Origin of the sequence: Klebsiella sp. KP20-425-1, from assembly GCF_025813515.1 — a bacterium.
Classification (GTDB): Bacteria; Pseudomonadota; Gammaproteobacteria; order Enterobacterales; family Enterobacteriaceae; genus Klebsiella; species Klebsiella pneumoniae.
The window spans coordinates 1,521,417-1,636,759 of record NZ_CP109614.1; the positions used below are offsets into that span (position 1 = coordinate 1,521,417).

Annotated in this window: 100 protein-coding genes and 1 tRNA gene (2 of these 101 cut by a window edge); 59 read left to right on the forward strand and 42 right to left on the reverse strand. The window is 58.4% G+C overall.

Annotation, left to right across the window (positions count from 1 at the left end; all coding sequences use genetic code 11):
• A protein-coding gene (gene hisP / locus OHJ17_RS07525; protein WP_002913206.1) for a histidine ABC transporter ATP-binding protein HisP crosses the window boundary here: on the forward strand, positions 1–69 show its final stretch. It extends 705 nt beyond the left edge of the window; only the last 69 of its 774 coding nucleotides appear in the window; its start codon lies off the left edge, out of view; the stop codon is at positions 67–69.
• Between the two features lie 5 nt (positions 70–74).
• On the opposite strand, the gene OHJ17_RS07530 is transcribed toward hisP, so the two are convergent.
• Entirely contained in the window at positions 75–602 is a 528-nt protein-coding gene (locus OHJ17_RS07530; protein ID WP_004140943.1) for a GNAT family N-acetyltransferase, read from the reverse strand.
• 119 nt (positions 603–721) lie between these two features.
• On the opposite strand from OHJ17_RS07530, the gene OHJ17_RS07535 reads away from it, so the two are divergent.
• Positions 722–838 carry a hypothetical protein gene (locus OHJ17_RS07535; RefSeq protein ID WP_004217247.1) on the forward strand — a complete coding sequence of 39 codons (117 nt, stop codon included), beginning with the start codon at positions 722–724 and terminating at the stop codon, positions 836–838.
• On the opposite strand, the gene OHJ17_RS07540 is transcribed toward OHJ17_RS07535, so the two are convergent.
• From OHJ17_RS07540 to yfcG, 3 genes are all read right to left on the reverse strand, one after another.
• Positions 818–1,711 (reverse strand): TIGR01777 family oxidoreductase, encoded by an 894-nt coding sequence (locus OHJ17_RS07540; protein ID WP_002913203.1) that lies wholly within the window; start codon positions 1,709–1,711, stop codon positions 818–820. The genes OHJ17_RS07535 and OHJ17_RS07540 overlap by 21 nt on opposite strands.
• An 18-nt stretch (positions 1,712–1,729) precedes the next feature.
• On the reverse strand, positions 1,730–2,092 hold the full coding sequence (gene folX, locus OHJ17_RS07545; protein ID WP_002913200.1) for a dihydroneopterin triphosphate 2'-epimerase: 363 nt from the start codon (positions 2,090–2,092) through the stop codon (positions 1,730–1,732).
• Between the two features lie 65 nt (positions 2,093–2,157).
• Positions 2,158–2,787, reverse strand: a complete 630-nt coding sequence (gene yfcG, locus OHJ17_RS07550; RefSeq protein ID WP_004174988.1) for a GSH-dependent disulfide bond oxidoreductase — start codon at positions 2,785–2,787, stop codon at positions 2,158–2,160.
• A gap of 180 nt (positions 2,788–2,967) precedes the next feature.
• Between yfcG and yfcF the strand changes: the two genes are divergently transcribed.
• From yfcF to yfcD, 3 genes are all read left to right on the forward strand, one after another.
• Positions 2,968–3,606 (forward strand): glutathione transferase, encoded by a 639-nt coding sequence (gene yfcF, locus OHJ17_RS07555; RefSeq protein WP_004174989.1) that lies wholly within the window; start codon positions 2,968–2,970, stop codon positions 3,604–3,606.
• Positions 3,607–3,668: 62 nt separating this feature from the next.
• Positions 3,669–4,220 (forward strand): phosphodiesterase, encoded by a 552-nt coding sequence (gene yfcE / locus OHJ17_RS07560; RefSeq protein ID WP_004174991.1) that lies wholly within the window; start codon positions 3,669–3,671, stop codon positions 4,218–4,220.
• Positions 4,221–4,277: 57 nt separating this feature from the next.
• On the forward strand, positions 4,278–4,829 hold the full coding sequence (yfcD, locus tag OHJ17_RS07565; RefSeq protein WP_002913197.1) for an NUDIX hydrolase YfcD: 552 nt from the start codon (positions 4,278–4,280) through the stop codon (positions 4,827–4,829).
• Between the two features lie 92 nt (positions 4,830–4,921).
• On the opposite strand, the gene pta is transcribed toward yfcD, so the two are convergent.
• Both pta and ackA read right to left on the reverse strand, forming a co-directional pair.
• Positions 4,922–7,069 (reverse strand): phosphate acetyltransferase, encoded by a 2,148-nt coding sequence (gene pta, locus OHJ17_RS07570; RefSeq protein ID WP_002913196.1) that lies wholly within the window; start codon positions 7,067–7,069, stop codon positions 4,922–4,924.
• A gap of 200 nt (positions 7,070–7,269) precedes the next feature.
• On the reverse strand, positions 7,270–8,472 hold the full coding sequence (ackA, locus tag OHJ17_RS07575) for an acetate kinase (protein WP_023287869.1): 1,203 nt from the start codon (positions 8,470–8,472) through the stop codon (positions 7,270–7,272).
• 338 nt (positions 8,473–8,810) lie between these two features.
• Here ackA and yfbV point away from each other — a divergent pair, with 338 nt between their 5' ends.
• From yfbV to OHJ17_RS07595, 4 genes are all read left to right on the forward strand, one after another.
• Positions 8,811–9,266, forward strand: coding sequence for a terminus macrodomain insulation protein YfbV (gene yfbV, locus OHJ17_RS07580; protein WP_002913194.1), 456 nt, complete (start codon positions 8,811–8,813; stop codon positions 9,264–9,266).
• 87 nt (positions 9,267–9,353) lie between these two features.
• Entirely contained in the window at positions 9,354–9,848 is a 495-nt protein-coding gene (locus OHJ17_RS07585) for a YfbU family protein (RefSeq protein WP_002913193.1), read from the forward strand.
• Between the two features lie 11 nt (positions 9,849–9,859).
• Positions 9,860–10,519 (forward strand): sugar phosphatase, encoded by a 660-nt coding sequence (locus OHJ17_RS07590; RefSeq protein ID WP_004174996.1) that lies wholly within the window; start codon positions 9,860–9,862, stop codon positions 10,517–10,519.
• Positions 10,520–10,595: 76 nt separating this feature from the next.
• Complete coding sequence (locus tag OHJ17_RS07595) at positions 10,596–12,428, forward strand: SLC13 family permease (protein WP_004149189.1); 1,833 nt, start codon at positions 10,596–10,598, stop codon at positions 12,426–12,428.
• Positions 12,429–12,472: 44 nt separating this feature from the next.
• Here OHJ17_RS07595 and yfbR read toward each other — a convergent pair whose 3' ends face one another.
• Positions 12,473–13,072, reverse strand: a complete 600-nt coding sequence (yfbR, locus tag OHJ17_RS07600) for a 5'-deoxynucleotidase (protein ID WP_002913188.1) — start codon at positions 13,070–13,072, stop codon at positions 12,473–12,475.
• A gap of 81 nt (positions 13,073–13,153) precedes the next feature.
• Entirely contained in the window at positions 13,154–14,371 is a 1,218-nt protein-coding gene (alaA, locus tag OHJ17_RS07605) for an alanine transaminase AlaA (protein ID WP_002913185.1), read from the reverse strand.
• Between the two features lie 871 nt (positions 14,372–15,242).
• On the opposite strand from alaA, the gene OHJ17_RS07610 reads away from it, so the two are divergent.
• From OHJ17_RS07610 to nuoN, 14 genes are all read left to right on the forward strand, one after another.
• Complete coding sequence (locus tag OHJ17_RS07610) at positions 15,243–16,169, forward strand: LysR family transcriptional regulator (protein WP_023287868.1); 927 nt, start codon at positions 15,243–15,245, stop codon at positions 16,167–16,169.
• 651 nt (positions 16,170–16,820) lie between these two features.
• On the forward strand, positions 16,821–17,267 hold the full coding sequence (gene nuoA / locus OHJ17_RS07615) for an NADH-quinone oxidoreductase subunit NuoA (protein ID WP_002913181.1): 447 nt from the start codon (positions 16,821–16,823) through the stop codon (positions 17,265–17,267).
• Between the two features lie 15 nt (positions 17,268–17,282).
• A complete protein-coding gene (gene nuoB, locus OHJ17_RS07620; protein WP_002913178.1) occupies positions 17,283–17,957 on the forward strand; it encodes an NADH-quinone oxidoreductase subunit NuoB in 675 nt (224 codons plus the stop codon).
• 86 nt (positions 17,958–18,043) lie between these two features.
• Positions 18,044–19,852, forward strand: coding sequence for an NADH-quinone oxidoreductase subunit C/D (nuoC, locus tag OHJ17_RS07625; protein WP_002913162.1), 1,809 nt, complete (start codon positions 18,044–18,046; stop codon positions 19,850–19,852).
• Positions 19,853–19,854: 2 nt separating this feature from the next.
• Positions 19,855–20,355 carry an NADH-quinone oxidoreductase subunit NuoE gene (gene nuoE / locus OHJ17_RS07630; RefSeq protein ID WP_002913160.1) on the forward strand — a complete coding sequence of 167 codons (501 nt, stop codon included), beginning with the start codon at positions 19,855–19,857 and terminating at the stop codon, positions 20,353–20,355.
• Entirely contained in the window at positions 20,352–21,689 is a 1,338-nt protein-coding gene (nuoF, locus tag OHJ17_RS07635) for an NADH-quinone oxidoreductase subunit NuoF (protein WP_002913158.1), read from the forward strand. Before nuoE ends, nuoF begins: the two co-directional genes overlap by 4 nt.
• A gap of 32 nt (positions 21,690–21,721) precedes the next feature.
• A complete protein-coding gene (nuoG, locus tag OHJ17_RS07640; protein WP_004149179.1) occupies positions 21,722–24,448 on the forward strand; it encodes an NADH-quinone oxidoreductase subunit NuoG in 2,727 nt (908 codons plus the stop codon).
• The gene (nuoH, locus tag OHJ17_RS07645; protein ID WP_002913156.1) at positions 24,445–25,422 is read left to right on the forward strand and encodes an NADH-quinone oxidoreductase subunit NuoH; all 978 of its coding nucleotides are present in this window, start codon (positions 24,445–24,447) and stop codon (positions 25,420–25,422) included. The genes nuoG and nuoH overlap by 4 nt, the downstream gene beginning before the upstream one ends.
• A gap of 14 nt (positions 25,423–25,436) precedes the next feature.
• Positions 25,437–25,979: an NADH-quinone oxidoreductase subunit NuoI gene (gene nuoI, locus OHJ17_RS07650; RefSeq protein ID WP_002913152.1), complete on the forward strand. Its 543-nt coding sequence runs from the start codon at positions 25,437–25,439 to the stop codon at positions 25,977–25,979.
• Positions 25,980–25,990: 11 nt separating this feature from the next.
• Positions 25,991–26,545, forward strand: coding sequence for an NADH-quinone oxidoreductase subunit J (nuoJ, locus tag OHJ17_RS07655; protein ID WP_002913150.1), 555 nt, complete (start codon positions 25,991–25,993; stop codon positions 26,543–26,545).
• Positions 26,542–26,844, forward strand: coding sequence for an NADH-quinone oxidoreductase subunit NuoK (gene nuoK / locus OHJ17_RS07660; RefSeq protein ID WP_002913148.1), 303 nt, complete (start codon positions 26,542–26,544; stop codon positions 26,842–26,844). Before nuoJ ends, nuoK begins: the two co-directional genes overlap by 4 nt.
• The gene (gene nuoL, locus OHJ17_RS07665) at positions 26,841–28,682 is read left to right on the forward strand and encodes an NADH-quinone oxidoreductase subunit L (RefSeq protein WP_004151106.1); all 1,842 of its coding nucleotides are present in this window, start codon (positions 26,841–26,843) and stop codon (positions 28,680–28,682) included. The genes nuoK and nuoL overlap by 4 nt, the downstream gene beginning before the upstream one ends.
• Positions 28,683–28,851: 169 nt before the next feature.
• Positions 28,852–30,381 (forward strand): NADH-quinone oxidoreductase subunit M, encoded by a 1,530-nt coding sequence (gene nuoM, locus OHJ17_RS07670; RefSeq protein ID WP_023287867.1) that lies wholly within the window; start codon positions 28,852–28,854, stop codon positions 30,379–30,381.
• Positions 30,382–30,387: 6 nt separating this feature from the next.
• On the forward strand, positions 30,388–31,845 hold the full coding sequence (nuoN, locus tag OHJ17_RS07675) for an NADH-quinone oxidoreductase subunit NuoN (protein ID WP_004151107.1): 1,458 nt from the start codon (positions 30,388–30,390) through the stop codon (positions 31,843–31,845).
• Between the two features lie 54 nt (positions 31,846–31,899).
• Here the strand turns inward: nuoN and rnz are convergent, their stop codons facing one another.
• A complete protein-coding gene (gene rnz, locus OHJ17_RS07680) occupies positions 31,900–32,820 on the reverse strand; it encodes a ribonuclease Z (protein ID WP_023287866.1) in 921 nt (306 codons plus the stop codon).
• A 57-nt stretch (positions 32,821–32,877) separates the two neighbouring features.
• Here rnz and OHJ17_RS07685 point away from each other — a divergent pair, with 57 nt between their 5' ends.
• The 7 genes from OHJ17_RS07685 to menE all read left to right on the forward strand — a co-directional run bounded on the left by OHJ17_RS07685 (position 32,878) and on the right by menE (position 40,482).
• A complete protein-coding gene (locus OHJ17_RS07685) occupies positions 32,878–33,339 on the forward strand; it encodes a GNAT family N-acetyltransferase (RefSeq protein ID WP_004184987.1) in 462 nt (153 codons plus the stop codon).
• A gap of 135 nt (positions 33,340–33,474) precedes the next feature.
• Positions 33,475–34,764, forward strand: coding sequence for an isochorismate synthase MenF (gene menF, locus OHJ17_RS07690; protein WP_023287865.1), 1,290 nt, complete (start codon positions 33,475–33,477; stop codon positions 34,762–34,764).
• Between the two features lie 82 nt (positions 34,765–34,846).
• On the forward strand, positions 34,847–36,517 hold the full coding sequence (menD, locus tag OHJ17_RS07695; RefSeq protein WP_002913103.1) for a 2-succinyl-5-enolpyruvyl-6-hydroxy-3-cyclohexene-1-carboxylic-acid synthase: 1,671 nt from the start codon (positions 34,847–34,849) through the stop codon (positions 36,515–36,517).
• A complete protein-coding gene (menH, locus tag OHJ17_RS07700; protein ID WP_023287864.1) occupies positions 36,514–37,272 on the forward strand; it encodes a 2-succinyl-6-hydroxy-2,4-cyclohexadiene-1-carboxylate synthase in 759 nt (252 codons plus the stop codon). The genes menD and menH overlap by 4 nt, the downstream gene beginning before the upstream one ends.
• Before the next feature lie 14 nt (positions 37,273–37,286).
• Positions 37,287–38,144 carry a 1,4-dihydroxy-2-naphthoyl-CoA synthase gene (gene menB, locus OHJ17_RS07705; protein WP_002913098.1) on the forward strand — a complete coding sequence of 286 codons (858 nt, stop codon included), beginning with the start codon at positions 37,287–37,289 and terminating at the stop codon, positions 38,142–38,144.
• Positions 38,144–39,109: an o-succinylbenzoate synthase gene (gene menC / locus OHJ17_RS07710; protein WP_014907164.1), complete on the forward strand. Its 966-nt coding sequence runs from the start codon at positions 38,144–38,146 to the stop codon at positions 39,107–39,109. Before menB ends, menC begins: the two co-directional genes overlap by 1 nt.
• Positions 39,106–40,482 carry an o-succinylbenzoate--CoA ligase gene (gene menE, locus OHJ17_RS07715; protein ID WP_023287863.1) on the forward strand — a complete coding sequence of 459 codons (1,377 nt, stop codon included), beginning with the start codon at positions 39,106–39,108 and terminating at the stop codon, positions 40,480–40,482. The genes menC and menE overlap by 4 nt, the downstream gene beginning before the upstream one ends.
• A 55-nt stretch (positions 40,483–40,537) precedes the next feature.
• Here the strand turns inward: menE and nudI are convergent, their stop codons facing one another.
• The gene (gene nudI / locus OHJ17_RS07720) at positions 40,538–40,963 is read right to left on the reverse strand and encodes a nucleoside triphosphatase NudI (protein WP_004184975.1); all 426 of its coding nucleotides are present in this window, start codon (positions 40,961–40,963) and stop codon (positions 40,538–40,540) included.
• 137 nt (positions 40,964–41,100) lie between these two features.
• On the opposite strand from nudI, the gene OHJ17_RS07725 reads away from it, so the two are divergent.
• The 7 genes from OHJ17_RS07725 to yfaU all read left to right on the forward strand — a co-directional run bounded on the left by OHJ17_RS07725 (position 41,101) and on the right by yfaU (position 48,526).
• The gene (locus OHJ17_RS07725; RefSeq protein ID WP_023287862.1) at positions 41,101–42,054 is read left to right on the forward strand and encodes an Rpn family recombination-promoting nuclease/putative transposase; all 954 of its coding nucleotides are present in this window, start codon (positions 41,101–41,103) and stop codon (positions 42,052–42,054) included.
• A gap of 274 nt (positions 42,055–42,328) precedes the next feature.
• Positions 42,329–42,871 (forward strand): YfaZ family outer membrane protein, encoded by a 543-nt coding sequence (locus OHJ17_RS07730; RefSeq protein WP_002913070.1) that lies wholly within the window; start codon positions 42,329–42,331, stop codon positions 42,869–42,871.
• 102 nt (positions 42,872–42,973) lie between these two features.
• Positions 42,974–44,170, forward strand: a complete 1,197-nt coding sequence (locus OHJ17_RS07735) for a nicotinamide mononucleotide deamidase-related protein YfaY (protein WP_023287861.1) — start codon at positions 42,974–42,976, stop codon at positions 44,168–44,170.
• Positions 44,171–44,374: 204 nt separating this feature from the next.
• Complete coding sequence (locus tag OHJ17_RS07740; RefSeq protein WP_250950002.1) at positions 44,375–45,160, forward strand: IclR family transcriptional regulator; 786 nt, start codon at positions 44,375–44,377, stop codon at positions 45,158–45,160.
• 10 nt (positions 45,161–45,170) lie between these two features.
• On the forward strand, positions 45,171–46,376 hold the full coding sequence (gene rhmD, locus OHJ17_RS07745; protein WP_004175029.1) for an L-rhamnonate dehydratase: 1,206 nt from the start codon (positions 45,171–45,173) through the stop codon (positions 46,374–46,376).
• Between the two features lie 42 nt (positions 46,377–46,418).
• Entirely contained in the window at positions 46,419–47,708 is a 1,290-nt protein-coding gene (locus OHJ17_RS07750; protein WP_267303355.1) for an MFS transporter, read from the forward strand.
• 14 nt (positions 47,709–47,722) lie between these two features.
• Positions 47,723–48,526 (forward strand): 2-keto-3-deoxy-L-rhamnonate aldolase, encoded by an 804-nt coding sequence (yfaU, locus tag OHJ17_RS07755; RefSeq protein ID WP_002913043.1) that lies wholly within the window; start codon positions 47,723–47,725, stop codon positions 48,524–48,526.
• Positions 48,527–48,547: 21 nt separating this feature from the next.
• Here the strand turns inward: yfaU and glpC are convergent, their stop codons facing one another.
• Genes glpC through glpA form a run of 3 tightly spaced genes read right to left on the reverse strand, consistent with a single transcriptional unit; the run spans position 48,548 to position 52,594 of the window.
• Positions 48,548–49,726 (reverse strand): anaerobic glycerol-3-phosphate dehydrogenase subunit GlpC, encoded by a 1,179-nt coding sequence (gene glpC / locus OHJ17_RS07760; protein ID WP_002913041.1) that lies wholly within the window; start codon positions 49,724–49,726, stop codon positions 48,548–48,550.
• The gene (glpB, locus tag OHJ17_RS07765; protein ID WP_009307387.1) at positions 49,723–50,982 is read right to left on the reverse strand and encodes a glycerol-3-phosphate dehydrogenase subunit GlpB; all 1,260 of its coding nucleotides are present in this window, start codon (positions 50,980–50,982) and stop codon (positions 49,723–49,725) included. Before glpB ends, glpC begins: the two co-directional genes overlap by 4 nt.
• Positions 50,972–52,594 (reverse strand): anaerobic glycerol-3-phosphate dehydrogenase subunit A, encoded by a 1,623-nt coding sequence (gene glpA / locus OHJ17_RS07770; protein ID WP_032433345.1) that lies wholly within the window; start codon positions 52,592–52,594, stop codon positions 50,972–50,974. Before glpA ends, glpB begins: the two co-directional genes overlap by 11 nt.
• A 271-nt stretch (positions 52,595–52,865) precedes the next feature.
• On the opposite strand from glpA, the gene glpT reads away from it, so the two are divergent.
• Positions 52,866–54,212, forward strand: a complete 1,347-nt coding sequence (gene glpT, locus OHJ17_RS07775; protein ID WP_002913019.1) for a glycerol-3-phosphate transporter — start codon at positions 52,866–52,868, stop codon at positions 54,210–54,212.
• 9 nt (positions 54,213–54,221) lie between these two features.
• A complete protein-coding gene (glpQ, locus tag OHJ17_RS07780; protein WP_023287858.1) occupies positions 54,222–55,292 on the forward strand; it encodes a glycerophosphodiester phosphodiesterase in 1,071 nt (356 codons plus the stop codon).
• Positions 55,293–55,755: 463 nt separating this feature from the next.
• Here the strand turns inward: glpQ and yfaE are convergent, their stop codons facing one another.
• From yfaE to ubiG, 4 genes are all read right to left on the reverse strand, one after another.
• The gene (gene yfaE, locus OHJ17_RS07785) at positions 55,756–56,010 is read right to left on the reverse strand and encodes a class I ribonucleotide reductase maintenance protein YfaE (protein WP_002913017.1); all 255 of its coding nucleotides are present in this window, start codon (positions 56,008–56,010) and stop codon (positions 55,756–55,758) included.
• Complete coding sequence (gene nrdB / locus OHJ17_RS07790) at positions 56,010–57,140, reverse strand: class Ia ribonucleoside-diphosphate reductase subunit beta (protein WP_004140835.1); 1,131 nt, start codon at positions 57,138–57,140, stop codon at positions 56,010–56,012. Before nrdB ends, yfaE begins: the two co-directional genes overlap by 1 nt.
• A gap of 101 nt (positions 57,141–57,241) precedes the next feature.
• Positions 57,242–59,527, reverse strand: a complete 2,286-nt coding sequence (nrdA, locus tag OHJ17_RS07795; protein WP_002913016.1) for a class 1a ribonucleoside-diphosphate reductase subunit alpha — start codon at positions 59,525–59,527, stop codon at positions 57,242–57,244.
• A 344-nt stretch (positions 59,528–59,871) separates the two neighbouring features.
• A complete protein-coding gene (gene ubiG / locus OHJ17_RS07800) occupies positions 59,872–60,600 on the reverse strand; it encodes a bifunctional 2-polyprenyl-6-hydroxyphenol methylase/3-demethylubiquinol 3-O-methyltransferase UbiG (RefSeq protein ID WP_002913014.1) in 729 nt (242 codons plus the stop codon).
• Positions 60,601–60,746: 146 nt separating this feature from the next.
• Between ubiG and gyrA the strand changes: the two genes are divergently transcribed.
• Positions 60,747–63,380, forward strand: coding sequence for a DNA topoisomerase (ATP-hydrolyzing) subunit A (gyrA, locus tag OHJ17_RS07805; protein WP_002913012.1), 2,634 nt, complete (start codon positions 60,747–60,749; stop codon positions 63,378–63,380).
• Positions 63,381–63,511: 131 nt separating this feature from the next.
• A complete protein-coding gene (gene rcsC, locus OHJ17_RS07810) occupies positions 63,512–66,352 on the forward strand; it encodes a two-component system sensor histidine kinase RcsC (RefSeq protein WP_004899529.1) in 2,841 nt (946 codons plus the stop codon).
• 45 nt (positions 66,353–66,397) lie between these two features.
• Here the strand turns inward: rcsC and rcsB are convergent, their stop codons facing one another.
• Both rcsB and rcsD read right to left on the reverse strand, forming a co-directional pair.
• Complete coding sequence (gene rcsB, locus OHJ17_RS07815; protein ID WP_002913007.1) at positions 66,398–67,048, reverse strand: response regulator transcription factor RcsB; 651 nt, start codon at positions 67,046–67,048, stop codon at positions 66,398–66,400.
• A 15-nt stretch (positions 67,049–67,063) separates the two neighbouring features.
• A complete protein-coding gene (gene rcsD / locus OHJ17_RS07820; protein ID WP_002913006.1) occupies positions 67,064–69,721 on the reverse strand; it encodes a phosphotransferase RcsD in 2,658 nt (885 codons plus the stop codon).
• Between the two features lie 771 nt (positions 69,722–70,492).
• Here rcsD and OHJ17_RS07825 point away from each other — a divergent pair.
• The 5 genes from OHJ17_RS07825 (at position 70,493) to mgtE (ending at position 76,490) form a co-directional block, all read left to right on the forward strand.
• Entirely contained in the window at positions 70,493–71,395 is a 903-nt protein-coding gene (locus tag OHJ17_RS07825; protein WP_267303077.1) for a porin, read from the forward strand.
• A gap of 73 nt (positions 71,396–71,468) precedes the next feature.
• On the forward strand, positions 71,469–72,533 hold the full coding sequence (gene ada, locus OHJ17_RS07830; protein ID WP_004211965.1) for a bifunctional DNA-binding transcriptional regulator/O6-methylguanine-DNA methyltransferase Ada: 1,065 nt from the start codon (positions 71,469–71,471) through the stop codon (positions 72,531–72,533).
• A complete protein-coding gene (gene alkB / locus OHJ17_RS07835) occupies positions 72,533–73,186 on the forward strand; it encodes a DNA oxidative demethylase AlkB (protein ID WP_267303078.1) in 654 nt (217 codons plus the stop codon). Before ada ends, alkB begins: the two co-directional genes overlap by 1 nt.
• Before the next feature lie 74 nt (positions 73,187–73,260).
• On the forward strand, positions 73,261–74,904 hold the full coding sequence (locus tag OHJ17_RS07840) for a multidrug ABC transporter permease/ATP-binding protein (RefSeq protein WP_004175044.1): 1,644 nt from the start codon (positions 73,261–73,263) through the stop codon (positions 74,902–74,904).
• 149 nt (positions 74,905–75,053) lie between these two features.
• Positions 75,054–76,490, forward strand: a complete 1,437-nt coding sequence (mgtE, locus tag OHJ17_RS07845; protein WP_002912996.1) for a magnesium transporter — start codon at positions 75,054–75,056, stop codon at positions 76,488–76,490.
• On the opposite strand, the gene OHJ17_RS07850 is transcribed toward mgtE, so the two are convergent.
• Positions 76,453–77,613 (reverse strand): SulP family inorganic anion transporter, encoded by a 1,161-nt coding sequence (locus OHJ17_RS07850; protein ID WP_072196982.1) that lies wholly within the window; start codon positions 77,611–77,613, stop codon positions 76,453–76,455. The two genes, mgtE and OHJ17_RS07850, sit on opposite strands and share 38 nt — an antisense overlap.
• 359 nt (positions 77,614–77,972) lie before the next feature.
• Between OHJ17_RS07850 and mqo the strand changes: the two genes are divergently transcribed.
• Positions 77,973–79,607: a malate dehydrogenase (quinone) gene (mqo, locus tag OHJ17_RS07855; protein WP_009486440.1), complete on the forward strand. Its 1,635-nt coding sequence runs from the start codon at positions 77,973–77,975 to the stop codon at positions 79,605–79,607.
• A gap of 66 nt (positions 79,608–79,673) precedes the next feature.
• Here the strand turns inward: mqo and eco are convergent, their stop codons facing one another.
• From eco to OHJ17_RS07880, 5 genes are all read right to left on the reverse strand, one after another.
• Complete coding sequence (gene eco / locus OHJ17_RS07860) at positions 79,674–80,165, reverse strand: serine protease inhibitor ecotin (protein ID WP_004175048.1); 492 nt, start codon at positions 80,163–80,165, stop codon at positions 79,674–79,676.
• A gap of 174 nt (positions 80,166–80,339) precedes the next feature.
• Positions 80,340–81,449 carry an AI-2E family transporter gene (locus OHJ17_RS07865; protein WP_002912992.1) on the reverse strand — a complete coding sequence of 370 codons (1,110 nt, stop codon included), beginning with the start codon at positions 81,447–81,449 and terminating at the stop codon, positions 80,340–80,342.
• A 184-nt stretch (positions 81,450–81,633) separates the two neighbouring features.
• Positions 81,634–81,710 (reverse strand) — tRNA-Pro (locus OHJ17_RS07870).
• A gap of 76 nt (positions 81,711–81,786) precedes the next feature.
• The gene (yejM, locus tag OHJ17_RS07875) at positions 81,787–83,547 is read right to left on the reverse strand and encodes an LPS biosynthesis-modulating metalloenzyme YejM (protein ID WP_002912990.1); all 1,761 of its coding nucleotides are present in this window, start codon (positions 83,545–83,547) and stop codon (positions 81,787–81,789) included.
• An 18-nt stretch (positions 83,548–83,565) separates the two neighbouring features.
• A complete protein-coding gene (locus OHJ17_RS07880) occupies positions 83,566–83,793 on the reverse strand; it encodes a YejL family protein (RefSeq protein WP_004195346.1) in 228 nt (75 codons plus the stop codon).
• Positions 83,794–83,979: 186 nt separating this feature from the next.
• On the opposite strand from OHJ17_RS07880, the gene yejK reads away from it, so the two are divergent.
• Entirely contained in the window at positions 83,980–84,987 is a 1,008-nt protein-coding gene (yejK, locus tag OHJ17_RS07885) for a nucleoid-associated protein YejK (RefSeq protein ID WP_004144267.1), read from the forward strand.
• Positions 84,988–85,006: 19 nt separating this feature from the next.
• Here yejK and OHJ17_RS07890 read toward each other — a convergent pair whose 3' ends face one another.
• Complete coding sequence (locus OHJ17_RS07890; RefSeq protein ID WP_002912986.1) at positions 85,007–85,768, reverse strand: DeoR/GlpR family DNA-binding transcription regulator; 762 nt, start codon at positions 85,766–85,768, stop codon at positions 85,007–85,009.
• An 82-nt stretch (positions 85,769–85,850) separates the two neighbouring features.
• Here OHJ17_RS07890 and OHJ17_RS07895 point away from each other — a divergent pair, with 82 nt between their 5' ends.
• Entirely contained in the window at positions 85,851–86,447 is a 597-nt protein-coding gene (locus OHJ17_RS07895) for an NUDIX domain-containing protein (RefSeq protein ID WP_004144265.1), read from the forward strand.
• 18 nt (positions 86,448–86,465) lie between these two features.
• Here OHJ17_RS07895 and OHJ17_RS07900 read toward each other — a convergent pair whose 3' ends face one another.
• A complete protein-coding gene (locus tag OHJ17_RS07900; protein ID WP_032433343.1) occupies positions 86,466–87,752 on the reverse strand; it encodes a serine hydrolase domain-containing protein in 1,287 nt (428 codons plus the stop codon).
• 104 nt (positions 87,753–87,856) lie between these two features.
• Here OHJ17_RS07900 and OHJ17_RS07905 point away from each other — a divergent pair, with 104 nt between their 5' ends.
• Positions 87,857–88,744 carry a LysR family transcriptional regulator gene (locus OHJ17_RS07905; RefSeq protein WP_004189004.1) on the forward strand — a complete coding sequence of 296 codons (888 nt, stop codon included), beginning with the start codon at positions 87,857–87,859 and terminating at the stop codon, positions 88,742–88,744.
• 58 nt (positions 88,745–88,802) lie between these two features.
• Here the strand turns inward: OHJ17_RS07905 and rplY are convergent, their stop codons facing one another.
• Entirely contained in the window at positions 88,803–89,087 is a 285-nt protein-coding gene (gene rplY, locus OHJ17_RS07910; protein WP_004189006.1) for a 50S ribosomal protein L25, read from the reverse strand.
• A gap of 136 nt (positions 89,088–89,223) precedes the next feature.
• Positions 89,224–90,981 (reverse strand): DEAD/DEAH box helicase, encoded by a 1,758-nt coding sequence (locus tag OHJ17_RS07915; RefSeq protein WP_004144263.1) that lies wholly within the window; start codon positions 90,979–90,981, stop codon positions 89,224–89,226.
• A 147-nt stretch (positions 90,982–91,128) separates the two neighbouring features.
• Between OHJ17_RS07915 and rsuA the strand changes: the two genes are divergently transcribed.
• From rsuA to OHJ17_RS07930, 3 genes are all read left to right on the forward strand, one after another.
• On the forward strand, positions 91,129–91,848 hold the full coding sequence (gene rsuA / locus OHJ17_RS07920; RefSeq protein WP_002912977.1) for a 16S rRNA pseudouridine(516) synthase RsuA: 720 nt from the start codon (positions 91,129–91,131) through the stop codon (positions 91,846–91,848).
• Positions 91,845–93,041 carry a Bcr/CflA family multidrug efflux MFS transporter gene (locus OHJ17_RS07925; protein ID WP_009486448.1) on the forward strand — a complete coding sequence of 399 codons (1,197 nt, stop codon included), beginning with the start codon at positions 91,845–91,847 and terminating at the stop codon, positions 93,039–93,041. Before rsuA ends, OHJ17_RS07925 begins: the two co-directional genes overlap by 4 nt.
• 331 nt (positions 93,042–93,372) lie before the next feature.
• The gene (locus OHJ17_RS07930; protein WP_002912974.1) at positions 93,373–93,717 is read left to right on the forward strand and encodes a YejG family protein; all 345 of its coding nucleotides are present in this window, start codon (positions 93,373–93,375) and stop codon (positions 93,715–93,717) included.
• A gap of 3 nt (positions 93,718–93,720) precedes the next feature.
• Here OHJ17_RS07930 and yejF read toward each other — a convergent pair whose 3' ends face one another.
• From yejF to OHJ17_RS07975, 9 genes are all read right to left on the reverse strand, one after another.
• Positions 93,721–95,310 carry a microcin C ABC transporter ATP-binding protein YejF gene (yejF, locus tag OHJ17_RS07935; RefSeq protein ID WP_032433341.1) on the reverse strand — a complete coding sequence of 530 codons (1,590 nt, stop codon included), beginning with the start codon at positions 95,308–95,310 and terminating at the stop codon, positions 93,721–93,723.
• Between the two features lies 1 nt (position 95,311).
• Positions 95,312–96,337: a microcin C ABC transporter permease gene (locus tag OHJ17_RS07940; protein WP_004149131.1), complete on the reverse strand. Its 1,026-nt coding sequence runs from the start codon at positions 96,335–96,337 to the stop codon at positions 95,312–95,314.
• On the reverse strand, positions 96,337–97,431 hold the full coding sequence (locus OHJ17_RS07945) for a microcin C ABC transporter permease YejB (RefSeq protein ID WP_004200501.1): 1,095 nt from the start codon (positions 97,429–97,431) through the stop codon (positions 96,337–96,339). The genes OHJ17_RS07940 and OHJ17_RS07945 overlap by 1 nt, the downstream gene beginning before the upstream one ends.
• A gap of 9 nt (positions 97,432–97,440) precedes the next feature.
• Positions 97,441–99,246 carry an extracellular solute-binding protein gene (locus OHJ17_RS07950; protein WP_020804249.1) on the reverse strand — a complete coding sequence of 602 codons (1,806 nt, stop codon included), beginning with the start codon at positions 99,244–99,246 and terminating at the stop codon, positions 97,441–97,443.
• 68 nt (positions 99,247–99,314) lie between these two features.
• Positions 99,315–100,877, reverse strand: a complete 1,563-nt coding sequence (locus OHJ17_RS07955) for a cyclic di-GMP phosphodiesterase (protein WP_002912968.1) — start codon at positions 100,875–100,877, stop codon at positions 99,315–99,317.
• Positions 100,878–101,065: 188 nt separating this feature from the next.
• Positions 101,066–101,635, reverse strand: a complete 570-nt coding sequence (mepS, locus tag OHJ17_RS07960; RefSeq protein WP_002912967.1) for a bifunctional murein DD-endopeptidase/murein LD-carboxypeptidase — start codon at positions 101,633–101,635, stop codon at positions 101,066–101,068.
• A 426-nt stretch (positions 101,636–102,061) separates the two neighbouring features.
• Positions 102,062–102,775: a phosphatase PAP2 family protein gene (locus tag OHJ17_RS07965; protein WP_002912965.1), complete on the reverse strand. Its 714-nt coding sequence runs from the start codon at positions 102,773–102,775 to the stop codon at positions 102,062–102,064.
• Between the two features lie 37 nt (positions 102,776–102,812).
• Positions 102,813–103,790: a CobW family GTP-binding protein gene (locus tag OHJ17_RS07970; protein WP_015958743.1), complete on the reverse strand. Its 978-nt coding sequence runs from the start codon at positions 103,788–103,790 to the stop codon at positions 102,813–102,815.
• Positions 103,791–103,910: 120 nt separating this feature from the next.
• Positions 103,911–105,377, reverse strand: a complete 1,467-nt coding sequence (locus tag OHJ17_RS07975; RefSeq protein ID WP_032433339.1) for a mannitol dehydrogenase family protein — start codon at positions 105,375–105,377, stop codon at positions 103,911–103,913.
• A gap of 207 nt (positions 105,378–105,584) precedes the next feature.
• Between OHJ17_RS07975 and uxuA the strand changes: the two genes are divergently transcribed.
• Positions 105,585–106,775 carry a mannonate dehydratase gene (gene uxuA / locus OHJ17_RS07980; RefSeq protein ID WP_002912952.1) on the forward strand — a complete coding sequence of 397 codons (1,191 nt, stop codon included), beginning with the start codon at positions 105,585–105,587 and terminating at the stop codon, positions 106,773–106,775.
• A gap of 70 nt (positions 106,776–106,845) precedes the next feature.
• Here the strand turns inward: uxuA and yeiP are convergent, their stop codons facing one another.
• Positions 106,846–107,418 carry an elongation factor P-like protein YeiP gene (yeiP, locus tag OHJ17_RS07985; RefSeq protein ID WP_250950003.1) on the reverse strand — a complete coding sequence of 191 codons (573 nt, stop codon included), beginning with the start codon at positions 107,416–107,418 and terminating at the stop codon, positions 106,846–106,848.
• 147 nt (positions 107,419–107,565) lie between these two features.
• On the opposite strand from yeiP, the gene OHJ17_RS07990 reads away from it, so the two are divergent.
• Positions 107,566–107,820, forward strand: coding sequence for a YkgJ family cysteine cluster protein (locus OHJ17_RS07990; protein WP_004151121.1), 255 nt, complete (start codon positions 107,566–107,568; stop codon positions 107,818–107,820).
• 108 nt (positions 107,821–107,928) lie between these two features.
• Here OHJ17_RS07990 and OHJ17_RS07995 read toward each other — a convergent pair whose 3' ends face one another.
• Positions 107,929–108,063 (reverse strand): hypothetical protein, encoded by a 135-nt coding sequence (locus OHJ17_RS07995; protein ID WP_002912949.1) that lies wholly within the window; start codon positions 108,061–108,063, stop codon positions 107,929–107,931.
• 288 nt (positions 108,064–108,351) lie between these two features.
• On the opposite strand from OHJ17_RS07995, the gene OHJ17_RS08000 reads away from it, so the two are divergent.
• The gene (locus OHJ17_RS08000; RefSeq protein WP_014343350.1) at positions 108,352–109,038 is read left to right on the forward strand and encodes an LEM-3-like GIY-YIG domain-containing protein; all 687 of its coding nucleotides are present in this window, start codon (positions 108,352–108,354) and stop codon (positions 109,036–109,038) included.
• A gap of 359 nt (positions 109,039–109,397) precedes the next feature.
• Here OHJ17_RS08000 and setB read toward each other — a convergent pair whose 3' ends face one another.
• Complete coding sequence (gene setB, locus OHJ17_RS08005) at positions 109,398–110,579, reverse strand: sugar efflux transporter SetB (RefSeq protein WP_004151122.1); 1,182 nt, start codon at positions 110,577–110,579, stop codon at positions 109,398–109,400.
• Between the two features lie 336 nt (positions 110,580–110,915).
• Here setB and fruB point away from each other — a divergent pair, with 336 nt between their 5' ends.
• From fruB to fruA, 3 genes are read left to right on the forward strand one after another with little or no spacing between them, the layout of a single operon-like run.
• Positions 110,916–112,046, forward strand: coding sequence for a fused PTS fructose transporter subunit IIA/HPr protein (fruB, locus tag OHJ17_RS08010; protein ID WP_002912947.1), 1,131 nt, complete (start codon positions 110,916–110,918; stop codon positions 112,044–112,046).
• A complete protein-coding gene (gene fruK / locus OHJ17_RS08015; protein ID WP_002912941.1) occupies positions 112,047–112,985 on the forward strand; it encodes a 1-phosphofructokinase in 939 nt (312 codons plus the stop codon).
• Positions 112,986–113,001: 16 nt separating this feature from the next.
• Positions 113,002–114,696 carry a PTS fructose transporter subunit IIBC gene (gene fruA, locus OHJ17_RS08020; protein WP_002912939.1) on the forward strand — a complete coding sequence of 565 codons (1,695 nt, stop codon included), beginning with the start codon at positions 113,002–113,004 and terminating at the stop codon, positions 114,694–114,696.
• Between the two features lie 51 nt (positions 114,697–114,747).
• Here the strand turns inward: fruA and nfo are convergent, their stop codons facing one another.
• Positions 114,748–115,343, reverse strand: the 3' portion of a protein-coding gene (nfo, locus tag OHJ17_RS08025; RefSeq protein ID WP_002912937.1) for a deoxyribonuclease IV. 259 nt of this gene lie beyond the right edge of the window; only the last 596 of its 855 coding nucleotides appear in the window; the start codon falls outside the window, past its right edge; it ends in the stop codon at positions 114,748–114,750.

Sequence of the window (115,343 nt, forward strand, 5' to 3'; positions counted from 1 at the left end):
CCGGATGCGCTGTTTGGCGCGCCGAAAAGCCCGCGCCTGCAGCAGTTTCTGAAAGGTTCGCTGAAATAATCGGCTCATCCGGCGTCTGCGGACGCCGGATGAGCTTCCCGCTCCAGCCGATAGATCCAGTCATCGTAATCGACGCCGTTCAGATGATAGGCTTTCTCCAGCACCTGGGTGCGCACAAAGCCTTGCTTCTCCAGCAGGCGCGATGAGCCACGGTTTTCACCCAGCACCCAGGCATTGATGGCCTGCACCCCCAGGGTGGTGAAACCATACTCGCAGACCGCCCGCAGCGCTTCGCTGGCATAGCCTTTTCCCTGAGCCTGAGGCAGCAGCGCGTAGCCGACGTCAGCTTCGTGCGGATTTTTCGGACTGATGCGGAGCCCAATATCGCCCAGCGCCTCGCCGAATTTATCGCGCAATACAAACACCCCGGGATCGGCACAGCGACTGACGAAGACGCTGCGCAGCGCCTCCTCGCTTAACACCTCCCCCATAAAACGCATCACCTGCGGATCCTGGCGCAGGCGCAGAAAAAAGGGCCAGTCATCGGTAACAAAGCGGGTAAGCGAAAGGCGTGGTGTGGTGATGGTCGTCATAAAGCAGTCAATACGCAGAAAGAAAAGCCTACCTTAGCACTTTGCTTTGCCAGGTAACACCGGCGAACCGGCCGGCTGGCGGTGAATTCAGGCGATTAAGGGCGCTGGTTGTCCTGAATATGGCGATGCTGCAGCGCCAGGGTGAGGCCATCCAGGCGTGGAGCATGAGCCAGCAGAATGGAATCAGAGGAGCCAATGCTCCCCTGTGTCAGCCATTAACTCAGCACATCCTTTAGCGCTTCGTCCAGATCGTACCAGCGGAAGGCAAAGCCGGCGGCCTCCAGACGCTTTGGCAGCGCGCGCTGGCCGCCGAGCACCAGGACGGCGGATTCCCCCATCAACAGGCGGATAGCGGCTGCGGGAACGCGGAAAATCGCCGGTCGATGGAGCGCATGACCCAGCGCATGGGCGAACTGCTCGTTATGCACCGGGTAGGGAGAAACCATATTGAACGGACCGCGCAGATCGTTATCCAGCAGCCACAGAATGCCGTTAACCATATCGTCGATATGGATCCAGGCCAGGTACTGTCTGCCATTGCCGATAGGCCCGCCGAGGCCGAGCTTAAAGGCGGGTGTCATTTTGCCGAGAATACCGCCCCGCGGAGCCAGTACCACGCCGGTGCGCAGCAGGCAGACGCGGGTGCGCTCGCTTTGCGCTTCGCAGGCAATTTGCTCCCAGCGGGCGCACAGCTTATGGGTAAACTCATTGTGCGGTGGCTCTTCTTCGGTCACCACCACCTCGCCGAGGTCGCCATAGTAGCCGATGGCAGACCCGCTGATCAGCACGGAGGGAGGGGTGTCGCTGGCGTGGATCAGGCCCACCAGCCGCTGCGTGAGATCCCAGCGGCTATGGCACAAGCGTTGTTTTTGCTCGGCCGTCCAGCGTTTATCAGCGATGGGTTCACCCGCCAGATTGATGACGGCATCAATGTCATTGAGGTGGTGATGGCCCTCGAAATCGCGCCACAGGGTGACGCGCGGATCGAGACGGGCGCGGGCGGTATCCGGATGTCGCGTGGAGACCGTGACGCTATGCCCGAGCTCCAGCAATCTGGGTATCAGATGTCGGCCAATCAGGCCGGTACCACCAGTAAGCAGGATCTTCATACCACCTCCCTGACATGGTTAGCGACGCCAGCTCATGGTCATGGACACCGAGTCGGCATAGCGCAGCGCATGAAGTTTATCAATCTCCACTTCAGCATATGTGACCCAGTGATGTTCGCATGCGATATTCAGCACATCCTGAGTTAATTTTTCCAGCAGCGAAAAACGGCCATTCTCAAGATGGCTGATTATACGCTTGGTAATGGTGCGGTAGTTCAGCGCATCATTGATGTCCTCGCTGTCGCGCGCTTTATCGGCAGGGTAGTGAATGGCTACATTCACTACCACGTCCTGGCGGTTGGCGATCTCTTCCTCTTTAATACCAATAAAAGTCCGCAGGCGCAGGTTCTTAATACGAATAATGGCGTCTGGTTGAGACATTGCAGGCTTCCTCCGTGGTGTAAGTCCTGCAATCATACAACAAAGCGCGACGGGCGAGCAGGGGGTTAATAAAGTTGAATTTTTAACATCGCTTCCGCCGTTGCCGGCCGCTGCTTAATGCGCTCATACCAGTTGTGCACCGCCGGATAGTTCGCCAGATCGATACGCTGTCGGACATGGCAGTTCACCCAGGGCCAGGCGGCGATGTCGGCTATACTGTAGTGGTCGCCGCCAAGCCACGGGCTGCATCCCAGACGCTGATTTAGCACCCCATACAGTCGTTGGGTTTCCACCTGAAAACGTTCAATAGCGTAGGGCACGGTTTGCGGCGCGGAGTGGGAAAAATGTTGATTTTGCCCCAGCATCGGCCCCAGCCCGCCGACCTGCCAGAACAGCCACTGCAGCGTGACGTAGCGTTCCCGCAGCTCGCCGCTCAGCAGCTTACCGCTTTTTTCCGCCAGATAGAGCAGGATGGCGCCGGACTCGAAAACGCTCAATGGCGCCCCGCCGTCAGCAGGCATGTGGTCGACGATAGCCGGAACTTTATTATTCGGCGAAATCGCCAGAAACTGCGGATGAAATTGTTCCCCTTTGCCGATATCGACCCGAATTAGCCGATAGGCTAGCTCCGCCTCTTCGAGGAACAGGGTGATTTTGTGGCCGTTTGGGGTGGGTGCATAGTAAAGATCGATCATAATATTTCCCGCCGTCGTGGGTCGCAAACTGTTCGAGTATAGGTGAAGCTGCGCCACCCGGGAGAAATTCCGCAAGCGACCCGGCAGCCAGGCGACGTGTCGTCCGCGCTCGAGCAGTGACATCGCCTGTAAGACAGGCTATGTTGGCTTATTGTCCTGTCTACCACCCTTGAGGAAGCTATGAGCCAGCCTGTCATTACCCTGTGGTCCGATGCCGATTTTTTCTCACCGTACGTGATGTCTGTCTATGTCGCTCTGCAGGAAAAAAGCCTGCCTTTTACCCTTAAAACCGTCGACCTGAACCGCGGCGAACATCTGCAGGCGGGCTGGACAGGCTATGCCGCCACCCGTCGCGTACCGCTGCTGGAGGTTGATGATTTCGCGCTAAGTGAGTCTTCGGCGATTACTGAGTATCTGGATGAGCGTTTCGCGCCGCCGGAGTGGGAGCGCATCTACCCGCATGATCTGCAAAAACGAGCCCGCGCCCGGCAGATCCAGGCCTGGCTGCGCAGCGATCTGATGCCAATTCGTGAAGAGCGATCCACCGCCGTGGTGTTTGACGGGGCGAAAATGCCGGACCTCAGCGAGGCCGGCAGGCAATCTGCGGAAAAGCTGTTTGCCACCGCCACCACGCTACTGGCCCACGGCGGGAAAAATTTATTTGGCGAATGGTCTATTGCCGACGCAGACCTGGCGCTGATGCTCAATCGCCTGGTTCTCAATGGCGATAAGGTACCGGAGGCGCTGGCTGATTATGCGTCTTTCCAGTGGCAGCGGGCCTCAATCCAGCGTTACGTGGCGCTTTCCGCCAAACGCTGAGGCTGATAACCCGCCGCGCTTCCGCTATCATAGAGGCATCGTAACCAGTGGAGATGGAACCTATGAAGCTGATGTTTGCCTCCGATATTCATGGTTCGCTGCCCGCCACGGAACGCGTGCTTGAACGGTTCGCGCAAAGCGGCGCCAGGTGGCTGATCATACTCGGCGATGTGCTCAATCACGGTCCGCGTAACGCGCTGCCTGAGGGGTATGCGCCGGGTGAGGTGGCGGAGCGGTTGAACAGCGTGGCGGAACGCATTGTTGCCGTTCGCGGCAACTGCGACAGCGAAGTGGATCAGATGCTGCTTCGTTTTCCAATGACCGCGCCCTGGCAGCAGGTGCTTAGCGAACGCTATCGCCTGTTTCTGACCCACGGGCATCTCTATAGTCCGGATAATCTGCCGCCGCTGGCCGCTGGCGATGTCCTGGCATATGGCCATACTCATATACCGGTCGCGGAAAAACGCGGCGCAATTTACCTCTTTAATCCCGGCTCAGTGAGTATCCCGAAAGGGGGATATTCCGCCAGCTATGGGCTGCTGGATCAGGGGCGGCTGCAGGTTTTAGCACTCAATGATAATCAGGTTATTGCAGAGGTTGCAATTTACCCGTAATTTAGCCCTCAATCATAAAGACGCGCCGCGAGAGCGCATTTAAAGTAAGGTTTCCTGATGGCGGAACAGAATCATTTGGCAAGCACAGAATGGGTCGATATTGTTAATGAAAACAATGAGGTGATAGCACAGTCCAGCCGCGAGCAAATGCGCGCGCAGTGCCTGCGCCACCGGGCGACCTATATCGTCGTTCATGACGGAATGGGGAAAATTCTGGTGCAGCGACGCACCGAGACAAAAGACTTTCATCCGGGCATGCTGGATGCCACCGCTGGCGGCGTCGTGCAGGCTGATGAGCAGCTGCTGGAATCGGCCCGTCGCGAGGCGGAAGAGGAGTTAGGCATCGCCGGGGTGCCGTTTGCCGATCACGGCCAGTTTTATTACGAAGACAAATTCTGCCGCGTCTGGGGAAGTCTGTTTAGCTGCGTCTCCCACGGGCCGTTCGCCCTGCAGGAAGAAGAGGTCAGCGAGGTGTGCTGGTTAACGCCGGAAGAGATCACCGCCCGCTGCGATGAGTTCACGCCGGACTCCCTGAAAGCGCTGGCGCTGTGGATGACCCGCAACGCCGGTAATGAGTATGATGATGCGGAAGAGAGCGAGCGCGAATAAAGATCGCAAACGCGCGACAGCAATCGTCGCTCGCCTCCTGACGACAAAAAGGCAGCCATTCGGCTGCCTTTTGCTTTGACCACAGCGGCAGATTACTTCTGCTGCTGAGCCGATTGGATCGCGGTCAGTGCGATGGTATAGACGATATCGTCTACCAGCGCGCCACGGGACAGGTCGTTGACCGGCTTGCGCATACCCTGCAGCATCGGCCCGATGGAGATCAGGTCGGCAGAGCGCTGTACCGCTTTGTACGTGGTGTTACCGGTGTTCAGATCCGGGAAGATGAACACGGTCGCGCGGCCAGCTACCGGTGAGTTCGGCGCTTTGGACTTCGCTACGTCAGCCATCACCGCGGCGTCATACTGCAGCGGGCCGTCGATCATCAGGTCAGGACGTTTTTCCTGGGCCAGACGGGTCGCTTCGCGGACTTTCTCGACATCGCTACCCGCGCCGGAGGTACCGGTGGAGTAGGAGAGCATCGCCACGCGCGGCTCGATGCCGAAGGCAATCGCGGATTCAGCGGACTGAATAGCGATTTCCGCCAGCTGCTCGGCGGTCGGGTCCGGGTTGATCGCGCAGTCGCCGTAAACGTAAACCTGTTCCGGCAGCAGCATGAAGAACACGGAGGAGACCAGCGAGCTGCCCGGCGCGGTTTTGATCAGCTGCAGCGGCGGACGAATGGTGTTGGCAGTGGTGTGAACCGCGCCGGATACCAGACCGTCGACTTCGTCCTGTTCCAGCATCAGGGTGCCGAGAACCACGTTGTCTTCCAGCTGCTCACGCGCGACCGCTTCGGTCATGCCTTTGTTCTTACGCAGTTCGACCAGGCGACCCACATAGCTTTCGCGAACCACTTCCGGATCGACGATTTCAATGCCGGCGCCAAGCTCAACGCCCTGGGCCGCGGCTACGCGGTTGATCTCATCCGGGTTACCCAGCAGGACACAGGTGGCGATCCCGCGTTCGGCGCAAATCGCCGCCGCTTTCACGGTACGCGGTTCGTCGCCTTCCGGCAGAACGACACGTTTGCCGGCTTTGCGCGCCAGCTCGGTCAGCTGGTAGCGGAAGGCTGGCGGAGAGAGACGGCGGCTGCGCTCGGAGGTCGCGGTCAGCGATTCGATCCAGTCGGCGTTGATGTAGTTGGCCACGTATTCCTGAACTTTCTCGATACGCTCGTGATCGTCAACCGGTACTTCGAGGTTAAAGCTCTGCAGGCTCAGGGAGGTCTGCCAGGTGTTGGTGTTGACCATGAATACCGGCAGGCCGGTCGCGAAAGCGCGTTCACACAGCTTGCTGATGCGCGCGTCCATTTCATAGCCGCCGGTCAGCAGAATGGCGCCGATTTCCACGCCGTTCATTGCCGCCAGGCAGGCCGCAACCAGCACGTCAGGACGGTCTGCGGAGGTAACCAGCAGAGAACCAGGGCGGAAGTGTTCCAGCATGTGCGGGATGCTGCGCGCGCAGAAAGTCACGGATTTCACGCGGCGGGTATTGATATCGCCTTCGTTAATGATGGTCGCATTCAGATGATGAGCCATGTCGATCGCGCGGGTCGCGATCAGATCGAAGCTCCATGGCACTGCGCCCAGCACCGGCAGCGTGCTGCCTTTCTGCAGCTGAGCCGGGTCAATCTTCACGATTTTTGCTTTCGACGAGTCGTCGAAAATTTCCGACAGGTCAGGACGGGTACGGCCCTGATCGTCGACAGGGGCATTCAGTTTGTTGACGATAACGCCGGTGATGCTGGTATTTTTGGCGCCGCCAAAGCTGTTACGGGTCAGTTCGATACGCTCGTTCAGCTGTTCTGGCGTGTCGGTGCCCTGAGACATCACGAAGACGATTTCAGCGTTCAGCGTTTTGGCGATTTCAAAGTTCAGCGCCTGGGCGAACTGATGCTTACGGGTCGGTACCAGGCCTTCCACCAGCACCACTTCCGCGTCCTGAGTATTCGCGTGGTAGTTGGCAATGATCTCTTCCATCAGCACATCTTTCTGATTGCTGGAGAGCAGAGACTCAACATGGCTCATCTTCAGCGGTTCAGCGGCGGTGGTGGTGGAGGAGCTGGCGCGAACGATGGTGGTGGTCTGGTCTGGGGCATCGCCACCGGAACGCGGCTGGGCGATAGGTTTAAAGACGCTCAGACGAACGCCTTTGCGTTCCATAGCGCGGATCACACCGAGGCTGACGCTGGTCAGACCTACGCTGGTACCGGTAGGAATTAACATGATAGTACGGGACACGGTATATCCTCTTTCGTTACCGCCAGTATCAGGCGGGATACAAAACAGCACCGCCAGCTATCCGTCATCTTTCAAGTTGCACGTGCGTTGGCTCTACTTGCTCACCCCGGTGGCGTACGCGCTGTACGCGGCCGGGGTTTTGCTGTGTCGCCGCCTTCCTGCAGCTCGAATTATTGCGGGTCAGGGCTGGCGATGTGGAATTATGCGGTCAGACGGCTGGCGTCTTGCGCGATGACCAGCTCTTCGTTGGTCGGGATAACCACGGCAGGACGGGTGCCTTCTTTGTTGATGAAGCCAGACTTGCCGAAGCGGGCAGCAAGGTTACGCTCATGGTCAACTTCAAAGCCCAGTACGCCCAGTTTGCCCAGCGACAGCTCACGCACCATCGCGGCGTTTTCACCGATACCACCGGTGAAAATAACGGCGTCAAGACGGCCGTCCATCAGCGCGGCGTAGGAACCGATGTATTTCGCCAGGCGGTGGCAGTAAACGTCCATTGCGCGTTTAGCGTCGGCTTTTTCCTGATAGTTGTCTTCCACGTAGCGGCAGTCGCTGGTGACTTCGGTCAGACCCAGCAGGCCGGACTCTTTGGTCAGCATTTTGTTGATCGCGTCAACGCTCATGCCCAGGGTGTCGTGCAGATGGAAGATGATGGCCGGATCGATGTCACCGGAGCGGGTACCCATCACCAGGCCTTCCAGCGGGGTCAGACCCATGGAGGTGTCAACGCATTTACCGTTACGGATAGCGGAAACAGAACCACCGTTGCCGAGGTGGCAGGTGATGATGTTCAGCTCTTCCACCGGCTTGTTGAGGATCTTAGCGGCTTCCTGAGTCACGTAGAAGTGGCTGGTGCCGTGCGCGCCGTAACGACGAACGCCGTGCTCTTTGTACAGGCTGTACGGCAGGGCGTAGAGATAGGATTCTTCCGGCATGGTCTGATGGAACGCCGTATCGAATACAGCCACGTTTTTGTCTTTCAGGTGCGGGAAGGATTTCAGCGCTTCAGCGATGCCGATCAGGTGTGCCGGGTTGTGCAGCGGTGCGAAAGACGCGGCGTCTTTAATACCCTGAATTACGGACTCGTCGATCACCACGGAGCTGGTGTATTTTTCACCGCCGTGTACGATACGGTGGCCGATTGCGGTCAGCTGAGCAGACAGTTCTGGTTTTTGTGCCAGAATAGTGTTAACGATAAAGTTCAGCGCTTCACTGTGCGCGGCGCCCGCGCCTAACTCGGCTTCTTGTTTGCTGCCGTCCATTTTCCATTTGATACGGGCTTCCGGCAGGTGGAAGCATTCCGCTAAACCGGACAGATATTCGTCGCCGTTCACGGCGTCAAGGATAGCAAATTTCAGAGAGGAGCTACCGCAGTTCAGAACCAGTACTAACTTACTCGACATGGAAGTACCTTTTTATGATACGTGGCTAAAAAAACGTCAGTGTGTCATTAGCGTAGCGCAGGATGACCTCGACATTTATGATTAACATCATGCCTTGTTCTGTTTTCGGGCACGATGAGAGAAGTACATTTGATTTTATGCCATTTTGCATAATTTTCAGCCAATGGCAGAATATGCGATAATTTGACTAGCCTGGCAAAGAGTCTAACCGCCCTTTCAGGCGGGCACAGGATACCTGATTGCGGCATCCTTTGCCAAAATCTTTTGAACGATGTCATGCATAGTTGGTGTTTTGCACGAATTTTTTTAAGTTTTATATGTAAAGTTGAGGTAAAGCCATGTCGACCCCTGAGAAACGCCCCGTTAGCTTCTTTAGCTTGTTCAACCGCGGGCAGCATTACGCAAAGACCTGGCCTCTCGACAAGCGCCTCGCGCCGGTGTTTATTGAAAACCGCATTATTCGTGCCACCCGCTATGCCATCCGCATCATGCCGCCAATCGCCATTTTTACCCTCTGCTGGCAGATAGCTCTTGGCGGCCAGCTGGGCCCCGCCGTCGCTACCGCGCTGTTTGCGCTGAGCCTGCCGATGCAGGGACTCTGGTGGTTGGGTAAGCGTTCGGTGACGCCGCTGCCGCCCTCCATTCTTAACTGGTTCTATGAAGTGCGCGGTAAACTGCAGGAGGCGGGGCAGGCGCTGGCACCGGTCGAAGGCAAGCCCGATTATCAGGCGCTGGCTGACACGCTTAAGCGCGCCTTCAAACAACTGGATAAAACTTTCCTTGATGATTTGTAATTCACTACGGAAAACGCATATAAAAGAAGGCGCATGATTTATGCGCCTTCTTTATTTCACGCCCTACCGTGCTACAGGAGTCACAACATGGAAATGACCAATGCGCAGCGTCTGATTTTATCCAATCAGTACAAAATGATGACGATGCTCGACCCGGATAATGCGGAACGCTACCGTCGTCTGCAAACCATCATAGAGCGAGGGTATGGGCTACAGATGCGTGAACTGGACCGCGAGTTTGGCCAGCTGACGGAAGAAACCTGCCGTACCGTTATTGATATCATGGAGATGTACCACGCGCTGCACGTCTCCTGGACCAACCTGAAAGACGCGGCGGGTATCGATGAACGCCGGGTCACCTTCCTCGGATTTGATGCCGCCACCGAAGCGCGTTATCTCGGTTATGTGCGTTTTATGGTCAACGTTGAAGGCCGCTACAGCCATTTTGACGCCGGTACCCATGGCTTTAACTCGCAGACTCCGATGTGGGAGAAATATCAGCGGATGCTGAGCGTCTGGCACGCTTGCCCGCGCCAGTATCATCTGAGCAGTAATGAAATTAATCAAATTATCAACGCCTGAGGGAGGTGCCCGTGCAGTGTAAAGGTTTCCTGTTCGATTTAGACGGGACGCTGGTGGATTCCTTGCCGGTGGTGGAGCGTTCATGGTGCAAGTGGGGGGATCGTTTCGCCATTGACCATGATGAAATTCTCAGTTTTATTCACGGCAAGCAGGCCATTACCTCCATTCGCCATTTTATGCCGGGGCGCAGCGAGGAGGATATCCAGGCCGAATTTCGCTACCTCGAGCAGATAGAAGCCACTGATATTGAGGGTATCGTCGCGCTGCCGGGGGCATTAGCCCTGCTGAATACGCTCAATGAGGCCGGGATCCCGTGGGCGATTGTCACCTCCGGCTCGATTCCGGTTGCCCACGCGCGTCACCGCGCGGCGGGCCTGCCGATGCCTGAGGTGTTCGTCACCGCCGAGCAGGTGAAACACGGCAAACCGGCGCCGGACGCCTATCTGCTGGGCGCCGAGCGGCTGGGTCTGCCTGCCGGGGAGTGCGCGGTGGTGGAAGATGCGCCGGCGGGGCTCCTCTCCGGACTGGCGGCCGGCTGTCGCACTATCGCGGTCAACGTGCCCGCCGATGCCCCTCGCCTGGATGAAGCCGACCTCGTGCTGAGCAGCCTGGAAGATCTGGTGGTTGAACGCCAGACTGACGGCGTGGTAAATGTGCGTCTTAAAGCGTAAACCCATGATTTCGCCCCGCGTCGTCGGGGCTTTTTTATGCCACTATGTCGACTCCCACTTGTGACAAGGAAACGTTGTGAACGGTGAATTGATTTGGGTTTTATCCCTCCTGGCCATCGCGGTTGTGCTGTTTGCTACCGGCAAGGTGCGCATGGATGCTATCGCCCTGATGGTCATTGTCGCCTTTGTCCTCAGCGGAACGCTGACGTTAAATGAAGCTTTTTCCGGATTCAGCGATCCTAACGTGATCCTGATTGCCGCCCTGTTTATTATCGGCGATGGCCTGGTGCGCACCGGAGTCGCCACCAAAATGGGGGCATGGCTGGTGAGCGTGGCGGGGAACAGCGAAACCAAAATGCTGATCTACCTGATGCTCACCGTCGCCGGTCTGGGCGCGTTTATGAGCTCCACCGGGGTGGTCGCCATTTTCATCCCGGTGGTACTTAGCGTCTCGGCGCGGATGAATACCTCGCCATCGCGGCTGATGATGCCGCTGAGCTTCGCCGGGCTTATCAGCGGGATGATGACCCTGGTGGCGACGCCGCCCAACCTGGTGGTCAACAGTGAATTGCTGCGCGAGGGACTGCACGGCTTCAGCTTTTTCAGCGTCACGCCGATTGGCCTGGTGGTGCTGATCCTGGGCATCGTCTATATGCTGGCGGTGCGCTTTATGCTGAAGACGGATAATGGCGACTCCGCACGCGATGGGCGAAAAAGAAGCACCTTCCGCGATTTGATCCGCGAGTATCACCTCACCGGCCGCGCTCGCCGGCTGGCCATCCGCCCGGGTTCGCCGATGATCGGTCAGCGGCTGGATGATTTAAAGCTGCGTGAGCGCTACTGCGCCAACGTGATCGGCGTTGAACGCTGGCGGCGGTTCCGCCGGGTAATTGTCAACGTCAACGGGGTATCGGAATTTCGCGCCCGCGACGTCCTGCTGATCGATATGTCCGCCTCCGATGTCGATTTACGCCAGTTCTGCGGCGAGCAAATGCTTGAGCCGATGGTATTGCGCGGCGAGTATTTTGCCGATCAGGCGCTGGATGTGGGGATGGCGGAGGTGGCGCTGATCCCGGATTCAGAGATGATTGGCAAAACGGTGCGTGAGATAGCCTTCCGCACCCGGTTTGGTCTCAATATCGTCGGCATGAAGCGCGATGGCAAAGCGATGGATGGTTCGGTGGTCGACGAGCCGCTGCAGCTCGGCGATATCCTGCTGGTGGTCGGCAACTGGCGGCAAATTGCCCTGCTGGCGAAGCGCGGCCGGGATTTCGTGGTGCTCAATATGCCGGTTGAGGTCGATGACGCTTCGCCCGCCCACAGCCAGGCTCCGCATGCGATTTTCTGCCTGGTGCTGATGGTAGCCCTGATGCTCACCGATGAAATTCCCAACCCGATTGCCGCGATTATCGCCTGTCTGCTGATGGGCAAATTCCGCTGCATCAATGCCGAGAGCGCCTACAAGGCGATCCACTGGCCGAGCATTATTTTGATTGTTGGGATGATGCCGTTTGCCCTGGCGCTGCAAAAAACCGGCGGGGTGGATCTGGTGGTGAAGGGACTGATGGATGTCGCCGGAGGCGAGGGGCCTTATCTGATGCTCGGCTGCCTGTTCATGATGTGCGCGGCGATTGGGCTGTTTATCTCAAACACCGCCACGGCGGTGCTGATGGCGCCTATTGCCTTAGCGGCGGCGAAGTCAATGGGCGTCTCTCCCTATCCTTTTGCCATGGTGGTGGCGATGGCGGCTTCGGCGGCGTTTATGACCCCGGTCTCCTCGCCGGTTAACACCCTGGTGCTTGGCCCTGGCAAGTACTCATTTAGCGATTTTGTCAAAATAGGCGTGCCCTTTACCATACTGGTGATGGTGGTCTGCGTCCTGCTGATCCCGGTACTGTTTCCGTTTTAAGATATTCTGGCCGGGTAGAGCACAACCGCCGCCCGGCCAGAACCTTACAGCGGCGAATCCTGGCTAATTTCGTCCAGCGACAGCTGGAAGCTTGGGACGAACACTTGCATAAAGTAATCCATCTCCGCGCTGCGCCGCGATGCCAGGGTCTTTTCCAGCCGACCTTTGGCCAGCAGAAATTCGTTATTGCCTGCAGACAGCTCTTCGAGGCACTTCAGGTAAGCGCAGAGGGCGTCAGCCTGTTTAACGATCGACTGCTCTTCCTCACTGTAGTGATGCTCATCAATCAGCGGCTCGAAAATATCGCGCAGCTCGTCAGGGACCATATCCACCAGCTTTTGCTGAGCAATTTTCTCAATCGCCTTATATTCCTGGGCAATCTGCGAATTGAAATATTTCACCGGGGTAGGGAGGTCGCCAGTTAATACTTCGGAGGCGTCATGGTACATCGCCAGCAGGGCGATACGTTCGGCGTTGACCTGGCCGCCAAATTTGCGGTTTTTAATCGCCGCCAGCGCGTGGGCGACCATCGCCACCTGCAGGCTGTGTTCGGAGACATTTTCGGTGCGCACGTTGCGCATCAGCGGCCAGCGGTTAATCAGTTTCAGGCGGGAGAGGTGGGCAAAGAAATGACTCTGACTCATAGGGACCCTTAATCAGTGACAACATCGGGTTCCATTGTGCGCAGGGATCGCCGCCGGATGCAAATGCCGGCGGCGGCGCGATTAAAGCTGATGGTAGCCGGAGAGGAAGCGGCCAAAGCGGGAGATAGCCATCTCCAGGTCGTCTTCGCGCGGCAGGGTCACGATGCGTACGTGATCCGGCCACGGCCAGTTAAAGGCGGTGCCTTGCACCAGCAGGACTTTCTCCTGCAGCAGGAAGTCGAGCACCATTTTCTGGTCGTCATGAATATTGAAGCGTTTGGCGTCGATTTTCGGGAACATATACAGCGCGCCTTTTGGCTTCACGCAGGAGACGCCCGGAATATCGTTGATAAGCTCCCAGGCGCGGTTGCGTTGTTCATACAGGCGTCCGCCGGGGATGATGAATTCGCTGATGCTCTGATAGCCGCCCAGCGCCGTCTGGATAGCATGCTGGGCCGGCACGTTGGCGCACAGACGCATTGAAGCCAGCATCTCCAGCCCTTCGATATAGCCCTTCGCGTGTTTTTTCGGGCCATTCAGCACCATCCAGCCCTGACGGAAGCCGGCAACGCGATAGGTTTTCGACAATCCGTTAAAGGTCACCGTCAGCAGGTCCGGCGCCAGGGCGGCAATAGAGTGATGCTGGGCTTCGTCGTAGAGGATCTTGTCGTAAATTTCATCGGCGAAAATGATCAGATTATGCTGACGAGCGATCTCCACGATCTCTTGCAGCAATTCTTTGGAATAGACCGCGCCGGTGGGGTTGTTAGGGTTAATGATCACGATCCCGCGGGTGCGCGGTGTGATTTTTGCGCGGATGTCGTCCAGATCCGGGAACCAGTCAGAGGATTCGTCACACAGATAGTGCACCGCTTTGCCGCTGGAAAGCGACACCGCCGCCGTCCACAGCGGGTAGTCCGGGGCGGGAACCAGCATCTCATCGCCGCTGTTTAACAGCGCCTGCATCGCCTGCACAATCAGTTCGGACACGCCGTTGCCGATATAGATGTCTTCCACCGTGACATCGCGCATACCCCGGGCCTGGTAATGCTGCATGATAGCTTTACGCGCCGAGTACAATCCTTTCGAATCGCAGTAACCCTGGGCGGTAGGCAAATTGCGGATGACGTCGACGAGGATCTCGTCAGGGGCCTCGAAGCCGAATGGCGCCGGGTTGCCGATGTTCAGTTTCAGAACCTTATTGCCTTCTTCTTCAAGACGTTTGGCTTCTTTCAGAACCGGGCCGCGGATGTCATAACAGACGTTCTCTAACTTGCTGGATTTTTCGATGGGGGACATGAATCTTGACCTTTTAGCTGTTATCGCCACTCCCTGCCGTGGAAGTCAGCACGGAACAATGTACTCCCCCTCCCCGCTGTTTTGAAGGCTTTGCAGGAGAAGATTTTGCTAACGCCGGATTTTAAGTGCAATTGATTTATCTACCGATTGCGGATTTGGTCTGTAGCTTATGCCTTTTTATGTCGATTTTTTGGTCTTAAATATAGATTTAATAGCGATTTTGCCATCATTTATCTCGTTTGTTTGCCCGGTAATATGGGAGGGAGAAGGGGGAGTCGCTAAAAAACGCTATCCTGCATACAAGCGCGATTGGCTTGTAATTTTGATGTTAAATAATTTTAATAAAAAACAGCGTGCGACCACATTATTATTATTTTTAGCGGGTAATAATCTGAGGTTTGTTAATTAATATAAAATGTTGAAAAAAATTTAAAATTGTCTCAGTTAATCCTTATTAAGGCTTATAAAAAGGAGGGGGATAGGTTAGAATATCACCGTTAATATCCGTGTTAACCGCCAAGAACTGCGGTTGCATTGAGAATTAATATATTGTTATTACAGGGTTTTATTGTTCCTTTTCTGCCGGGAAGTTACGCCAGAAGAGCGATTTTCTCAGCATCACTGACCGGGTTCCCGCGGCGACGTATGGCGCCTGGCTGGTCGTGGTAATAAATAATAATGAGAAATACGAACAATATATTACTCCGCAGTTCTGCGCATTTGCCCAGACGAGTACTTTGGCATGTAATAACGTTCGTCCAGTTGTTTATCCGCCGTCAGACGGTGAGCACGAGGCTCAGGGAATAGCCGGAAACCTGGCGTAAAGCATCAACAAGGCAGGTCAGCGTTAGCCACCTGTAAGTGAAGAAAGATGATTAATACAACACGTCCCATACTCAACCTCGATCTCGATCTGCTGCGTACCTTTGTCGCGGTCGCTGATTTGAACACTTTTGCCGCCGCCGCCGCCGCAGTGTGTCGTACTCAGTCCGCGGTCAGTCAGCAAATGCAACGCCTGGAACAGCTGGTGGGCAAAGAGCTTTTCGCCCGCCACGGCCGCAATAAGCTGCTGACCGAGCAGGGGATCCAGCTGCTGGGCTATGCCCGCAAAATTCTCCGTTTTAACGATGAAGCCTGTATGTCGCTGATGTATGGCAGCCTGCAGGGGGCTCTGAGCATCGGTGCGTCAGAAGAAACGGCTGACACCATCCTGCCGTTTTTGTTAAACCGCATCGGCTGTTTCTATCCCAGAATGACGTTGGAGATCAAAGTTCACCCCCATGCCGCCATCATGGAGATGTTGGCCGAGGGGCTGGTCGATCTGGCGTTGACCACCCATCAGCCTCCCGGCTTTACCTCTTTTACCCTGAGAACATCACCTACTCTCTGGTATTGTGCAGCGGAATATGTGCTGGCGAGGGGGGAATCTATCCCCCTGATCCTGCTCGAAGAGCCAAGCCCATTCCGCCAGGATATTATCGCCGCGCTGGAAACTGCTCGCGTCAGTTGGCATCTGGCCCACGGAGCTTCCTCGCTATCGGGCGTGAAAGCGGCGGTGAAGGCCGGGCTGGGCGTGACGGCGCGCCCGGTCGAAATGATGAGCCCGGATCTACGCGTGGCTGGCATCAGTGAGGGGTTACCGGCGTTGCCGGACACCCGGTACGTCGTCAGCTGCAATCCGCGGACGGTGAGCGAACTGCCGCAGGCGATTTTTCAGTCTCTGAGCCAGGAGATCCATCCCTGGGAAACGGGCACAGCACTTACTCCGGAAGAGGGAGGGAATACCTTGGTTTTGTAAGGGTATTCTTGCTAACAAAGATCACAAAAACTGGTAACAGAATGTAAGTGCCCAAAAAGAGCCTCAGGAGTTGGTTTCCCGCCTGGCGGCTCTTTTTTTTGCACTCTTATTGATGTTTTGAATCTTTTTTGTATTTCTTTGCAGAAAAATCAGCGTATTGGCGTGACAAGGCGCCCAGCTTGTCGACTTTTCCCTGCACTTTCAACACTTCCTGCTAATGTTAAAAAACCGGATGGATTGTTGCCGATTTCCTGGGGTAATTAACAAAACCGTGTCGCAGATCAAGAAAATACCCCTCTTTGGGGGGAGGAATCGAGGCTAAATCCTGTCAAAATAGAAGGGATTTTTGATTTACGACGGAAACGGACACGATTCAACAACACTAAAACCGAACAGTATGCAAGGTTATTTCGCAGAAAAGGGCATTTAATGTTAATGAAAAGATTCCAATGTAAATTAATGTTATGAAAACTTTTGTTAAAGTTGACAAAAGGTTAAAGAAAGGGGTAAAAAGCCACGGCATCTGGGCTTCTCACATCGACCAGGGACGCTTTTTTGCACGGTTATTTTTTATTCCTCCCGTGAAACGCTGTGGCGTTCATCTGCCAGTAAGAGCAGAGGGTTTTGGCGCTACACTTTTTTGGTTAAGCAATGCGTATGTCAACATCCACTGAAGTCATCGCTCATCATTGGGCATTCGCTATATTTCTCATCATCGCTATCGGCCTGTGCTGCCTCATGCTCGTCGGCGGCTGGTACCTTGGCGGTCGCGCGCGCGCGCGTAGTAAAAACACGCCGTTTGAATCGGGGATCGACTCCGTCGGTTCGGCCCGCTTACGTCTTTCTGCGAAGTTTTATCTGGTTGCCATGTTCTTCGTTATCTTCGACGTGGAAGCCCTGTATCTCTACGCATGGTCGACCTCTATCCGCGAGAGCGGCTGGGTCGGCTTTGTGGAAGCCGCAATTTTCATTTTAGTGCTACTGGCTGGTCTGGTTTATCTCGTTCGCATCGGCGCACTGGACTGGACGCCTGCGCGTTCCCGTCGCACGCTGGTTAACCCGGAAACAGACAGTCCCACTAACCGTCATATGCAGTAAAAGCGAGGCAATAAGATGGATTATACGCTCACCCGCATAGATCCTAACGGTGAGAACGACCGTTACCCCCTGCAGAAACAGGAGATCGTTACCGATCCTCTGGAGCAGGAAGTCAATAAAAGCGTGTATATGGGGAAACTCGAACACGCGCTGCATGACATGGTGAACTGGGGCCGTAAGAACTCAATTTGGCCGTACAACTTCGGCCTTTCTTGCTGTTATGTGGAAATGGTGACGTCATTCACTGCGGTGCATGACGTTGCGCGTTTTGGGGCAGAAGTTCTGCGCGCCTCTCCGCGTCAGGCGGACCTGATGGTGGTCGCGGGAACCTGCTTTACCAAAATGGCGCCGGTTATTCAGCGTCTCTACGATCAGATGCTGGAGCCGAAGTGGGTGATCTCCATGGGCGCCTGCGCCAACTCAGGCGGGATGTACGACATCTATTCCGTCGTCCAGGGCGTGGATAAATTCATTCCGGTCGATGTGTACATCCCGGGCTGCCCGCCGCGTCCGGAGGCCTATATGCAGGCGCTGATGCTGCTGCAGGAGTCCATTGGTAAAGAACGTCGTCCGCTCTCATGGGTGGTTGGCGATCAGGGCGTTTATCGCGCCAATATGCAGTCGGAACGCGAGCGTAAACGCGGCGAACGTATTGCAGTGACCAATCTGCGGACGCCGGACGAGATTTAATTTGCGCCTGCGGGCGGGAGAACCACTTCGCAAATCAATCTACAACAGCGCGAAGTCTCGCCGGCAGTCACCACGGACCTTTTGCAATGGTGAACAATATGACCGATTTAACCGCGCATGACGCCGCACCAGCCTGGCAAACCCGCGATCACCTTGATGACCCGGTGATTGGCGAACTGCGCAACCGCTTTGGGCCGGATGCCTTTACCGTTCAGCCAACCCGTACCGGCGTACCGGTGGTATGGGTGAAGCGTGAACAGCTGCTGGAGGTGGGTGATTTCCTGAAGAAATTGCCGAAGCCTTACGTGATGCTGTTTGACCTGCACGGCATGGACGAACGTCTGCGCACGCACCGCGATGGCCTGCCCGCCGCGGATTTTTCCGTTTTCTATCACCTGATCTCTATCGATCGCAACCGCGACATCATGCTCAAGGTGGCGCTGTCGGAAAACGATCTGCATCTGCCGACCTTCACCAAACTGTTCCCCAACGCCAACTGGTATGAGCGTGAAACCTGGGAAATGTTTGGCATTACCTTCGATGGTCACCCGAACCTGCGTCGCATCATGATGCCGCCGACCTGGGAAGGTCACCCGCTGCGTAAAGATTATCCGGCGCGTGCCACCGAGTTCGACCCGTTTGAGCTGACCAAAGCCAAACAGGATCTGGAGATGGAGGCGCTGACCTTTAAACCGGAAGAGTGGGGCATGAAGCGCGGCACCGACAACGAGGACTTCATGTTCCTCAACCTCGGTCCGAACCACCCATCGGCGCATGGTGCGTTCCGCATTATTCTGCAACTGGACGGCGAAGAGATCGTCGACTGCGTACCGGATATCGGTTATCACCACCGCGGCGCCGAGAAGATGGGCGAGCGTCAGTCCTGGCACAGCTACATCCCGTATACCGACCGTATTGAATATCTCGGCGGCTGCGTCAACGAGATGCCGTACGTGCTGGCGGTGGAAAAACTGGCTGGGATCACCGTACCGGATCGCGTGAACGTGATCCGCGTGATGCTCTCCGAGCTGTTCCGCATCAACAGCCACCTGCTGTATATCTCGACCTTTATTCAGGACGTCGGCGCGATGACGCCGGTCTTCTTCGCCTTTACCGATCGGCAGAAAATTTACGATCTGGTGGAAGCGATTACCGGGTTCCGTATGCACCCGGCGTGGTTCCGCATCGGCGGCGTCGCGCACGATCTGCCGCGTGGCTGGGATCGCCTGCTGCGTGAGTTCCTCGAGTGGATGCCGAAGCGTCTGGACTCCTATGAGAAGGCCGCCCTGCGCAACACCATTCTGAAAGGCCGTTCCGTCGGCGTGGCAGCCTATACCGCCAAAGAGGCGCTGGAGTGGGGCACCACCGGCGCAGGCCTGCGCGCCACCGGTATCGACTTCGACGTGCGTAAATGGCGTCCTTACTCTGGCTATGAAAACTTCGACTTCGAAGTACCGACCGGGGGGGGCGTCTCAGACTGCTACACCCGCGTGATGCTGAAAGTAGAAGAGCTGCGCCAGAGTCTGCGCATTCTTCAGCAGTGCCTCGATAACATGCCGGAAGGCCCGTTCAAAGCGGATCACCCGCTGACCACGCCGCCGCCGAAAGAGCGCACGCTGCAGCATATCGAAACCCTGATCACCCACTTCCTGCAGGTATCATGGGGCCCGGTGATGCCGGCCAACGAATCTTTCCAGATGATTGAGGCGACCAAAGGGATCAACAGTTACTACCTGACCAGCGACGGCAGCACCATGAGCTACCGCACCCGCGTCCGTACGCCGAGCTTTGCGCACCTGCAGCAGATCCCGTCGGCGATCCGCGGCAGCCTGGTATCCGACCTGATCGTCTATCTGGGTAGTATCGATTTTGTTATGTCAGACGTGGACCGCTAATTATGCACGAGAATCAACAACCACAAACCGAGGCTTTTGAGCTGAGTGCGGCAGAGCGTGAGGCTATTGAGCACGAGAAGCACCACTACGAAGACCCGCGTGCGGCGTCCATCGAAGCGCTGAAAATCGTTCAGAAACAGCGCGGCTGGGTGCCGGATGGCGCGATCTACGCCATCGCCGATGTGCTGGGGATCCCGGCCAGCGACGTGGAAGGCGTGGCGACGTTCTACAGCCAGATTTTCCGCCAGCCGGTTGGCCGTCACGTGATCCGCTACTGCGACAGCGTGGTATGCCACATCACCGGCTATCAGGGTATTCAGGCCGCCATTGAGAAGAAACTGAATATCAAGCCGGGGCAGACCACCTTTGATGGCCGCTTTACCCTGCTGCCGACCTGCTGCCTGGGTAACTGCGACAAGGGACCGACCATGATGATTGATGAGGATACTCACAGCCATCTGACGCCGGAGGCAATTCCTGACCTGCTGGAGCAGTACAAATGAAAACCGTAATTCGTACTGCGGAAACGCATCCGCTCACCTGGCGCCTGCGCGACGACAAGCAGCCGGTGTGGCTGGACGAGTATCGCAGTAAAAATGGCTATGAAGGGGCGCGTAAAGCCCTGACCGGGATGGCCCCGGATGAGATTGTCACGGCGGTAAAAGACGCTGGCCTGAAAGGGCGCGGCGGCGCGGGCTTCTCCACTGGTCTGAAGTGGAGCCTGATGCCGAAAGACGAATCCATGAACATCCGTTACCTGCTGTGTAACGCCGATGAAATGGAGCCGGGCACCTATAAAGACCGCCTGCTGATGGAGCAGCTGCCGCACCTGCTGGTGGAAGGCATGCTGATCTCCGCGTTTGCGCTGAAAGCGTACCGCGGCTACATCTTCCTGCGCGGGGAATATATTGAAGCGGCCCAGCATCTGCGTCGCGCGATTGCTGAAGCCACCGAAGCGGGTCTGTTGGGGAAAAACATCCTCGGCACCGGGTTTGACTTCGAGCTGTTCGTGCACACCGGGGCAGGGCGCTATATCTGCGGCGAAGAGACGGCGCTGATCAACTCTCTGGAAGGCCGCCGCGCCAACCCGCGATCCAAGCCGCCGTTCCCGGCGAGCTCCGGCGTCTGGGGCAAGCCGACCTGCGTCAACAACGTAGAAACCCTGTGCAACGTGCCAGCGATCCTCGCCAACGGCGTCGAGTGGTACCAGAACATTTCCACCAGCAAAGATGCTGGCACCAAGCTGATGGGCTTCTCCGGCCGGGTGAAGAATCCGGGCGTCTGGGAGCTGCCGTTCGGCACCACTGCCCGCGAGATCCTCGAAGATTACGCCGGCGGTATGCGCGATGGCCTGAAGTTTAAAGCCTGGCAACCGGGCGGAGCAGGGACCGACTTCCTCACCGAAGCGCACCTCGATCTGCCGATGGAATTCGAAAGCATTGGTAAAGCGGGCAGCCGTCTGGGCACCTCGCTGGCGATGGCCGTTGACCACGAGATCAACATGGTCTCGCTGGTGCGCAACCTTGAAGAGTTCTTTGCCCGCGAGTCCTGCGGCTGGTGTACGCCGTGCCGCGATGGTCTGCCGTGGAGCGTGAAGATCCTGCGCGCCCTGGAGCGCGGCGAAGGCCAGCCTGGCGATATCGAAACCCTTGAGCAACTGTGTCGATTCCTGGGCCCGGGTAAAACCTTCTGCGCGCACGCGCCGGGCGCGGTCGAGCCGCTACAGAGCGCGATTAAATATTTCCGCGAAGAATTCGAGGCTGGCATTAAGCAGCAGTTCAGCAATACCCATGCAATCAACGGGATTCAGCCGAACCTGCTTAAGACGCGCTGGTAATCTAAAGGTTTTTTATTTTTGGAAGCACGCAAATGGCTACGATTCATGTAGACGGCAAAGAATACGAGGTCAACGGGGCGGACAACCTGCTAGAGGCTTGTCTCTCTCTTGGTCTTGATATTCCCTACTTTTGCTGGCACCCGGCGCTAGGGAGCGTCGGTGCTTGCCGCCAGTGTGCGGTGAAGCAATATCAGAACGCGGAAGACACGCGTGGTCGCCTGGTGATGTCCTGTATGACTCCGGCATCCGACGGCACCTTTATTTCTATCGACGACAGCGAAGCGAAGCAGTTCCGCGAAAGCGTGGTGGAGTGGTTGATGACTAACCACCCGCACGACTGCCCGGTCTGCGAAGAGGGCGGCAACTGCCACCTGCAGGATATGACGGTGATGACCGGTCATAGCTTCCGCCGCTATCGTTTCACCAAGCGTACCCACCGCAATCAGGATCTGGGGCCGTTTATTTCGCACGAAATGAACCGCTGCATCGCCTGCTACCGCTGCGTGCGCTACTACAAAGATTATGCCGACGGCACCGATCTGGGCGTCTATGGCGCGCACGACAACGTCTACTTCGGCCGCCCGGAAGATGGCACCCTGGAGAGCGAGTTCTCCGGCAACCTGGTGGAAGTCTGCCCGACCGGCGTTTTCACCGACAAAACCCACTCCGAGCGCTATAACCGTAAGTGGGACATGCAGTTTGCGCCGAGCATCTGCCAGCAGTGTTCCATCGGCTGTAACATCAGCCCGGGCGAACGCTATGGCGAGTTGCGTCGTATCGAAAACCGCTATAACGGTACCGTGAACCGCTACTTCCTCTGCGACCGCGGTCGTTTCGGCTATGGCTACGTGAACCTGAAAGACCGTCCGCGTCAGCCGGTGCAGCGCCGCGGCGACGATCTGATCACCCTTAACGCCGAGCAGGCGATGCAGGGGGCGGCGGATATCCTGCGCCAGTCGAAGAAAGTGATCGGCATCGGCTCCCCGCGCGCCAGCATTGAAAGCAACTTCGCGCTGCGCGAGCTGGTGGGCGCCGACAACTTCTATACCGGCATCGCCAAAGGCGAACAAGCGCGCCTGCAGATGATGCTGAAAGTGCTGCGCGAGGGCGGGATCCACACGCCAAGCCTGCGCGATATCGAATCCTACGATGCGGTACTGGTGCTGGGCGAAGACATTACCCAGACCGGCGCGCGCGTGGCCCTGGCGGTACGCCAGGCAGTGAAAGGGAAAGCACGCGAAATGGCGGCGGCGCAGAAAGTGGCCGACTGGCAGATCGCCGCGATCCTCAACATCGGCCAGCGCGCCAAGCACCCGCTATTCGTCACCAACGTCGATGACACCCGCCTGGATGACATCGCGGCGTGGACCTACCGCGCGCCGGTAGAAGATCAGGCGCGTCTCGGCTTTGCTATTGCCCATGCGCTGGACGACAGCGCGCCGGCGGTTGACGGCCTGAGCCAGGACCTGCAGGGTAAAGTCGACGTTATCGTTCAGGCGCTGGCCGGGGCGAAAAAACCGCTGATCATCTCCGGGACCAACGCCGGCAGCATGGAGATCATCCAGGCCGCCGCTAACGTGGCGAAAGCTCTGAAAGGCCGCGGCGCCGATGTCGGGGTGACCATGGTCGCCCGGGCGGTTAACAGCGTCGGACTGGGCATGATCGGCGGCGGCTCGCTTGAAGAGGCGCTGGACGAACTGGAAAGCGGCGCCGCAGACGCGGTTATCGTGCTGGAAAACGACCTTCACCGTCATGCTTCCGCCGCGCGCGTTGACGCTGCGCTGGCGAAAGCGCCGCTGGTGATGGTGGTGGATCATCAGCGCACCGCGATTATGGACAAAGCGCACCTGGTGCTCTCCGCGGCAAGCTTTGCGGAAAGCGACGGTACCGTGGTGAACAACGAAGGTCGCGCCCAGCGTTTCTTCCAGGTTTACGATCCGGCTTACTACGACGCGAAAACCGTAATGCTGGAAAGCTGGCGCTGGCTGCATTCGCTGCACAGCACCGTCAACAACCGTCAGGTTGACTGGACTCAGCTGGACCACGTCATTGATGCGGCGATTGCCGCGCTGCCGCAGCTGGCGGGCATTAAAGACGCCGCGCCGGATGCGACCTTCCGCATTCGCGGCCAGAAGCTGGCGCGTGAACCGCACCGCTACAGCGGCCGCACGGCGATGCGCGCTAACATCAGCGTGCACGAGCCGCGTCAGCCGCAGGATAAAGACACGATGTTCGCCTTCTCCATGGAAGGGAACAACCAGCCGTCCGCCCCGCGTTCGCAGATCCCGTTCGCCTGGGCGCCGGGCTGGAACTCCCCGCAGGCATGGAACAAGTTCCAGGATGAAGTGGGCGGGAAACTGCGCCACGGCGATCCGGGCGTTCGTCTGTTTGAAGCGTCCGCCAGCGGACTGGAGTACTTCACGGCGGTGCCGGCCAGCTTCCAGGCGGAAGAGGGCAAATGGCGAATTGCGCCGTACTACCATCTGTTCGGCAGCGATGAGCTGTCTCAGCGCGCGCCGGTGTTCCAGAGCCGGATGCCTGAGCCGTACATCAAGCTGAACCCGGCGGATGCCGCGAAGCTTGGCGTCAACCCAGGCGCAATGCTCTCCTTTAGCGTGGAAGGCCAGACCCTGCGTCTGCCGCTGGTTATCTCTGAAGGCCTGACCGCGGGACAGGTTGGCTTACCGATGGGCATGCCGGGCATTGCGCCGGTGCTGACCGGATCGCGTATTGATTCACTGCAGGAGGCGAAAGCATGAGCTGGTTAACGCCGGATCTTATCGACATTCTGTTAAGCATCCTGAAGGCCGTGGTCATTCTGCTGGTGGTTGTCACCTGCGGCGCGTTCATGAGCTTCGGCGAGCGTCGTCTGCTCGGCTTGTTCCAGAACCGCTACGGACCTAACCGCGTCGGCTGGGGCGGTTCGCTGCAGCTGGTCGCCGACATGATCAAGATGTTCTTTAAAGAGGACTGGATCCCGCGCTTCTCCGATCGCGTGATCTTTACTCTGGCGCCGGTTATCGCCTTTACCTCGCTGCTGCTGGCCTTCGCTATCGTGCCGGTTAGCCCGACGTGGGTGGTGGCCGACCTGAACATCGGCATCCTCTTCTTCCTGATGATGGCAGGCCTGGCGGTCTACGCGGTGCTATTCGCCGGTTGGTCGAGCAATAACAAATACTCGCTGCTGGGGGCGATGCGTGCTTCCGCGCAGACCCTGAGCTACGAAGTGTTTCTCGGTCTCTCCCTGATGGGCGTGGTGGCGCAGGCGGGGTCATTCAATATGACCGATATCGTTAACAACCAGGCGCATCTGTGGAACGTTATCCCGCAGTTCTTCGGCTTCGTGACTTTCGCCATCGCCGGCGTGGCGGTGTGTCACCGTCACCCGTTCGACCAGCCGGAAGCGGAGCAGGAACTGGCCGATGGTTACCACATTGAATATTCCGGCATGAAATTCGGTCTGTTCTTCGTCGGGGAATACATCGGTATCGTCACCGTTTCAGCGCTGATCGTCACGCTGTTCTTCGGCGGCTGGAATGGCCCGTGGTTACCTCCTTTCATCTGGTTCGCGCTGAAAACCGCGTTCTTCATGATGATGTTCATTTTGATCCGCGCATCATTACCGCGTCCGCGCTATGACCAGGTAATGTCCTTTGGCTGGAAGGTATGCCTGCCGTTAACGCTGGTCAACTTGTTGGTAACGGCGGCTGTCATTCTCTGGCAGGCGCAATAAGGGGTGAATTGAACATGACCTTAAAAGAATTATTGGTGGGGTTCGGCACCCAGGTCCGTAGTATCTGGATGATTGGCCTGCATGCCTTCGCCAAACGTGAAACCCGGATGTATCCGGAAGAGCCGGTCTACCTGCCGCCGCGCTATCGCGGCCGCATCGTGCTGACCCGCGATCCGGACGGTGCAGAGCGCTGCGTCGCCTGTAACCTGTGTGCGGTAGCCTGCCCGGTGGGCTGTATCTCGCTGCAGAAAGCAGAGACGGTAGACGGCCGCTGGTATCCGGAGTTCTTCCGCATCAACTTCTCACGCTGCATCTTCTGCGGCCTGTGCGAAGAAGCGTGCCCGACCACGGCGATCCAGTTGACCCCGGACTTCGAGCTGGGTGAATACAAGCGTCAGGATCTGGTGTACGAAAAAGAGGATCTGCTGATTTCCGGTCCGGGCAAATACCCGGAATATAACTTCTACCGGATGGCGGGTATGGCAATCGACGGCAAAGATAAGGGCGAAGCGGAAAATGAAGCTAAGCCAATCGACGTCAAGAGCCTGTTACCGTAAGGAGAGGGGCAATGGAATTCGCTTTTTATATCTGTGGCCTGATAGCCATCCTCGCAACCTTGCGGGTCGTCACCCACACCAATCCGGTGCATGCGCTGCTGTACCTGATTATTTCGCTGCTGGCGATTGCCGGGGTGTTCTTCTCGCTGGGCGCGTACTTCGCCGGAGCGCTGGAAATCATCGTCTACGCCGGGGCCATTATGGTGCTGTTCGTCTTCGTGGTGATGATGCTCAACCTGGGCGGCACCGAGATCGAACAGGAGCGCAAGTGGCTGCAGCCGGGGATCTGGATTGGCCCGGCCATCCTCTCCGCGGTGCTGCTGGTGGTTATCGTTTACGCCATCCTGGGCATTAACGACCAGGGTATCGACGGTGCGGCGATTAACGCCAAAGAAGTGGGCATTGCGCTGTTTGGGCCGTACGTCCTGGCGGTGGAGCTGGCCTCCATGCTGCTGCTGGCGGGCCTGGTGGTTGCCTTCCACATTGGCCGCGAAGAGCGCGCCGGCGAGGTGCTGAGCAACCGTCTGAACGACAGCGACAAACGAAAAACGGAGGAACACGCATGATCCCCTTAACACATGGACTGATCCTCGCGGCCATCCTGTTTGTGCTTGGTCTGACGGGGCTGGTGATCCGCCGCAATCTGCTGTTTATGTTGATTAGCCTGGAAATCATGATTAACGCCGCCGCGCTGGCCTTTGTGGTGGCGGGTAGCTACTGGGGTCAGGCAGATGGTCAGATAATGTATATCCTCGCCATCAGCCTCGCGGCTGCGGAAGCGAGTATCGGCCTGGCGCTGCTGCTGCAGCTCCATCGTCGCCGCCAGAACCTGAACATCGATTCAGTAAGTGAGTTGCGTGGATGAACATGCTTGCCTTAACCATTCTTTTGCCATTGATTGGCTTTGTGCTGCTGGCCTTCTCCCGCGGGCGCTGGTCGGAAAATCTTTCCGCCGCCGTTGGCATGGGCTCGGTAGGCCTGGCGGCGCTGGTCACCGCGTACGTTGGCGTCGACTTTTTCGCTAACGGCAAACAGGCGGTCAGCGTGCCGCTGTGGACCTGGATGTCGGTCGGTGATTTCAACATCGGCTTCAACCTGGTGTTGGACGGCCTGTCGCTGACCATGCTCTCCGTAGTTACCGGCGTCGGCTTCCTGATCCACATGTTCGCCTCCTGGTACATGCGCGGTGAAGAGGGATATTCCCGCTTCTTCGCCTATACCAACCTGTTTATCGCCAGCATGGTGGTTCTGGTACTGGCCGATAACCTGCTGCTGATGTACCTCGGTTGGGAAGGCGTGGGCCTCTGTTCTTACCTGCTGATCGGTTTCTACTACACCGATCCGAAGAACGGCGCCGCAGCGATGAAAGCGTTTGTGGTGACCCGCGTCGGCGACGTGTTCCTCGCCTTCGCGCTGTTCATTCTTTATAACGAACTGGGCACCCTGAACTTCCGCGAAATGGTGGAGCTGGCGCCGCAGCACTTCGCTAACGGCAGCACCACGCTGCAGTGGGCGACGCTGATGCTGCTTGGCGGCGCGGTCGGTAAATCCGCCCAGCTGCCGCTGCAAACGTGGCTTGCCGATGCGATGGCGGGTCCGACGCCGGTCTCTGCGCTGATCCACGCCGCGACCATGGTCACCGCGGGCGTCTATCTGATCGCCCGTACCCACGGCCTGTTCCTGATGACGCCGGAAGTGCTGCATCTGGTCGGTATCGTCGGGGCGGTCACCCTGGTGTTGGCGGGCTTCGCCGCGCTGGTGCAGACCGATATCAAACGCGTTCTCGCCTACTCTACCATGAGCCAGATTGGCTACATGTTCCTCGCGCTGGGCGTGCAGGCATGGGACGCGGCGATTTTCCACCTGATGACTCACGCGTTCTTTAAAGCGCTGCTGTTCCTGTCGTCTGGTTCGGTCATTCTGGCCTGCCATCACGAACAGAACATCTTCAAGATGGGCGGCCTGCGCAAATCGATTCCGCTGGTATACGTCTGCTTCCTGGTGGGGGGCGCGGCGCTGTCCGCACTGCCGCTTATCACCGCAGGCTTCTTCAGTAAGGATGAGATTCTGGCAGGCGCGATGGCCAATGGCCATATCAATCTGATGGTGGCAGGCCTGGTCGGCGCCTTTATGACCTCGCTGTACACCTTCCGGATGATTTTCATCGTATTCCACGGTAAAGAGCAAATTCACGCGCACGCAGGGAAGGGGATTACCCATCATCTGCCGCTGATTGTGCTGCTGGTACTATCCACCTTCGTTGGCGCGCTGATTGTGCCGCCGCTGGAAGGCGTACTGCCGCAGACCACTGAGCTCGCCCACGGTAGCGTGATGACGCTGGAGATTGCCTCCGGGATCATCGCCATTGCCGGGATTCTGATCGCTGCATGGCTGTGGCTGGGCAAACGCACGCTGGTGACCTCCATCGCCAACAGTGCGCCTGGCCGCTTCTTCGGTACCTGGTGGTTCCATGCCTGGGGCTTCGACTGGTTATACGACAAGGTGTTCGTAAAACCATTCCTTGGTATTGCCTGGCTGCTGAAACGCGATCCGCTGAACTCGTTGATGAATATCCCGGCGATCCTTTCCCGCTTCGCAGGCAAAGGCCTGCTGGTGAGCGAGAACGGTTATCTGCGCTGGTATGTGGCTTCAATGAGCATCGGCGCGGTGGTGGTGCTGGCGCTGCTGATGGTATTGCGTTGATTTGATCGCGCGGTTTTGCCCGGTGGCGCTTCGCTTACCGGGCCTACGAGACCGTAGGTCGGGTAAGCGAAGCGCCACCCGACACAACAAACCGCACTCAAACGTGAATGTAGTCGAATTCGTTGAAAATCGGTCCTGAACGGGACTTTAACAAGGAATAAAAATCGCCATGTTACTACCCTGGCTAATATTAATTCCCTTTATCGGCGGCTTCCTGTGCTGGCAGACCGAACGCTTTGGCGTGAAAGTGCCGCGCTGGATTGCGCTGATTACCATGGGACTGACGCTGGTGCTTGGCCTGCAGCTGTGGATGCAGGGCGGCTATTCTCTGACGCAATCCGCGGGTATTCCGCAATGGCAGTCGGAATTCGTGCTGCCGTGGATCCCACGCTTCGGCATTAGCATCCATCTGGCGATCGACGGCCTGTCGCTGCTGATGGTGGTGCTGACCGGTCTCCTCGGCGTGCTGGCGGTGCTCTGTTCGTGGCGTGAAATCGAAAAATACCAGGGCTTCTTCCACCTCAACCTGATGTGGATCCTGGGCGGCGTTATCGGCGTGTTCCTCGCCATCGACATGTTCCTGTTCTTCTTCTTCTGGGAAATGATGTTGGTGCCGATGTACTTCCTGATCGCGCTGTGGGGCCACAAAGCCTCGGACGGTAAAACGCGTATCACAGCGGCGACCAAGTTCTTCATCTATACCCAGGCGAGCGGTCTGGTGATGCTGATTGCCATTCTGGCGCTGGCCTTCGTCCACTTCAACGCCACCGGCGTGTGGACCTTCAACTATGAAGAGCTGCTGAAAACCCCGATGTCTCACGGCGTGGAATACCTGCTGATGCTCGGCTTCTTCATCGCCTTCGCGGTGAAAATGCCGGTGGTGCCGCTGCACGGCTGGCTGCCGGACGCTCACTCCCAGGCGCCGACCGCCGGCTCTGTCGACCTCGCGGGGATCCTGCTGAAAACCGCCGCCTACGGTCTGCTGCGCTTTGCGCTGCCGCTGTTCCCGAATGCCTCCGCCGAGTTTGCACCCATCGCCATGTGGCTGGGCGTGATTGGTATCTTCTACGGCGCGTGGATGGCCTTCGCCCAGACCGATATTAAACGCCTGATCGCCTACACCTCCGTGTCCCACATGGGCTTCGTGCTGATTGCTATCTACACCGGCAGCCAGCTGGCCTATCAGGGAGCGGTGATCCAGATGATTGCTCACGGTCTGTCCGCGGCGGGTCTGTTTATTCTCTGCGGCCAGCTGTACGAACGTCTGCACACCCGCGATATGCGCCAGATGGGCGGCTTGTGGAGCAAAATTAAATGGCTGCCGGCGATGTCGATGTTCTTCGCGGTCGCCACTCTGGGGATGCCGGGCACCGGTAACTTCGTCGGCGAATTTATGATCCTGTTCGGCAGCTATAAAGTGGTGCCGACGATCACCGTCATCTCCACCTTTGGTCTGGTATTCGCGTCCGTTTACTCGCTGTCGATGTTACATCGCGCTTACTTCGGTAAAGTGAAGAGCGAAGTGGCGGCGAAAGAGTTGCCGGGGATGTCCCTGCGTGAACTGTCTATCATCCTGCTGCTGGTGGTGCTGCTGGTGCTGTTGGGCTTCTTCCCGCAGCCGATCCTCGACACCTCGCATGCTGCGATGAGCAACATTCAGCAGTGGTTTGTTAATTCTGTTTCTACTACAAGGCCGTAATTCGCCATGACAATAACTCCACAACAACTGATCGCACTGCTACCGCTGCTGATCGTCGGCTTGACGGTGGTGGTTGTGATGCTCTCCATTGCGTGGCGACGCAATCATTTTCTCAATGCCACGCTGTCGGTTCTTGGACTTAACGCCGCGCTGGTCTCGCTCTGGTTCGTCGGCCAGAACGGGGCGATGGACGTCACGCCGCTGATCCGCGTTGACGGCTACGCCATGCTTTACACCGGTCTGGTGCTGCTGGCGAGCCTCGCGACCTGTACTTTCGCCTACCCGTGGCTTGAGGGTTACAAGGACAACAAAGAAGAGTTCTACCTGCTGGTGCTGATCGCCGCCCTGGGCGGCATTCTGCTGGCCGGTGCGAATCATCTGGCGGCGCTGTTCCTCGGTATTGAGCTGATTTCGCTGCCGCTGTTCGGCCTGGTTGGTTACGCCTTCCGCCAGAAGCGTTCGCTGGAAGCGAGCATCAAATACACCATCCTCTCCGCGGCAGCTTCGTCCTTCCTGCTGTTCGGTATGGCGCTGGTGTATGCGAACTCCGGCAACCTGTCCTTCCTCGCGCTGGGCAAAAGCCTGGCGGACAACATGCTGCACGAGCCGCTGCTGCTGGCGGGTCTTGGCCTGATGATTGTCGGTCTTGGCTTTAAACTGTCGCTGGTGCCGTTCCACCTGTGGACGCCGGACGTTTACCAGGGGGCGCCTGCGCCGGTCTCCACCTTCCTGGCGACCGCCAGCAAGATCGCTATCTTCGGCGTAGTGATGCGTCTGTTCCTGTACATGCCGGTGGGCAACAGCGAAGCGGTACGCGTGGTGCTGGGCCTGATCGCCTTCGCCTCTATCATCTTCGGTAACCTGATGGCGCTGAGCCAGACCAACATTAAGCGCCTGCTCGGTTACTCTTCTATCTCCCATCTCGGCTATCTGCTGGTGGCGCTGATTGCCCTGCAGAGCGGTGAAATGTCGATGGAAGCCGTGGGCGTTTACCTGGCCGGTTACCTGTTCAGCAGCCTCGGCGCGTTCGGCGTGGTCAGCCTGATGTCCAGCCCGTACCGCGGTCCGGATGCTGACTCGCTGTTCTCCTACCGCGGCCTGTTCTGGCACCGTCCGATCCTGTCGGCTGTGATGACGGTGATGATGCTCTCCCTGGCCGGTATCCCGATGACCCTCGGCTTTATCGGTAAGTTCTACGTGCTGGCCGTCGGTGTGCATGCGCATCTGTGGTGGCTGGTTGCCGCGGTGGTTGTCGGCTCGGCGATCGGTCTCTACTACTACCTGCGCGTGGCAGTGAGCCTGTATCTGAGCGCGCCGGAGCAGCTGAATCGCGATGCGCCGTCAAACTGGCAGTACAGCGCCGGCGGTATCGTGGTGCTGATCTCCGCGCTGCTGGTGCTGGTGCTCGGTATCTGGCCGCAGCCGCTGATTAGCATCGTGCAGCTGGCGACGCCGCTGATGTAAGTTGATTGACTCAATAAAAAACCGCCGGGATGGCGGTTTTTTTATGCCCGGATTTTACGCCATCTTGTAGACCATAAAGTCTTCCGCCAGCAGCGTGTTAGGGAAAATCTCCCGGCATTCCGCCAGCATACGCAGACAGCCTTCGGCATCGTAGCGCGAGCTAAAGTGGGTGGCGATCAGCGTACCGACCCCCGCTTCTTTGGCAAGCGCCGCGGTCTGCTGACTGGAAGAGTGGCCGCGGCTATTGGCTTTCTCCGCCATCGCCTGCTCAAGGGTGGTTTCGTGGACCATTACATCCGCCCCGCGAGCCATCTCCAGCGCCTGCGGGCAGGGGGCGGTATCGCCGAAGATGGCCAGCGTTTTACCCGGCGTCGATGGTCCCAGATAACGGCTACCGTCGATGACCCGGCCATCTTCCAGTTCAACGCGCTGGCCGAGCTTGAGCTTATGGAACAGCGGCCCCGGACGCACGCCATCGGCAATCAGTTGGGCGGCATCGAGCGTTCCGGGCTTGTCATGCTGTTCGATGCGGTAGCCGTAGCACTCCACCGGATGACTGAGCGGGTACGCGGTGACCCGATAGCCCTCTTCGTCGAACACCAGACCAGGGCCGACTTCGATGATGGTGAGCGGATAGTCGGTCCACGAACCGCTCAGGCGCAGCGCGGTCTCAACAAACTCTTTGAGTCCTTTTGGCCCGTAGAGGGTGAGGGGCAGGGAGTTTCCCTGCATCGAGCGGCTGCACAGCAGGCCGGGCAGGCCGAACAGGTGGTCGCCGTGCAGATGGGTAATAAAAATCTTATTCAGTTTGCCGGGATGGTAGGGCGTGTGAAGAAACTGATGCTGGGTCCCTTCGCCGCAGTCAAACAACCACATTTCGGCGCGGGTCGGCTGTTGCAAATTGAGTATTATCGACGTCATATTACGCGTGCGGGTCGGCACCCCGGCGGATGTCCCCAAAAAAGTTAATTCCATCGTCCAGTGTCCTCAGGGCGAGTCGCAAAGTATCAGTATATCAATAAGGAGCAGCAGATGATGACCTGGCAGGATCTCCACCATAGTGAACTCACCGTTCCCCAGCTGTATGCGCTGCTGAAATTGCGCAGTGAAGTCTTTGTCGTAGAGCAGCAGTGCGTCTATCAGGATGTCGACGGCGATGATTTGGTTGGTGAAAATCGCCATCTGCTCGGCTGGCGCGATGGCGAACTGGTGGCCTACGCGCGGATCCTCAAAAGCGAAGAGGAGTTTGCGCCGGTGGTGATTGGCCGGGTCATCGTCAGCCCCGCCGCCCGTGGTGCGAAGCTCGGCTATCAGCTGATGGAGCAGGCGCTGGCCAGCTGTCAGCAGCACTGGCCGCAAAAGGCGATTTACCTCGGGGCGCAGGCGCACCTGCAATCCTTTTACGCCCACTTCGGTTTTACGCCGGTGACCGAGGTCTATGATGAGGATGGCATCCCCCACATTGGCATGGCGCGAGAAAAGCGCGCTGTCTGACTCCTCTGCACCCTCGTCCACGCGCAGCTCTGGCCCGGCGAGCGGGTAAGATAAAACCCGCTCCCTCATCATGGGTACTGCTATTCCGTCGTCGAACCCCTTATAATGTGGGGTTTTACTACCGTGGAGGTTTGCGTGCTGTCTGTTTCCACTGCGCTGGCCCGTTTGCAAGACGGCCTGGGCGAGTCATTTCCAGACTCGCCCGGCACGCGAATTATCGATGTTGCCTTTCCGCTGAATGATGCCTTCGATCCGCTACTATGGTGCGGCCAGCAGGCGCAATGGCCGCAGTTTTACTGGCAGCAGCGCAATGGCGATGAGGAACTGGCGACGCTGGGGGCGGTAAAAACCTTTACCTCGCTCGACGCGGCGAACCGCTTTTTACGCCAGTCCGGCCGGCAGGATCTGCGTATCTGCGGCCTGAATGCGTTTGAACCGCAGCAGGGCAGCCTGGCGCTGCCGCGTCTGGAGTGGCGCCGGTGCGGCGGCAGGGCCGTGCTGCGGCTGGTGCTGCATAGTGATATCTCCCTGCGTGAGGATGCCGCGACGGCCCGCGCGTTTCTCGCCAGCCTGACAACCACTCAGGCGACTCCCGGCGCCATACCGCCGTTGCTGAGCGAGCGCCACTCATCCGACTATCCTCAATGGCAGGCAATGATTGCGCGGGCGGCTAAGGCGATCAGCGCCGGTGAAATGGATAAAGTAGTGCTGGCGCGGGCAACCGACCTGCAGTTTGCCGCCCCGCTGGACGCCGTGAGCATCATGGCGGCTAGCCGGCGCAGCAATCTTAACTGTTTTCATTTCCTGATGGCGTTCAATGCCCGGCAGGCATTTTTCGGCTCCACGCCGGAACGGCTGTGGCGCCGGCGCGGCGCGCTGCTGCGCACCGAAGCGCTGGCGGGGACCGTCGCGAACCATCAGGAAGACGCGAAGGCGCAGCAACTGGCCGACTGGTTGATGAAAGACGACAAAAACCAGCGGGAAAACATGCTGGTGGTAGAGGATATCTGCCAGCGCCTGCAGAGTGAGGCCTCGACGCTGGACGTCCTGCCGCCGCAGGTGGTGAGGCTGCGTAAGGTGCAGCATCTCCGACGCTGCATCTGGACCGAGCTGGCGGCGCCTGACGACAGCCGCTGTCTGCTGCAGCTGCAGCCCACCGCCGCGGTGGCCGGCCTGCCGCGCCGGGCGGCGCTGGCGTTCATTCAGCGTCATGAACCGTTTTCCCGCGAATGGTACGCCGGGTCCGCCGGGTATCTGTCACTGGCGCAAAGCGAGTTTTGCGTGGCGCTGCGTTCGGCGAAAGTGGACCACGACATCCTGCGGCTGTATGCCGGGGCGGGGATCGTCAGCGGCTCTGATGCACAGCAGGAGTGGCAGGAGATTGACAACAAAGCGGCCGGGCTGCGCTCGCTGCTGTGTCCATAAAGCTTGAATGACGATGCATATCAAAACGACGTCACTTTGCCTTATCTATACTTAGCATCAATATTTGATACCGGACAATTTCATGTCAGTAAGCGCATTTAACCGACGCTGGGCGGCGGTGATCCTGGAAGCTTTAACGCGCCATGGCGTGCAGCATATCTGCATCGCGCCGGGCTCGCGCTCGACACCCTTAACCCTGGCGGCGGCGGAAAACCGCGCCTTTATCCATCATACCCATTTCGACGAACGCGGCCTCGGCCACCTGGCGCTCGGACTGGCGAAGGCCAGCCGGCAGCCGGTGGCGGTGATAGTCACCTCCGGGACCGCCACCGCAAACCTCTATCCGGCGCTGATTGAGGCAGGGCTCACCGGTGAAAAGCTGATCCTGTTGACCGCCGACCGTCCGCCGGAGCTGATCGACTGCGGCGCGAACCAGGCTATCCGCCAGCCGGGGATGTTTGCCTCCCATCCTGCGCAGACGATTTCTTTGCCGCGTCCCTCGCAGGATATTCCTGCCCGCTGGCTGGTCTCAACCATCGACCAGGCGCTGGGGGCGCTGCACGCCGGCGGGGTACATATTAACTGTCCGTTCGCTGAACCGCTGTATGGTGATATGGATGAGACCGGCGTGGAGTGGCAGCAGCAGCTCGGCAACTGGTGGCAGAGCGACAAACCCTGGCTGCGCCAGGCGCTGCAGTTAGAGAGCGAGAAGCAGCGCGACTGGTTCTTCTGGCGACAAAAACGCGGCGTCGTCGTGGCGGGCAGAATGAGTGCCGCGGAAGGGAAAAAGGTCGCTGAGTGGGCGCAGACCCTCGGCTGGCCGCTGATCGGCGATGTCCTGTCGCAGACCGGGCAGCCGCTGCCGTGCGCCGACCTGTGGCTGGGCAACGGCAAAGCGGTCAGCGAGCTGGCGCAGGCGCAGATCGTCGTGCAACTCGGCAGCAGCCTGACCGGCAAACGCGTGCTCCAGTGGCAGGCGACCTGCGAGCCGGATGAATACTGGCTGGTGGATAATCTGCCCGGTCGCCTCGACCCGGCGCAGCACCGCGGTCGCCGTCTGCTCTCAAGCGTTGAGCGCTGGCTCGAATTACATCCGGCGGAGAAACGCCAGCCGTGGGCGACGGTGATCCCACAGCTTGCCGGGCAGGCGTGGCAGGCTGCGGTCGCCAGCAACGAGCCTTTTGGCGAAGCGCAGCTGGCGCAGCGTATTCGGGGCTATCTGCCGGAGCAGGGCCAATTGTTTGTTGGCAACAGCCTGGTGGTGCGCCTGATCGACGCCCTGGCGCAGCTACCGGCCGGGTATCCGGTCTACAGCAACCGCGGCGCCAGCGGTATCGATGGCCTGATCGCCACTGCGGCCGGCGTGCAGCGCGCCAGCGCCCGACCGACGCTGGCCATCGTTGGCGATCTCTCCGCGCTCTACGATCTCAACTCGCTGGCCCTGCTGCGCCAGGCGTCGGCGCCGCTGGTGCTGATCGTGGTGAATAACAACGGCGGGCAGATTTTTTCTATGCTGCCGACGCCGCAGGACGAACGCCGTCAGTTCTATTTAATGCCGCAGGACGTGGATTTCAGCCACGCGGCGGCGATGTTCGGCCTGGCCTATCATCGCCCTGATGACTGGCCGTCGCTGGATGAGGCGCTGGCCGGCGCCTGGCGCAGGGCGGGGGCGACGGTGATTGAGCTGGCGGTCAATGAGACCGACGGCGCGCAGACCCTCCAGCAGCTGCTGGCGCAGGTAAGTCGCCTGTGATCCTCAGCGCTGCTGTCGACAACGGCCAGCCGGGCTATCCCTGGCTGGTGTTTCTGCACGGTTTTTCCGGCGACCGCAACGAGTGGCGGAAAGTGGGCGACGCCTTTCCCGCCTGGCCGCGGCTGTACCTCGATCTGCCGGGGCACGGCGGCTCCGCGGATATCGCGGTGCAGGACTTTGCCGGGGTCAATACTCTGCTGCAGTCTACGCTTAATAGTTACAACATACATAAGTATTGGCTGATCGGCTACTCGCTGGGCGGCCGGGTGGCAATGAACTTCGCCAGCCAGCCGCGCGCAGGCATGCGCGGGCTGATCGTTGAAGGCGGCCATCCGGGCCTGCAGGATGCAGAGGCGCGGCAGGCGCGGCGCAGCAATGACCGCGCCTGGGCGGAACGTTTTCGCCGCGAGCCGCTTGAGCAGGTCTTTGCCGACTGGTATCAGCAGCCGGTCTTCGCTTCGCTGAATGCCGCGCAGCGTGAGTCATTGGTCGCCTTACGCAGCCGGAACAACGGCGCGACGCTGGCGGCGATGCTGCAGGCAACCTCCCTTGCCGCGCAGGCCGATCTGCGCGCGTCTCTGCAGGCGCGCGATTTTCCTTTTCACTACCTGTGCGGCGAGCGCGACGCGAAGTTTCGCGCCATCGCGCAGACGCTCGCGGCGGATCTCCATCTTATTCACCATGCCGGACACAACGCGCACCGGGACAACCCGGCGGCGGTGATTGCCTGTCTGGCGCAGATTCTGGCAAGTTAACTGAAGGACATTCTATGATCTCTCTTGATGAAGCAATGCTCTACGCCCCCGTTGAATGGCACGATTGCTCCGAAGGCTATACCGATATTCGCTATCACAAATCGACTGACGGGATTGCCAAAATCACCATTAATCGTCCGCAGGTGCGCAACGCCTTCCGCCCGCTGACCGTCAAAGAGATGATCCAGGCGCTGGCGGATGCCCGCTATGACGACAATATCGGCGTCATCGTGCTGACCGGTGAAGGTGAGAAAGCCTTCTGCGCCGGCGGCGACCAGAAAGTCCGCGGCGACTACGGCGGCTATCAGGACGACTCCGGCGTTCATCATCTTAACGTGCTCGACTTCCAGCGTCAGATCCGCACCTGCCCGAAACCGGTGGTCGCGATGGTGGCCGGCTACTCTATCGGCGGCGGTCACGTGCTGCATATGATGTGCGATCTGACTATCGCGGCGGAAAACGCCATCTTCGGCCAGACCGGGCCAAAAGTCGGCTCATTCGACGGCGGCTGGGGCGCCTCCTATATGGCGCGGATCGTCGGGCAGAAAAAAGCGCGCGAAATCTGGTTCCTGTGCCGCCAGTATGACGCTCAGCAGGCGCTGGACATGGGGCTGGTGAATACCGTGGTACCGCTGGCGGATCTGGAAAAAGAGACCGTGCGCTGGTGTCGTGAAATGCTGCAGAACAGCCCGATGGCCTTGCGCTGCCTGAAAGCGGCGCTGAACGCCGACTGCGACGGCCAGGCTGGTCTGCAGGAGCTGGCGGGCAACGCCACCATGCTGTTCTATATGACGGAAGAGGGGCAGGAAGGACGCAACGCCTTCAACCAGAAACGTCAGCCGGACTTCAGCAAATTTAAACGGAATCCATAATGCGCGTTTCGCAGGTTTACCGCTGGCAGATACCGATGGACGCGGGCGTGGTGCTGCGCGAGCGGCGGTTAAAAACCCGCGACGGGCTGTTCATCCGCCTGCAGGAGGGGGAACGCGAAGGCTGGGGCGAAATTTCTCCCCTGCCGGGATTCAGTGTCGAGACGCTGGAAGAGGCGCAAATGGCGCTGTTAGCGTGGGCACAGGCCTGGCGCGACGGCGCCGAGCCGCCGCTTCCCACGCAGCCCTCCGTCGCGTTTGGCATCAGCTGCGCGCAGGCGGAGCTTGGCGGCGAACTACCGCAGGCCGCGGATTATCGCGCGGCGCCGCTCTGCTCCGGCGATCCGGATGAGCTATTCGCCAGACTGGCGGCGATGCCCGGCGAGAAGGTCGCTAAGGTCAAAGTTGGCCTCTGGGAGGCGGTCCGCGACGGTATGGTGGTCAATCTGCTGCTGGAGGCGATCCCCGACCTGCAGCTGCGGCTCGATGCCAACCGCGCCTGGACGCCGCTCAAAGCGCAACAGTTCGCCAAATACGTTAATCCGGCGTACCGCCAGCGCATTGCTTTTCTTGAAGAACCTTGCAAAACGCGGGAGGATTCTCGGGCCTTTAGCCGCGAGACAGGGATCGCTATCGCCTGGGATGAAAGCCTGCGCGAGGCGGATTTCTGCTTTGTCGCCGAGCCGGGGGTGCGTGCGGTGGTGATCAAACCGACGCTAACCGGCAGTTTGCAGAAGGTGCAGCAACAGGTCGCCGCGGCGCATGCGCTGGGGTTGAGCGTAGTGATCAGTTCGTCGATCGAGTCCAGTCTCGGCTTAACCCAGCTGGCGCGGATTGCCGCCTGGCTGACGCCGCAGACTATTCCTGGGCTGGATACGCTGGCGCTGATGGGCGCCCAGCTGGTACGGCCGTGGCCCGAAAGTGCGCTGCCGGTGCTCAACATTGATGCGCTGGAGCCGCTGCTGTGACCTTTAACGACTGGCCCTGGCGGCACTGGCGTCAGCGGCGCGGAGAGGCCCTCGCCTTACGTCTGAATAACCAGCCGCTGACCTGGCGGGAGCTATGCGCGCGGGTTGACGCGCTGGCGTCTGGTTTTGCCGCGCAGGGCGTAATGGAAGGGCAGGGAGTGGCGCTCCGGGCCTATAACCAGCCGGAAACTCTGCTGGCATGGCTGGCGCTGCTACAGTGCGGGGCGCGGGTGCTGCCGCTGAATCCGCAGCTGCCAGCGGTGTTGCTGCAGGCGTTGTTACCCGCGTTAACCATGCAGCATCAGCTGGTGCTTAACGGTGATACGCTGCCGGGGAATTTACCGGCGTTAACTCTGCAGGCGGCAGAAGGCGCTTGTGCCGTTTGTTGGCATGGCGATCGGTTGGTGTCGATGACGTTGACCTCCGGTTCAACCGGCCTGCCGAAAGCGGCGGTACATAGCGCCAACGCCCATCTGGCCAGCGCGGCTGGCGTGCTGGCGCTGATGCCGTTTGCCGCAGGAGATGACTGGCTGCTGTCGCTGCCGTTGTTCCATGTCTCCGGTCAGGGGATCGTCTGGCGCTGGCTGCTGGCCGGCGCGCGACTCACGGTACGTGACAAACAGCCGCTGGCGCAGATGCTGCACGGCTGTACCCATGCTTCGCTGGTGCCGACTCAGCTATGGCGCCTGCTGAATGATGATGCTGCGGTTTCCCTCAAGGCGGTGCTGCTCGGCGGCGCGTCGATCCCGGTCGAATTGACTGAACGGGCGCGAAAGCAGGGCATACGCAGCTTCTGCGGCTATGGCCTCACCGAATTCGCCTCCACCGTGTGTGCCAAAGAGGCCGACGGCGCTGCGGATGTTGGCGAAGCGCTGCCGGGGCGAGAGGTGAAAATTGTCGCCGGAGAGATCTGGCTGCGGGCGTCGAGTATGGCCGCAGGCTACTGGCGGGATGGTCAATTGTTGTCATTAACCAACAATGAAGGTTGGTTTGCGACGCGCGATCGCGGAGCATTGCATAACGGTCGGCTGACGGTTGTTGGGCGACTGGATAACCTCTTTTTTAGCGGTGGAGAAGGTATTCAACCGGAAGAGGTCGAGCGTGTGATACTCGCCCATCCACAGGTACAGCAGGTGTTTATCGTGCCGCTGGATGATGCGGAATACGGCCAGCGCCCGGTAGCGGTGGTGGAATGCGATGACGGCTGCGAGTTGAGCGCGCTGGCGGCATGGAGCGCTGAGCGGTTAGCGCGTTTTCAGCAGCCGGTGCGTTGGCTGCGGTTGCCGGAAACGTTAAAAAACGGCGGGATTAAGATTTCGCGCCGGGCGCTGTGCGAGTGGGTCAGGCAGCAGACGCATGCGACCGTATCGTAGCCACCCGCATTATCCCGCGGCATAACGCCGGGTGGGTTGAACGCGGTATGCTGGACTAAAGTAGCCCTTTCAGGCTGAGAGTAACGCGGGTGGCGGCATTAAGATCGTAGTTTTTGAGATCTTCGGCTTTGACCCAGGCGTAATCGTCAAACTCCTCGTTGATCGTCACATCGCGATTGGCGCTCACGCAGTCGAAGATGAGATAGATCATGTAGATCGTTTCCTGATGCCCGTCGGGGTAGGTTTTGACGCGGGTATCGTCGCGAAAGCACCATGGCGCGATATGGGTAAGGATGAGTTTTTCGCCGAGCTCTTCGCGTATTTCCCGCCGCAGCGCCTCTTCAATACGTTCCCCTGGCTCCACGCCGCCGCCGGATAAGGCCCATTGCCCGGGAAAAACCCCGCGGTCGGCGGCCATTTTGCAAAGCAGATAATGGCCTTCATTCTCGATCAGCGGGCAAACAATCGTCCTGTGGCGCATGGGTTTTCTCCTGCAGAGGGATGGGGCGGTATGCTGGTGAAATAGTTTGCGAGCCGCCTCGGTAAACTGCAAGCGAAATACAGTTCAGGTCTTGTTGAGTGCTACGTTAAGCGAAAATGATTGTATGGAGCACCGCCATGGAAAGGGCGACGAATTCCCCCCACGATGCTGTATTTAAACACCTGCTGTCGCATCGGGCGACGGCCAGGGATTTTCTGGACATTCACCTTCCCGCACCGCTGCGCGCGTTATGTAATCTGAACACGCTGCGGCTGGAGTCCGGGAGCTTTATTGACGACGAACTGCGGGCGAGTCATTCCGATATCCTTTACTCGCTGCAAACGCAGGCGGGGGAGGGCTATATCTATCTGTTGATAGAGCACCAAAGCTCGGCGGACCGCCATATGGCATTTCGCCTGATGCGCTATGCGATAGCCGCGATGCAGCGTCATCTGGATAAAGGGCATACGCAGCTGCCGCTGGTGATCCCGCTGCTGTTTTATCATGGTCGCGTTTCTCCCTGGCCTTACCCGATGTGCTGGCTGGCAGGCTTTGCCGATCCGGACATCGCGCGGCGGATCTATGGTGAAGATTTTCCCTTAATTGATATCACTAGCACCCCGGACGATGAAATCATGCGCCATCGGCGCGTGGCGATGCTGGAGCTGCTACAGAAGCATATTCGCCAGCGGGATTTGATGGACCTGCATGAGCAGCTGGTCAGGCTCCTGGCGCTGGGATACACTAGCCGCAGGCAGCTTAAAACGCTGTTGCACTATTTATTACAGGCAGGAAACGCCGCCGATCCGGTTGCTTTTTTGCGCCATCTTGCGCAAAACGTCCCCCGGCGGCCGCATAAGGAGACGCTAATGAATATTGCCCAGTTTCTGGAACAACGCGGCCATCAGCAAGGATTAAAGCAAGGTCTTGAACAAGGTCTACAGCAAGGTATCGAACAAGGTATCGAGCAAGGTGAGCAGCAGACCGCGGAGCGTATCGCCCGGGCGATGCTTGCTAACGGACTCGACCTGTCGCTGGTGGCGGAACTGACCGGCCTCGCCCCGGAATGTCTGGCCCGGCTGCAGCATTAATTATTCCCTTATCCACCCGCGCCGCGCCGATCGTGCGGCGCCAGCTCTCTGTTTTCGTCAATGTGTCAGCGTTAATCATAATAAACATGAATATTACTGGCGTTGAATAGGCTGTTCGTGGTTCTGGCAACGCTCGATGCCGTAAAAATACGCAACTGGTTACACTCTTGTGAAAATTCATTTCGCCAGGTCATTGATTCCTGATGGGTGCGCAGTAGAATTTTCAGGTTTTTTCGGGACTTCTTTGATTTTAATTTTCTGGATAGAGTAAATAATGAAAAAAAGCATTTTTATGGCGCTGGCGGGCGTGATGATGGTTTCTTCGGCGGCCCATGCGATTAGCGTTACCGGTGAAGCCGGCGAGCATTACACCAACCTTGGCGTCGGCTTCGGCACCGAGTCCACCGGCCTGGCCGTTTCGGGTAACTGGCTGCACAGCGATAACGACGGCGACGCCGCGGGTTTAGGCCTGGGACTCAATATTCCGCTGGGGCCGTTCCTCGCGACCGTGGGTGGTAAAGGTATTTACACCAATCCGAAACAGGGCGATGAAGGTTATGCGGCCGCGGTCGGCGGCGGCCTGCAGTGGAAAATCGGCGACAGCTTCCGCCTGTACGGCGATTATTACTACTCTCCGGATTCGCTCTCCAGCGGCATTGATAGCTACCAGGAAGCCAACGTCGGCGCCAGCTGGACCATTATGCGTCCGCTTAGCATCCAGGCCGGCTACCGTTACCTGAACCTGGCGGGCAAAGATGGCAACCGCGATAACACCATCGCCGACGGCCCATACATCGGCGCCAGCGCCAGCTTCTAATCTCTTCCGGCGCGGCATCTTCTTGCTGCGCCAGATTTTCCTCCTCGTCAGCATCCCGCTTTGCGTTATAGTATTTCTCACCTGGCAGGCAAGGAGTGAGCAATGTTGAATGTGGAAATGCTGTCCACCGGCGATGAAGTGTTGCATGGTCAAATCGTTGATACCAATGCGGCATGGCTGGCGGATTTCTTTTTTAATCAGGGTTTACCGTTAACGCGCCGCAATACCGTTGGCGACGATCTCGATGCGCTGGTGGCGATTCTGCGCGAACGCAGCGAACAGGCGGATGTGCTGATCGTCAACGGCGGCCTCGGCCCAACCAGCGACGACCTGAGCGCGCTGGCCGCCGCCACTGCGAAAGGCGAAGGGCTTATTTTGCATCCGGAGTGGCTGGAAACCATGACCCGCTTTTTTGCCGAGCGCGGCAGGCCGATGGCGGAAAGCAACCGTAAGCAGGCGGAAATCCCGGCCAGCGCTGAGATGATCAACAACCCGGTCGGTACGGCCTGTGGCTTTGCCATCCAGCTCAACCGCTGCCTGATGTTTTTCACTCCCGGGGTCCCCTCTGAATTTAAGGTGATGGTCGAGCAGGAAATTTTACCGCGCCTGCGCCAGCGCTTTACGCTGCCGGACCCGCCGGTATGCCTGCGTATGACCACCTTTGGCCGCTCGGAGAGCGAGCTGGCGCAAAGTCTTAATCCGCTGACGCTGCCTCCGGGCGTGGTGATGGGTTACCGCTCGTCGATGCCGATCATTGAACTCAAGCTAACCGGACCGGCCAACCAGCTCGATGCCATGCTGGCCCTGTGGCCGGAGGTGCGTAAGGTGGCTGGCGACAGCCTGATTTTCGAAGGCACGGAAGGGTTACCGGCGCAGATCGCCCGCTGTCTGCAGGAGCGGCAGCTGAGCCTGACGCTCAGCGAGCAGTTTACCGGCGGCCTGCTGGCGCTCCAGCTGTCCCGCGCCGGCGCGCCGCTGCTGGCCAGCGAAGTCGTTCCGGCGCAGGAGGAGACGCTGGCGCAGGCGGCCCGCTGGGCGGCCGAGCGGCGCATAAACCATTTTGCCGGCCTGGCTCTGGCGGTGAGCGGTCAGGAAAACGATCATCTTAACGTGGCCCTGGCCACCCCGGACGGCACCTTCGCACTGCGGGTGAAGTTTAGCGCCACCCGCCACAGCCTGGCGGTACGCCAGGAAGTCTGCGCTATGATGGCGTTAAACATGCTGCGTCGCTGGCTGAATGGCCAACCGCTGGCCAGCGAACATGGCTGGATTAACGTGGTGGATTCCCTCTCGCTGTAAGTCATTCCCCCCGGCGCACCGTATCCTCGGGGCGCCGGTCGTCCAACCTGTTGTACTCTTCTGAAAAAATTCTGTGCGTTAAGTCGCAATTTTCTGCTGCGAACGGTCCAGTATACGGGAAAACGATTGCCCCGCGATGTCGCTCACACTTTACCGCCCGGACAATCGCAACACTGATTCCAGTATTCAGGATTGGAGTCCAGTATGTTGGAATCAACGAAAGTCCCGGCGCTGACCCGCGCGATTGAGATCCTCAATTTAATTGGCCGCATCGGCCCCGGCAGCGCGGCGACGATAATAGCGGAGCTGGGGATCCCGAAAAGCACGGTGTATCTGCTGCTGGGCGAGCTGAAAAAGCAGCGCTTCATCAGTATGGATAATCAGGATAACTACTGCCTGTGGACCAAGCTGGTGGAGCTGGCCGGGCAGGCGCTGAGCAAAATGGACCTGCGCGAGCTGGCGCGGCCGCGCCTCACCCGGCTGATGGATGAGTGCGGCCTGCTTTGTCACTTGGGCATTATCGATCAGGGTAACGCCTACTACATTCTGAAAATTGAGTCTCCCGCCACCATCAGCGTGCGCTCGCATGAGGGTAAGAGCCTGTCTCTTTACCGCTCCGGGATCGGCAAATGTTTGCTGGCCTGGCAGCCCGCCAGCGTTCAGGCGTCGATTATCGAAGACCTACAGTGGGAGCGGGCCACGCCAACGACCATCACCGATGCTCAACAGCTGCGGGAGGAGCTGGGGCGGATCCGCGCCCGGGGCTGGAGCTTTGATAATGGCGAGGACTATCCGGATGTGCGCTGCGTGGCTGCCCCGGTATTTAACGCCAATAACGACCTGACCGCCGCCATCTCGGTGGTGGGTACCCGTCTGCAAATCAATGAAGACAATCGCGATTACCTGGCTGGTAAGGCGATTGCCTGCGCGAAAGATATTTCACGTCTGCTGGGGTGGAAAAGCCCCTTCGAACAACTCGCCTCATCATAAGGAGAACATCATGACCCTACCGAAAATTAAACACGTCCGCGCCTGGTTCATCGGCGGCGCCACAGCAGAGCAGGGCGCCGGCGGCGGCGATTACCATGACCAGGGGGCTAACCACTGGATTGACGATCATATCGCCACCCCGATGAGCAAATATAAACAGTATGAGCAGTCCCGGCAGTCGTTTGGCATCAACGTGCTGGGCACGCTGATTGTGGAAGTGGAAGCCGACAACGGACAGACCGGCTTTGCGGTGTCGACGGCCGGGGAGATGGGCTGCTTTATCGTCGAAAAACATCTCAACCGCTTTATCGAAGGCAAATGCGTCAGCGATATCAAACTGATCCATGACCAGATGCTTAACGCCACCCTTTACTACGCGGGATCCGGCGGCCTGGTGATGAATACCATCTCCTGTGTCGACCTGGCGCTGTGGGACCTGTTCGGGAAAGTGGTTGGCCTGCCGGTCTACAAACTGTTGGGTGGGGCGGTGCGCGACGAAATCCAGTTCTATGCCACCGGCGCACGTCCGGACCTGGCGCAGGAGATGGGCTTTATCGGCGGCAAAATGCCTACCCACTGGGGGCCGCACGATGGCGACGCCGGGATCCGCAAAGACGTCGCCATGGTGGCGGATATGCGCGAAAAATGCGGCCCGGATTTCTGGTTAATGCTGGACTGCTGGATGAGCCAGGACGTTAACTATGCCACCAAACTTGCCCATGCCTGCGCCCCTTATAACCTCAAGTGGATCGAAGAGTGCCTGCCGCCGCAGCAGTATGAAGGCTATCGCGAGCTGAAGCGCCAGGCGCCTGCCGGGATGATGGTGACCAGCGGCGAGCACCACGGCACGCTGCAGTCCTTCCGCACCCTGTCGGAAACCGGCATCGATATTATGCAGCCCGACGTCGGCTGGTGCGGCGGCTTAACCACCCTGGTGGAGATCGCGGCCATCGCCAAAGCGCGCGGGCAGCTGGTAGTGCCCCACGGCTCGTCGGTTTACTCACATCATGCGGTGATCACCTTCACCAACACGCCGTTCAGTGAGTTTCTGATGACCAGTCCGGACTGCGCCACGCTGCGCCCGCAGTTCGACCCGATCCTGCTCGGCGAGCCGGTGCCGGAGAGAGGGCGCATTCATAAATCGGTCCTGGATAAACCCGGCTTTGGCGTCGAGCTCAATCGCGACTGCAACCTGAAGCGTCCTTATCAACACTGATTGCGTCGGGCCGCCCGGCGGCCCGCGCCTGAGGATATTATGATGAGCAACACTCTGCTGGAGAGCGTGGTGAAGAAAAACCGCGCCCGCTTAATCCCCTTTATGCTGGCGCTGTACGTGCTGGCGTTTCTTGACCGTTCTAATATCGGTTTCGCCAAAGAGACCTACCAGCTGGATACCGGACTCAGCAATGAGGCCTACGCGCTGGGGGCCGGTATCTTCTTTGTGGTCTATGCCTTCCTCGGGGTGCCGGCCAATCTGCTGATGCGCACATTTGGCGCCAGGCGATGGATCGGCTGCACCACGCTGCTGTGGGGCGTGCTGTCGGCGGCGATGGCGTGGGCGGATACGGAAGCGAAATTCCTGCTGGTACGTACCCTGCTGGGCGCGGCGGAGGCGGGCTTCTTTCCCGGAATGATCTACCTCACTTCACAGTGGTTTCCCCAGCAAAACCGCGCCAGCATTATGGGGCTGTTTTATATGGGCGCGCCGGTGGCCCTGACGCTGGGATCGCCTTTATCCGGTGCGCTGCTGGAGATGCATGGATTTATGGGCCATCCCGGCTGGTTCTGGATGTTTGTCATTGAAGGCCTGCTCGCCGTCGCCGCGGGAGCGTTCACCTTCTTCTGGCTGGACGATTCGCCGCAGCATGCCCGCTTCCTGAGCGCAGCGGAGAAACAGGCGCTGATAAGCGAGCTGGCGCGCGAGGAGGAGAAAAAGATTGCCTCGCGCCTGTCCGATGCGCTGCGTAACGGGCGGGTCTGGCAGCTGGCGCTGATTTATCTGACCATTCAGGTGGCGGTCTATGGTCTGATTTTCTTCCTGCCCACCCAGGTTGCTGCGCTGCTGGGCACCAAAGTCGGCTTCGTTGCCTCGGTGGTGACGGCCATCCCGTGGGTGGCGGCGCTGTTTGGCACCTGGCTTATCCCTCGCTACTCCGATCGCACCGGCGAGCGACGCAATATTGCCGCCCTGACGCTGCTGGCGGCGGCGGTCGGGATTGCAGTGTCCGGACTGGTGGCGCCGGTGCTGGCTATCATCGCGCTGTGCGTGGCGGCGGTCGGGGTGATCGCCGTGCAGCCGGTCTTCTGGACGATGCCGACGCAGCTGCTGTCCGGCACGGCGCTGGCCGCAGGGATTGGCTTTGTTAACCTGTTTGGCGCCATCGGTGGTTTTCTGGCGCCGATCGTGCGCGTGCAGGCCGAAACGTTGTTCGCCAGCAGCGCCGCCGGACTGTTAACCCTGGCCGGCGTCGCCATTGTCGGGGTGGTCATTATCTTTTCATTGAGCCTTACCCGCGCGGTACCCCAGCGCGGCAGCGTACAGCATTGAATAAAGGAATCGCTATGAACGCACTGTTATCTAACCCCTTCAAACGGGGATTATTACGCGGTGAGACGCAAATCGGCCTGTGGCTGAGCTCCACCTCATCCTACATGGCGGAGATCGCTGCGACGTCGGGATACGACTGGCTGCTGATCGACGGCGAGCATGCCCCGAACACTATTCAGGACCTTTATCATCAGCTGCAGGCGATTGCCCCCTATGCCAGCCAGCCGGTCATTCGCCCGGTCGAGGGCAACCGCAGCCTGATAAAACAGGTGCTGGATATTGGCGCCAGAACCTTGCTGGTGCCGATGGTCGATACCGCCGAGCAGGCTCGGGAGGTGGTCTCAGCGACCCGTTATCCCCCCATCGGGAGCCGCGGCGTTGGCGCCGGCGTGGCGAGAGCGGCGCGCTGGGGAAGGGTGGAGAATTATATGGCGGAGGCAAATGACGAACTTTGTCTGCTGATTCAGGTCGAGAGCCGAACCGCGCTGGAGAACCTGGACGCTATTCTCGAGGTGGACGGCATTGACGGGGTGTTCATCGGTCCGGCGGATCTCTCCGCCTCGCTGGGCTACCCGGACGATGCCGGTCACCCTGACGTGCAGCGGGTGATCGAGCAGAGCATCCGGCGCATTCGCGCGGCGGGGAAAGCGGCCGGATTTCTGGCGGTCGACCCGGCGATGGCGGAAAAATGTCTTGCCTGGGGGGCCAACTTTGTCGCCGTCGGGGTGGATACCATGCTGTATACCCAGGCGCTGGACCGCCGGCTGGCGATGTTTAAATCTGCCAGCGCCCAGCCGCAAGAGAAAACGAGCTATTGACGGCACAGGCTGGCGCTGGGCTCAGACGAGCGCCTGCGCCAGCACCGTCAGCGGATGCTCGCAGCGTTTGCTGGTGGACATCTCAATCTGCCATTTGCAGGTCTCGCAGTCGGTGACGACGAGGTCGGCCCCGCTCTCCTCAATCTGACGGAACAGCGGGGCGCCGATAGCCTGTGATACCGCGTAATTCTCAGTTTTAAACCCGTAGGTGCCTGCGATGCCGCAGCACTGTGAATCCAGCACCTCCAGCTGCAGGCCGGGGATCAGCCGCAGCAGCTCGAGGGTATACAGCGACCAGCCCATCTTTTCCATATGACACGGGGTGTGATAGACCACCTTCAGCGGCAGCGGGCGCAGCGGTAGCGTCCTGCCGGCAGCCAGCTGTTTCCAGATCCAGCGGGTGGCAAGCTCGACGCGATCGCGAAGATCGCTGTTATCGACATCGAGGAGATGGGGGTATTCATCACGTAGCGTAAAGGCGCAGGTCGAGGAGGTGGCAATGATCGGTAGCGTGTTTTCCCGCATCGCGGCGACGTTGCTCTGCGCCTGCTTACGCGCCTTGTCGAAAAAACCGTTGGCGATCAGCGGTACGCCGCAGCATTTTTCTTTTGATAACAACTGCACCCCGGTACCCAGCGCGTTGACGACGCGAATCAGATCTTTACCCAACTGTGGATGGTTATAGTTGACGTAGCAGCCATGAAAGAAAGCCACCTGTTCGCTGTACTGCTTCTGACGGGCGGCGAGCTGGCGGTAAGCGCGGCGGAAGGTGCCGAAACCATATTTCGGCAGCGTACGCCGGTGATCGATGTTGAGCGTCGCGTCGAGCAGACGGCGCACCGGTTTTAAGCCGGTGGCGGCGTTGACCAGGGGGGCAAAGGGGGTGGAAAGGGTACCCATCAGGTCGGTATGGCTGAGGATGGCGTCGCGCAGGGTCGGCTTTTGCTGGCCGTACTGTGCCCGGGCGCGTTGAATGATATCGCCAATTTTCACATCCGACGGGCAGGCGACCTCGCAGCGCTTGCAGTTAATGCAGTACTTCAGCGCCTCGTCGTACAGCGCGCCATCCTTCAGACGCAGGCGTTCGCCGTCCGGCCCCGCTTGTTTCGGGCCGGGATAGCGCGGATTGACCCGACTTACCGGGCAGGTGGTGGTACAGACCGTGCACTTAATGCAGCTTTCAAAACGGGTATCGTTCATGGCCGGCCTCCGGCAAGGGCGTGGATCTGTCTGGCGGCGTGCAGCGCGGTAACGGCGCAGACGCCGCCGCCACAGCCGAGCTGAATGGCATCGAACCCGCCGAGCAATGAGCCGATGGCGAACAGATTATGGAACGGCTGCCCGCCCAGCAGGGGGCGCAGCAGGGCATCGGTTTTCACGCCGAAGCGCTGCCACGGTTGTGAGGCGAAGAAATCGCGCTGGTACCAGCTTTCCCGTGGCAGGGTCTGGTGAAGGTCGAGGCCGAGGATCGGCTCGCGCACGCTATCGCGAGTGGCGACAAGACCGTTGCTGAAAAAGCTGCCGCTGGCCAGCACGGTAAAGCGCGGACGCAGCGCAATATCGCCGTGATTGCGCGTCCAGACCGCCTCGACGGCGTCCTGTCGATGGCTGATTTTCACCACCTCATCGCCTGCGAGCCAGGCGCCGCCCTCGCGAATGAACTGGCGTTGCAGCTGAGAATGCAAACGCATCCCGGGAACCGAAGGCGGCAGCGTCGGCAGCAGACGCAGCGGGCAGGGTAGACGCGCCTGCAGCCAGTGGTACAGGCGATCGTCGGCGAGGCCAAAACAGGCGGGCATGATCAGCAGGTCATACTGCTGCGCCAGCGGTAGCAGCGCTGCATGCAGGGCCGGCCACATATTCTCATCATCCAGGACGCGGGCGATATTGGCGGCGCGAAACTCGGTCGGGTTGTCACGCAGCACATCCAGCAGCGGTAACTCGATTTCCACCGCCGCGGCGGTAACTCCGTGTTGACCGAGCGCGGCGGCGGCGAGATGCGGCTGAAAATCAGCAAAGCCGCTGATCCCCACCAGACAGGCGCCCTGCGACGGCAGGGGCGCGACAGGCACCTCAAGGGGCGACAGCCATGCCGGGCGCAACGTCCCCAGCGGCGTTACCCGCCGGTGCGGCCGGCGCGCATCGCCCTGCATCACCGCGCCGCAGGCGGCCAGCAGGGCTTCGGTCTGCGTCGCGTATTCGAGCACCGCCTCGGCGCCGAGACGGGAATAAGGGTGTTCAGGAAGCTGTTCAGCGAGCTGCTGCAGACCTTGTGCGACGTCAGTGACGTTATCGCCGTTGGGCAGCGCCGAGAGCAGGTCTAACGACGCGGAGGAAAAATGCAGCGCGCTCTGCCCGCGGCTGATGATGACGCTGCGCAGGCCGTGCTGATTCAGGGCCAGCCCGCACAGCAGGCCGGCGAGCCCGCCGCCGATAATCGCGCAATCAAACTTCATCCCGGTGCTCCTGTGGCAATCCGCACAGGCCGAGGTAGACCCAGCGGGTGAATTCGCTTTCGCGCAGCGCATCGCCCCAGGCGATGGGCTGCACGCCCTTCCAGCGTTCATTGAGAAATTCCGATAGCTGGGTTAACGACTGCGCGGGCGTGGTGACGTTAAAGCGCTGCAGCAGTCCGGCAGCGCGGCAGGCGCAGAGTTCCCCCTGACAGGTCCCCATGCCAATCCGGGTGCGGCGGCGCAGGTCGAGCAGGGTGTTGACCGCCAGGTTTTCCACCGCGTATTCCACTTCACCGGCAGTGACGGCTTCACATTCGCAGACCAGGCTACGGTGCTGGCGGCTGTCGCCAAGCCAGGACGGGGTGCGATCGCCGTGACGGTAGACGGCCGAGCCGCGCAGCGGGGTGGGGAGGGAGATTATCTTTTGCAGGGTACTTTCCGTTGGCTCCTGTGAACCGGGCAGCGGGGCTTCGGCCGTGGTACAGGGGGTGGTGTTTCCCAGCTTACGACAGACGGCGTCGGTGGCCCACTCGGCCATCAGGCGATAGGTCATCAGCTTGCCGCCGGTGATGGTAATGAAGCCTTCCATACCGTCACGCTGGGCATGGTCGAGCAGGACGATGCCGCGGCTGACGCTGCGCCCGCTGGGTTCGTTATCGCTGGCCACCAGCGGGCGGACGCCGGAGTAGGCGCGGAGGATCCGGGTGCGGCCCATGACCGGCGCCAGCTTTTCCCCTTCGCGCAGCAGGGTATCGACCTCCGCCGCTGTTACCCGGTTGTCGTCAATTTCGTCATAAGGAATATGCATTGAGGTAGTGCCGATCAGCGAGATGGTATCGCCGGGCACCAGAATATCGGCGTCGGCCGGCTTACGGCAGCGGTTGATCACCAGGTTGTTAATCCGATGATCGAGGATCAGCAGCGATCCCTTCGCCGGGAACATGGTGATGCGCAGGTCGGCATATTCCGCAATACGCTGCCCCCAGATCCCGGCGGCGTTAACCACCATCCCGGCGTACAGAGTGCGGGCCTGGTGAAGTTGGCGGTCGTATACCTGGACGCCGCAGACGCGATCGCCCCGGCGCAGCAGGCCTGTTACTTCGCAGCCGGTAAGGATCTGCGCGCCGTGTTCGCGGGCGTCGAGCATATTGGCCGCGGTGAGGCGAAACGGGTCGATGGTACCGTCCGGGACCTGCACCGCGCCCAGCAGCGTCGGGTTGACGGCGGGCTCCCGGCGCAGCGCTTCCTGCGGCGAGAGCGGCGTGGCCTCTATGCCAGCCTGCTGACAGGCGTCGATAAAGGTTTGCTGCCATGCCAGGTCATCTTCAGGCAGGGTGATAAACAGCCCATTGGTCGGTTCAATACAGTGGCGGGCGATGCGGCGCAGGATGCGGTTCTCACTGATGCATTCGCGGGCGGATTCGTTGTCGGTCGCCGCGTAGCGGGCGCCGCTGTGCAGCAGTCCATGATTCCGGCCGGTCGCCCCGGTGGCGATATCATGGCGCTCAATGAGCAGCGTTCGTAATCCGCGCCGGGCGCAGTCGCGGACGATACCGGCGCCGGTTGCTCCGCCGCCGATGATAATGACCTCGCTATCAAGACGTCCCGTCATCTTCAACTCCTCTGCTTTCGTTTAACGCCATTTAGCCACAATTAGTAAGGTTATTGTTTGATTTCGAGCATATTCGCGCGTTATTTGAGCGTGTTATGTGATTTCGTGCTCACATTGGAACGTTTTGTCATATTTCTGTAACAAATTGTGCGATGTTTCACAGTATCAACTCTACGTATTGCCTACCATCGCGACCATATTTGAAGTTGGTGATTAATCTGGGATTTTGTCGTGACGTCAGTAGAAAACAGCAAGGGCCACGGAGGCTGATATGTTAAGTATTTTTAAACCCGCCGCGCATAAAGCGCGTTTGCCAGCTGCGGAGATTGACCCGCTATATCGCCGATTACGCTGGCAGATTTTTATTGGCATCTTTTTTGGTTATGCCGCCTACTATTTGGTTCGTAAGAACTTTGCCCTGGCGATGCCTTATCTTATCGAGCAGGGGTTCTCTCGTGGCGACCTCGGCTTCGCCCTTTCCGGTATCTCCATCGCCTATGGATTTTCGAAATTCATCATGGGATCGGTCTCTGACCGCTCGAATCCGCGCATTTTCCTGCCGGCTGGCTTGATCCTCGCCGCGCTGGTGATGCTGGTGATGGGCTTCGTGCCGTGGGCGACGTCCAGCATCATGATAATGTTCGTGCTGCTGTTCCTCTGCGGCTGGTTCCAGGGGATGGGCTGGCCGCCGTGCGGCCGGACCATGGTGCACTGGTGGTCGCAGAAAGAGCGCGGCGGGATTGTCTCGGTGTGGAACTGCGCGCATAACGTCGGCGGCGGCATTCCGCCGCTGCTGTTCCTGTTAGGGATGGCGTGGTTTAACGACTGGCACGCGGCGCTGTATATGCCGGCATTCGGCGCCATTCTGCTGGCGATTTTCGCCTTTGCGATGATGCGCGACACCCCGCAGTCCTGCGGTCTGCCGCCGATTGAAGAATATAAAAACGACTACCCGGACGATTACAGCGAAAAGCACGAAGAAGAGCTGACGGCGAAGCAGATCTTTATGCAATACATTCTGCCGAACAAGCTGCTGTGGTACATCGCTATCGCTAACGTCTTCGTTTATCTGCTGCGCTACGGCATTCTCGACTGGTCGCCGACCTACCTGAAAGAAGTTAAACACTTCGCGCTGGATAAATCCTCCTGGGCCTATTTCCTGTACGAGTACGCGGGGATCCCGGGCACGCTGCTGTGCGGCTGGATGTCGGACAAAGTGTTTAAAGGCAACCGCGGCGCCACCGGCGTGTTCTTTATGACCCTGGTGACCATCGCCACTGTCGTTTATTGGCTGAACCCGCCGGGTAATCCGGGCGTCGATATGGCCTGTATGATCATCATTGGCTTCCTGATCTACGGCCCGGTGATGCTGATTGGTCTGCATGCCCTCGAGCTGGCGCCGAAAAAAGCCGCCGGGACCGCCGCGGGCTTCACCGGCCTGTTCGGCTATCTTGGCGGTTCCGTGGCCGCGAGCGCTATCGTCGGCTACACCGTCGATTTCTTCGGCTGGGACGGCGGCTTTATGGTGATGATCGGCGGTAGCGTGCTGGCGGTTATCCTGCTGGTTATCGTGATGCTCGGTGAACGTCGCCATCACCAACAGCTGAAACAAGCCTAAGGAGCGGCGATGAAAATGAAACTTACCGCGCTGATGAGCGGAATGATTCTGTCCAGTTCGGCGCTGTGCTTCAGTGCGACAGCGGCTGATAAAATGGTCATCGCCCACCGCGGCGCCAGCGGGTATCTGCCGGAACATACCCTGCCGGCGAAAGCGATGGCTTACGCTCAGGGGGCGGATTACCTTGAGCAAGACCTGGTGATGACCAAAGACGACCGGCTGGTGGTGTTACACGACCACTATCTCGATCGGGTGACTGACGTTGCGCAGCGTTTCCCGCAGCGGGCGCGTAAAGATGGCCGTTTCTACGCCATCGACTTTACCCTGGACGAGATTAAGTCGCTGAAGTTTACCGAAGGTTTTGAGCCGAAAAATGGTAAGAACGTGCAAACCTATCCCGGGCGATTCCCGATGGGCAAATCCGATTTCCGTATTCATACCTTTGAAGAGGAGATTGAGTTTGTCCAGGGGCTGAACCATTCAACCGGCAAAAACATCGGTATCTACCCGGAAATCAAAGCGCCGTGGTTCCACCACCAGGAAGGCAAAGATATTGCCGCCAGCACATTGAAGGTGCTGAAGGAATATGGCTATACCAGCAAGCAGGATAAGGTTTATCTGCAGTGCTTTGACGCCAACGAGCTCAAACGCATTAAAAATGAGCTGGAGCCGAAGATGGGGATGGATCTCAATCTGGTGCAGCTCATCGCCTATACCGACTGGAATGAAACCCAGCAGAAACAGGCCGATGGTAAGTGGGTGAACTACAGATATGACTGGATGTTCAAGCCAGGGGCGATGGCGCAGATTGCGCAGTACGCGGACGGTATCGGCCCGGATTACCATATGCTGGTAGCGGAAGGCTCGAAGCCGGGGGCGGTGAAGCTGACGGCAATGGTGAAAGAGGCGCATGCCAGCCATCTGCAGGTGCATCCGTACACCGTGCGCGCGGATCAGTTGCCGGAGTACGCGACTAACGTTAATCAGCTCTATGACGTACTGTATAACCAGGCGGGCGTCGACGGCTTATTTACCGATTTCCCGGATAAAGCGGTGCAGTTCCTGGACGCGAAACGCTAAAAAGCCGGGTGGCGGCTACGCCTTACCCGGCGTACGAACTGCGGTTTTGTTGACACTGTTCTCGGCGTGCAACGATTTCGACCCGGGAATAACGTTTGTTCTATGTTATTTCCTGGAAGATTGCGCTCCCGATATTTCTTCTGCGTTATGCCTTTCATAGCGCAGGGAGCACACAGGGGGAGGCCAGTCGCCGCCTCCCCCTGTACCCCCGGGCTCCGGCCAGCAAAATCGCCGCTGCGCGGTCCCTTCGACTTATCCCTGCAGGCTTCGGGTCGGGCCGAGGTAGCGTCCATGCAAAACACGGCCCTCAGCCCGCATCCATGCGGGCTGCCCCGGCCTTCCGGGAACGTGTCAGCGATTTTGAGGCCGTCAACACCGGCAGTTTCAGCAGCCCAGGGCGGCAGTGCGTAAACGGCCGGTCCTGGAACAGTAGGTCAGGTAAGCGTAGCGCCACCTGACAAGACTACATCTCGATCTCAATATCGCCTTTCGCCCGGCAGCAGCAGGGCAAAATTTCTCCCGGCTGGATAAAGGCCAGCGGCTCGGTCAGCCAGTCAACCTGGCCGGAGACCAGGCGAGTGCGGCAGGAGCCGCAGTAGCCTTCGCGGCACTGATATTCGACGTCGATATTATGCGACTCCAGCGCCGCCAGCAGGGAAGGGTGTTCATCCTGACACTCAAGGCGAGTGTCAGAGATTTTCAGGAAGATCCGCTTCATTACAGCTGGAAGTTACTCAGATCGTCGGCATCGACTTCAGAATCGATCTGGCCGACGAGATAAGAACTGACTTCCACTTCCTGCGGCGCCACCTGAACGTTGTCGGAGACCAGCCAGGTGTTGATCCATGGGATCGGGTTGGAGCGGGTCTGGAACGGCAGATCGAGGCCCACCGCCTGCATGCGGATATTGGTGATGTACTCGACGTACTGGCAGAGAATATCTTTATTCAGGCCGATCATCGAGCCGTCGCGGAACAGGTAGTCCGCCCACTCTTTCTCCTGCTGCGCCGCCAGCACGAACAGGTCATAGCACTCCTGCTTGCACTCTTCGGCGATTTCCGCCATTTCCGGATCGTCGCTGCCGGAGCGCAGCAGGTTCAGCATATGCTGGGTGCCGGTCAGGTGCAGCGCTTCATCGCGGGCGATCAGGCGGATAATTTTGGCGTTGCCTTCCATCAGTTTGCGTTCGGCAAAGGCGAAGGAGCAGGCGAAGCTGACGTAGAAGCGGATCGCTTCCAGGGCATTAACGCTCATCAGGCACAGATAGAGTTTCTTTTTCAGCTCGCGCAGATTCACGGTCACGGTTTTGCCGTTGACGGTGTGGGTGCCTTCGCCCAGCAGATGCCAGTAGCTGGTCATCTCGATCAGCGAATCGTAATAGTGAGAGATGCCTTCCGCACGTTTCTGGATCTGCTCGTTGGTGACGATGTCGTCGAACACGGTCGCCGGGTCGTTGACGATGTTGCGGATGATGTGAGTGTACGAACGCGAGTGAATGGTCTCGGAGAAGGCCCAGGTTTCTACCCAGGTCTCCAGCTCCGGGATGGAGATCAGCGGCAGCAACGCCACATTCGGGCTACGGCCCTGGATGGAGTCGAGCAGCGTCTGGTACTTCAGGTTGCTGATGAAAATATGTTTTTCATGTTCCGGCAGCGCCTGGTAGTCGATGCGATCGCGGGAAACGTCAACCTCTTCCGGGCGCCAGAAGAAGGAGAGCTGCTTTTCAATCAGCTTTTCAAAGATGTCGTATTTTTGCTGATCGTAGCGGGCCACGTTAACCGGCTGGCCAAAAAACATAGGTTCCAGCAGCTGATCGTTTTTCGTCTGTGAAAAAGTGGTGTATGCCATTGAAGTGAGTCCTGTTGAACTGTATTGCCCGGCGGGAATGGGTTGGCCGGGCCTACACAAACGTAGGCCGGGTAAGCGTAGCGTTACCCGGCAAAAATACCTTAGATCTTACAAGCGCCGCTTTCGCAGCCGTCGTCCTGGATGGACGGGGCCAGGTCATCCTGGGCGTCTTCAGCGCCATCACGGGTGTTGTGATAGTACAGCGTTTTGACGCCGAATTTATAGGCGTTGAGCAGGTCTTTGAGCAACTGCTGCATCGGCACTTTTCCGGACGGGAAGCGCGTCGGATCGTAGTTAGTGTTGGCAGAGATCGACTGGTCGATAAACTTCTGCATGATACCCACCAGCTGCAGATAACCGTCGTTGTTCGGCATCTCCCACAGCAGCTCGTAGGCGTTCTGCAGGTTTTCGTAATCCGGCACCACCTGGCGCAGGATACCGTCCTTGGACGCTTTGATACTCACGTGGCCGCGCGGCGGCTCAATGCCGTTGGTGGCGTTGGAGATCTGCGACGAGGTCTCGGACGGCATCAGCGCGGAGAGCGTGGAGTTGCGCAGGCCGTGGGTTTTAATGGATTCGCGCAATGCTTCCCAGTCGTAGTGCAGGGGTTCGCTGACGATGCCGTCCAGATCTTTCTTATAGGTATCGATCGGCAGGATGCCCTGCGCATAGGTGGTTTCGTTGAACCACGGGCAGGCGCCTTGCTCGATAGCCAGCTCGTTAGAGGCCTTCAGCAGATAGTACTGAATCGCTTCGAACGTTTTGTGCGTCAGGTTGTTGGCGCTGCCGTCGGAGTAGCGTTTGCCATGCTTCGCCAGATAGTAAGCGAAGTTGATCACGCCGATACCCAGCGTACGACGCCCCATCGCACCGCGTTTAGCCGCCGGGATGGGGTAATCCTGATAGTCGAGCAGCGCATCCAGAGCACGCACCGCCAGCACCGCCAGCTCTTCCAGCTCGTCGAGGCTGTCGATAGCCCCGAGGTTGAAGGCCGACAGGGTGCACAGCGCGATTTCGCCGTTTTCGTCGTTGACATCTTCCAGCGGTTTGGTCGGCAGAGCAATCTCCAGGCACAGGTTAGACTGACGCACCGGGGCGACTACCGGATCGAACGGGCTGTGGGTGTTACAGTGGTCGACGTTCTGGATATAGATGCGGCCGGTAGAGGCGCGCTCCTGCATCATCAGCGAGAACAGCTCAACGGCTTTAATACGCTGCTTGCGAATGCTGTCGTCCTGCTCGTACTGGGTGTACAGGCGCTCAAACTCGTCCTGATCGGCGAAGAAGGCGTCATACAGGCCCGGGACGTCGGAAGGGCTGAACAGGGTAATATCGCCGCCCTTCAGCAGACGGGTGTACATCAGCTTGTTGATCTGTACCCCGTAGTCCATGTGACGAACGCGGTTGGCGTCGGTACCACGGTTGTTTTTCAGCACCAGCAGGCTTTCCACTTCCAGATGCCACATTGGGTAGAAGAGGGTTGCCGCGCCGCCGCGCACGCCGCCCTGCGAGCAGGATTTCACCGCGGTCTGGAAATGCTTGTAGAATGGAATGCAGCCGGTGTGGAAGGCTTCGCCGCCGCGGATCGGGCTGCCCAGCGCGCGAATGCGCCCGGCGTTGATGCCGATGCCGGCGCGCTGGGAAACGTATTTCACAATCGCGCTGGAGGTGGCGTTGATGGAATCCAGGCTGTCGCCGCACTCGATCAGCACGCAGGAGCTGAACTGACGGGTTGGGGTACGCACGCCGGACATGATCGGCGTCGGCAGCGAGATTTTAAAGGTGGACACCGCGTCGTAGAAACGCTTGATATAGTCCAGACGCGTTTCGCGCGGATAGTTCGAGAACAGGCAAGCGGCGACGAGAATATAGAGGAACTGCGCGCTCTCATAAATTTCGCCGGTGACGCGGTTTTGTACCAGATACTTGCCTTCCAGCTGCTTAACGGCTGCGTAGGAGAAGTTCATGTCGCGCCAGTGGTCGAGGAAACCGTCCATCTGCTGGAACTCTTCTTCCGTGTAGTCTTCCAGCAGATGATGATCGTATTTACCTTTCTCGACCATCTTCACCACGTGATCGTAGAGCGCCGGCGGCTCAAACTGACCGAAGGCTTTTTTACGCAAATGGAAAATCGCCAGACGCGCGGCGAGGTACTGGTAATCCGGTGCGTCGCGGGAGATCAGATCCGCAGCGGCTTTAATAATGGTTTCGTGGATGTCCGCGGTTTTGATGCCGTCATAGAACTGGATATGGGAGCGCAGCTCTACCTGGGAAATCGAAACGTTATTCAGTCCTTCTGCCGCCCAATCCAGTACGCGATGGATTTTGTCGAGATTGATGCGCTCGGTGGTCCCGTCGCGCTTTGTCACCAGCAGACTCTGATTCATGTGGATTTTACCTGTCCGTGAAAGAAAATATCCCCCGTTTATCCACAGAAGGCCGTTGTGACTAACTCTGTGGATAAATACTATATGTAGGGGGTTGTCGATAAAAGAAACGCTATATGGTGAGTATTTTAGTAAGGAATCTTTTGAGTACAAGGGTTGATTTTGACGTTAAATTGAGGTTGCGGAAGGGTAATAATCCGCAAGTCCACGTCGCATAAGGCCTGGAGAAGAAGTCAATAAAACAGAAAAAAAAATGAAAATTTGATCGAGTGCTGATTTCTTCATCGGAAGAAATAATCACGCGGCTTGATGCCGCGCAATCATCATAAGCGGAGGTGCTGACCTCAGTCCTGTTTGGCGGTGGTATGTAACATATAGTTAACATCAACCCCCGGCGCTAACTTGAAGGTATTGGTCAGCGGATTGTAATGCAGACCGATGATATGCTGCTCTTTCAGAGTAGTCTGATCTACCCAGCCCAGCAGCTCGGCCGGCTTGATAAACTTCTTCACATCATGAGTGCCTTTGGGCACCATCTTCATGACATATTCCGCCCCGACTACCGCCATCAGCCAGGCCTTGCCGTTGCGGTTGATGGTGGAGAAGAAGACCTGGCCGCCGGGCTTCACTAACCGCGCGCAGGCGTGCACCACCGACTGCGGGTCGGGGACGTGCTCCAGCATCTCCATGCAGGTCACGACGTCATACTGCTGCGGGTGCTTCGCGGCATGTTCCTCAACTGTTTCCTGAACATAGTCTACCTGAATACCGCTCTCCAGGGCGTGCAGCCTGGCGACCTGCAGCGGTTCGGCCCCCATGTCCAGCCCGGTGACCGTCGCGCCTTCGCGCGCCATGCTCTCGGCGAGGATGCCGCCGCCGCAGCCGACATCGAGGACTTTTTTACCGAACAGGCCGCCGGAGCGTTCGGCAATATAGCCCAGCCGCAGCGGGTTGATGCGGTGGAGCGGTTTGAACTCGCCCTCCAGATCCCACCAGCGCGAGGCGACGGCTTCGAATTTGGCGATTTCAGCATGATCGACGTTAGGGGCTACCGACGTTTTTTCGGCATTCATGGGCGCTTTTACTCCTTTTCTGTTCAGACCTGCGAGTATATCAGCAGCGCGCCATGAATAAACCGTATTGCTTTACCTCTATTAGCGCGGCTGTGTTATAATTTGCGACCTTTGAATCCGGGATACAGTAGAGGGATAGCGGTTAGATGAGCGACCTTGCGAGAGAAATTACACCGGTCAACATTGAGGAAGAGCTTAAGAACTCTTATCTGGATTATGCGATGTCGGTCATTGTTGGCCGTGCGCTGCCGGATGTCCGAGATGGCCTGAAGCCGGTACACCGTCGCGTACTTTACGCCATGAACGTATTGGGCAATGACTGGAACAAAGCCTATAAAAAATCAGCCCGTGTCGTTGGTGACGTAATCGGTAAATACCACCCGCACGGCGACATCGCGGTATACGACACCATCGTGCGTATGGCGCAGCCGTTCTCGCTGCGTTACATGCTGGTGGACGGCCAGGGTAACTTTGGTTCCATCGACGGCGACTCCGCCGCGGCGATGCGTTATACCGAAATTCGTCTGGCGAAAATCGCTCATGAGCTGATGGCCGATCTTGAAAAAGAGACGGTCGATTTCGTCGACAACTATGACGGTACGGAGCGTATTCCGGACGTCATGCCGACCAAAATTCCTAACCTGCTGGTGAACGGCGCCTCCGGGATCGCCGTAGGGATGGCCACCAACATACCGCCGCATAACCTGACGGAAGTGATTAACGGCTGTCTGGCGTATGTTGACGATGAAGACATCAGCATTGAAGGGCTGATGGCGCATATTCCTGGCCCTGATTTCCCGACCGCCGCCATTATCAATGGCCGTCGCGGCATCGAAGAGGCCTACCGCACCGGTCGCGGTAAAGTGTACATCCGCGCGCGCGCGGAAGTGGAAGTGGACGCGAAATCCGGCCGCGAAACCATCATCGTGCACGAAATTCCGTATCAGGTGAACAAAGCGCGCCTGATCGAGAAAATCGCCGAGCTGGTCAAAGAAAAACGCGTGGAAGGCATCAGCGCGCTGCGTGACGAGTCTGATAAAGACGGGATGCGCATCGTGATTGAAGTGAAGCGCGATGCGGTAGGGGAAGTGGTGCTTAACAACCTCTATTCCCAGACCCAGCTGCAGGTCTCCTTCGGCATCAACATGGTAGCTCTGCACCATGGTCAGCCGAAGATCATGAACCTGAAGGACATCATCGCCGCGTTTGTACGCCACCGCCGTGAAGTGGTGACCCGTCGTACGATTTTCGAACTGCGCAAAGCGCGCGACCGGGCGCATATCCTCGAAGCGCTGGCCGTTGCGCTGGCCAACATCGACCCGATTATCGAACTGATCCGTCGCGCGCCGACCCCGGCAGAAGCGAAAACGGCGCTGGTTGCCCAGGCGTGGGATCTTGGTAACGTCGCGGCGATGCTGGAGCGCGCCGGGGATGACGCCGCGCGTCCGGAATGGCTGGAGCCAGAGTTCGGCGTACGCGACGGTAAATACTATCTGACCGAGCAGCAGGCTCAGGCGATTCTGGATCTGCGTCTGCAGAAACTGACCGGCCTTGAGCATGAAAAACTGCTCGACGAATATAAAGAGCTGCTGGAGCAGATCGCGGAGCTGCTGCACATTCTCGGCAGCGCCGACCGTCTGATGGAAGTGATTCGCGAAGAGCTGGAGCTGATCCGCGACCAGTTCGGCGACGAACGTCGTACCGAAATCACCGCCAACAGCGCTGATATTAACATCGAAGATCTGATCAACCAGGAAGATGTGGTGGTCACCCTGTCGCATCAGGGGTATGTGAAGTATCAGCCGCTGACCGACTACGAAGCACAGCGTCGTGGCGGTAAAGGCAAATCGGCAGCGCGCATTAAAGAAGAAGACTTTATCGACCGCCTGCTGGTGGCCAACACCCATGACACCATCCTCTGCTTCTCAAGCCGCGGCCGTCTGTACTGGATGAAGGTCTATCAGCTGCCGGAAGCCAGCCGCGGCGCGCGCGGTCGGCCGATCGTCAACCTGCTGCCGCTGGAAGCCGATGAGCGCATCACCGCCATCCTGCCGGTCCGCGAGTACGAAGAGGGCGTCAACGTCTTTATGGCGACCGCCAGCGGTACCGTGAAGAAAACCGCGCTGACCGAGTTCAGCCGTCCGCGTTCCGCCGGTATCATCGCGGTCAACCTGAACGAAGGCGATGAGCTGATCGGCGTCGATCTGACCTCTGGTCAGGATGAAGTGATGCTGTTCTCCGCGGCCGGTAAGGTTGTACGCTTCAAGGAAGACGCCGTTCGCGCCATGGGCCGTACCGCCACCGGCGTACGCGGTATTAAGCTTGCGGAAAACGACAGCGTCGTCTCGCTGATTATTCCACGCGGCGAAGGCGCGATCCTGACGGTGACGCAAAACGGTTACGGTAAACGTACCGCGGCGGCGGAGTATCCGACCAAGTCGCGCGCCACCCAGGGCGTTATTTCGATCAAAGTCACCGAGCGTAACGGTTCCGTGGTCGGCGCCGTGCAGGTGGATGACTGCGATCAGATCATGATGATCACCGACGCCGGGACGCTGGTGCGTACCCGCGTTTCCGAGGTGAGCATCGTGGGCCGTAACACCCAGGGCGTGATCCTCATCCGCACCGCGGAAGATGAAAACGTGGTGGGTCTGCAGCGCGTGGCTGAGCCGGTGGATGATGAAGAGCTGGATGCCATCGACGGTAGCGCGGCGGAAGGCGATGACGATATCGCCCCGGAAGCGGATACCGATGACGACATCGCCGAAGACGAAGAATAATCGTCCGAGGTAAATGTTCTGGAAGGGCCGGGTATTTTCCCGGCCCTTTTTGCATTAACATTGCGGCAAAGCCGGTTTACCGCTACCTTAACCGGATTCTGTTGAGTCCCTGACGGCCGAGCATCGCCACATTGAAATATCTTGCCTCTTTTCATACAACCCTGAAGGTTTCACGTTATCTGTTCAGAGCGCTGGCGGTATTGCTGTGGCTGCTTATTGCGTTTGTCTCTGTGTTTTATATCGTCAACGCGCTGCACGAGCGGGAAGCCGAAATCCATCAGGAGCTTAATCTCAACGCCGATCAGGCCCAGCGCTATATCCAGCGTACCGCGGATGTAATGAAAGAGCTGAAGTATGTCGCCGGTAATCGCTTGTCGGCAGGGGACGCGGTAGCGCAAGGGCAAAACGGCGATATGGCGGTGCCCAACTTTGAACCCCTGTACCCCGATTCCGACTGCAGCGCGATGAGCGCCACCTGGCGTAATTCGCTGCAGTCGCTGGCATGGTTTATGCGCTACTGGCGGGATAATTTTACTGCCGCCTACGACCTTAACCGCATCTTTCTCATCGGCAGCGATAACCTCTGCATGGCCAACTTTGGCCTGCGGGACGTGCCGATTGAGCGCGATCAGGCGCTGAAAGTCCTGCATCAGCGCATAGAGCAATATCGCAACGCGCCGCAAAACGAGCGCGGCAACAACCTGTTCTGGATAAGCCAGGGCGTTCGCCCCGGGGTGGGCTATTTTTACGCCCTGACGCCGGTCTATATGGCCAATCGCCTGCAGGCGATGCTGGGCGTGGAGCAGACCATCCGCATGGAAAGCTTCTTTACGCCGGGCAGCCTGCCGATGAGCGTGACGATCTTTGACGATAACGGGCAGCCGCTGATTTCGCTGGCCGGTGCGGAAGGTAAAATCCAGAGCGAAGCGAAGTGGATGCAGGAGCGGATGTGGTTTGGCTACAGTTCGGGTTTCCGCGAGCTGGTGCTGAAAAAAAGCCTCTCGCCGTCCTCCCTGAGCATCGTCTATTCCGTCTCGGTAGATCAGGTGCTGGAGCGGATCCGTATGCTGATCATCAATGCTATCGTTCTTAATATCCTCAGCGGCGCGATGCTGTTCGCGCTGGCGCGGATGTATGAGCGGCGCATTTTTATCCCCGCGGAGAATGACGCCCAGCGCCTGGAAGAGCACGAGCAGTTCAACCGCAAAATTGTGGCTTCTGCCCCGGTAGGGATCTGTATTCTGCGCACTGCCGACGGGACCAATATTCTCAGTAATGAACTGGCGCACAACTACCTGAACATGCTGACCCACGAGGACCGCCAGCGGCTGACGCAGATCATCTGCGGCCAGCAGGTCAATTTTGTCGACGTGCTGACCAGCAACCATACCAACCTGCAGATTAGCTTTGTTCATTCACGCTATCGCAATGAAAACGTCGCCATTTGCGTGCTGGTGGACGTTTCCGCCCGCGTGAAAATGGAGGAGTCGCTGCAGGAGATGGCCCAGGCGGCGGAGCAGGCCAGCCAGTCGAAATCGATGTTCCTGGCGACGGTTAGCCATGAGCTGCGTACCCCGCTGTATGGCATCATCGGTAACCTCGATCTGCTGCAGACCAAAGCGTTGCCAAAAGGCGTCGATCGCCTTGTGACGGCGATGAACAACTCCTCCAGCCTGCTGCTGAAAATCATCAGCGATATTCTTGATTTCTCGAAAATCGAGTCCGAGCAGTTGAAGATCGAGCCGCGGGAGTTCTCTCCGCGCGAAGTCATGAACCATATCTCCGCTAACTATCTGCCGTTGGTGGTGCGCAAGCAGCTGGGCCTGTACTGCTTTATCGAGCCGGACGTTCCGGAACAAATGTCCGGCGACCCGATGCGCCTGCAGCAGGTGATCTCAAATCTGCTCAGCAATGCGATAAAGTTCACCGATACCGGCTGTATTGTCCTGCACGTCCAGTGCGCGGGGGATTATCTGCAGATTAGCGTTCGCGACACCGGAGAGGGGATCCCGGCGAAAGAGGTATTGCGCCTCTTCGATCCTTTCTTCCAGGTGGGGACCGGCGTGCAGCGCAATTTTCAGGGCACCGGCCTTGGCCTGGCGATCTGTGAAAAACTGATCAGCATGATGGATGGCGATATTGCTGTCGAAACCGAGCCGGGGATGGGTAGCCGCTTTACCATCCGTATTCCTCTGTATGGCGTGCAGAATACCTCACCGGTGAGCAGAGACGGTTTCGCTGGCAAGACCTGCTGGCTGGCGATTCATAACACTTCGCTGGCGATGTTCGTCACCTCGCTGCTCAGCTACCACGGCCTGACGGTCCGCCGCCATGCCGGCGAAACGCCGGACGCCGAGGATGTCTTACTCACTGACGATGAGGCGCTGAACGGATGGCAGGGAAGGGCCATGGTCATCTTCTGTCGCCGTCATATCGGTATTCCGCAGGAGCGGTCCGCCGGCGAATGGCTGCACAGCGTGACGACTCCCCACGAACTGCTGCCGCTGCTGGGGCGTATTTTCCATGTTGCGCTCGCCAGTGCGGAAAATAGCCCGGCGCTGATGGCCCCGGAGGCGCAGGCCGGCAATAACGACGACATGATGATCCTCGTGGTCGACGATCACCCGATCAACCGCCGCCTGCTGGCGGATCAGCTGGGTTCGCTCGGCTACCAGTGCGTGACCGCGAACGACGGGATCGACGCGCTCAACGTCCTCAGCAAGCAGCACATCGATATCGTGCTCAGCGACGTCAACATGCCTAATATGGATGGTTATCGCCTGACGCAGCGCATTCGTCAGCTTGGCCTGACGCTGCCGGTGATTGGCGTAACGGCCAATGCCCTGGCGGAAGAGAAGCAGCGCTGTCTGGAATCGGGGATGGACAGTTGTCTGTCCAAGCCGGTCACCCTCGACGTACTGAAGCAAACGCTGACGGTATATGCGGCGCGGGTGCGTAAAGGGCGGGAATAATGGGGAGCTCCGTCTCGCCGGGGCGAGACGGAGAGGGCGAAGAGATTACTCTTTGTCCGTCGCGCTCAGCGAGACGGAAGAGAGGTAGTTCAGCAAGGCGATGTCGTTTTCGACGCCCAGCTTCATCATCGCCGATTTCTTCTGGCTGCTGATGGTTTTAATGCTGCGATTAAGCTTTTTGGCGATCTCGGTTACCAGGAAACCTTCGGCGAACAGGCGCAGTACTTCGCTCTCTTTCGGCGACAGGCGTTTATCGCCATAGCCGCTGGCGCTGATTTTTTCCAGCAGGCGAGAGACGCTTTCCGGGGTGAATTTCTTCCCTTTCTGCAGCGCGGCCAGCGCTTTTGGCAGGTCGGTCGGCGCCCCCTGCTTGAGGACGATCCCTTCGATATCCAGATCCAGCACCGCGCTGAGGATCGCCGGATTGTTGTTCATGGTCAGAACAATGATCGACAGATCCGGGAAGTGGCGCTTGATGTATTTAATCAGCGTGATCCCGTCGCCGTATTTGTCACCGGGCATGGACAGATCGGTGATCAGCACATGGGCGTCCAGCTTCGGAAGATTGTTGATAAGGGCCGTGGAGTCTTCAAACTCGCCAACGACGTTCACCCACTCAATTTGCTCAAGTGACTTACGAATACCGAACAGTACGATCGGATGGTCATCGGCAATAATTACGTTCATAGTGTTCATGTATAAGGCTACCTTCTACAGCAAGCTCTTGACGTAAGCGTCAATGTCGCTGATATATTTTTCTATGCCTTGCGCATCCTTTTCGCGAATCAGATGCTCAAGCGTTTCACATAACTGCTTGCCGGGTATCAGATTAAGCATAGCAAATGCCCCTTTGAGGCGGTGGGCGGTTTGCGCCAGAGCAGCAAAATCGCCCGCTTCGATTTCAGTATACAATCTCTGAACATCATCCGGTACCGTATCGGCAAACAGTGCGTAATAGCCGCTGGCATGGAGTTCGGCGTTACTCTCGTTTCCTGAGGTGACGGGCTGAACCGCCTCCTCCGCCAGCTGCTGCTCAATAAGCTGCAGGATAGCCTCCTGCATCGCCGTGCTAATATTAAAGTTGACCCGCAGTTGGCCCGGGCCGATCTTGCGTATCCCGACCTCATCATCGCTTAAAAGCAAGCCTGAAGCAGTAAGATTAGACGGATTATCCGTTAAATAAAGATCAAAGGCTTGACTGGTCGCCCGATCGTCCGGTGTGATGCAGGACGCTCCCCAGCTCTCCAGCTGGCGAGTGACAATCCGCCGCACTTCGCTGGAAGTCACATCCAGCAGGACGATAACGTCATCCAGCAAATGCTCTCCCGCCTCTGGCGCCTCTTCGCTAGCCGGCATTTTCAGATGCAGGGTATAGCGCGTCCCCAGCGACTCCCGGGCTTTAATGGTCAATTGCCCGCCCAGCTTGCGCGTCATGCGGTCGCATAGCCAGAAGGTAAGGGCGTTTGCTTTGCCGTACAGGTCGCTCTGGGTCTCGTTGAGATACGGGAAGTGCATATTGTCGATCTCGTTTGCCGAGACGCCGTTGCCGGTATCCAGAATGCGGAAGGTCAGGCGATCGCTGGCCGACTCATCCTGACAGACGTCGAGGGTGATCTTGCCGATAGGCGTGGTGGTCACTGAATACTGGATTAACAGCACCAGCGTGCGCCGCAGAGCTTCACGGTCGCCATAGCGCTGCTCGCCGGCCGGGAGCGCATTGTTGATGAGCAGCTGCAGACCCTTGCGTTTCATCGCCGGCAGCACTTCCGGCACGACGTCGTCAATAAGCTCCTGCACCGAGAACAACGTCTGGTTGGTTTTCCAGGCATCGCTTTCCAGCAGATTGGCGAGCTGAATGTCATCGATGAGTTTGACCAGCTCATCGGCATGCTGGGCCAGCGTCCGATTCTCTGTACTACTGAGCGCCGCCGCCTCTGCCGCCAGCGTCAGCGCGGGCTGCTTCAGGGCGCTGCCGATGTGCTGCATAAAGGCGGCCCGTCCCTGCTGGTTTTTCTCATACAAGCGCTGGGCCTGCTTGAGCTTTTTATTGACCAGCACTTCGCGGTCCTGATCACGGATGATCAGGATCTGGGTGCGCGGCGCTACCTGGCTGCGATACTGGCGGATTTCATACTGCTCATTATTGACGGTGGCCTGAATTACCCCCTGATGCTGGTCCGCCATATTGGTGATGTTCTGCAGATTCAGGTGCGGAAGCAGATGGTCGGCAATTGGATTGCTGATAACCGTTCGGTTGGCTTCCTGATCGTGAACGAGCAGCCCCAGCGGCAGCAGAGAAACAATCTCTTCGTTAATGGCGCGCAGCAGACGCAGTTCGCTGTTGGCGGCGGAGGGGAGCCCGGCGCCAGACGAATGGCTGCGTCCTTTATAGTGGCGAAAGGTGGTAAAACCAAACAGCGCCAGCGCCAGCAGACCAATGTTGAGCAGCAGCGGCAGAAGAATGTTCTGCATGGACTCCAGCAGCATGGTGCTCATTGGTACCGTCCACAGCAACTGCATACCGGTAGTGCTGATGTCGGTGGCGATGTCAATCTGCATGCCGTTAAAGGTGATCCCGATATGATCGGCGCTCTCTTTATCCGGCGTGGTGGCGAGATTTTGCGACGGGTCAGGCTCGATACGGAAGCTGTCGATGGTCATGCCGGGCGGGATCAGATCGTTAATCGGCAGGTCGAAGGCAACCACCGTGGCAAGGTGTCCGGGCTGGTTGAAGGTGGTGCGTAACGTAAAATAGTGCGCGTTCTGCCAGGCGAGATGGCGCAACGGCGAGAACGTCTCGCGCTCATCAAGGGTATTAGCCTGCAGCAGCATTTCCGCGCGCCGCGACTCCACGACGCTGCTGATCGTTGACTCTTTGAAGCTCGAAGAGAGGTCCTTCAACGGCAGGGTGGAGACCAGGATCAGACTATTGTCCAGGCCGTTGAGATAGTACATCGACCACGGAATGGTCTCCGCGCCCCACAAAATATCGAGATAATCGGACATTTTCTGCGTCATTTCGAGGGTGGAGCTGTCATGGGAGCCAAAGATCAGGGCTTCGGTTTTACGCCGGGGTTTCTCCAGGTAGTAAACGTCCTGTTTTAAACGCGTCTCCTGCAGACCGCCGCTTGCGGTGTTGACTGAGGTGGCGGCGATATTGTCGTAGATCTGCCAGGTGGCATAGCGCCAGGCGTCAATGCGCTGGTGCAGAGCGTGGGAGACATCAACCACCTGATAGCTTTTCTCCTTCAGCCAGGCATTGACGGCGCTTTGAATCATCACCCCCATTGTCGCCAGCAGGACAATAACCATCAAAATGAAGAAGCGGCTGATGTTGCCGGGGATCAGGGAGAATTTTTTCGGGGTCATCTTGTGGCTGAACGACTCATCATTGTTTGTAAACAGGATGTAGCGCCAGAGTAACTGGCAACAAAGCAGATGCTGCTGGCAGTATAAAGGCTAATGGCGTAAATCCATACTACAGATTGGTGCCAGCGGTGCGATGCCGTCCAGGAATTATCTTAGAAACGAAGCGTAAATGAAACCGCGCCGGGAAGGTTAACCAGCGACGATATTGACGGAAACAAAAGGGAAGAATCGCACGAAATAACAAGACATTGGCAGAATATGCACCACTGATGGCCTAATTGATTGATTAATAGTCGTTAGGGAATCATTAGCCGTAGCACAGATAAATTAAAGTTGTGTAAAGAAGGGTAAAAAAAACCGGATGCGAGGCATCCGGTTGAAATAGGGGTAAACAGACATTCAGAACTGAATGACGGTAATAAATAAAGTTAATGATGATAGCGACTCTTATTTTAGCCACCAATGATCATTTTGTTTTACCATTCAGTGCTATAGATATGTTGTTGTCTATCAATTTGATTATAAAAGGTTAAATATTTTTTTTGATGATTAGTGCGTATTTCCCTGACCATTTTGCGGTGAAAAAAGTTCCGCTGAATTTACAAATTGAAACATCTTGTGGGAACTTTGAAACATCTTAGAAGTTTTAGTATCATATTCTTGTTGGATTATTCTGCATTTTGCAGCACAATGAAATAGCCGACTGATTAGAAGGGTAATCAGTAAGCAGTGGCATAATAAAAGGCATATAACAAACAGAGGGTTAATAACATGAAAGTTAAAGTACTGTCCCTCCTGGTACCGGCTCTGCTGGTAGCAGGCGCAGCAAATGCGGCTGAAATTTATAACAAAGACGGCAACAAATTAGACCTGTACGGTAAAATTGACGGTCTGCACTACTTCTCTGACGACAAGAGCGTCGACGGCGACCAGACCTACATGCGTGTAGGCGTGAAAGGCGAAACCCAGATCAACGACCAGCTGACCGGTTACGGCCAGTGGGAATACAACGTTCAGGCGAACAACACTGAAAGCTCCAGCGATCAGGCATGGACTCGTCTGGCATTCGCAGGCCTGAAATTTGGCGACGCGGGCTCTTTCGACTACGGTCGTAACTACGGCGTAGTATACGACGTAACGTCCTGGACCGACGTTCTGCCGGAATTCGGCGGCGACACCTACGGTTCTGACAACTTCCTGCAGTCCCGTGCTAACGGCGTTGCAACGATCTCCCGCTATCTGGTGTCGGTGGGCGGGGCGCTGGTCAGCCGCGGGATGAACGGCGAAGGCAAGCCCTGGCGGGTAGCGATCCAGAAACCGACCGACCGCGAAAACGCCGTTCAGGCGATTGTCGACATCAATGGTCACGGCATCAGCACCTCCGGCAGCTATCGCAACTACTATGAACTCGATGGCAAACGCATCTCGCACGTTATCGATCCGCAGACCGGGCAGCCGATAACCCATAAGCTGGTCTCCGTGACCGTCATTGCGCCAACGGCGCTGGAGGCGGACGGCTGGGATACCGGACTGATGGTGCTGGGGCCGGAAAAAGCGCAGCAGGTGGTGCGCGAGGAGGGGCTGGCGGTCTACATGATCGTTAAAGAAGGAGAGGGTTTTAAAACCTGGATGTCGCCGCAGTTCCGCACTTTCCTTGTCGGCGAGAAAAATTAAAAAGCAAGATTGCGGGTTTTTTACTGCGGGCTTTACCACAGACTGAGGGTACACTTACAGCTGGAGACCCGTCATGAAACCGATAGTTGCCGATACCGATGATCGCCGCTGGCAGGCGGTCTGCGAACGTGATACCCGGGCCGATGGTCAGTTCGTCTTTGCGGTACTGACCACCGGCATCTGCTGTCGTCCCTCCTGCCGCTCGCGGCGCGCACGGCGGGAAAACGTACGCTTTTTTGCCGACGTCGCCGCCGCCGTGGCGGCGGGATTCCGCCCCTGCAAACGCTGCCAACCGGATAAAGACTACCCGCAGCAGCAAAGGGTCGACAAAGTGGCGCAGGCCTGTCGGCTGCTGGAGCAGGACGCGCCCCTGACCCTCGAGGCGCTGGCAGGCCAGCTGGCGATGAGCCCGTTTCATTTCCACCGTTTATTTAAATCCGTCACCGGCATGACCCCTAAAGCCTGGCAACAAGCGTGGCGGGCGCAGCGCCTGCGGGAAGCGCTGGAGCAGGGGATACCGGTGACCCGCGCCGCGCTGGCGGCTGGTTTTCCCGACAGCAGCAGCTATTATCGCCAGGCCGACGCAGCGTTAGGGATGACCGCCAGCCAGTTTCGCCGCGGCGGCGCCGCCACCGTGGTAACCTGGACCACGGGCGACTGCGCGCTGGGTCGTTGCCTGGTGGCGCAGAGCGAGCGCGGCGTCTGCGCGGTGCTGCCGGGTGATAACGATGCGGCATTGCTCGACGACCTGCGCCGGCGCTTTCCCAATGCCGAGCTGCGTGAAGGCGACCCCGATTTTTGTCAGCAGATGGCCGAGATTTTCGCCCACCTCGACGACAGCCGGCGGCCGGTATCGCTGCCGCTGGATCTGCAGGGCACCGCGTTTCAGCTGCAGGTCTGGCAGGCGCTGCGGCAGATCCCGGCGGGCGAGACCCGCAGCTACCGCCAGGTGGCAGAGCATATTGGCCAGCCGCGGGCGGTAAGAGCCGTGGCCGGCGCCTGCGCGGCGAATTCGCTGGCGGTGATTGTTCCCTGCCACCGGGTGGTGCGTGAAGATGGCGCCCTGTCCGGTTATCGCTGGGGAACGGCGCGAAAAGCGCAGCTGCTGGCGCGCGAGGCCCAACATGAGGAGGAGTAATGCTCGATCTGTTTAGCGATACCTCACCGTGGCAGGAGCCGCTGGCCCCCGGCGCGGTGGTGCTGCGGCGATTTGCCCGCGAACGCGCCCCGGCGCTGCTGCAGGCGATAGCCGACGTCGCCAGTCAGTCGCCGTTTCGCCAGATGGTCACGCCGGGCGGGTACACCATGTCGGTCGCCATGACCAACTGCGGCGCGCTGGGCTGGACTACCGATCGCCACGGCTATTTGTACGCCCCGGTCGACCCGGTAACCGATCAAACCTGGCCGCCGATGCCTGCCGTATTTCATGAACTGGCGCTGGCGGCGGCCGCCGCCGGCGGCTATCCCGAGTTTTCCCCCGACGCCTGTTTGATTAACCGCTATTGTCCTGGCGCAAAACTGTCGTTGCATCAGGATAAAGATGAACAGGATCTGCGGGCGCCGATTGTCTCGGTCTCGCTGGGCTTGCCGGCCATCTTTCAGTTTGGCGGCTTGCAACGCAGCGACCCGCTGCAGCGGCTGCTGCTGGAGCATGGCGATGTGGTGGTCTGGGGCGGCGAGTCGCGCCTGTTTTATCATGGCATTCAGCCGCTGAAAGCGGGGCATCATCCGGAAACGGGCGACTGTCGTTACAATCTCACCTTCCGACAGGCGGGCGGTCGCCAGTATTAAAATAAGAATTATTCTTGATGTCATCGGCGAGCCGTTTAAACTGCTGGCTGTTTTGCTTTTGCGGATAGCCTGTTATGGAACTTCTCTCTCTCGTCTGGCGCCAGTACCGCTGGCCGTTTCTGGGCGTTATTGCTCTCAGCCTGCTCAGCGCTGCGCTGGGTATCGGCTTAATCGCTTTCATTAACCTGCGTCTGATCACCTCTGTCGATACCTCTCTGCGGGTCCTGCCGGAGTTTCTTGGTCTGCTGGGGCTGCTGATGGCGGTGACCCTGGGTTCGCAGCTGGCGCTAACCACCCTCGGCCACCATTTTGTCTATCGTCTGCGCGGTGAGTTTGTTAAACGCATCCTCGATACCCAGATTGAACAAGTAGAGAAGATCGGCAGCGCGTCGCTGCTTGCCGGGCTGACCAGCGATATCCGCAATATCACCATCGCCTTTGTGCGCCTGCCGGAGCTGGTGCAGGGGATCATTCTCACGTTCGGCTCCGCGGCCTACCTCGCCTGGCTGTCAGGAAAAATGATGCTGGTGACGGCGCTGTGGATGGCGCTCACCATCTGGGGCGGCTTTGTGCTGGTCTCGCGGGTGTACAAACATATGGCCAGCCTGCGCGAAACGGAAGATAAACTGTATCACGACTATCAGACGGTGCTGGAGGGGCGTAAAGAGCTGACCCTCAACCGCGAGCGCGCGGAGTATGTGTTTAACCAGCTCTACCTCCCGGACGCCCGGGAGTACCGGCACCATATCGTTCGCGCCGATACCTTCCACCTCAGCGCGGTCAACTGGTCGAATATTATGATGCTTGGCGCCATCGGGCTGGTGTTCTGGATGGCCAACAGCCTCGGCTGGGCCGATACCGCCGTGGCGGCGACCTATTCCCTGACGCTGCTGTTTCTGCGCACGCCGCTGCTCTCCGCCGTCGGCGCGCTGCCCACGCTGCTCAGCGCCCAGGTGGCGTTTAACAAGCTGCGTCAGTTCTCCCTCGCCCCGTACCGGGCCGACTTTCCCCGGCCGCAGGCGCATCCTGACTGGCAGACGCTGGAGCTGCGCGATGTCACCTTCCATTATCCGGACCAGCGCTTTGCGGTAGGGCCGCTTAATCTGACGCTGAAGCGCGGCGAGCTGGTGTTTCTGATAGGCGGCAACGGCAGCGGCAAGTCAACGCTGGCGATGCTCCTGACCGGCCTGTACCAGCCAATATCCGGTCAGATCCTCGTCGACGGCCAGCCGCTGGCGGCGGAGAGGCCAGAGGAGTACCGCAAACTGTTTTCCGCAGTGTTTACCGACGTCTGGCTGTTTGACCGCCTGCTCGGGCCGCAGGGCGAGGAGGCCGATCCGGCGCTGGTGGCGACATGGCTGGAGCGTCTGCAAATGGCCCACAAGCTGCAGCTGGAGAACGGAAAAATCGCCGACCTGCGGCTGTCGAAAGGGCAGAAGAAGCGCGTGGCGCTCCTGCTGGCGCTGGCCGAGTCCCGGGACATCATTCTGCTGGATGAATGGGCGGCGGATCAGGATCCGCATTTCCGCCGCGAGTTCTACCAGGTCCTGCTGCCGCTGATGCAGCAGATGGGCAAAACCGTGTTCGCCATCAGCCATGACGATCACTACTTCCAGCACGCCGATCGTCTGCTGGAGATGCGCGCCGGCCAGCTCGCCGAACTTACCGGCGAAGAGCGGGAACAGGCTTCCCGCGATGCGGTGGCCCGTACGGCCTGACAATCGCCACGCGCCCGGGAAAAGCCCGGGCGCCGCTGAAATTTTCAGCGTCTACATCGCTGACGGTTATTATTTCCCCCTCCTCGCGCTATGCTTAAGGCTTCCGGCCCGCAGGCCGGCTCACCATTCTCAAAAGGATTGCCCGATCGATGTCCGTTTTGCATAAAAAAAGCGCCCGCTTGCGTGACGAAGAGCGCGCCCGTCTGATTTGGCTCTTGAGCACCGATAAAGCGGTGACTTCCGCGCTGCTGGGCAAACTGACGCTGGCTGAACGATATGATGAAGGGACGCTGGCCGATGACCTGGCCGAAGTGGAAATGCTGGTCTCGCATCTGCCGCCGCCGGATCTCGCCGATGCGCTGGAAGCGCTCCCCTATGACGCCCGCACCGCGCTATGGTGTCTGGTGCCCGACGATAAACGCGGCGAAGTGCTGCTGGAGGCCTCAGAGAACGTCTGGGGCGACCTGATCGACAAGATGAGCGACCCCGAGCTGCTGCAGGCCATGCAGCCGCTGGATATCGATGAACAGGTTTACCTGCTGCAGCATCTGCCGCGCAACCTGACCGGACGGCTGCTGGCGACCCTGCCGGCCGAGAAGCGCGCCCGTATTCGCCAGATTATGCGCTACGCCGACAACAGCGTCGGGTCGATCATGGAGTTTGAGGTCATTACGGTGCGACCGGAGGCCACCCTGGCGGCGGTGCAGCGCTATCTGCGGCGTCTCGGTAAAATGCCGGAAAACACCGATAAGCTGTTCGTTACCACCCGTAACAAGCTGCTGCTCGGCGAGCTGGAGCTGCAGACCATTCTGCTCAATGATGCGCAGAAGCGGGTGGGGGAGGTGATGGAGGGCGACCCGGTCACCTTTCAGCCGCACGAAGAGGCGGAGAAGGTGGCGCGCACCTTCGAACGTGATGACTTGCTCAGCGCCGCCGTCATTGATGCCGACGGCAAGCTGATCGGGCGCCTGACCATCGATGAGATCGTCGATGTGGTTTATGAAGAAACCGATAACGATCTGCGGCGGATGGGCGGCCTGAGCGATGAAGAGGATGTCTTCGCCCCGGTCAGCAAAGCGGTGAAAACCCGCTGGGCGTGGCTGGCGGTCAATCTGTGTACGGCGTTTATTGCTTCCCGGGTCATCGACGGCTTCGAACACACCATTTCACAGCTGGTGGCGCTGGCCTCGCTGATGCCGATCGTCGCCGGGATCGGCGGCAACACCGGCAACCAGACGATCACCATGATCGTCCGGGCGATGGCGCTGCAGCAGATCCAGCCCGGCAGCTTTACCTTCCTGATCCTGCGTGAAATGGGGGTCGCCCTGATTAACGGTCTGGTGTGGGGCGGGATTATGGGGGCCATCACCTGGTGGCTGTATGACGATCCGCAGCTCGGCGGGGTGATGACGCTGGCCATGATGCTCAACCTGCTGATGGCGGCGATGATGGGCGTGATAATCCCGATGGTCATGGTGAAGCTGGGGCGCGACCCGGCGGTCGGCTCTAGCGTGATGATCACCGCCATCACCGACACCGGCGGCTTCTTTATTTTTCTGGGTCTGGCGACGCTGTTTCTAATGTAGCCTGCGCTTTTGCCCGCAGGCGGCGGGGGATGATCGCCATCGCGACAATCCCCGCCAGCACACCGATCGCCAGATTGCTGGTTCCCACCGTCGCGGCGACGGTCACCAGCATCACCAGCGTTTCCGGCCACGGATTACGCGCCAGCTCGCCCGGGCGAATGCTATGCCAGCTAAAGGTTTTCACCGCCACGATCACCATCACCCCGGCGAGAACCGCCATCGGGATCTTCGCCATCACCTGGCTGAGCGCTGTCACCAGCAGGAGCAGCACCAGGCCGGCGATTACCGTTGAGAGGCGGCTGCGGGCCCGGCCCATTTCCACGTTCACGATAGTCTGGCCGATCATCGCGCAGCCGGCGATGCCGCCATAGCAGCCGGCAAGGATATTGGCGATACCCAGCCCGGCGCTTTCCCGCGATTTGTTCGACGGGGTATGAGTGAGATCATCCACCAGCTTAGCCGTCAGCAAGGACTCCATCAGGCCGACAAAGGCGATGCTGAGGGCGCACGGCCAGATTATCTGCAGGGTGGTCAGGTTCAGGGGAACGGTCAGGGCGGTGAACCCCGGCAGGCCGCCGCTCATTGACCCTTCATCGCCGACGGTCGGCAGCTGCTGGCCGGTGGTCGCGGTATAGAGGGTGAGCGCGACGATGGCGATCAGCGGCGCCGGGATAGTCTTAATAACGCGCGGCGCCCACAGGACGATAAGCAGCGTCAGGACGAACAGGCCAACGATTAGCGGTTGTCGACTCCAGAAATGCGGCACCTGAGCAAAGAAAATCAGGATCCCAAGGGCGTTGACGAAGCCGGTCATCACCGCCGGGGGAATAAAGCGCATCAGGCGCGCCATGCCGCACAGACCAAACAAAATTTGAATAATACCCGCCAGAATGACAGCCGGTAAAATGTACCCCACGCCGTGCTGATGCACCATCGGGCCAATCACCAGCGCCACCGAGCCCGCGGCGGCGGTGACCATCGCCGGGCGTCCGCCGAAGACTGACATCGCCAGGCAGAGCACCACCGAAGCAATCAGGCTTACCTGCGGGTCAACGCCGGCAATGACTGAAAACGAAATCACTTCAGGGATGAGCGCCAGGGCGGTGAGCACGCCGGCCAGCACTTCGCGCGTCAGTAAAGACGGGGAGCGGAGGATGGGACGGAGGTTGCCGGAAGCGGCGGGGTCAGAAACTGGAGGCATAAAAAAAGTTCGCAGCTTATAAAAAAAGAGGGAGCGGTGTCAGGCCCTGCTTCCGTGCGGTCTGTCACAAAACCAGGGATGATAGCGCGGAATCTGTCAGCGCACCAGTACAAAAAGTGATTTGGTGTATACATTTATTAAACATTTTTATAACGGATCTCAAAACAGAACTTAAAATTTAAACAATATTTAAATTTTTGAGCTTCGGTGGTAACGTGAGGGGTGAGAATCGTATCACCTGCGCTAAATAAAAACAGCGAGTAAAGTAAGGCTCAAATCCGATGAATAAAAAGATGGCCGTACCACGCTCACAGGCGGTTGGTCCCAACAGCACTCGGACCAACACCCGCCATGAGCAAGAGACGGATGTATTGTTGATTGGCGGCGGCATTATGAGCGCCACACTGGGAACCTGGCTGCAGGAGCTTGAGCCAGACTGGTCTATTACCATGGTTGAGCAGATGTCCAGCGTGGCGGAAGAGAGCTCAAACGGGTGGAATAATGCGGGTACCGGCCACGCGGCGCTGATGGAGCTGAACTACACGCCGCAGACCGCCAACGGCATCAATATCGACAAAGCGGTCGACATCAACGAAGCCTTCCATATCTCGCGTCAGTTCTGGGCGCATCAGGTGACGCGCGGCGTCCTGAACAAACCAAAATCTTTCATTAACAGCGTGCCGCACATGAGCTTTGTGTGGGGCGAAGATAACGTCAACTTCCTGCGTGCGCGCTACGCGGCGCTGCAGCAAAGTGAACTGTTCCGCGGTATTCGCTATTCTGAAGACCATCAGCAGATCAAAGCCTGGGCGCCGCTGGTGATGGAAGGCCGCGACCCGCTGCAAAAGGTCGCCGCCACTCGCTCAGAAGTGGGAACCGACGTCAACTATGGTGAAATTACCCGCCAGCTGATCGCCGGTCTGCAAAAGCATGATAATTTCTCCCTACAGCTGGGCACCGTGGTGCGTCGCTTCAAGCGCAACGCCGACAAGAGCTGGACGGTCACCCTGGCGGATGCCGACAATCGTCGTCAGAAGCGGGTCATTAAAGCTAAATTTATCTTTATCGGCGCCGGCGGCGCAGCGCTGACCCTGCTGCAGGAGACCGGCATTCCGCAGGCCAAAGAGTATGCGGGCTTCCCGGTCGGCGGCCAGTTCCTGGTCTGCGAAAATCCGGAGGTGGTGAACCACCATCTGGCGAAGGTCTACGGTCAGGCCGAAGTGGGCGCGCCGCCGATGTCGGTGCCGCACATCGATACCCGTATTATCGACGGTAAACGCGTGGTGCTGTTCGGACCATTCGCCACCTTCTCGACCCGTTTCCTGAAGAACGGTTCGCTGTGGGATCTGCTGGCCTCGACGAATACCTCAAATATTTTGCCAATGCTCAACGTCGGCCTGGACAACTTCGATCTGGTAAAATATCTGATTAGCCAGGTGATGCAGAAAGATAAAGATCGTCTGGCCGCGCTGTGCGAATATTATCCGGAAGCGCGGAAAGAGGACTGGCGGTTGTGGCAGGCCGGTCAGCGCGTGCAGATCATTAAGCGCGACGCGAAGAAGGGCGGGGTACTGCGCCTGGGCACCGAAGTGGTCAGCGATGATGAAGGCACCGTCGCGGCGCTTCTCGGCGCGTCGCCAGGGGCCTCCACCGCGGCGCCTATCATGCTGCAGCTAATGGAAAAAGTGTTTAAAGATAAAGTCAATTCGCCGGAATGGCAGGCCAAGCTGAAGGCGATCATCCCAACCTACGGTATTCGTCTTGACGGCAATCCGGCGGAGATCGAGAAAGCGCTGGCGTGGACCAGTGAAGTGCTGGAGCTGAAATATCAGCCAGCTGGGGCGGTGGATGAGGTACCGCAGGCGGAGCTGAAGCCGCTGAGCGGCGGCAAGCCGATGGCGGATATCGCGCTCTGATAAACGCTCTGACAAAAACGGCAGCCTGCGGGCTGCCGTTTTTTATTGCCGTTTGCGCTGTTCGCCTTAGCGGACGACGGCGTTGCCGATAGTCTCGTCGGCGCGCCAGATGCGATATTTCACATCGACATTGCTCGGCGTGTATACCACGATCGGCAGTTTGCTGTTGTAGCGCAGCATGGCGTCATCCCCGAGGCCGGCAGTGACAAATTTCTTCTCTTTTTTGCCGTCCGGGCAGGCCATCATAGTGGATACCGGGCCGCTCAGCTTCTCAAAGACATAGTAATCATAGCCCCAGCCTTCCAGGGTTTTACTTTCCAGTTCCCCGCCGAGACGATGATGGTTGCAGTCGACTTCCAGCGTCTGGCCGATCATCAGCTCAACCTTGAGCGCCGACTCATCCTGCTGCTGCGGCAGCTGAATAACCTGACGCTTCATGCCTTTTTCCGCTTTCGGGAACGGCGCGACTTTTTCCAGCGGCTGGTCTGCGGCCAATGCGCCAGCGGACATGCAGGCGGCGGTCAGCAGAGAAACGGCTAGCGTAGTGATTTTTTTCACGGTTGATCATCCTTTATTTTCGTTCCTGACAGAGATAGCCTATCATCACTCAGCTGAATGTTAAGATTTATTTACCAATTTTTGCAAAATGAATAGTGTTATCTACTGGTAAGACATCGGCCGCGCAGAGCGCAAGAGAGGCGCTGGCGGGCCGCCAGCCCCCTGCCGGGAAAGCTATTCATTACGGCTATTTTTCGCTTCCTCAATAAACTCTTCATCGATTTCATCGGTATTGCCGGCATGTTCTCGTCCCGACAGCAGGTTCCAGCAGGCGATAAACAGGGCGGCGATCAGCGGCCCGATCACGAAGCCGTTGATACCGTAGATCTCCATGCCGCCCAGAGTGGCGATAAGGATCAGATAGTCCGGCATCCTGGTATCCTTGCCCACCAGCAGTGGACGCAGAATGTTATCCACCAGGCCAATCACAATCACAAAGAAGCCGACGATAAAGGCGCCCTGCCACAGTTGGCCGGTGGCGAAGAGGTAGATGGCCGCTGGCACCCAGATAATGGCCGAGCCCACCGCCGGGATAAGCGACAGAAACGCCATCAGCGCTCCCCAGAGAATGCTGCCGTCCAGACCGGCGATCCAGAAGGCAAAGCCACCCAGCGCCCCCTGCGCCAGCGCCACGGCGACGGTACCTTTTACCGTGGCGCGGGCCACAGCGGCGAATTTAGCGAACAAATGCTGCTTCACATAGCTTGATAACGGTAGAGACTCGAGGATCAACAGCACCAGATAAGGTCCATCCTTCAGCAGGAAAAACAGCAGATACAGCATGATGCCGAAGCTGACGGTGAAGCCAAAAGTCCCTTTGCCAATCAGAAACGCGCTGCCAGCCAGATACTGACCGCCTTTCAGAGCGGCATCAGAGAGCTGCTGCTGGATCTGCTGCGCGCTATCAAGGTTATGATCGGCGAGGAAGCTTCTGGCCCAGCCGGGAAGATGGGCGAACAGGCTGGCGACCACCGTCGGAAACTGGGTGTCGTTATGCTGCAGTTTGCTGTACACCAGGTTGAGCTCGTAGGCCAGCGAGGAGAGAATGATAGCCAGCGGCGTAAAAACGATAAGACAGATAATGACGATGGTCATCAGCGCCGCGAGGCCATTGCGCTCGCCGAGGCGGGTACGGATCTTGTTTTTGACCGGATTAAAAATCACCGCGAGGATCGCAGCCCAAAGGATGGCGGAATAATAGGGTGAGAGAACATCAAAAAAGGCCAAGGTTACAATGAAGACGATAAGGATGAAAAATCCTTTGGTAAGTCCATTAACTCTCATGTTATCCGCTCCTGCTTATGAGTCATACGGTCGAATAATAGATGCTACGACGTAATTTACCATCAGGATAGTCGTACATCTTCACGATACATTGAAGAAAGGGCACAAATTAAGCGAGCGGGCGGCAACAGGGGAAACAGGCATAAAAAAACCAGCCTTAAAAGGCTGGTTTCTGTGGAGTTTTTGGTCGGCACGAGAGGATTTGAACCTCCGACCCCCGACACCCCATGACGGTGCGCTACCAGGCTGCGCTACGTGCCGACGCGTGGGGAACAATATTACCCGTTCCCCAGGCGAATGCAAGCGGGTCACGCGCGATTGATTCATAATTAATCAATCAGTTAGCGATAAAGCGTTTTTCGTCAGTCAGGACCTGCAGCAACAGGCTGAGCTGCGGTTTCTGATCTTTAATTTTCTCGCCGTCGCGGCTCCAGGTGGTATAGGTGCCGTTATGGTTGAGGACCACGGTGATGGTCGGGGTGGTGATGGCCAGCGTATCGCCGTTGGCCGCGGTGACCCAGTTACGACGCCGCGCGGCGCTGAACAGATCTTCTCCCTGCGAGTACTCATTGGCCGGCGTCGAAACGTGAAGCAGGCGCTGCATCAGCGTAGTCATCACATCTTTGTTATCGGTCAGGGTGGCAATCTCCTGCGCCGGCGTGCCCGGCCAGTGAATAACCAGCGGCACCTGCAGCTGCTCGCGCGACCAGTCGAACGCGTCGTGTTTCGCATTCAGCGGCTTGCCGTGGCCGCCGGTAATAATTACCACCGTATTATCGAGTTTGCCGGCTTCGCGCAGCGCAGTCAGCACCCGATCGATCTGGGCATCAACGTCGCCTGCCGCCTTGCTGTAGCGGCGGACAAAGCCCTGCTGCTGCGTGTCGTCGAGAGTGGTGCCATTGAGCGAGATCCACGAGAACCAGCGATTCTCATCCTGCGCGTAACGGTCCAGCCAGCCGATCCACTGATTGGCCGTCTGCTCGTCGCTCTGGGTCTTCGCGCTCGGCAGCGAGAAATCGGAGAGCAGCGCCTGGCGATACAGCGGGCTGCTAAACCCATCGGAGGAGAAGAGGCCCAGCTGGTAGCCTTGCTGGTTGAGGGCAGTAATCAGCGCGGCGGGAATACGCGCCGAGAGGACACCGTCCATATAGCCAGGCGAAATACCGTAGAACAAGCCAAACAGGCCGCTGTCGGCGGTATTGCCCGAGCTCATATGCTGGGTAAAGTTAACGTTTTCTTTGGCAAATGCCGCCAGCGCCGGCATGGTCTTTTCAAACCGCGAGTAGTTCAGGTTGTCGACGGTGATCAGCAGCACGTTGTAGCCCGCGCCGAGGTCACGGTAGCGCAGGTTGCTAAGCGGATACTGGACCGATACCGCCTCCGGCGCCCCTTGCTCCACCAGACGACGCTGATAATCCTGGGCGTCGAGCAGGCCATGTTTCTCAAGGAAACGACGGGCGGTCATCGGATAGGAGAGCGGCAGATTCGCCCGCTGCATAGTGATCGGGCGATAGAAATTGGCGTCCGCCCAGATATAGACCAGGTGGCTGCTGACGAACGACAAAAAGAAGAACCAGGCGACCGGGCGGGCGTAGTGGCGGCGGCGCGTCAGGCTGCGCAGCTTTTGCCAGCTCCAGGTGGCGAAGAGCATTTCAATCAAGAAGATGACCGGGACGCTGATAAACATCAGCTGCCAGTCGCGCGCCATCTCATTCTGGTCAGGGTTGATGACCAGCTCCCAGACGACCGGGTTTAAGTGCAGATGGAAGCGGGTAAAAACCTCGCTGTCTATCAGCAGCAGCGTCATCCCGGCGGTGGCAAGGATCACCGACAGGAAGCGCATCAGGCGCTGCGAGACCACGATAAAGGTCAACGGAAAGAGGATCAGCACATAGCTGGTAAACACCAGAAAGCTGAAATGCCCGACGAGACTGACGTACGAAAACAGTCGTCCGGCAAGCGTCGTCGGCCAGTCGGCGACAAAAAGGTAGCGGCTGCCGAGCACCATGGCCAACAACATGTTGAACAGGGCGAACCAGTGCCCCCAGCTAACCATCTGGGAGACTTTTTCTCGGTAGGGCTGACGTAGAGTCACCATATACTGTTGCTGTTATCCTTAATGCGCTGGATCGTCGTTAATCGAAGATTGCAAAGCCTGCGCGAAAGAACGGGCGATGGCCTGACGCTGCGCCGGCGCGACGCTACTGTTGATCAGGTTGGTCACCATATTGCCTAACACCATCAGTGAAAGGTCCACCGGGGCTTTGTGTGATTCCAGGACGTTCGTCAGCTCGCTGAGCAACTGTTCGACCTGTTGATCGCTATAGCGGGAAATTTGCGGCATAAACTCAAAATCTGTTTGTTCGTGAAAGGGCAACATATTACCGTAGCAGCAGCTTTTTTTCCGCATTTTTTCGCCGCGGCGCAAAAGCGCATCAATCGACGGTAACGACGTCGAAATGTGTGGCGCCAGTTGCGTCGGCCACCCGGCGGTGGTTGAATACCGCCCGGTCTAAAAGGAGAGTTTAACATGAGTCTGGATATCGACCAGATTGCCCTGCATCAGTTAATCAAACGTGATGAACAAAATCTGGAGCTGGTGCTGCGCGAGTCACTGCTGGAGCCGAACGCGACGGTCGTCGAGATGATGGCTGAACTGCACCGGGTCTATAGCGCCAAAAGCAAAGCCTATGGCTTGTTCAATGAAGAGAGCGAACTGGCCCAGGCGCTGCGCCTGCAGCGTCAGGGGGAAGAAGAGTTTCTGGCGTTTAGCCGCGCGGCGACCGGTCGCCTGCGCGATGAGCTGGCGAAATACCCGTTCGCCGAAGGAGGCATTGTCCTCTTCTGCCAGTATCGTTACCTTGCGGTCGAGTATCTGCTGGTGGCGGTACTCAATAACCTGAGCAGTATGCGCGTCAACGAAGAGCTGGATATCCGCTCGACCCATTATCTGGATATTAACCATGCCGATATCGTCGCGCGCATCGATCTCACCGAGTGGGAAACCAACCCGGAGTCGACCCGCTATCTGACCTTCCTGAAAGGGCGGGTAGGGCGCAAAGTGGCCGATTTCTTTATGGATTTCCTCGGCGCCAGCGAAGGGCTTAACGCCAAAGCGCAGAACCGCGGCCTGCTGCAGGCGGTGGATGACTTCGCCGCCGATGCCCAGCTTGATAAATCCGAGCGACAGAACGTGCGCCAGCAGGTCTACGCCTACTGCAACGAACAGCTGCAGGCTGGGGAAGAGATTGAGCTGGAGTCGCTGTCCAAAGAGCTCGCCGGCGTCAGCGAAAAGAGCTTCCAGGAATTCACCGCTGAGCAGGGCTATGAACTGGAAGAGAGCTTCCCGGCGGATCGCAGCACCTTACGTCAGCTGACCAAGTTTGCCGGCAGCGGCGGCGGATTGACCATTAACTTCGACGCCATGCTGCTGGGCGAACGCGTATTCTGGGATCCCGCCACTGATACCCTGACCATTAAGGGTACCCCGCCGAACCTGCGCGACCAGCTGCAGCGCCGGACGTCAGGCGGCAATTAAGCCCTGCGCCCCGGCGGCGCTACCGCTGAACGGGGACGATCTCCACGCCGCTCTGCACCAACTGTTGGCGTAGCGCGGCGTCGGGTTCTCCATCGACAATCAGCGTACTGGCGAGGCTCAGCTCGCCGATGGCAAAGGCCGACGCGGCGTTGAGCTTTTCCCGGGAGGCCATTACCACGGTTTCTGCCGCCCTGGCCGTCAGCGCGCGCTTGATGCCTGCCTCTTCGTAATCACCGGTGGTGAAACCCGCCCGCGGGTGGACGCCGGTCACCCCCATAAAGAACAGATCGGCGTTGATCCGCGCCATTCCCGCCAGCGTCTCGGCGCCGACGGCGACAACCGAATGTTTAAATACTCTGCCGCCGAGCAGGATCACCTCGATTCGCGGGTGGTCCACCAGCGCCACGGCGATGCCCGGGCTGTGGGTGACCACCGTGCAGCTGAGGTCGGCGGGTAAAAAGCCGATCATCGCCGCGGTGGTGGTGCCGCCATCGACAATCACCACCTGTCCCGGCTGGATCAGGGCTGCGGCGGCGCGGGCGACCGCCTGCTTGGAGGCGATCTGCACGCTTTTGCGCGTTTCAATTGGCGCAATGGCGGCGGATACCGGCAATGCCCCGCCATGGACACGCTGCAGTTTTCCCTCCGCCGCCAGCTCGCGCAGATCGCGGCGAATGGAGTCCTCGGAGACGTTAAACCGCTGGCTTAGCTCCCCGGACATCACCTGTTTTTCCTCGGTGAGGATCTGGAGGATCTGCTGTTTTCTCTGACTGGCGAGCATCGGTTTTCCTTCATCGAATGATCTTGTTTGTGCACGATTATGCATGTTATGGTGCCTGCTGTCACCTCAAAGGGGAAATAACATGCAAACACATGCACCGCACGTCCGCCACGTTCGCGAGACGCTGCTCTCGGATAACTGGTACACGTTGAAAAAATATACCTTCGAACTGCTGCGTCGGGACGGTCGCTGGCAGGAGCAGAGCCGCGAGGCTTATGACCGGGGCAACGGCGCAGTCATTTTACTCTACAACCGGGAAAAGCGGACGGTGGTCCTGACCCGTCAGTTCCGTTTTCCGGTATTTACTCATGGCCACGACGGATATCTCATTGAGGCGGCCGCCGGGCTGTTGGATAACGCCTCGCCGGAGGCGCGGATCGTTGCCGAAGCGGAAGAGGAGACCGGCTTTCGCGTGACCCGTGTCGAACCCGTCTTCACCGTCTTTATGAGCCCCGGCTCCGTCACCGAAAAACTCTACTTTTTTATCGCCGAATATCAGGCCGATGACCGTCGGGGCGACGGCGGCGGACTGGCGGCGGAAGGTGAGGACATTGAAGTACTGGAGTGGCCGCTGACGCGGGCGCTGCAGGCCATTCGCGATGGCGAGATCATGGATGCTAAAACCATTATCCTGCTGCAACACCTGGCGCTGAATGCCGACACGCTCCTCGCCGGCTGAGCGGCAAGGAGCGGGGAGTTAACGCAGCTCGCGGGCAATGGCGCTGTACATCAGCGCCGCTTCCAATGGCTGAGCGTTGAAGGAAGGTTCCGCCTGCGGCCAGGTCGACCACTGGACGATCACCAGGTGTTCCGCGCGGTTCACCATGATCACCTGGCCGTAGATCCCCAGCGCCCACAGCGACCCTTTAAGCCCTTCCTGCGGCGTCGGCTGGACGTTTTGCGCATTCGCCGGAATCGCGTTATTCCACCACTGATAGCCGTAAATACCCTCCGGATGCGCTGCCGAGACCGAGTTTAGCGCCTTGGTCCAGCTGGCGGCTTGATCGAACCAGCCAGTCGGCACCAGCTGTTTGCCATTGCTTAACCGACCGTCACGGGCGACGAATTCACCAAAGCGGCCCCAGTCTTCAAGGGTGGCGTTAAAGCCGTGGGCGCCGACGTCGTGCTTCCCTTGCTGATAAGCATGCCACACGCCGTCGTGGGCCATCCCGGCCGGCTGCCATAGAGCCTGTTCAAGCCAGGCGGCCAGCGACATGCCGGTGGCGCGCTCCAGGATATCCCCAAGCAGCCAGGCGCCGCCGGAAGAGTAGGACCACTGCTCGCCCGCCGGGTGTTGACGCGCCAGGCCGGTGACGATCTTACGCACGCAGGCATAGGCGCCGGGCTGCGCTTCACACTGGGTCAGGCGGGCGAAATGCGACTGCGGGTCGGTGTAGTCTTCATTCCATTCCACCCCGCTGGTGTGTTGAATCAACTGCTTCAGCGTTACGCCGTCCCAGGCGGTGCCTTTCAGTTCGGGTTCATAAACGGTAATCAAGTCATCAAGGGAGTGGATTTTATCCTGTTGAATGGCGATACCGACCAGCGTCGAGACCACCGATTTGCCCACCGAGCGCGAGGTCCACAGGGTGGTGTCGGTATTACCTTCGGCGAGATATTTCCAGGCGACTTTACCATCTTTCAGCACCAGCATACCGCTGACGTTCTCGCGCTTCAGGTAATCCTGCAAATTCCAGGTGTGGCCGTTGAGCGTATAGCGGGCATCGGTCAGTTGTTTTTCAGCGCGCTCCAGCGGCGTCGAGGCGCCGTGGCGGAAGACATCGCCGGCATAGTTGCGATAGTCATTGCGAAAGCCAATCACGCGTGAAGTCTGATCCCAGCTGAGCATGTCTTTGGCCGCGGGTAGCGTTTGATCGTAAGGGGTGGGGCAGACATCCAGCGTCAGGCTGCCGCAGTGTTGCGCCATTGCCGCCGCCGGCAGCGCCGCCAATATTAACGCCAGGGCCAGTGATTTTCTTATCATTGTCATTTCCTCGTTTGCCATAGATTCGCTGCGCAGTATATAAATCGGCGCGCGCCGGCTAAAATCAGCACATGGGGGATTTTCCCCCTTAAGGGAGAAAAAGGATGAAAACCCTACAGTACTCATTCGCACAGATTGAAGCCTTCGCGACGATTGCTGAGACCGGCAGCCTGTCGCAGGCGGCCATTCGTTTAGCTAAAGACCGGACCACGCTGCGCGATCTGCTGGACTATCTGGAAGATGCGCTGGGCTACCGGCTGTTCAGCCGTGAAGGACGTAGCCTGACGCTAACTGCCGAGGGCGAGCAGCTGTTTCGCCAGGCGCATCTGCTGTTGCGTCAGGCGCAGGCTTTCGAGTCTTTTGCGCAAACGCTGCCGCAAACCGCCGGGCAGGCGCTGCGTCTGGTGTACGATCCCTTCGTGCCGCGTGAATTTCTCTGTGCGCTGGCCGATAACCTGGCCCGACGGCAGATCCGCCTGAGCTGCTGGAGCGCCTCGCGTCGCGAAGCCGAGCAGGCGCTGAGCGATGGCGTGGCGGAGATGGCGATTTGTCAGGCTAACAACCGCACGCTGGGGAGCGAAATGGAGTGGCGGGCGCTCGGCACCGTGGATCTGCGTTTCTACGCGGCGGACAGCCTGTTCCACGACGCTCCGCGGCCGCTGACGTTATTGAATCTTTCGTTGACGCCGCAGTTAGTGATGCACCGGCGCAGTGACGATCAAATCGCCCGCCGGCTGCAGATTTCCGGCCATACGCTGTATATGAATGAAATTACCCTGTTGCGCCATGCGCTGGAGCAGGGGAGGGGCTGGGGGTTTTTACCGGACCATTTGCGGCCAGGCGAGTGGCAGGGAGTCAGTGAAATCGCGACGGAGGTCGGCAGTCAGGGGCTGAACGTCACCATGGTGATGCTCTGGCTGCCCGGAATGAATAAGCATCGGATGCTTAGCGACATCGTGCACGAGGCGCCGGAGCTTTGGCTGCGCAGATAACAAAACGCCCCGGAGCCTGAGACCCCGGGGCGCTTGCCATACAACTTGCTATCGGCGATTACGCGCGAACGAAGTCGATGTGAGTCAGTTTCGGCTTGAACGCGTGGCGCTGAACAGCCTGAACTTTGACTTTTTCTTCTTTGCCATCAACAACGACGGTCAGAACTTCGCTGTAAAACTCAGCTTTGTCCTGCATGTTCCATACTTTGTCGTGGTCCAGTTCGATAGCAACCGGAGCAGCTGCGCCACCGTAGATGATTGCCGGGAACTTGTTAGCTGCGCGCAGGCGGCGGCTCGCACCCTTACCCTGCTCTTTACGTACTTCTGCGTTGATAGTAAACATTGATGTCTCTCTATATATAAAGCCTGCTACAGGCGACCCAGCAACAGGCGGATTATCTGCTTTGCGAATGCAAAAGCGGGCGGCATTATAGCCGCCAAACGACACCCGGGCAATCAAAACCTCAGCTTTCCGGTAATTAACGCAGCTCGTTGGCGCGACGAAAACGCCCCTGATAATCGAACACTTTTTCCCGCACCTGCCAGTACTGCCCCTTCATGCGGGCGACGACAAAGTCCGGATGGCGCAGCAGCGCCTGCTGGGTCACGATATCCGCCGGCGTTATCCAGCGCAGCGGCACCCCGGGGGTGCGGGTATGCGGGCGAATAAACAGTTGTTCGAAGGCGGTGCGCTGGGCGGGGGTCTGCAGACGGAAGCGCTCACTGACATCCGCCCCGTCTTCATCGTAGTAGGTGATTTTCAGCCACGGGCCCTTCTCGTCGCCGCCGTGCTGCAGGGCCATGCCGCTGCAGCGCAGCACCAGCGCGTCCTTCAGTTTCAGCGCCGCCTTCAGCATATCGTCCGGGTCAACCAGTATAGTGTCGCACTCCCGGCAACGGCGGGCGGCGATGTCGTTTTCCGCATTACACTGCGGGCAGTTTTTAAAGCGAAAGCGGAAGTCGCACTGTTCGCGGTGGCCGTCGTCATCTTCGAACCACCCCTGGCAGCGGCGGCCAAAGTGTTCAATCAAGGTGCCGTCGGCGGTGGTTTTGCCCCAGAAGGTATTGGCGAAGCCGCAGGCCGGGCAGAAGACCTGCACCGGCACGTTGTCGCTTTTGCCCTTCGGCGTCCCCACTTCCGGGGCATACAGGTCATGCGGATTGCCGGCGTAGTCGAGGATCAGACAGTCGGTTTTCCCCGGCGCCAGGCGCAGACCGCGGCCAACGATCTGTTGGTAAAGACTCACCGACTCGGTGGGGCGGAGGATGGCGATCAGGTCGACGTGCGGGGCGTCGAAGCCGGTGGTCAGCACCGCGACGTTCACCAGATAGCGATACGCCTGCGCTTTAAAGGCCTCGATGATGCGATCCCGCTCCGGCCCAGGCGTTTCGCCGGTGATCAGCGCCGCCTGGCCTACCGGCAGCAGGCCGGTCACTTCCCGGGCGTGTTCCACGGTGGCGGCAAAGATCATCACCCCTTTGCGGTTTTCGGCGAACTCCACGATCTGGCTGACAATATGCGGCGTGATACGCTGTTGTTTTTTCAGCTCATGGTTAAGATCGGCTTCGCTGAACAGGCCGTTGCTTTGCGCCTGCAGGCGACTGAAATCGTACTGCACCACCGGCATATCGAGGCGCTCCGGCGGCGTCAGATAGCCGTGTTTAATCATATAGCGCAGCGGTAGCTCATAGATGCAGTCGCGGAACAGGGCCTTTTCATCGCCGCGCACCATCCCATGATAATGGAACTGATAGATCCAGCCCTTGCCAAGGCGGAACGGCGTGGCCGTCAGGCCGAGCAGCCGGATCTGCGGATTGACCTGCCGCAGGTGACCGATGATCTGCTGATACTGGCTGTCGTCATCATCGCTGATGCGGTGGCATTCATCGACGATGAGTAGTGAAAATTCGCTGCGAAACTGGTCGAGATTGCGCGCCACCGACTGCACGCTGCCGAACACCACTTTGCCGTGGCTCTCTTTTCGCTGCAGACCGGCGGCGAAGATATCCGCCTCGAGGCCAAGGGCGCAGTATTTGGCATGGTTCTGCGCCACCAGCTCTTTGACATGGGCCAGCACCAGCACGCGGCCGCGCGCCAGCCTGGCAAGCTCGGCGATCACCAGACTTTTGCCCGCGCCGGTGGGCAGGACAATCGCCGCCGGCTCGGTATGGCGACGGAACCAGGCGAGGGTGGCATCGACGGCTTCTTGTTGGTAAGGACGTAATGTAAAAGTCATGAATTCACGGGGCTAATTAACTGGCGAATAGTATGCCATGAATCTTTTCCCTTGAGTGGTGTTAAGAGCCCGTTATACTAGCCGGTGAAATTCTTCTTTTTCGGGCGATTTGCCCGCTCCAGCACTATGACAGGCTAAAAAAATCTCATGCGACTTGATAAGTTTATCGCTCAGCAGCTCGGCGTCAGCCGGGCTATTGCCGGGCGTGAAATTCGCGGCAGCCGCGTTACCGTGGACGGCGACATTGTGAAAGATGCCTCTTTTAAGCTCCAGCCGGAGCACGAGGTGGAGTATGACGGAAATACGCTGACCCAGCAGAATGGCCCGCGTTACTTTATGCTCAACAAGCCGCAAGGGTACGTCTGTTCCACCGACGATCCCGATCATCCGACTATCCTTTATTTCCTCGACGAGCCGGTGGCGCATAAGCTGCACGCCGCCGGACGGCTGGATATCGACACCACCGGGCTGGTGCTGATGACCGATGACGGCCAGTGGTCGCATCGCATTACCTCGCCGCGCCACCACTGTGAAAAAACCTATCTGGTGGCGCTGGAAAGCCCGCTGGCGGAAGGGACCGCTGAGCTGTTCGCCAAAGGCGTCCAGCTGCATAACGAAAAAGATCTCACCAAACCGGCGTTGCTGGAAGTTATCACTCCGACCGAAGTGCGCCTCACCATCAGCGAAGGCCGCTACCATCAGGTGAAACGCATGTTCGCCGCCGTGGGCAACCACGTGGTTGGCCTGCATCGGGAACGCATCGGCGACATCCTGCTGGATGAATCGCTGGCGCCGGGTGAATATCGTCCGCTGACGGAAGCGGAAATCGCCAGCGTGGGCGCCCCGCAGCCACGGAGTAAAACGTGACGCTGAAGCAGAATTCTTCACTGGGGATTGTGTTTATCCTTGGCCTGCTGGCCATGCTGATGCCGCTGTCTATTGATATGTATCTTCCGGCCCTGCCGGTGATCGCCGCCCAGTATAACGTCCCGGACGGCAGCGCGCAGATGACGCTCAGCACCTATATCCTCGGCTTTGCGCTGGGTCAGCTGCTGTACGGCCCGATGGCGGACAGCCTTGGCCGCAAGCCGGTGATCCTCGGCGGGACGCTGGTCTTCGCGGCGGCGGCGGTAGCCTGCGCCCTGTCGCAAACCGTCGATATGCTGATTGTCATGCGTTTCTTCCACGGTCTGGCAGCCGCGGCGGCCAGCGTGGTGATTAACGCCCTGATGCGCGACATCTATCCGAAAGATGAGTTTTCGCGCATGATGTCGTTTGTCATGCTGGTCACGACCATTGCGCCGCTGGTGGCGCCGATGGTCGGCGGGGCGGTGTTGGTCTGGTTCAGCTGGCATGCCATCTTTTGGATCCTCGCCCTGGTGGCCCTGCTGGCCTCGCTGATGATCGGCCTGTTTGTCCGCGAAACGCTGCCGGCTGAAAGGCGTCAGCCGTTCCATCTGCGCACCACGCTGGGTAACTTTGCCACGCTGTTCCGCCACAAGCGGGTACTGAGCTATATGCTGGCGAGCGGCTTTAGCTTCGCGGGCATGTTCTCTTTCCTTAGCGCCGGTCCCTTTGTCTACATCAATATAAACCACGTCGCGCCTCAGCACTTTGGCTACTATTTTGCGCTGAACATCGTTTTTCTGTTTCTGATGACCATGTTCAACAGCCGGTTTGTGCGGCGGGTAGGGGCGTTGCGTATGTTCCGCGCCGGGCTGTGGATCCAGTTTGCCATGGCGGTGTGGATGGTGGTCTGCGCGCTGCTGGATGTCGGCTTCTGGTCACTAGTGATCGGCGTAGCGGCCTTTGTCGGCTGCGTATCCATGGTGTCGTCTAACGCCATGGCGGTGATCCTCGATGAGTTTCCGCATATGGCGGGCACTGCTTCGTCGCTGGCGGGGACTTTCCGTTTCGGTATCGGGGCGATTATCGGCGCGCTGCTGTCGATGGCGACGTTTACCACCGCCTGGCCGATGCTGATCTCTATTGCCTTCTGCGCAACCTGCTCTATTTTCTTCTCGCTTTACGCATCCCGGCGGCGAAAAATCGCACGCTAGGTCACATTTTCAGGGGCGAAATCGCCCCTTTCTTGATGCATGTCAACCGCAATGGGCTTCAGGGTTCTGCGATTTGTTTCCTTTATGTAAAATCAATTAGTGTAAAAAGTCGCATTGTTGCGATAAAAAAGTTGTTTTGGATCACAGAAACGGGTACATATAGCGCCAATCGGCTCGCCGGGTATAAAAAATAAAGCGCTGGATTATAAGCGCTTAACCCTGGTCCGCCGCCGCTGTAAACGTTTTCTGCCTCAAGGCAGGACTATTTGTCAACAGTGTGTTAATATTGATGTAAATTTATTGTGAAGCCTTTTGCTTCCGGGGAAACTAAGTGAATACACAACAACTCTCTATCGTACACCGTCTGCCGCAGAGCTATCGCTGGCTGGCCGGTTTTGCGGGTTCCAGAGTTGAACCGATTCCGCAAAACGGCGCGCAGAACGAGAACAGTCTCGTTGCCCTGAAATTGCTGAGCCCGGACGGTGAGAAAGCCTGGCCGGTGATGCATAAGCTCAGCCAGGCGTTAAGCGACATCGAAGTCGACTGTTCCGTGCTGGAGTGCGAAGGTGAACCCTGCCTGTTCGTTAACCTGCAGGATGAGTTTGCCGCCACCTGTCGTCTGAAAAACTTTGGCGTGGCCATCGCCGAGCCCTTCTCCGGCAATAACCCTTTCTGACCGTCAGCTTAGCGCCAGCAGCTGGCGGGTATACTCATGCCGGGGTGCGCTGAAGACGGACTTGCACTCGCCCTGTTCGACCACCTCTCCCTGACGCAGCACCATCACCTGGTGACACAGCGCCCGCACCACGCCTAAATCATGGCTGATAAAAATATAGGCCAGCTGATGCTTTCGCTGTAAGGCTTTCAGCAGGTTCAGGATCTGCGCCTGAACGGTTTTGTCCAGCGATGAGGTCGGTTCATCGAGGACGATCAGCTGCGGTTTGACGATCAACGCTCTGGCGATGGCGATACGCTGTCGCTGGCCACCGGAGAACGCCGCCGGATAGCGCTGGCGGCTGGCCGGGTCGAGGCCGACCTCTTGCATGGCAAGGATCACCGCCTGTTCGCGTTCGGCCGCCGTCAGCGTCGGCTGGTGGACGCGCAAGCCTTCCTCAATGATCTGCTGCGCCGTGAGGCGCGGATTGAGCGACGAGTTCGGATCCTGAAAAACCACCTGCATCTGTCGGCGCAGCGGTAGCAGCTGTCGGCGGTTACGGCCCTGAATCGGCTGGCCGGCGAAGGTTATCTTGCCCCCGGACGGGATCAGGCGCAGCAGGGCCAGGCCGGTGGTACTTTTACCGGAACCCGATTCCCCCACCAGGCCCAGCGTCTCGCCGGCGCGCAGCTGAAAGCTAAGGCTGTTGACCACCCGATGATGATCGACCACCCGACGCAGGATCCCTTTGCGAACGGGAAACGCCACCTTTAAATCGTCCGCCTGCAGCAGCACCGGGGCATCGGCGGCCAGCGGCACAGGCTCCCCGTCCGGCTCGCTATCCAGCAGGCGTTGGGTGTAGGGATGCCCTGGCGCGCTGAACAGCGCCCGACAGTCATTGTGTTCCACGCAGCGGCCGTTCTGCATTACCGCCACCCGGTCAGCCAGCTGGCGGACGATGCTCAGGTTATGAGTGATAAACAGCAGCCCCATGTTCAGCTCCTGCTTCAGCTCGCGCAGCAGTTGCAGAATTTGCGCCTGCACCGATACGTCCAGGGCGGTAGTCGGCTCGTCGGCGATCAGCAACTCCGGGCGCGTCAGCAGCGCCATGGCGATCATCACCCGCTGGCGCTCACCGCCGGAGAGCTGATGCGGATAGTCCGCCAGCCGCCGCGGCGCCTGACGGATCCCGACGCGCTCCAGGCAGTCGAGGATCTCCCCGCGCGCCGCCTGTTTGCGCATTCCCCGGTGTAACGACAGCACCTCGTAGAGCTGTTTTTCCAGGGTGTGCAGGGGATTGAGCGATACCATCGGCTCCTGAAAGATCATCGCGATCCGGTTGCCGCGCACGCCGCGCAGGGTCGCCTCATCCGCATGCAGCAGCGACTGGCCATGAAAACGGATGTCACCGCTGGGGTAGCTGGCCGGCGGGGTAGGGAGCAGCCGCAGCACCGACAGGGCGGAGATGCTCTTACCGGAGCCGGATTCGCCCACCAGGGCCAGCGTTTCGCCGACCGCCACCTCGAGCGACAGATTGTGCACCACGGTCTGCGTCTCACCCTGCTGGCGAAAGGCAATAGAGAGATTGTCGATAGCTAACAGCGGGTGGGTCATATTACACCGCCTTACTGGGATCAAAGGCGTCGCGAACCGCTTCACCAATAAAAATCAGTAGCGTCAGCAGCACGGCGACGGAGAGAAACGCGGCAATGCCCAGCCAGGGCGCCTGCAGGTTGTTTTTGCCCTGCAGCAGCAGCTCGCCGAGGGAGGGCGAGCCGAGCGGCAGGCCGAAGCCGAGAAAATCCAGCGACGTCAGGGTGGTAATGGAGCTGCACAGGATAAAGGGCAGGAAGGTGAGGGTCGCCACCATCGCGTTGGGCAACATATGCCGCAGGATGATCTGCCGGTCGCTAACCCCTAACGCCTGCGCCGCCCGAACATAGTCGTAGTTGCGGGTGCGGAGAAATTCCGCGCGCACCACGCCCACCAGCGTCATCCAGCCAAAGAGAACGGTGATTGCCAGCAGCCACCAGAAGCCCGGCTGCACGACGCTGGAGAGCAGGATGATCAGGAACAGCGTTGGCATGCCGGACCAGACTTCGATAAAGCGCTGTCCCCACAGGTCGATTTTACCGCCGTAGTAACCCTGTATCGCCCCGGCCAGCACCCCCAGCACGCTGGAGAACAGCGTCAGCAGCAGACCGAAGAGCACCGAGATGCGTGTCCCATAGAGGATCCGCGCCAGCACATCGCCGCCGTTGGCGTCGGTGCCGAGCCAGTTGCTGGCCGAGGGCGGCGATGGAAAGGGAACCGTGCTGGCAAAATTAATTGTCGTCGCGCCGAAGCGCACTGGCGGCCATAGCGCCCAGCCGTGAGTCGCCAGCTGGTGCTGCAGCCAGGGATCCTGATAGTCGGCGGCGGTGGCGAACGCGCCGCCGAAGGTTTGCTCAGTGTAGTTTTTTAACACCGGGACGTACAGCTGGCCCCGGTACTGCACCAGCAGCGGGCGGTCGTTGGCCAGCAGCTCGGCGCCCAGGCTGCATAGGAAGAGAATTAAAAACAGCCACAGCGACCAGTAGCCGCGACGGTTGTGGCGAAAGCGCGCCCAGCGGGCCTGATTAACGGGACTGAAGAAAGACATTAGCGGCCCTCAAAATCAATGCGCGGGTCGACCAGCGTATAGCTGATATCGCTGACGATATTCAGCAGCAGGCCAATCAGAGTGAAAATATAGAGCGTGCCGAACATCACCGGATAGTCGCGGGAGACCGTCGCTTCATAGCCCAGCAGACCCAGGCCGTTTAGCGAGAACATCACTTCGATCAGCAACGAGCCGGTAAAGAACATACTGATAAAGGTGGCCGGGAAGCCGGCAATCACCAGCAGCATGGCGTTACGGAACACGTGTCCCCAGAGGATCTGTTTCTCACCAACGCCTTTGGCGCGGGCGGTGACCACATACTGTTTGCGGATCTCGTCGAGGAAGCTGTTTTTGGTCAGCATAGTCAGCGCGGCAAAGCCGCCAATTACCGTCGCCAGCACCGGCAGGGTGATGTGCCACAGGTAGTCGAGGATCTTTTGATACCAGGGGAGGGTGTCGAAATTTGGCGAGACCAGACCGCGCAGCGGGAAGAGGTCGAAATAGCTGCCGCCGGCAAAAATCACGATCAGCAGGATGGCGAACAGAAAGGCAGGGATCGCATAGCCAATGATAATCAGCGTACTGCTCCAGATATCAAAGCGGCTGCCGTTGCTGACCGCTTTGCGGATGCCCAGCGGAATGGAGACCAGATAGATAATCAGCGTGCTCCACAGCCCGAGGCTCACCGAGACCGGCAGGCTGTCTTTAATCAGCTGCAGCACGGAGGCGCTGCGAAACAGGCTGTCGCCGAAATCAAAGCGCAGATAATCGCCCAGCATCTTCAGATAGCGTTCGTGCAGCGGTTTATCGAAGCCGTAGCGGTGGGTGATCTCGGCGATGACTTCCGGGTCGAGGCCGCGCCCGCCGCGATAGTGACCCTCGCTGATATTGCCTGCGCCGGTGCGGGCATGGCTGGCGCCCATGCCGCCGTCGCCAGCCCCCGGCATCCCGCCGCGCTGATTAAACTCGATGGCGGCGATGGCCTGATCGACCGGGCCGCCAGGCGCGATCTGGACAATAAAAAAGTTAATGGTGATGATGGCCCACAGGGTGGGGATGACTAACAGCAAACGGCGGATCAGGTAGCTGCCCATGGGATGTCCTTAGCGTCTGTCCGCAGGGAGGGTGGCCGCTTTGTTCACGTCGTACCACCAGGTATCGAGGCCGGACGAATAGATGGGGCGGGTCGCGGGGAAAGAGAACTTATTCCACCACGCGGTGCGGTCCTGCGCCATATACCACATCGGCAACATGTAGTTATTCCAGGTCAGCACACGATCCAGCGCCCGACCGAGAGGGATCAGTTTCTGCTTATTGCCCTGCCACTGCAGGATCTGCGCAATCAGCTTATCCACTACCGGGCTTTGCACCCCGGGCGCGTTGTAGCTGGAGTGAATATAGTCGGACGCCCAGGAGATTTGCAGGTCGGTCCCCGGCCAGGGCATGGCGCGCCACAGGCTTGGCATCATGTCGTAATCCCGGCTGCGGCGGCGGTTGCTGTACTGCGAATTATCAACCTGACGAATATCCATGACGATCCCAAGACGCTGCAGGTTGTGCTGAAACGGCAGCACCCAGCGGTCATTGCCCCCGGCCGGCAGCAGTAGCTCAAAGCGCAGCGGCTTGCCGGTGGCGGCGTTGACCCGGCGCTGGTTCTTCACCGTCCAGCCCGCCGCATTGAGCAGGGCGTCGGCTTTGAGTAAGTTGGCGCGATCGAAGCCATCGCCGCGGGAGACCGGCGGCTGGTAAACCTGGCTGAAGAGCTCCGGGGGCAGTTCGTTTTTCATCGGCGTCAGCAGGGCCAGCTCGGCTGCGTCGGGCAGGCTGCGGGCGGCATATTCGGTGTTCTGGAAATAGCTGTTGGCGCGCTGATAGGCGCTGTAAAACAGCGCCTTGTTCATCCATTCGAAATCGAACGCCAGGGTAATGGCCTGCCGCACCCGGCGATCGGCAAAAATCGGGCGCTGAATATTGAACGCCAGCCACTGGGTATCCTGCGCCGAGGTATTGGTATGCTCATCTTTAATGATGTAGCCGCGGCTGAAGTTGCGACCGACGTAGCGGGTAGCCCAGTTTTTGGCGACGGTCTCTTCCCGGCGATCGACGGCTCCCGCTTTAAAGGCTTCGAAAGCGACATTGTCGTCGAGATAATAGTCATAGCGCAGCGTATCGAAATTCCAGCGACCGCGGTTGACCGGCAGGTCGGCCGCCCAGTAGTCGGCGACCCGGGAATAGGTAATATATTGCCCCATTCGCCAGGCGCTGATGCGGTATGGCCCGCTGGCCAGCGGCGGCTTCGACAGCGGGTCGCTGAGTTTGTGCTGGCGCCAGAACGCCTCGGGCATCACCGGCAGGCTCAGCAGACTCAGCATGTTCTCTTTGCCGGGCTGGCCGAGGTCAATACGCACGGTCAACGGCGCGATGGCCTTCACGGTGGTGCCTTTATAAAACAGGCGAAACTGCGGCACCCCTTCTGTCATAAACTTGTTGAAGGTAAACGCCACATCGCGGGCGGTGATCGGCGTGCCGTCATGGAAGCGGGCGCGCGGGTTGAGCGCGATCTCCATCCAGGAATAGTCCTCGGCATAGCGCGCCCGCTCGGCAATCAGCGGGTAGTAGCTGCCGGGCTCATCATCCGAGGTGGTGAACAGGGTATCGTAGAGCGCCTCCGTGCGTACCGCGGGGTTGCCGCGCAGCGCATAACGGTTGAAGTTATCAAAGGTGCCGATCGCCGCCAGGGTGAGGGTGCCGCCTTTCGGCGCCCTGGGATTGACGTAATCAAAATGACTGAAACCGGCGGCGTATTTCGGTTCGCCGATAATCGCGAAGGCTACGCTTTCCTGAATGGTTTGCGCCTTAGCGTCCAGGCTAAACAGAGCCAGCAGAATCAGAAAGAGGCGCGCATACATAGGCGGCAGAATACCCTGTCATGGCCGGCCCCCATGGCCGACATCCGTTCCCGCATCATAAGTGAGACTTAGCGCGTTGTGAAATAGTTCGCGGGTTCATCGTGCGCAGCCACCAGCCCGGCCAGCGACAGCGGTCGGCTGATCCAGTACCCCTGCAGGAAATGAACGCCCTGGCCGCGAAGCCACTCCGCCTGTTCCTGGGTCTCCACCCCTTCGGCGACGGTCATTAATTTCAGCCGGCGGCTGAGGGTCAGTACCGCATCCAGCACCGGCGAGGTTACTGTTTCAGTACCAATCGCCTGCACAAAACCGCGATCGATCTTCAGATAATCGAAGTTATAGCGTTCGAGATAGATCAGCGCGCTATGCCCGGTGCCGAAATCATCAATCGCGATTTCGAATCCCTGGCGGTGGAGCCAGGCGAAGTTAGCCATCGATTTTTCTTTATCAATCATCGCCCGCTCGGTTACCTCCAGCACCACGTGAAAGTGGTCGGCGGGCAGCGCGGCGGCGAAGCGCAGCATATCGTCACGGAAGCTGTCGGCCTGCAGATGGGCAGGGGAAATATTCAGCCCCAGCTTCACGCCGCGCGGCAGAATACGCTTCAACACCGCAGCGTCGCTGGCGATCAGCGCGAGCAGGTGATGGGTTAGCGGCACGATCATCTGCTGGGTTTCGGCCAGGTTAATAAAAACGTCGGGCGGAATTTCACCAACCACCGGATGGCGCCAGCGCATTAGGACCTCCACGCCGCTGATACGTAGAGTCTGTGCATTAACCACCGGCTGATAAACGATGTAGAACTGGTTATTTTTGATCCCCAACAGAATAGATTTTCGCGGATCCGATTTGATCGTCAGCACGTAATAGCAGAGCAGCCCCGCCAGCAGGCCGCAGACGACCCCGAGCAGCAGAGCAAACTGCGTATTTTCCGCCAGCCAGCTGTTGGCATACAGGTAGACCTTCAGCGGTAAGCCCTCGATCTGTGCCTGGCGGATCGGCGCGTTATGCAGCGTTTGCGGATCCACCAGCCGATTACTGAAGGTGGAGATAGCGGTGTGATCGATGGCCAGCGCAATGCCGCTGAAATCGTTTTGCCGTGCGGAATAGAGGATATACGGTGTGAGATTAGCGTTAATCGACACGAAAATGCCGCTGTTTTGATCGCCGGGTTTACCTACCCACAGCGCAAGCGCCGCGCTCTTCGGCATCATCGGCGTGCCTGGTAAAATCGCCATAGCAACGGGTTTGCTGATATCGATGGCCGGGATCAGCTGGCTGAGGGGCGTATTCATGGCTCCCGTAGCCGATGAGCAAAAGGCGATGCCGTTTTTGACCAGCAGGAAAGCGCGGACGTTGGGGCTGAACGCGGCGTGGGAGGTAAGCCCGGAGTCAATATTCTCGCAGGGCTGGTCCACCAGCGGCTGCAGGCCGTCAATGGTCTGGCGCAGGTCGTGAAAATAGCTTTTCAGATAGGTATTAACATTGTTGATAATGGCGTCGAAACGCTCGGCCCGGTTATGGTAGATCACCATAAACTGAATGCTCCCGGCCAACAGCGCGACGATGATCCCCACGCTCAGGCTGGTTAACCAGGTTTTACGCTGGGGCGAAAAGTAGCGAGTAAGCATAGCCAGATTCTTTCCGTATTATTGAAGCGCATCAACGGAGTGTCGGTCGTCGTTTTTCTCATTCCCACTTAAAAGACATAGCTTATTTTGCGACGTTGAGAACCAGGTGGCAAAAAAAAACACTGCCTGGGGCAGTGTTTTTTATCCCGCAGCCAGCCAAGGGATAACCGGCGGCGGTAGAGGACAGTTTACGAGCGGCTCAGGACTCGACGCGCTTCATTGTAGCGCTTTTTCCAGTATGGCTCATCCATGCTGGAGATAGTCACCCCGCTGCTGGTGGAGGCGTGAACAAACTGGTTGTTGCCGAGGTAGATCCCGACATGGCGGCCGGTAGAGCCGGCGCGAAACAGAACCAGATCGCCTGTACGCAGTTGGGCACGGGAAATCGATTTTCCGGTTTCCTGCTGTTCAGAAGTTGAACGCGGCAGTTCCAGACCAAATTGTTCGCGGAAGGTGCGCTGCACAAACGCTGAGCAGTCGATACCCTTGCGGGTGCTGCCGCCGAGGCGGTAACGCACGCCTTTCCAGCTGGCATACTGATCCATTAAACGGGACTTTACGTCCAGGTTACGGACCATCGTTTCAAATTCATCCTGAGAGGCTTGCAGTGATGATAAATCGCCACTACCCACAGCATGCGTCTCAGAATGCATATTCCTGGCGGTACTTGTTGAACTACACGCGGAAAGCAGAACCGCTACTGCAATCGCGGGGGCTACCCGCAAGATATATCTCAAAATCGGCTGAGATTTGACCATGCTGTTTATTTTCCCTTGTTGTCCTTAACGACAATGTCGTTATAAAAAATGCCAAACGTGTTAGAGCCTAAATACCCATCCGCAATGAGACAATTCCTTAAGCTTAAATTTGTGCAGTCACGCACAATTTTATTCATGCCCTGAATTAATGCTGCGGAAAAGGCAAAACGAGAACGAGATTACCCTATCAAACGCCGCATGGCGAGCGGTTTTGCGCGATTTCTTATAAGTATTTTGGTGACAAAAAGTGAATCATCGGGAAAGGCCAAAATTACGGCAATATCGGGCAAAAAACAGACAATTCCTTCATTTGTCACGGGATTAATGTGACAAGAAGATGAACGTCATGTTGAAAAAAAGGGAAAATGTAAAAAGGGACCCAAAAGGTCCCCTTATAGTTAATGACTTTGGCGGCTGCCGGAGACATTATTTGGCCGATATTCTGCTGGGTAAGTAGCGATCGAAAAAGGCGATCAATTTATCGCTCAGCGGGGTCATCAATACCCAGGGCGCGCCGATCAGCACGGCGGTCAGGGAGCCGACGGCAATATCGCTAAACCAGTGGGCGCCAATCATTACCCGCGGGAAAGCAAAGACCACAAAGATAATCAGCGCGACGCCCAGCGCGCGACGGCCAAAATAGCGCCACATAAAGCTGGCGAAGATCAGCAGCATCATCCCATGATCGCCAGGGAAGCTGTCCTTCGACGCATCCTTAGTGGGGAAGTTAACGACGTCGCTGACGCGGGTAATATCGCTAAAAAACAGCGACGGGCTGGCGCGCTGTACCGGCATCAGGTGTTGTGCGAGCTGGTTGATGATCACCGCCGCCAGCAGCATCACCAGGCCCATGATGGCGATCTGACGACGGCCTGCAGTCGGCGCCTTTAGCCAATAGCTCAGCATCAGGCAGCCCATCGCCAGCAGCGAACAGGCGTCGAAGGCGCGATTGTTGATGATCGCCAGCAGCCAGGCATAAGCATGGCTGACGCTGACGCCATGGTTAAAGAAATGGAAGATCGCGGAGTCGACCGGCAACCACGCGCCATGGTTGGCTGGCAGATACCAGGAGCAAAATAGCGCTACACCCGCGATGTTAAGCAGCAGGATTAAAGGAATTCGGTTTTTCATCATAGCCATTGCGATTTTGTGACAGTCGGCGGCAACCTTAGCCGCCTTAACTTAAACGAAGCCTCAACAACGAGGTCTGGAGTGCGTTCCAGTCGGCTTCATTCGCGGAAATAAGCTCGATCCGGCTATCGGGCGGAGCGACGCTGAGGGTCTCGATATGGAGATCCTCCCCCTGACGGTTGATTCGCACCGCCCCCTCGGCAATGCGCATCACGCCTTTAACGCGCCCCACTGGCGCCAGCCTGGCCCATTCGAGCAGGCCGATGGTGTCAAAAACCGTCTCCGCGTCGAAGATCCAGCCGCAGCCCTGATAGCCCTGGCCATTGTTGAGATGTCGGCGCCAGCGCTGGTGTTCCGCCAGGCTGAGCGCGGCGAGGCCGGAAGTGGGGGGATGGCGGTGGGCGTGCTCCGCGCTCGCCGGCAGCGGGGCGGTGTTCCGTCGTGGCTCATCGAGCAGGGTCAGATCGATATTGCCCTGGATTGCCGACACCTTGCGACGCTCGCCGCCCCAGCGCTGCCACCAGTCGGCCAGCGCCCGGGCGCTTTCGGGGGTTTCCCGATCACTTTTATTAGCCACAATGATGTCCGCCGCGGCCAGCTGATCGCGGAAGTTGTCGTTGCTGACGGCTCTTTCATCCAGCAGCTGGCGGGGATCGAGGATGCACAGCGTGGCGCGCAGATCGATCCAGGGCTCATACACCGCCGCGGTGAGGATATCGAGGATCTGCTTTGGGTGGCCCAAACCGGTGGGTTCGATCAGCAGGCGATCGGGTTTGCCCTGGCGCAGCAGGGTGTTCAGCCCAACCTGCATCGGCAGGCCATTGACGCAGCACATGCAGCCGCCGGGGATCTCTTTGAGCAGGGCGCCGCTGTCGGCCAGCAGCGCGCCGTCTATCCCGACTTCGCCAAACTCGTTAACCAGTACGGCCCATTTTTCATCCGCAGGCTTCTGCGCCAGCAGATGAAGAATCGAGGTCGTCTTACCGCTGCCGAGAAAGCCGGTGATCAAATTGGTTCTGGTCACTCTTTTCTCCAGGATAAATGTAATGTTGTAACAGTTACGCCTATCCTGACGAAAAAAGGGGGAAAAGAGAAGTCCTGAGGCAGACAGAAGAGAATTCTGTCCGCATAAGCGCAAATATTGTTAAGAATTCAGCGCGCGGGCGACGGCCTCGCGGGCGCCGTGCGTCGCCAGCTGTTGCCAGGCGGCGCGGATCCCGGCGACAAACTGGGCGTTGTGCGGCAGGTCGCGGCCAAATATTTCCTCCAGCCCCAGCAGGGCGTCGACGCGCTGCTGCTCATCGCTCTGGGCCACCCGCTGCCGGATCTTGTCGACCAGCGGATCGCGCACGTCGATCGTCTGACCGGCGTCGTCCGTGCCGCTGACGTAGCGCATCCAGCCGGCCACGCCGAGAGCCAGCAGCGGCCAACGGCTGTCGCGCGCCAGATGTACGCGGATGCCATCGAGCATGCGCTGGGGCAGCTTCTGGCTACCGTCCATGGCGATTTGCCAGGTGCGGTGTTTGAGCGCCGGATTGCTGAAGCGGGCGATGAGACTGTCGGCATAGGCCAGCAGATCAACGCCGGTAATGGTCAGCGTCGGAGCCTGTTCGTCAAGCATCAGCTGGCGGGCGGCGCGGCGGAAGACGTCATCCCGCATGCAGTCGCTAATGTGCGCATGCCCTGCCAGATAGCCAAGCCAGGCGAGGAAAGAGTGGCTGCCGTTGAGCATCCGCAGCTTCATTTGCTCCCAGGGCAACACGTCGTCGGTCATCTGCACGCCCGCCGTCTCCCAGGCGGGTCGCCCGGCGACAAAGTGATCTTCGACCACCCACTGAATGAAGGGTTCGCAACTGATGGCGCAGGGATCGTCGACCCCCAGCACGGTGGCGATTTCCGCCAGCGACTCCGGTGTGGCCGCGGGAACAATACGATCCACCATGGTGCCCGGGAAGCTGACGTTGTCGGCGATCCAGTCCGCCAGCGCCGGGCTGCGTTTTTCCGCCATGCCGAGGACGGCATTTTTTACCACGTGACCGTTGTCGGGGATATTATCGCAGGAGAGCACGGTAAAGGGCGGAAGGCCTCGTTCCCGGCGGCGGGCCAGCGCTTCAACTAAAATACCGGGAGCCGACTGCGGCAGCGTCGGATTCTCCAGATCGTGAATAATGCGCGGATGCGTCGGATCCAGTTTCCCGGTCGCCGGATCGATGCAGTAGCCTTTTTCCGTGATGGTCAGCGAGACAATCGCTACCTGCGGCTCGCAAAATTTTTCGATAATCGCCGCCAGCGAATCGAGCCTGGCGTTCAGACATTCGTGCACCGCGCCGATCACAATGGGCTGGTTGCCGTCGGCGCCTTTTTCCAGCACGGTAAACAGATGGCCCTGTTCGCGAAGTTGGCTCATCAGCGTGTCGCCGCTGAACAGACTGATTTCACAGATCCCCCAGTCGCCGCCGACGTTATTCAGCACGCGATCGGTGAGCAGCGCCTGGTGCGCGCGGTGAAACGCGCCAAAGCCGAAATGGACAATACGCGAGCGGAGCTGGCTGCGATCGTATTGAGGGTATTGCACGTTCTTCGGTAGCGTAGCGGTTGCAATTGTTGTCATTCTTCCCACACCTGTTTAACTGCTTATTAACAATGCCAGTCTAAAGTTATATGACAGGAAGTTAAATTGGTAAGCCGAAATTATCCGCTGACTGTGAGCTGGATCAATCAATAGGCCAGCACTGTTTGCAGCCAGGTGAGAAACATGTATGGTAGTCGTCATGAGTGTCGCCATTATTGGTATAACAACTTTTGTGAGGACATAGCGATGGAGCAAACCTGGCGGTGGTATGGGCCGAACGATCCGGTATCGCTTGATGATGTACGGCAGGCGGGGGCGACCGGCGTCGTCACTGCGCTGCACCATATTGCAAACGGTCAGGTATGGCCGGTCGACGAGATTAAAGCGCGTCAGGCGCTGTTAGCGGCAAAAGGGTTGACCTGGTCGGTCGTCGAAAGCATTCCCGTCCACGAGGATATTAAAACCCACAGCGGGCAGTATGCGACCTGGATTGCCAACTATCAGCAGAGCATCCGCAACCTCGCGGCCTGCGGCATCGATACCGTGTGCTACAACTTTATGCCGATCCTCGACTGGACGCGCACCGATCTGGAATATGAGCTGCCGGACGGCTCCCGGGCGCTGCGTTTCGATCAGATCGCTTTCGCCGCCTTTGAGCTGCATATCCTTAAACGCCCGGGAGCGGAAGCGGATTACAGTGAAGAAGAGCAGCGTCAGGCTGAGGTCTATTTCAAGGCGATGAGCGAAGCAGATATCGATAAACTGACTCGCAATATCATCGCCGGCCTGCCGGGAGCGGAAGAGGGCTACACCCTTGACCAGTTCCGCGCGCGTCTGGCGGAGTACGACCACATTGATAAAGCGCAGCTGCGTGAAAATATGGCCTATTTCCTGCGCGCCATCGTGCCGGTATGCGAAGAGGTAGGGATCCGCCTGGCTGTGCATCCGGACGATCCGCCGCGGCCGATCCTTGGCCTGCCGCGTATCGTGTCGACCATCGAAGATATGCAGTGGCTGAAGGAGACGGTGGACAGCATTAATAATGGCTTCACCATGTGTACCGGATCGTATGGCGTTCGCGCCGATAACGATCTGGTGAAGATGGTGGAGACCTTTGGCGATCGCATCCATTTTACCCATCTGCGCTCTACCTGCCGTGAAGCAAACCCAAAAACCTTCCACGAGGCGGCGCACCTTAGCGGCGACGTCAATATGGTGGCGGTGGTGGATGCTATCCTGCGTGAAGAGCAGCGGCGTAAACAGGCCGGCGATCTGCGCCCGATCCCATTTCGTCCGGATCATGGTCATCAGATGCTCGACGATCTGCGCAAGAAAACCAACCCAGGCTATTCGGCGATTGGCCGTCTCAAGGGGATGGCGGAAGTGCGCGGCGTCGAGCTGGCGCTGAAAATGACCAAATACCCTGAACTGCTGTAATCGCGGCAATGGGGATAATAAAAAGGACAGCCAGCGCTGTCCTTTTTTACTGTCGGGGCGTTACCGATGATTAATCCGCGCGGCCCATATAGCGGCACTCTTCGATATGAATGCGGATTTTCTCACCGGTGGTCAGGTATTCCGGCACCTGAATCACCAGGCCGGTGCTCATGGTGGCTGGCTTGGTGCGGGAGCTGGCGGACGCGCCTTTAATACCCGGCGCGGTTTCGATAATTTCCAGGTCAACGGTCTGCGGCAGCTCCAGCGCCAGCAGCTGGCCGTCCCAGGTCAGCACCTGCATGTCCGGCATCCCACCTTCCGGAATAAACTGCAGCTCTTCTTCAATCTGCTCTTTGGTAAAGGTGTAAGGGGTATAGTCTTCTTTATCCATGAACACGTATTCGTTGCCATCGACGTAGAAGAAGTCGACGAAACGGCGGGTCAGGGTGACGGTATCGACGATATCGTCGCCTTTGAAGCGCTCTTCTACTTTCAGGCCGGTGCGCACATCGGAGAAACGCATTTTATACAGTGTCGCAGCACCGCGGGCGCTGGGTGACTGAATATCAATATTTTTCACAATCAGCAGCTTGCCGTTGTAATTCAGCACCATACCTTTTTTAATTTCATTCGCTCTTGGCATTGCAGTAATCCTGTCACTTAACGAGTCAAAAATATCGCGTAAAACTACTCGCGCCCGGGCGTTCAGGCAAGCGGATTTCGCGAGTTTTGCTATCTTCTGGCAAAACGTTTAGGCTGTGGCGCAAAATGAGCGTTTGGGAGTCGGGTTGTGGAATGTCGTACTGATTGTGGCGCATGTTGCATCGCCCCCTCTATATCATCGCCGATCCCCGGCATGCCGCAGGGCAAGCCGGCTAATGTCAGGTGTGTTCAATTATCTAATGACAACCTATGTAACATTTTCGGTTCGGAACTGCGACCAAAAGTGTGCGGCAATCTTCAACCTTCGCCAGATATGTGTTCGACGGATCGTGACGCCGCTATAACTTACCTGCTTCACCTGGAGTCCAGCACGGCACCATAGGTATTTGTAGAACATTGCTTGTAAGTATATAACCTATGGCGGTGTTTATTTTGTTTTATATCAACAGGATAGGTGGCTCATCTGAGAGGATAGCTATCACGCAGCCATTTAATCTACCAACACGTCTTCCAGGTTTTGTTGTTGAAATCTATCAGTGGCATCGACATTGAGGTCTGGCTTCAACTGCTCAATATCAAATTGAACACGAAAGCCTGTTTTCTCTGCAATATAGTCACTAAACATATTTGTACCATCAATATCCCGTCCTCTGCAGACTCGCGCTCGGGAGGAAGGGGGATAAATATCGACTTGATGAGGATAATGTTATCTGAGCGTGACAGCAGTAGGCAGTGTGAATTTTTGTATTGCTTACAAATTGTCAATCTACAGCTGAAAGTATAACGTATACACCAGTAATCAAGTGATAGGTGTTGTGATATGGATATTAATGAGTTCCCTCCGGGAGTTATCGAACATCTCGGTTGGTATGTATATCGACTGATTGATCCACGAGATGGAAGCACTTTTTACGTGGGTAAGGGAAAAGGCAATCGCGTTTTTGCTCACATGCGCGGCGAAGTGGCAGCCGCTGATGATGATGAACTGCTCAGTAATAAACTCAAGCAACTTCGTGAGATTAGATTAGCTGGTCTGGAGGTCATCCATGTAATCCATCGGCATGGTATTGCCGATGAAAAGACTGCTTATGAGGTGGAGGCTGCTCTAATCGATGCCTACCCAGGTTTGACCAATATCATGAACGGTGCTGGCAGTAACGAGTATGGCGCTGCACATATTAAAGAATTAATTGCAACGTACCAGCCTGAGACAGTGGAGTTTAAGCACAAAGCGCTGATGATATCTGTTAACAGAAGTTCAAAGGATGTTGATCTCTATGACGCAGTACGCTTCAGTTGGCGTGTAAGCCTCGAACGTGCAAGCAAAGCTGAAGTTATCCTGGCTACAGTAAAAGGAATTGTCAGAGGGGTATATGTTGCTGATGAGTGGTTAAAATCTACCCGTGACAACTTTCCTGAAATGCGCCAATGGGATGAAGATGATGAGTTTGAAGCTACTCAAAGTTCACGCTTTGGTTTTCGAGGTCGCGCGGCATCTCCTGAAATTACACAGCTCTATCTTGGTAAGAAGATCCCTGATGACCTCAGAAAGAAAGGGTCAATGTCTCCTGTGAAGTATTCACCAAATTTTGATTCCTGAACGCTAATATTTCAGTATAACTGCTTAAAGGGCGATCCGGCGTTGAATATGGGTCGCCTCCAAAACATCGAATAACTTATTGTATTTTAAATACATTTGTTTTATCTCCCGGCATTTTTTTGAGCCCCGGACCAAATAATGGTGCTGTCGATATTACTCTGGTGTCATATTGTTCAGTTATTAATGCGGAAATCAAAAATTATATTAAGATCAATAAGTTAATCATAAAGGGCAACTGCACTATAGCACTGACGACACGGATGCCTGCGCATGGCTGAAACATCTGCAGGCCGAGCTGGCTGCATTGACTCTATCATGATCATTAATCTGCATTGCCCGGCTCTGGCCGGGCAATGTGCTTACACGTCTCTTATCCGCCACAGGCAGGCCTGAGTGACAACGCCCATCGCCAGCGCAATCCAGAACACCGCGTGATAGCTCCAGATCTCCGCCACTACCCCCGCCAGTGAACCGGCGATGATCCAGCCGACGCGGGTAGTATTGGTATAGAGGGTGGTGGCCGCGCCCGCCTGCCCCGGCATCAGGTCCTGGAAATAGAGCATGCCGATCCCGGCGAGGATCCCGATATAGATGGCGTTCAGCACCTGCATCGCCAGCAGCAGCGCTGGCGTATGCACCGTCAGCATGCCGACGTAAAACAGCACCCCGGCCACTGCAGAAAGACGCATCAGAAAGCGTTTGCCGAAACGCCGGGCGTAGTAACCGGCAATCAGCATGGTCGGAATTTCCAGTCCGGCGGCGGTGCCCATCATCAGCCCCGCCAGCTTCTCCGGCAGATGCAGCTCGTTAATGATAAACAGCGGCATGTTAATGATGTACAGGCTGTTAGTACCCCACATCAGGGTGCAGATGCTGAACAGCAGCAGCGCATCGCGGCGGTGCGTGCGCGGAGCTTCCAGCCGGCCGGTCGCTACCGGCTTTGCTTTGCGCATGCTGGGCAAGAATAGCCAGACCATGATCCCGCAGACGATAAACGCCGCCGCGGCGCTGAGATACATCGCGGTAAAACCAAACCCCATCGCCAGGGCGTAGGCCAGCGGGGGACCAATCACCCATGCCAGGGAGACCTGGGCACGTAAAATGGAGCTGAACATCACCGCTTCGCGGCCGGTCCTGTCGGCATGCTCCCGCGCGAGGGCAAACATCTGCGGGTTGGCGGTCGATCCAAAGCTGCTGAGAAAAACGCCGATGAACAGCAAAATGAAATAGTTGCGGTTCCAGGCAAAGAGTACGCAGGCCAGCACCCCCAGCAGACAGCAGACGACAATCAGCTGCTTGCGATCGCCCTGACGGTCGGAGCGGCCGGCGAGGAACTGACTGACCAGAATGCCAATAACCGCGCTGCCGGTAAAAAAGAAACCGACCATCGCCGGGCGGACGTGCACTTCGTTGGTCAGAAACAGGCTCAGGGTCGGGGTTTGCAGCGCCCCGGCAATGCCCGTCAGAAAGGCGACGATTAAGAAGGCGGAAGAGGTGACATCGAACCCGCGTCGGGGGAGAGCGGCGCTACGGTTTTCCATGGGTTTGGTTTTCTGTAGTTTCAGGAGACGGCGCGGAGTTTACGCCTGCTGGCTAAAAATAAACAGTAGTATGGCACGAATAATTAAAAAGGCGTTTCAAAATATAGGGTTCAGCAAAAAGCTGACGTTCGAGGCGGTCGATAGCTAAGGCTTCAGCAAAAGTGTGCAGTACCTCTAAGTTCTGCGATCAAGTCGCTGACGTACCTTGCGCGTTGAGCAAGAAAGGTACAAAATTCTTGAAACGTTTCAGCGTCATTCGGCAATCCGTTCCCCGTCAGATGGCGCCTTTTTTCTCAAGTTAGCTGAAACGATTCAATTCAGCAGGAGAGGAGAACCATGTTCCAGTTATCTGTGCAGGATATTCATCCCGGCCAGCAGGCCGGTAATAAAGAAGAGGCCATCCGGCAGGTCGCCGCCGCGCTGGTCAGCGCCGGCAACGTGGCCGATGGCTACGTGAACGGCATGCTGGCGCGCGAGCAGCAGACCTCGACCTTCCTCGGCAACGGGATTGCGATCCCGCACGGCACGACGGATACGCGTGACCAGGTGCTGAAGACCGGCGTTCAGGTGTTTCAGTTCCCGCAGGGCGTCACCTGGGGCGAAGGGCAGACCGCCTATGTGGCGATCGGGATTGCCGCCAGCTCAGATGAACACCTCGGCCTGCTGCGTCAGCTGACCCACGTGCTGAGCGATGACGCGGTCGCCGCGCAGCTGCAGTCCGCCACTACCGCGGAAGAGCTGCGCGCGCTGCTGATGGGAGAGAAGCAGAGCGAAGCGCTGAAGCTGGATAACGAGACCCTCAGTCTCGACGTCGCGGCCAGCGATCTGCTGACCCTGCAGGCGCTGAACGCGGCGCGTCTGAAAGAAGTTGGCGCTGTCGATGCCGCCTTCGTTAGCCACGTCATTAACGATACGCCGCTGAACCTCGGTCAGGGCGTCTGGCTGAACGACAGTGCGGAAGGCAATTTGCGCAGCGCCGTGGCGGTCAGCCGCGCGGCTAACGCCTTTACCCGCGACGAGCAGCCGGTTTCCCTGCTGGTCACGGTGGCGATGGCCGACGAGCAGCCGACCGCAGTGCTGAACCGTCTGAGCAAGCTGCTGCTGGACAAGAAAGCTGAACATTTGCTGAAAGCCGATGCCGCCACCGTGCTGGCGCTGCTGACCAGCGACGACGCCATTGCCGAAGATGTGCTGAGCGCCGAATTCGTGGTGCGCAATGAACACGGCCTGCATGCCCGTCCGGGCACCATGCTGGTCAACACCATTAAACAATTTTCCAGCGACATCACCGTCACCAATCTCGACGGTTCCGGCAAGCCGGCTAACGGTCGCAGCCTGATGAAGGTTGTGGCGCTGGGTGTGAAAAAAGGTCACCGTCTGCGTTTTACCGCGCAGGGTGAGGATGCGCAACAAGCGCTGGATGCGATTGGCGAAGCGATCGCCGCAGGCCTTGGGGAGGGCGCATAAATGAGCAGACGTGTAGCAACGATTACGTTAAACCCGGCATACGACCTGGTGGGATTCACCCCGGAGATTGAACGCGGCGAAGTAAACCTGGTGCGCACCACCGGCCTGCACGCCGCCGGGAAAGGCATTAATGTGGCGAAAGTGCTGAAAGATCTCGGCATTGACGTCACCGTCGGCGGTTTCCTGGGTAAAGACAACCAGGACGGCTTTCAGCAGCTGTTCAGCGAGCTGGGGATCGCCAACCGTTTCCAGGTGGTGCAGGGCCGGACCCGTATCAACGTTAAGCTGACGGAAAAAGATGGCGAAGTGACCGATTTCAACTTCTCCGGCTTTGAAGTCACCCCGGGCGACTGGGAACGCTTCGTCAACGACTCCCTGAGCTGGCTCGGGCAGTTCGATATGGTCTGCGTCAGCGGCAGCCTGCCGTCCGGCGTTAGCCCGGAAGCCTTCACCGACTGGATGACCCGTCTGCGCAGTCAGTGCCCATGCATCATTTTCGACAGCAGCCGCGAAGCGTTGGTTGCCGGACTAAAAGCGGCGCCGTGGCTGGTGAAACCGAACCGTCGCGAACTGGAAATCTGGGCTGGCCGCAAGCTGCCGGAGATGAAAGATGTTATCGACGCCGCCCATGCGCTGCGCGAGCAGGGTATCGCCCACGTGGTGATCTCCCTGGGCGAAGAGGGCGCGCTGTGGGTCAACGCCTCTGGGGAGTGGATTGCTAAACCACCTTCAGTGGAAGTAGTCAGCACCGTTGGCGCCGGCGATTCGATGGTCGGCGGCCTGATTTACGGCCTGCTGATGCGTGAATCCAGCGAGCATACCCTGCGCCTGGCGACCGCCGTCGCTGCCCTGGCCGTCAGCCAGAGCAATGTAGGAATTACCGACCGTACCCAGTTGGCCGCGATGATGGCGCGCGTCGACTTACAACCCTTTAATTGACAGCAGGAGAGGCATAATGAAAACGCTGCTGATTATTGATGCCGGACTCGGACAGGCGCGCGCCTACATGGCGAAAACCCTGCTGGGTGCCGCGGCGCCGAAAGCGCACCTTGAGCTGATTGATAACCCGAATGACGCCGAACTGGCCATCGTGCTGGGAACCGCGCTGCCGGCCGATAGCGCGCTGAATGGTAAAAACGTTTACCTGGGCGATATTAACCGTGCTGTCGCCCATCCGGAGCTGTTCCTGGGAGAAGCGAAAGACCACGCTAAGCCCTACGTTGCGCCAGCGGCGGTAGCCGTTCCGGCCGCCGCTCAGGGGCAGAAACGCATTGTCGCGGTCACCGCCTGTCCGACCGGCGTCGCCCACACCTTTATGGCGGCAGAAGCCATCGAAACCGAAGCCAAAAAACGCGGCTGGTGGGTGAAGGTGGAGACCCGCGGCTCCGTTGGGGCGGGCAATGCCATCACCCCGGAAGAGGTGGCCGAGGCGGATCTGGTGATCGTCGCTGCCGATATCGAGGTGGACCTGGCGAAATTCGCCGGCAAGCCGATGTACCGCACCACCACCGGTCTGGCGCTGAAGAAAACCGCCCAGGAGCTGGATAAAGCGGTGGCGGAAGCCAAACCGTACCAGCCATCCGGCAAACCTCAGGCGGCTGCTGAAGGGAAAAAAGAGTCGGCGGGCGCCTATCGCCACCTGCTGACCGGCGTTTCCTATATGCTGCCGATGGTTGTGGCCGGGGGCCTGTGTATCGCGCTCTCCTTTGCCTTCGGGATCAAAGCGTTTGAAGTGAAAGACACCCTGGCGGCGGCGCTGATGCAGATCGGCGGCGGCTCGGCCTTCGCGCTGATGGTGCCGGTACTGGCAGGCTTTATCGCCTTCTCCATTGCCGACCGTCCGGGTCTGACCCCGGGCCTTATCGGCGGTATGCTGGCGGTTAGCGGCGGCTCCGGCTTTATCGGCGGGATCATCGCTGGTTTCCTTGCCGGTTATGTGGCGAAAGCCATCAGCACGAAGCTGAAATTGCCGCAGAGTATGGAAGCCCTGAAGCCAATCCTGATCATTCCGCTGGTCTCCAGCCTGATCGTGGGTTTGGCAATGATCTATCTGATCGGTAAACCGGTAGCCGGTATCCTCGCCTGGCTGACCCATTGGCTGCAAACCATGGGCACCGCCAACGCGGTTCTGCTGGGCGCGATCCTCGGCGCGATGATGTGTACCGACATGGGCGGGCCGGTAAACAAAGCGGCCTATGCCTTTGGCGTTGGCCTGCTGAGTACCCAGACCTATGCGCCGATGGCGGCGATCATGGCGGCCGGTATGGTGCCACCGCTGGCGATGGGTATCGCGACGCTGGTAGCGCGCAATAAGTTCGACAAAGGGCAGCGGGAAGGGGGCAAAGCCGCGCTGGTTCTTGGCCTGTGCTTTATCTCGGAAGGGGCGATTCCTTTTGCCGCCCGTGACCCGATGCGCGTTCTGCCGTGCTGTATCGTCGGCGGCGCGGTAACCGGCGCTATCTCCATGGCGGTCGGCGCGAAACTGATGGCGCCGCACGGCGGGCTGTTTGTTCTGCTGATCCCGGGGGCGATTACGCCGGTGCTGGGCTACCTGCTGGCGATTGTTGCCGGAACGCTGGTGGCGGGCCTTGCCTACGCGGTGCTGAAACGCCCTGAGGCGCAAACAGCGGAAGTTGAAAAAGCGGCATAATCTTACCGTAATAAAAAAGGGCCGATTGTTCGGCCCTTTTTTTGTCTCTATTTACGCCACTTCGGCGATCTGCTGCGCCCGCAGCCAGGCAATCTCTTCCGCCCAGATATCCGGGTTGATGGTTTCCAGAATCAGCGGAATACCGTCGAAGCGGCTGTCCTGCATGATCCAGCTGAAGCAATCGTGGCCGATGTTGCCTTCCCCCAGGCTGTGGTGACGGTCGACCCGGCTGCCGAAGGCGCTCTTGGCATCGTTGAGATGCATGCCGCGCAGATACTGAAAACCGACGATGCGTTCGAAGGCGGCGAAGGTTTTTTCGCAGGCTTCGGCGCTGCGCAGGTCGTAGCCGGCGGCGAAAGCATGGCAGGTATCGATGCAGACGCCGACGCGGGATTTATCTTCCACGCCGTCGATGATGGCCGCGAGGTGCTCGAACTTAAAGCCGAGGTTGCTGCCCTGGCCAGCGGTGTTTTCGATCACCGCAGTAACGCCTTCGGTCTTCGCCAGCGCGATATTGATCGATTCGGCGATGCGCGCCAGGCACTCCTCCTCCGGGATCTGCTGCAGATGGCTGCCGGGGTGGAAGTTGAGCAGCGTCAGTCCCAGCTGCTGGCAGCGGGTCATTTCATCAATGAAAGCATCACGGG

Excerpts from the sequence above, each read along its gene's own strand:
- OHJ17_RS07530 (WP_004140943.1), bottom strand. The coding sequence starts at position 602 with ATGACGACCATCACCACACCACGCCTTTCGCTTACCCGCTTTGTTACC.
- OHJ17_RS07535 (WP_004217247.1), top strand. The coding sequence starts at position 722 with ATGGCGATGCTGCAGCGCCAGGGTGAGGCCATCCAGGCGTGGAGCATG.
- OHJ17_RS07540 (WP_002913203.1), bottom strand. The coding sequence starts at position 1,711 with ATGAAGATCCTGCTTACTGGTGGTACCGGCCTGATTGGCCGACATCTG.
- folX (WP_002913200.1), bottom strand. The coding sequence starts at position 2,092 with ATGTCTCAACCAGACGCCATTATTCGTATTAAGAACCTGCGCCTGCGG.
- yfcG (WP_004174988.1), bottom strand. The coding sequence starts at position 2,787 with ATGATCGATCTTTACTATGCACCCACCCCAAACGGCCACAAAATCACC.
- yfcF (WP_004174989.1), top strand. The coding sequence starts at position 2,968 with ATGAGCCAGCCTGTCATTACCCTGTGGTCCGATGCCGATTTTTTCTCA.
- yfcE (WP_004174991.1), top strand. The coding sequence starts at position 3,669 with ATGAAGCTGATGTTTGCCTCCGATATTCATGGTTCGCTGCCCGCCACG.
- yfcD (WP_002913197.1), top strand. The coding sequence starts at position 4,278 with ATGGCGGAACAGAATCATTTGGCAAGCACAGAATGGGTCGATATTGTT.
- ackA (WP_023287869.1), bottom strand. The coding sequence starts at position 8,472 with ATGTCGAGTAAGTTAGTACTGGTTCTGAACTGCGGTAGCTCCTCTCTG.
- yfbV (WP_002913194.1), top strand. The coding sequence starts at position 8,811 with ATGTCGACCCCTGAGAAACGCCCCGTTAGCTTCTTTAGCTTGTTCAAC.
- OHJ17_RS07585 (WP_002913193.1), top strand. The coding sequence starts at position 9,354 with ATGGAAATGACCAATGCGCAGCGTCTGATTTTATCCAATCAGTACAAA.
- yfbR (WP_002913188.1), bottom strand. The coding sequence starts at position 13,072 with ATGAGTCAGAGTCATTTCTTTGCCCACCTCTCCCGCCTGAAACTGATT.
- alaA (WP_002913185.1), bottom strand. The coding sequence starts at position 14,371 with ATGTCCCCCATCGAAAAATCCAGCAAGTTAGAGAACGTCTGTTATGAC.
- OHJ17_RS07610 (WP_023287868.1), top strand. The coding sequence starts at position 15,243 with ATGATTAATACAACACGTCCCATACTCAACCTCGATCTCGATCTGCTG.
- nuoA (WP_002913181.1), top strand. The coding sequence starts at position 16,821 with ATGCGTATGTCAACATCCACTGAAGTCATCGCTCATCATTGGGCATTC.
- nuoB (WP_002913178.1), top strand. The coding sequence starts at position 17,283 with ATGGATTATACGCTCACCCGCATAGATCCTAACGGTGAGAACGACCGT.
- nuoC (WP_002913162.1), top strand. The coding sequence starts at position 18,044 with ATGGTGAACAATATGACCGATTTAACCGCGCATGACGCCGCACCAGCC.
- nuoE (WP_002913160.1), top strand. The coding sequence starts at position 19,855 with ATGCACGAGAATCAACAACCACAAACCGAGGCTTTTGAGCTGAGTGCG.
- nuoF (WP_002913158.1), top strand. The coding sequence starts at position 20,352 with ATGAAAACCGTAATTCGTACTGCGGAAACGCATCCGCTCACCTGGCGC.
- nuoG (WP_004149179.1), top strand. The coding sequence starts at position 21,722 with ATGGCTACGATTCATGTAGACGGCAAAGAATACGAGGTCAACGGGGCG.
- nuoH (WP_002913156.1), top strand. The coding sequence starts at position 24,445 with ATGAGCTGGTTAACGCCGGATCTTATCGACATTCTGTTAAGCATCCTG.
- nuoI (WP_002913152.1), top strand. The coding sequence starts at position 25,437 with ATGACCTTAAAAGAATTATTGGTGGGGTTCGGCACCCAGGTCCGTAGT.
- nuoJ (WP_002913150.1), top strand. The coding sequence starts at position 25,991 with ATGGAATTCGCTTTTTATATCTGTGGCCTGATAGCCATCCTCGCAACC.
- nuoK (WP_002913148.1), top strand. The coding sequence starts at position 26,542 with ATGATCCCCTTAACACATGGACTGATCCTCGCGGCCATCCTGTTTGTG.
- nuoL (WP_004151106.1), top strand. The coding sequence starts at position 26,841 with ATGAACATGCTTGCCTTAACCATTCTTTTGCCATTGATTGGCTTTGTG.
- nuoM (WP_023287867.1), top strand. The coding sequence starts at position 28,852 with ATGTTACTACCCTGGCTAATATTAATTCCCTTTATCGGCGGCTTCCTG.
- nuoN (WP_004151107.1), top strand. The coding sequence starts at position 30,388 with ATGACAATAACTCCACAACAACTGATCGCACTGCTACCGCTGCTGATC.
- rnz (WP_023287866.1), bottom strand. The coding sequence starts at position 32,820 with ATGGAATTAACTTTTTTGGGGACATCCGCCGGGGTGCCGACCCGCACG.
- OHJ17_RS07685 (WP_004184987.1), top strand. The coding sequence starts at position 32,878 with ATGATGACCTGGCAGGATCTCCACCATAGTGAACTCACCGTTCCCCAG.
- menD (WP_002913103.1), top strand. The coding sequence starts at position 34,847 with ATGTCAGTAAGCGCATTTAACCGACGCTGGGCGGCGGTGATCCTGGAA.
- menB (WP_002913098.1), top strand. The coding sequence starts at position 37,287 with ATGATCTCTCTTGATGAAGCAATGCTCTACGCCCCCGTTGAATGGCAC.
- menC (WP_014907164.1), top strand. The coding sequence starts at position 38,144 with ATGCGCGTTTCGCAGGTTTACCGCTGGCAGATACCGATGGACGCGGGC.
- nudI (WP_004184975.1), bottom strand. The coding sequence starts at position 40,963 with ATGCGCCACAGGACGATTGTTTGCCCGCTGATCGAGAATGAAGGCCAT.
- OHJ17_RS07725 (WP_023287862.1), top strand. The coding sequence starts at position 41,101 with ATGGAAAGGGCGACGAATTCCCCCCACGATGCTGTATTTAAACACCTG.
- OHJ17_RS07730 (WP_002913070.1), top strand. The coding sequence starts at position 42,329 with ATGAAAAAAAGCATTTTTATGGCGCTGGCGGGCGTGATGATGGTTTCT.
- OHJ17_RS07735 (WP_023287861.1), top strand. The coding sequence starts at position 42,974 with ATGTTGAATGTGGAAATGCTGTCCACCGGCGATGAAGTGTTGCATGGT.
- OHJ17_RS07740 (WP_250950002.1), top strand. The coding sequence starts at position 44,375 with ATGTTGGAATCAACGAAAGTCCCGGCGCTGACCCGCGCGATTGAGATC.
- rhmD (WP_004175029.1), top strand. The coding sequence starts at position 45,171 with ATGACCCTACCGAAAATTAAACACGTCCGCGCCTGGTTCATCGGCGGC.
- OHJ17_RS07750 (WP_267303355.1), top strand. The coding sequence starts at position 46,419 with ATGAGCAACACTCTGCTGGAGAGCGTGGTGAAGAAAAACCGCGCCCGC.
- yfaU (WP_002913043.1), top strand. The coding sequence starts at position 47,723 with ATGAACGCACTGTTATCTAACCCCTTCAAACGGGGATTATTACGCGGT.
- glpC (WP_002913041.1), bottom strand. The coding sequence starts at position 49,726 with ATGAACGATACCCGTTTTGAAAGCTGCATTAAGTGCACGGTCTGTACC.
- glpB (WP_009307387.1), bottom strand. The coding sequence starts at position 50,982 with ATGAAGTTTGATTGCGCGATTATCGGCGGCGGGCTCGCCGGCCTGCTG.
- glpA (WP_032433345.1), bottom strand. The coding sequence starts at position 52,594 with ATGACGGGACGTCTTGATAGCGAGGTCATTATCATCGGCGGCGGAGCA.
- glpT (WP_002913019.1), top strand. The coding sequence starts at position 52,866 with ATGTTAAGTATTTTTAAACCCGCCGCGCATAAAGCGCGTTTGCCAGCT.
- glpQ (WP_023287858.1), top strand. The coding sequence starts at position 54,222 with ATGAAAATGAAACTTACCGCGCTGATGAGCGGAATGATTCTGTCCAGT.
- yfaE (WP_002913017.1), bottom strand. The coding sequence starts at position 56,010 with ATGAAGCGGATCTTCCTGAAAATCTCTGACACTCGCCTTGAGTGTCAG.
- nrdB (WP_004140835.1), bottom strand. The coding sequence starts at position 57,140 with ATGGCATACACCACTTTTTCACAGACGAAAAACGATCAGCTGCTGGAA.
- nrdA (WP_002913016.1), bottom strand. The coding sequence starts at position 59,527 with ATGAATCAGAGTCTGCTGGTGACAAAGCGCGACGGGACCACCGAGCGC.
- ubiG (WP_002913014.1), bottom strand. The coding sequence starts at position 60,600 with ATGAATGCCGAAAAAACGTCGGTAGCCCCTAACGTCGATCATGCTGAA.
- gyrA (WP_002913012.1), top strand. The coding sequence starts at position 60,747 with ATGAGCGACCTTGCGAGAGAAATTACACCGGTCAACATTGAGGAAGAG.
- rcsB (WP_002913007.1), bottom strand. The coding sequence starts at position 67,048 with ATGAACACTATGAACGTAATTATTGCCGATGACCATCCGATCGTACTG.
- rcsD (WP_002913006.1), bottom strand. The coding sequence starts at position 69,721 with ATGACCCCGAAAAAATTCTCCCTGATCCCCGGCAACATCAGCCGCTTC.
- OHJ17_RS07825 (WP_267303077.1), top strand. The coding sequence starts at position 70,493 with ATGAAAGTTAAAGTACTGTCCCTCCTGGTACCGGCTCTGCTGGTAGCA.
- ada (WP_004211965.1), top strand. The coding sequence starts at position 71,469 with ATGAAACCGATAGTTGCCGATACCGATGATCGCCGCTGGCAGGCGGTC.
- alkB (WP_267303078.1), top strand. The coding sequence starts at position 72,533 with ATGCTCGATCTGTTTAGCGATACCTCACCGTGGCAGGAGCCGCTGGCC.
- OHJ17_RS07840 (WP_004175044.1), top strand. The coding sequence starts at position 73,261 with ATGGAACTTCTCTCTCTCGTCTGGCGCCAGTACCGCTGGCCGTTTCTG.
- mgtE (WP_002912996.1), top strand. The coding sequence starts at position 75,054 with ATGTCCGTTTTGCATAAAAAAAGCGCCCGCTTGCGTGACGAAGAGCGC.
- mqo (WP_009486440.1), top strand. The coding sequence starts at position 77,973 with ATGAATAAAAAGATGGCCGTACCACGCTCACAGGCGGTTGGTCCCAAC.
- OHJ17_RS07865 (WP_002912992.1), bottom strand. The coding sequence starts at position 81,449 with ATGAGAGTTAATGGACTTACCAAAGGATTTTTCATCCTTATCGTCTTC.
- yejM (WP_002912990.1), bottom strand. The coding sequence starts at position 83,547 with ATGGTGACTCTACGTCAGCCCTACCGAGAAAAAGTCTCCCAGATGGTT.
- OHJ17_RS07880 (WP_004195346.1), bottom strand. The coding sequence starts at position 83,793 with ATGCCGCAAATTTCCCGCTATAGCGATCAACAGGTCGAACAGTTGCTC.
- yejK (WP_004144267.1), top strand. The coding sequence starts at position 83,980 with ATGAGTCTGGATATCGACCAGATTGCCCTGCATCAGTTAATCAAACGT.
- OHJ17_RS07890 (WP_002912986.1), bottom strand. The coding sequence starts at position 85,768 with ATGCTCGCCAGTCAGAGAAAACAGCAGATCCTCCAGATCCTCACCGAG.
- OHJ17_RS07895 (WP_004144265.1), top strand. The coding sequence starts at position 85,851 with ATGCAAACACATGCACCGCACGTCCGCCACGTTCGCGAGACGCTGCTC.
- OHJ17_RS07900 (WP_032433343.1), bottom strand. The coding sequence starts at position 87,752 with ATGATAAGAAAATCACTGGCCCTGGCGTTAATATTGGCGGCGCTGCCG.
- OHJ17_RS07905 (WP_004189004.1), top strand. The coding sequence starts at position 87,857 with ATGAAAACCCTACAGTACTCATTCGCACAGATTGAAGCCTTCGCGACG.
- rplY (WP_004189006.1), bottom strand. The coding sequence starts at position 89,087 with ATGTTTACTATCAACGCAGAAGTACGTAAAGAGCAGGGTAAGGGTGCG.
- OHJ17_RS07915 (WP_004144263.1), bottom strand. The coding sequence starts at position 90,981 with ATGACTTTTACATTACGTCCTTACCAACAAGAAGCCGTCGATGCCACC.
- rsuA (WP_002912977.1), top strand. The coding sequence starts at position 91,129 with ATGCGACTTGATAAGTTTATCGCTCAGCAGCTCGGCGTCAGCCGGGCT.
- yejF (WP_032433341.1), bottom strand. The coding sequence starts at position 95,310 with ATGACCCACCCGCTGTTAGCTATCGACAATCTCTCTATTGCCTTTCGC.
- OHJ17_RS07940 (WP_004149131.1), bottom strand. The coding sequence starts at position 96,337 with ATGTCTTTCTTCAGTCCCGTTAATCAGGCCCGCTGGGCGCGCTTTCGC.
- OHJ17_RS07945 (WP_004200501.1), bottom strand. The coding sequence starts at position 97,431 with ATGGGCAGCTACCTGATCCGCCGTTTGCTGTTAGTCATCCCCACCCTG.
- OHJ17_RS07950 (WP_020804249.1), bottom strand. The coding sequence starts at position 99,246 with ATGTATGCGCGCCTCTTTCTGATTCTGCTGGCTCTGTTTAGCCTGGAC.
- OHJ17_RS07955 (WP_002912968.1), bottom strand. The coding sequence starts at position 100,877 with ATGCTTACTCGCTACTTTTCGCCCCAGCGTAAAACCTGGTTAACCAGC.
- mepS (WP_002912967.1), bottom strand. The coding sequence starts at position 101,635 with ATGGTCAAATCTCAGCCGATTTTGAGATATATCTTGCGGGTAGCCCCC.
- OHJ17_RS07965 (WP_002912965.1), bottom strand. The coding sequence starts at position 102,775 with ATGGCTATGATGAAAAACCGAATTCCTTTAATCCTGCTGCTTAACATC.
- OHJ17_RS07975 (WP_032433339.1), bottom strand. The coding sequence starts at position 105,377 with ATGACAACAATTGCAACCGCTACGCTACCGAAGAACGTGCAATACCCT.
- uxuA (WP_002912952.1), top strand. The coding sequence starts at position 105,585 with ATGGAGCAAACCTGGCGGTGGTATGGGCCGAACGATCCGGTATCGCTT.
- yeiP (WP_250950003.1), bottom strand. The coding sequence starts at position 107,418 with ATGCCAAGAGCGAATGAAATTAAAAAAGGTATGGTGCTGAATTACAAC.
- OHJ17_RS07995 (WP_002912949.1), bottom strand. The coding sequence starts at position 108,063 with ATGTTTAGTGACTATATTGCAGAGAAAACAGGCTTTCGTGTTCAATTT.
- setB (WP_004151122.1), bottom strand. The coding sequence starts at position 110,579 with ATGGAAAACCGTAGCGCCGCTCTCCCCCGACGCGGGTTCGATGTCACC.
- fruB (WP_002912947.1), top strand. The coding sequence starts at position 110,916 with ATGTTCCAGTTATCTGTGCAGGATATTCATCCCGGCCAGCAGGCCGGT.
- fruK (WP_002912941.1), top strand. The coding sequence starts at position 112,047 with ATGAGCAGACGTGTAGCAACGATTACGTTAAACCCGGCATACGACCTG.
- fruA (WP_002912939.1), top strand. The coding sequence starts at position 113,002 with ATGAAAACGCTGCTGATTATTGATGCCGGACTCGGACAGGCGCGCGCC.